The sequence below is a fragment of the Duganella vulcania genome (assembly GCF_009857655.1).
GTDB classification, from domain to species: domain Bacteria; phylum Pseudomonadota; class Gammaproteobacteria; order Burkholderiales; family Burkholderiaceae_D; genus Rugamonas; species Rugamonas vulcania.
Genome location: NZ_WWCX01000002.1, coordinates 169,806 through 283,245, shown reverse-complemented (window position 1 = coordinate 283,245; position 113,440 = coordinate 169,806). Strand labels below are relative to the sequence as shown.

The 113,440-nt window shown below is 64.0% G+C and carries 104 protein-coding genes and 1 tRNA gene (2 of these 105 only partly in view); 59 read left to right on the top strand and 46 right to left on the bottom strand.

Translation table 11 applies throughout. The annotated features are described in order from the left end of the window. On the top strand, positions 1-187 hold the final stretch of the coding sequence (locus GTP90_RS04325) for a methyl-accepting chemotaxis protein (protein WP_161082323.1). Its footprint begins 1,520 nt before the window's first position; the window shows 187 of its 1,707 coding nt (coding positions 1,521-1,707); its start codon lies off the left edge, out of view; the stop codon is at positions 185-187. Positions 188-223: 36 nt separating this feature from the next. Further along, positions 224-892, top strand: coding sequence for a tRNA-uridine aminocarboxypropyltransferase (locus GTP90_RS04320; RefSeq protein ID WP_161082322.1), 669 nt, complete (start codon positions 224-226; stop codon positions 890-892). On the opposite strand, the gene GTP90_RS04315 is transcribed toward GTP90_RS04320, so the two are convergent. Genes GTP90_RS04315 through GTP90_RS04305 form a run of 3 tightly spaced genes read right to left on the bottom strand, consistent with a single transcriptional unit; the run spans position 875 to position 6,173 of the window. Beyond that, positions 875-3,745, bottom strand: a complete 2,871-nt coding sequence (locus tag GTP90_RS04315; RefSeq protein WP_161082321.1) for an Hsp70 family protein — start codon at positions 3,743-3,745, stop codon at positions 875-877. The two genes, GTP90_RS04320 and GTP90_RS04315, sit on opposite strands and share 18 nt — an antisense overlap. Positions 3,746-3,747: 2 nt before the next feature. Further along, a complete protein-coding gene (locus GTP90_RS04310; RefSeq protein WP_161082320.1) occupies positions 3,748-5,601 on the bottom strand; it encodes an Hsp70 family protein in 1,854 nt (617 codons plus the stop codon). Continuing rightward, complete coding sequence (locus GTP90_RS04305) at positions 5,598-6,173, bottom strand: DUF2760 domain-containing protein (protein WP_161082319.1); 576 nt, start codon at positions 6,171-6,173, stop codon at positions 5,598-5,600. Before GTP90_RS04305 ends, GTP90_RS04310 begins: the two co-directional genes overlap by 4 nt. A 231-nt stretch (positions 6,174-6,404) precedes the next feature. On the opposite strand from GTP90_RS04305, the gene GTP90_RS04300 reads away from it, so the two are divergent. Continuing rightward, on the top strand, positions 6,405-7,562 hold the full coding sequence (locus tag GTP90_RS04300; protein WP_161082318.1) for a PA0069 family radical SAM protein: 1,158 nt from the start codon (positions 6,405-6,407) through the stop codon (positions 7,560-7,562). Between the two features lie 13 nt (positions 7,563-7,575). On the opposite strand, the gene GTP90_RS04295 is transcribed toward GTP90_RS04300, so the two are convergent. Further along, positions 7,576-8,241 (bottom strand): O-methyltransferase, encoded by a 666-nt coding sequence (locus GTP90_RS04295; RefSeq protein WP_161082317.1) that lies wholly within the window; start codon positions 8,239-8,241, stop codon positions 7,576-7,578. A 79-nt stretch (positions 8,242-8,320) separates the two neighbouring features. Here GTP90_RS04295 and GTP90_RS04290 point away from each other — a divergent pair, with 79 nt between their 5' ends. Then, positions 8,321-8,947: a TetR/AcrR family transcriptional regulator gene (locus GTP90_RS04290; protein WP_161082316.1), complete on the top strand. Its 627-nt coding sequence runs from the start codon at positions 8,321-8,323 to the stop codon at positions 8,945-8,947. 1 nt (position 8,948) lies between these two features. On the opposite strand, the gene GTP90_RS04285 is transcribed toward GTP90_RS04290, so the two are convergent. From GTP90_RS04285 to GTP90_RS04275, 3 genes are read right to left on the bottom strand one after another with little or no spacing between them, the layout of a single operon-like run. Beyond that, positions 8,949-11,171 (bottom strand): alpha-galactosidase, encoded by a 2,223-nt coding sequence (locus GTP90_RS04285; protein ID WP_161082315.1) that lies wholly within the window; start codon positions 11,169-11,171, stop codon positions 8,949-8,951. A gap of 26 nt (positions 11,172-11,197) precedes the next feature. Next, on the bottom strand, positions 11,198-11,773 hold the full coding sequence (locus GTP90_RS04280; RefSeq protein WP_161082314.1) for a gamma-glutamylcyclotransferase: 576 nt from the start codon (positions 11,771-11,773) through the stop codon (positions 11,198-11,200). A gap of 7 nt (positions 11,774-11,780) precedes the next feature. Continuing rightward, positions 11,781-12,695 carry a LysR family transcriptional regulator gene (locus tag GTP90_RS04275; protein WP_161082313.1) on the bottom strand — a complete coding sequence of 305 codons (915 nt, stop codon included), beginning with the start codon at positions 12,693-12,695 and terminating at the stop codon, positions 11,781-11,783. A gap of 89 nt (positions 12,696-12,784) precedes the next feature. Here GTP90_RS04275 and GTP90_RS04270 point away from each other — a divergent pair, with 89 nt between their 5' ends. The 4 genes from GTP90_RS04270 to maiA are packed head-to-tail and all read left to right on the top strand — an operon-like array spanning position 12,785 to position 16,347. Further along, complete coding sequence (locus GTP90_RS04270; protein ID WP_161082312.1) at positions 12,785-13,321, top strand: VOC family protein; 537 nt, start codon at positions 12,785-12,787, stop codon at positions 13,319-13,321. Further along, positions 13,318-14,340, top strand: a complete 1,023-nt coding sequence (locus tag GTP90_RS04265) for a fumarylacetoacetate hydrolase family protein (RefSeq protein WP_161082311.1) — start codon at positions 13,318-13,320, stop codon at positions 14,338-14,340. Before GTP90_RS04270 ends, GTP90_RS04265 begins: the two co-directional genes overlap by 4 nt. Positions 14,341-14,368: 28 nt before the next feature. Beyond that, positions 14,369-15,706 carry an MFS transporter gene (locus GTP90_RS04260; RefSeq protein WP_161082310.1) on the top strand — a complete coding sequence of 446 codons (1,338 nt, stop codon included), beginning with the start codon at positions 14,369-14,371 and terminating at the stop codon, positions 15,704-15,706. After that, entirely contained in the window at positions 15,703-16,347 is a 645-nt protein-coding gene (gene maiA / locus GTP90_RS04255; protein ID WP_161082309.1) for a maleylacetoacetate isomerase, read from the top strand. Before GTP90_RS04260 ends, maiA begins: the two co-directional genes overlap by 4 nt. 11 nt (positions 16,348-16,358) lie before the next feature. Here maiA and GTP90_RS04250 read toward each other — a convergent pair whose 3' ends face one another. The 9 genes from GTP90_RS04250 to GTP90_RS04210 form a co-directional block, all read right to left on the bottom strand. After that, positions 16,359-18,401 carry a TonB-dependent receptor gene (locus GTP90_RS04250; protein ID WP_161082308.1) on the bottom strand — a complete coding sequence of 681 codons (2,043 nt, stop codon included), beginning with the start codon at positions 18,399-18,401 and terminating at the stop codon, positions 16,359-16,361. An 18-nt stretch (positions 18,402-18,419) separates the two neighbouring features. Next, positions 18,420-20,243 (bottom strand): IucA/IucC family protein, encoded by a 1,824-nt coding sequence (locus tag GTP90_RS04245; protein WP_161082307.1) that lies wholly within the window; start codon positions 20,241-20,243, stop codon positions 18,420-18,422. Beyond that, positions 20,240-21,451, bottom strand: a complete 1,212-nt coding sequence (locus tag GTP90_RS04240; RefSeq protein WP_161082306.1) for an MFS transporter — start codon at positions 21,449-21,451, stop codon at positions 20,240-20,242. The genes GTP90_RS04245 and GTP90_RS04240 overlap by 4 nt, the downstream gene beginning before the upstream one ends. Continuing rightward, the gene (locus tag GTP90_RS04235) at positions 21,448-23,226 is read right to left on the bottom strand and encodes an IucA/IucC family protein (protein WP_161082305.1); all 1,779 of its coding nucleotides are present in this window, start codon (positions 23,224-23,226) and stop codon (positions 21,448-21,450) included. Before GTP90_RS04235 ends, GTP90_RS04240 begins: the two co-directional genes overlap by 4 nt. Before the next feature lie 135 nt (positions 23,227-23,361). After that, positions 23,362-25,083: a GGDEF domain-containing protein gene (locus GTP90_RS04230; RefSeq protein WP_161082304.1), complete on the bottom strand. Its 1,722-nt coding sequence runs from the start codon at positions 25,081-25,083 to the stop codon at positions 23,362-23,364. 89 nt (positions 25,084-25,172) lie between these two features. After that, a complete protein-coding gene (locus GTP90_RS04225; RefSeq protein ID WP_161082303.1) occupies positions 25,173-26,339 on the bottom strand; it encodes an ABC transporter permease in 1,167 nt (388 codons plus the stop codon). 10 nt (positions 26,340-26,349) lie between these two features. Further along, entirely contained in the window at positions 26,350-27,507 is a 1,158-nt protein-coding gene (locus GTP90_RS04220; RefSeq protein ID WP_161082302.1) for an ABC transporter permease, read from the bottom strand. A gap of 4 nt (positions 27,508-27,511) precedes the next feature. Then, the gene (locus GTP90_RS04215) at positions 27,512-28,210 is read right to left on the bottom strand and encodes an ABC transporter ATP-binding protein (protein WP_161082301.1); all 699 of its coding nucleotides are present in this window, start codon (positions 28,208-28,210) and stop codon (positions 27,512-27,514) included. Between the two features lies 1 nt (position 28,211). After that, complete coding sequence (locus GTP90_RS04210; RefSeq protein ID WP_161082300.1) at positions 28,212-29,432, bottom strand: efflux RND transporter periplasmic adaptor subunit; 1,221 nt, start codon at positions 29,430-29,432, stop codon at positions 28,212-28,214. A gap of 215 nt (positions 29,433-29,647) precedes the next feature. Between GTP90_RS04210 and GTP90_RS04205 the strand changes: the two genes are divergently transcribed. Both GTP90_RS04205 and GTP90_RS37550 read left to right on the top strand, forming a co-directional pair. Then, a complete protein-coding gene (locus tag GTP90_RS04205; RefSeq protein WP_371875017.1) occupies positions 29,648-30,970 on the top strand; it encodes a glucoamylase family protein in 1,323 nt (440 codons plus the stop codon). A 49-nt stretch (positions 30,971-31,019) separates the two neighbouring features. Beyond that, complete coding sequence (locus tag GTP90_RS37550; RefSeq protein ID WP_371875016.1) at positions 31,020-31,313, top strand: hypothetical protein; 294 nt, start codon at positions 31,020-31,022, stop codon at positions 31,311-31,313. A gap of 344 nt (positions 31,314-31,657) precedes the next feature. Here GTP90_RS37550 and GTP90_RS04195 read toward each other — a convergent pair whose 3' ends face one another. The 3 genes from GTP90_RS04195 to GTP90_RS04185 are packed head-to-tail and all read right to left on the bottom strand — an operon-like array spanning position 31,658 to position 34,775. Further along, the gene (locus GTP90_RS04195) at positions 31,658-33,688 is read right to left on the bottom strand and encodes a tetratricopeptide repeat protein (RefSeq protein ID WP_161082298.1); all 2,031 of its coding nucleotides are present in this window, start codon (positions 33,686-33,688) and stop codon (positions 31,658-31,660) included. Next, the gene (locus GTP90_RS04190) at positions 33,685-34,488 is read right to left on the bottom strand and encodes an ATP-binding protein (RefSeq protein WP_161082297.1); all 804 of its coding nucleotides are present in this window, start codon (positions 34,486-34,488) and stop codon (positions 33,685-33,687) included. The genes GTP90_RS04195 and GTP90_RS04190 overlap by 4 nt, the downstream gene beginning before the upstream one ends. A 5-nt stretch (positions 34,489-34,493) precedes the next feature. Continuing rightward, positions 34,494-34,775 (bottom strand): hypothetical protein, encoded by a 282-nt coding sequence (locus GTP90_RS04185; RefSeq protein ID WP_161082296.1) that lies wholly within the window; start codon positions 34,773-34,775, stop codon positions 34,494-34,496. 148 nt (positions 34,776-34,923) lie between these two features. Between GTP90_RS04185 and GTP90_RS04180 the strand changes: the two genes are divergently transcribed. From GTP90_RS04180 to GTP90_RS04125, 12 genes are all read left to right on the top strand, one after another. Then, positions 34,924-35,700: a uracil-DNA glycosylase family protein gene (locus tag GTP90_RS04180; RefSeq protein WP_161082295.1), complete on the top strand. Its 777-nt coding sequence runs from the start codon at positions 34,924-34,926 to the stop codon at positions 35,698-35,700. Between the two features lie 143 nt (positions 35,701-35,843). Then, the gene (iscR, locus tag GTP90_RS04175; protein ID WP_008450513.1) at positions 35,844-36,320 is read left to right on the top strand and encodes a Fe-S cluster assembly transcriptional regulator IscR; all 477 of its coding nucleotides are present in this window, start codon (positions 35,844-35,846) and stop codon (positions 36,318-36,320) included. Positions 36,321-36,346: 26 nt separating this feature from the next. Beyond that, positions 36,347-37,603 carry an IscS subfamily cysteine desulfurase gene (locus tag GTP90_RS04170; protein ID WP_161082294.1) on the top strand — a complete coding sequence of 419 codons (1,257 nt, stop codon included), beginning with the start codon at positions 36,347-36,349 and terminating at the stop codon, positions 37,601-37,603. 24 nt (positions 37,604-37,627) lie between these two features. Continuing rightward, entirely contained in the window at positions 37,628-38,017 is a 390-nt protein-coding gene (iscU, locus tag GTP90_RS04165) for a Fe-S cluster assembly scaffold IscU (protein WP_008450509.1), read from the top strand. A 96-nt stretch (positions 38,018-38,113) separates the two neighbouring features. Next, on the top strand, positions 38,114-38,437 hold the full coding sequence (iscA, locus tag GTP90_RS04160; RefSeq protein WP_117013419.1) for an iron-sulfur cluster assembly protein IscA: 324 nt from the start codon (positions 38,114-38,116) through the stop codon (positions 38,435-38,437). A 6-nt stretch (positions 38,438-38,443) separates the two neighbouring features. After that, entirely contained in the window at positions 38,444-38,959 is a 516-nt protein-coding gene (gene hscB, locus GTP90_RS04155; protein WP_161082293.1) for a Fe-S protein assembly co-chaperone HscB, read from the top strand. 53 nt (positions 38,960-39,012) lie between these two features. Continuing rightward, positions 39,013-40,893: a Fe-S protein assembly chaperone HscA gene (hscA, locus tag GTP90_RS04150; protein ID WP_161082292.1), complete on the top strand. Its 1,881-nt coding sequence runs from the start codon at positions 39,013-39,015 to the stop codon at positions 40,891-40,893. A 19-nt stretch (positions 40,894-40,912) separates the two neighbouring features. After that, entirely contained in the window at positions 40,913-41,254 is a 342-nt protein-coding gene (gene fdx, locus GTP90_RS04145; protein ID WP_117013424.1) for an ISC system 2Fe-2S type ferredoxin, read from the top strand. Position 41,255: 1 nt separating this feature from the next. Next, entirely contained in the window at positions 41,256-41,450 is a 195-nt protein-coding gene (gene iscX / locus GTP90_RS04140) for a Fe-S cluster assembly protein IscX (protein ID WP_117013425.1), read from the top strand. Beyond that, a complete protein-coding gene (locus GTP90_RS04135) occupies positions 41,437-42,327 on the top strand; it encodes a class I SAM-dependent methyltransferase (protein ID WP_161082291.1) in 891 nt (296 codons plus the stop codon). Before iscX ends, GTP90_RS04135 begins: the two co-directional genes overlap by 14 nt. A gap of 20 nt (positions 42,328-42,347) precedes the next feature. After that, positions 42,348-43,370, top strand: a complete 1,023-nt coding sequence (gene ltaE, locus GTP90_RS04130) for a low-specificity L-threonine aldolase (protein WP_161082290.1) — start codon at positions 42,348-42,350, stop codon at positions 43,368-43,370. After that, entirely contained in the window at positions 43,367-44,110 is a 744-nt protein-coding gene (locus GTP90_RS04125; RefSeq protein ID WP_161082289.1) for an rRNA pseudouridine synthase, read from the top strand. The genes ltaE and GTP90_RS04125 overlap by 4 nt, the downstream gene beginning before the upstream one ends. On the opposite strand, the gene GTP90_RS04120 is transcribed toward GTP90_RS04125, so the two are convergent. The 5 genes from GTP90_RS04120 to GTP90_RS04100 are packed head-to-tail and all read right to left on the bottom strand — an operon-like array spanning position 44,111 to position 48,560. Further along, the gene (locus tag GTP90_RS04120; protein ID WP_161082288.1) at positions 44,111-46,243 is read right to left on the bottom strand and encodes a prolyl oligopeptidase family serine peptidase; all 2,133 of its coding nucleotides are present in this window, start codon (positions 46,241-46,243) and stop codon (positions 44,111-44,113) included. A gap of 50 nt (positions 46,244-46,293) precedes the next feature. Next, positions 46,294-46,821 (bottom strand): RDD family protein, encoded by a 528-nt coding sequence (locus GTP90_RS04115; RefSeq protein WP_161082287.1) that lies wholly within the window; start codon positions 46,819-46,821, stop codon positions 46,294-46,296. Beyond that, positions 46,811-47,533, bottom strand: a complete 723-nt coding sequence (locus GTP90_RS04110) for a DUF3106 domain-containing protein (RefSeq protein ID WP_371875018.1) — start codon at positions 47,531-47,533, stop codon at positions 46,811-46,813. The genes GTP90_RS04115 and GTP90_RS04110 overlap by 11 nt, the downstream gene beginning before the upstream one ends. 59 nt (positions 47,534-47,592) lie before the next feature. Further along, positions 47,593-47,994 carry a DUF3619 family protein gene (locus GTP90_RS04105; RefSeq protein ID WP_161082285.1) on the bottom strand — a complete coding sequence of 134 codons (402 nt, stop codon included), beginning with the start codon at positions 47,992-47,994 and terminating at the stop codon, positions 47,593-47,595. Beyond that, a complete protein-coding gene (locus GTP90_RS04100; RefSeq protein ID WP_161082284.1) occupies positions 47,991-48,560 on the bottom strand; it encodes an RNA polymerase sigma factor in 570 nt (189 codons plus the stop codon). The genes GTP90_RS04105 and GTP90_RS04100 overlap by 4 nt, the downstream gene beginning before the upstream one ends. 510 nt (positions 48,561-49,070) lie before the next feature. On the opposite strand from GTP90_RS04100, the gene GTP90_RS04095 reads away from it, so the two are divergent. The 5 genes from GTP90_RS04095 to GTP90_RS04075 all read left to right on the top strand — a co-directional run bounded on the left by GTP90_RS04095 (position 49,071) and on the right by GTP90_RS04075 (position 53,295). Next, positions 49,071-50,813, top strand: a complete 1,743-nt coding sequence (locus tag GTP90_RS04095; RefSeq protein WP_161082283.1) for an acetolactate synthase 3 catalytic subunit — start codon at positions 49,071-49,073, stop codon at positions 50,811-50,813. A gap of 1 nt (position 50,814) precedes the next feature. Next, the gene (gene ilvN / locus GTP90_RS04090) at positions 50,815-51,306 is read left to right on the top strand and encodes an acetolactate synthase small subunit (protein ID WP_005666354.1); all 492 of its coding nucleotides are present in this window, start codon (positions 50,815-50,817) and stop codon (positions 51,304-51,306) included. A 31-nt stretch (positions 51,307-51,337) separates the two neighbouring features. Then, complete coding sequence (gene ilvC / locus GTP90_RS04085; protein WP_117013435.1) at positions 51,338-52,354, top strand: ketol-acid reductoisomerase; 1,017 nt, start codon at positions 51,338-51,340, stop codon at positions 52,352-52,354. Positions 52,355-52,490: 136 nt separating this feature from the next. After that, on the top strand, positions 52,491-52,883 hold the full coding sequence (locus GTP90_RS04080) for a hypothetical protein (RefSeq protein ID WP_161082282.1): 393 nt from the start codon (positions 52,491-52,493) through the stop codon (positions 52,881-52,883). Then, a complete protein-coding gene (locus tag GTP90_RS04075) occupies positions 52,876-53,295 on the top strand; it encodes a hypothetical protein (protein ID WP_161082281.1) in 420 nt (139 codons plus the stop codon). The genes GTP90_RS04080 and GTP90_RS04075 overlap by 8 nt, the downstream gene beginning before the upstream one ends. A 152-nt stretch (positions 53,296-53,447) precedes the next feature. On the opposite strand, the gene GTP90_RS04070 is transcribed toward GTP90_RS04075, so the two are convergent. Continuing rightward, entirely contained in the window at positions 53,448-54,329 is an 882-nt protein-coding gene (locus GTP90_RS04070) for a prolipoprotein diacylglyceryl transferase (protein WP_161082280.1), read from the bottom strand. A gap of 148 nt (positions 54,330-54,477) precedes the next feature. Here GTP90_RS04070 and GTP90_RS04065 point away from each other — a divergent pair, with 148 nt between their 5' ends. The 6 genes from GTP90_RS04065 (at position 54,478) to GTP90_RS04040 (ending at position 59,763) form a co-directional block, all read left to right on the top strand. Beyond that, a complete protein-coding gene (locus GTP90_RS04065) occupies positions 54,478-55,242 on the top strand; it encodes an SIMPL domain-containing protein (RefSeq protein WP_161082279.1) in 765 nt (254 codons plus the stop codon). 69 nt (positions 55,243-55,311) lie between these two features. Then, entirely contained in the window at positions 55,312-56,076 is a 765-nt protein-coding gene (locus GTP90_RS04060) for an SIMPL domain-containing protein (protein WP_161082278.1), read from the top strand. Between the two features lie 106 nt (positions 56,077-56,182). Continuing rightward, on the top strand, positions 56,183-57,055 hold the full coding sequence (gene pssA, locus GTP90_RS04055; RefSeq protein ID WP_117013442.1) for a CDP-diacylglycerol--serine O-phosphatidyltransferase: 873 nt from the start codon (positions 56,183-56,185) through the stop codon (positions 57,053-57,055). Positions 57,056-57,115: 60 nt separating this feature from the next. Further along, on the top strand, positions 57,116-58,663 hold the full coding sequence (locus GTP90_RS04050) for a 2-isopropylmalate synthase (RefSeq protein ID WP_161082277.1): 1,548 nt from the start codon (positions 57,116-57,118) through the stop codon (positions 58,661-58,663). Positions 58,664-58,669: 6 nt separating this feature from the next. After that, positions 58,670-59,149, top strand: coding sequence for a hypothetical protein (locus tag GTP90_RS04045; protein ID WP_161082276.1), 480 nt, complete (start codon positions 58,670-58,672; stop codon positions 59,147-59,149). Between the two features lie 71 nt (positions 59,150-59,220). Next, a complete protein-coding gene (locus GTP90_RS04040; protein ID WP_161082275.1) occupies positions 59,221-59,763 on the top strand; it encodes a DUF488 domain-containing protein in 543 nt (180 codons plus the stop codon). 9 nt (positions 59,764-59,772) lie between these two features. Here GTP90_RS04040 and GTP90_RS04035 read toward each other — a convergent pair whose 3' ends face one another. Beyond that, a complete protein-coding gene (locus GTP90_RS04035; protein ID WP_161082274.1) occupies positions 59,773-60,219 on the bottom strand; it encodes a MarR family winged helix-turn-helix transcriptional regulator in 447 nt (148 codons plus the stop codon). Positions 60,220-60,273: 54 nt separating this feature from the next. Here GTP90_RS04035 and GTP90_RS04030 point away from each other — a divergent pair, with 54 nt between their 5' ends. From GTP90_RS04030 to GTP90_RS04020, 3 genes are all read left to right on the top strand, one after another. After that, complete coding sequence (locus GTP90_RS04030) at positions 60,274-60,651, top strand: VOC family protein (protein WP_175047965.1); 378 nt, start codon at positions 60,274-60,276, stop codon at positions 60,649-60,651. 129 nt (positions 60,652-60,780) lie between these two features. Next, complete coding sequence (locus tag GTP90_RS04025; protein WP_161082273.1) at positions 60,781-61,128, top strand: antibiotic biosynthesis monooxygenase family protein; 348 nt, start codon at positions 60,781-60,783, stop codon at positions 61,126-61,128. Beyond that, positions 61,125-61,823, top strand: a complete 699-nt coding sequence (locus GTP90_RS04020; RefSeq protein WP_161082272.1) for an ArsR/SmtB family transcription factor — start codon at positions 61,125-61,127, stop codon at positions 61,821-61,823. The genes GTP90_RS04025 and GTP90_RS04020 overlap by 4 nt, the downstream gene beginning before the upstream one ends. On the opposite strand, the gene GTP90_RS04015 is transcribed toward GTP90_RS04020, so the two are convergent. The 3 genes from GTP90_RS04015 to GTP90_RS04005 all read right to left on the bottom strand — a co-directional run bounded on the left by GTP90_RS04015 (position 61,807) and on the right by GTP90_RS04005 (position 64,659). Continuing rightward, complete coding sequence (locus tag GTP90_RS04015) at positions 61,807-62,619, bottom strand: hypothetical protein (protein ID WP_161082271.1); 813 nt, start codon at positions 62,617-62,619, stop codon at positions 61,807-61,809. The genes GTP90_RS04020 and GTP90_RS04015 overlap by 17 nt on opposite strands. Before the next feature lie 98 nt (positions 62,620-62,717). Next, complete coding sequence (locus tag GTP90_RS04010; RefSeq protein WP_161082270.1) at positions 62,718-64,064, bottom strand: MFS transporter; 1,347 nt, start codon at positions 64,062-64,064, stop codon at positions 62,718-62,720. Positions 64,065-64,173: 109 nt separating this feature from the next. After that, positions 64,174-64,659: a putative periplasmic lipoprotein gene (locus GTP90_RS04005; RefSeq protein WP_161082269.1), complete on the bottom strand. Its 486-nt coding sequence runs from the start codon at positions 64,657-64,659 to the stop codon at positions 64,174-64,176. Between the two features lie 168 nt (positions 64,660-64,827). Here GTP90_RS04005 and rpsO point away from each other — a divergent pair, with 168 nt between their 5' ends. From rpsO to GTP90_RS03950, 11 genes are all read left to right on the top strand, one after another. After that, positions 64,828-65,097, top strand: coding sequence for a 30S ribosomal protein S15 (rpsO, locus tag GTP90_RS04000; RefSeq protein ID WP_008450438.1), 270 nt, complete (start codon positions 64,828-64,830; stop codon positions 65,095-65,097). Between the two features lie 218 nt (positions 65,098-65,315). Next, on the top strand, positions 65,316-67,439 hold the full coding sequence (gene pnp / locus GTP90_RS03995; protein ID WP_161082268.1) for a polyribonucleotide nucleotidyltransferase: 2,124 nt from the start codon (positions 65,316-65,318) through the stop codon (positions 67,437-67,439). 90 nt (positions 67,440-67,529) lie between these two features. Continuing rightward, the gene (locus GTP90_RS03990; protein WP_161082267.1) at positions 67,530-67,961 is read left to right on the top strand and encodes a DUF29 domain-containing protein; all 432 of its coding nucleotides are present in this window, start codon (positions 67,530-67,532) and stop codon (positions 67,959-67,961) included. A gap of 70 nt (positions 67,962-68,031) precedes the next feature. Continuing rightward, the gene (locus tag GTP90_RS03985) at positions 68,032-69,612 is read left to right on the top strand and encodes an AAA family ATPase (protein ID WP_161082266.1); all 1,581 of its coding nucleotides are present in this window, start codon (positions 68,032-68,034) and stop codon (positions 69,610-69,612) included. Between the two features lies 1 nt (position 69,613). Next, positions 69,614-70,597, top strand: coding sequence for a hypothetical protein (locus GTP90_RS03980; RefSeq protein ID WP_161082265.1), 984 nt, complete (start codon positions 69,614-69,616; stop codon positions 70,595-70,597). Beyond that, positions 70,594-72,375, top strand: coding sequence for a vWA domain-containing protein (locus GTP90_RS03975; RefSeq protein WP_161082264.1), 1,782 nt, complete (start codon positions 70,594-70,596; stop codon positions 72,373-72,375). Before GTP90_RS03980 ends, GTP90_RS03975 begins: the two co-directional genes overlap by 4 nt. Beyond that, complete coding sequence (locus GTP90_RS03970) at positions 72,372-72,959, top strand: hypothetical protein (RefSeq protein ID WP_161082263.1); 588 nt, start codon at positions 72,372-72,374, stop codon at positions 72,957-72,959. The genes GTP90_RS03975 and GTP90_RS03970 overlap by 4 nt, the downstream gene beginning before the upstream one ends. Continuing rightward, positions 72,956-74,311, top strand: a complete 1,356-nt coding sequence (locus GTP90_RS03965; protein ID WP_161082364.1) for an AMP-binding protein — start codon at positions 72,956-72,958, stop codon at positions 74,309-74,311. The genes GTP90_RS03970 and GTP90_RS03965 overlap by 4 nt, the downstream gene beginning before the upstream one ends. Next, positions 74,308-75,327 carry an AAA family ATPase gene (locus tag GTP90_RS03960; RefSeq protein WP_161082262.1) on the top strand — a complete coding sequence of 340 codons (1,020 nt, stop codon included), beginning with the start codon at positions 74,308-74,310 and terminating at the stop codon, positions 75,325-75,327. Before GTP90_RS03965 ends, GTP90_RS03960 begins: the two co-directional genes overlap by 4 nt. Positions 75,328-75,381: 54 nt before the next feature. Then, entirely contained in the window at positions 75,382-75,762 is a 381-nt protein-coding gene (locus GTP90_RS03955) for a nuclear transport factor 2 family protein (protein ID WP_161082261.1), read from the top strand. 84 nt (positions 75,763-75,846) lie between these two features. Then, positions 75,847-76,278, top strand: a complete 432-nt coding sequence (locus GTP90_RS03950) for a DUF29 domain-containing protein (RefSeq protein ID WP_161082260.1) — start codon at positions 75,847-75,849, stop codon at positions 76,276-76,278. Here GTP90_RS03950 and GTP90_RS03945 read toward each other — a convergent pair. After that, complete coding sequence (locus tag GTP90_RS03945; protein ID WP_161082259.1) at positions 76,263-77,678, bottom strand: PQQ-dependent sugar dehydrogenase; 1,416 nt, start codon at positions 77,676-77,678, stop codon at positions 76,263-76,265. The two genes, GTP90_RS03950 and GTP90_RS03945, sit on opposite strands and share 16 nt — an antisense overlap. 92 nt (positions 77,679-77,770) lie before the next feature. On the opposite strand from GTP90_RS03945, the gene bla reads away from it, so the two are divergent. From bla to GTP90_RS03930, 3 genes are all read left to right on the top strand, one after another. Then, positions 77,771-78,619 carry a subclass B3 metallo-beta-lactamase gene (bla, locus tag GTP90_RS03940; protein ID WP_161082258.1) on the top strand — a complete coding sequence of 283 codons (849 nt, stop codon included), beginning with the start codon at positions 77,771-77,773 and terminating at the stop codon, positions 78,617-78,619. Continuing rightward, the gene (locus GTP90_RS03935) at positions 78,616-79,311 is read left to right on the top strand and encodes an alpha/beta fold hydrolase (RefSeq protein ID WP_161082257.1); all 696 of its coding nucleotides are present in this window, start codon (positions 78,616-78,618) and stop codon (positions 79,309-79,311) included. Before bla ends, GTP90_RS03935 begins: the two co-directional genes overlap by 4 nt. 119 nt (positions 79,312-79,430) lie before the next feature. Beyond that, on the top strand, positions 79,431-79,694 hold the full coding sequence (locus tag GTP90_RS03930; RefSeq protein ID WP_161082256.1) for a HigA family addiction module antitoxin: 264 nt from the start codon (positions 79,431-79,433) through the stop codon (positions 79,692-79,694). Here the strand turns inward: GTP90_RS03930 and GTP90_RS03925 are convergent. The 7 genes from GTP90_RS03925 to fdnG all read right to left on the bottom strand — a co-directional run bounded on the left by GTP90_RS03925 (position 79,679) and on the right by fdnG (position 88,887). Further along, positions 79,679-79,774, bottom strand: a tRNA-Sec gene (locus tag GTP90_RS03925). The genes GTP90_RS03930 and GTP90_RS03925 overlap by 16 nt on opposite strands. Before the next feature lie 6 nt (positions 79,775-79,780). Continuing rightward, the gene (gene selB / locus GTP90_RS03920; RefSeq protein WP_161082255.1) at positions 79,781-81,682 is read right to left on the bottom strand and encodes a selenocysteine-specific translation elongation factor; all 1,902 of its coding nucleotides are present in this window, start codon (positions 81,680-81,682) and stop codon (positions 79,781-79,783) included. After that, entirely contained in the window at positions 81,679-83,169 is a 1,491-nt protein-coding gene (selA, locus tag GTP90_RS03915; RefSeq protein WP_254451718.1) for an L-seryl-tRNA(Sec) selenium transferase, read from the bottom strand. Before selA ends, selB begins: the two co-directional genes overlap by 4 nt. Continuing rightward, the gene (fdhE, locus tag GTP90_RS03910) at positions 83,166-84,161 is read right to left on the bottom strand and encodes a formate dehydrogenase accessory protein FdhE (protein ID WP_161082254.1); all 996 of its coding nucleotides are present in this window, start codon (positions 84,159-84,161) and stop codon (positions 83,166-83,168) included. Before fdhE ends, selA begins: the two co-directional genes overlap by 4 nt. Before the next feature lie 70 nt (positions 84,162-84,231). Continuing rightward, the gene (locus GTP90_RS03905) at positions 84,232-84,885 is read right to left on the bottom strand and encodes a formate dehydrogenase subunit gamma (protein WP_161082253.1); all 654 of its coding nucleotides are present in this window, start codon (positions 84,883-84,885) and stop codon (positions 84,232-84,234) included. Then, positions 84,882-85,796, bottom strand: a complete 915-nt coding sequence (gene fdxH, locus GTP90_RS03900; RefSeq protein WP_161082252.1) for a formate dehydrogenase subunit beta — start codon at positions 85,794-85,796, stop codon at positions 84,882-84,884. The genes GTP90_RS03905 and fdxH overlap by 4 nt, the downstream gene beginning before the upstream one ends. Before the next feature lie 19 nt (positions 85,797-85,815). Next, on the bottom strand, positions 85,816-88,887 hold the full coding sequence (gene fdnG / locus GTP90_RS03895) for a formate dehydrogenase-N subunit alpha (protein WP_161082251.1): 3,072 nt from the start codon (positions 88,885-88,887) through the stop codon (positions 85,816-85,818). Positions 88,888-89,097: 210 nt separating this feature from the next. On the opposite strand from fdnG, the gene GTP90_RS03890 reads away from it, so the two are divergent. Genes GTP90_RS03890 through GTP90_RS03880 form a run of 3 tightly spaced genes read left to right on the top strand, consistent with a single transcriptional unit; the run spans position 89,098 to position 91,450 of the window. Continuing rightward, positions 89,098-89,592 (top strand): nuclear transport factor 2 family protein, encoded by a 495-nt coding sequence (locus GTP90_RS03890; protein WP_161082250.1) that lies wholly within the window; start codon positions 89,098-89,100, stop codon positions 89,590-89,592. A 41-nt stretch (positions 89,593-89,633) separates the two neighbouring features. Continuing rightward, a complete protein-coding gene (locus GTP90_RS03885) occupies positions 89,634-90,671 on the top strand; it encodes a sensor histidine kinase (protein ID WP_254451717.1) in 1,038 nt (345 codons plus the stop codon). Further along, positions 90,668-91,450, top strand: coding sequence for a LytR/AlgR family response regulator transcription factor (locus GTP90_RS03880; protein WP_161082249.1), 783 nt, complete (start codon positions 90,668-90,670; stop codon positions 91,448-91,450). The genes GTP90_RS03885 and GTP90_RS03880 overlap by 4 nt, the downstream gene beginning before the upstream one ends. Positions 91,451-91,457: 7 nt before the next feature. On the opposite strand, the gene GTP90_RS03875 is transcribed toward GTP90_RS03880, so the two are convergent. From GTP90_RS03875 to GTP90_RS03850, 6 genes are all read right to left on the bottom strand, one after another. Next, positions 91,458-92,993, bottom strand: a complete 1,536-nt coding sequence (locus GTP90_RS03875; RefSeq protein WP_161082248.1) for a histidine-type phosphatase — start codon at positions 92,991-92,993, stop codon at positions 91,458-91,460. A 3-nt stretch (positions 92,994-92,996) separates the two neighbouring features. After that, positions 92,997-95,072 carry a TonB-dependent siderophore receptor gene (locus GTP90_RS03870; RefSeq protein WP_254451716.1) on the bottom strand — a complete coding sequence of 692 codons (2,076 nt, stop codon included), beginning with the start codon at positions 95,070-95,072 and terminating at the stop codon, positions 92,997-92,999. 126 nt (positions 95,073-95,198) lie between these two features. Further along, entirely contained in the window at positions 95,199-96,107 is a 909-nt protein-coding gene (locus GTP90_RS03865; RefSeq protein WP_161082246.1) for a carbohydrate kinase family protein, read from the bottom strand. A 1-nt stretch (position 96,108) separates the two neighbouring features. Then, the gene (locus GTP90_RS03860; protein ID WP_161082245.1) at positions 96,109-97,317 is read right to left on the bottom strand and encodes an AGE family epimerase/isomerase; all 1,209 of its coding nucleotides are present in this window, start codon (positions 97,315-97,317) and stop codon (positions 96,109-96,111) included. 136 nt (positions 97,318-97,453) lie between these two features. Then, the gene (locus tag GTP90_RS03855; protein WP_161082244.1) at positions 97,454-98,476 is read right to left on the bottom strand and encodes a LacI family DNA-binding transcriptional regulator; all 1,023 of its coding nucleotides are present in this window, start codon (positions 98,474-98,476) and stop codon (positions 97,454-97,456) included. 129 nt (positions 98,477-98,605) lie between these two features. After that, positions 98,606-98,758 carry a hypothetical protein gene (locus tag GTP90_RS03850; RefSeq protein ID WP_161082243.1) on the bottom strand — a complete coding sequence of 51 codons (153 nt, stop codon included), beginning with the start codon at positions 98,756-98,758 and terminating at the stop codon, positions 98,606-98,608. Positions 98,759-98,792: 34 nt separating this feature from the next. Between GTP90_RS03850 and GTP90_RS03845 the strand changes: the two genes are divergently transcribed. Genes GTP90_RS03845 through axe2C form a run of 5 tightly spaced genes read left to right on the top strand, consistent with a single transcriptional unit; the run spans position 98,793 to position 110,052 of the window. Continuing rightward, entirely contained in the window at positions 98,793-100,067 is a 1,275-nt protein-coding gene (locus tag GTP90_RS03845) for a sugar MFS transporter (protein ID WP_371875015.1), read from the top strand. Between the two features lie 12 nt (positions 100,068-100,079). Continuing rightward, a complete protein-coding gene (locus GTP90_RS03840) occupies positions 100,080-102,362 on the top strand; it encodes a beta-glucosidase family protein (RefSeq protein ID WP_161082242.1) in 2,283 nt (760 codons plus the stop codon). Between the two features lie 21 nt (positions 102,363-102,383). After that, complete coding sequence (locus GTP90_RS03835; protein ID WP_254451715.1) at positions 102,384-103,718, top strand: glycoside hydrolase 5 family protein; 1,335 nt, start codon at positions 102,384-102,386, stop codon at positions 103,716-103,718. A gap of 11 nt (positions 103,719-103,729) precedes the next feature. Continuing rightward, the gene (locus GTP90_RS03830) at positions 103,730-104,932 is read left to right on the top strand and encodes a glycoside hydrolase family 27 protein (protein ID WP_161082241.1); all 1,203 of its coding nucleotides are present in this window, start codon (positions 103,730-103,732) and stop codon (positions 104,930-104,932) included. Then, a complete protein-coding gene (axe2C, locus tag GTP90_RS03825) occupies positions 104,929-110,052 on the top strand; it encodes a bifunctional acetylxylan esterase/glucomannan deacetylase AxeC2 (RefSeq protein ID WP_217431936.1) in 5,124 nt (1,707 codons plus the stop codon). Before GTP90_RS03830 ends, axe2C begins: the two co-directional genes overlap by 4 nt. Here axe2C and GTP90_RS03815 read toward each other — a convergent pair. Both GTP90_RS03815 and GTP90_RS03810 read right to left on the bottom strand, forming a co-directional pair. Beyond that, entirely contained in the window at positions 110,039-110,722 is a 684-nt protein-coding gene (locus tag GTP90_RS03815; RefSeq protein WP_161082240.1) for an LrgB family protein, read from the bottom strand. The genes axe2C and GTP90_RS03815 overlap by 14 nt on opposite strands. Next, the gene (locus GTP90_RS03810) at positions 110,719-111,126 is read right to left on the bottom strand and encodes a CidA/LrgA family protein (protein ID WP_161082239.1); all 408 of its coding nucleotides are present in this window, start codon (positions 111,124-111,126) and stop codon (positions 110,719-110,721) included. Before GTP90_RS03810 ends, GTP90_RS03815 begins: the two co-directional genes overlap by 4 nt. Before the next feature lie 77 nt (positions 111,127-111,203). On the opposite strand from GTP90_RS03810, the gene GTP90_RS03805 reads away from it, so the two are divergent. Next, complete coding sequence (locus GTP90_RS03805; RefSeq protein WP_161082238.1) at positions 111,204-112,091, top strand: LysR substrate-binding domain-containing protein; 888 nt, start codon at positions 111,204-111,206, stop codon at positions 112,089-112,091. Here GTP90_RS03805 and GTP90_RS03800 read toward each other — a convergent pair. Then, positions 112,088-113,440, bottom strand: the 3' portion of a protein-coding gene (locus GTP90_RS03800; protein ID WP_254451714.1) for a TonB-dependent receptor. Its footprint extends 1,308 nt past the window's final position; only the last 1,353 of its 2,661 coding nucleotides appear in the window; its start codon lies beyond the right edge, outside the window — the gene reads right to left on this strand; its stop codon occupies positions 112,088-112,090. The two genes, GTP90_RS03805 and GTP90_RS03800, sit on opposite strands and share 4 nt — an antisense overlap.

Sequence of the window (113,440 nt, the reverse complement as noted above, 5' to 3'; positions counted from 1 at the left end):
CGTGTTCAAGCTCGATGCCTCGCAGATGGCGATGCAGGCGCGCGCCTTGCCACCTGCGCGGCCGCGCGTTGCGTCGCCTGCACGGCGTCCGGCGCCGGCGGTGGCCGCCCAGCCCACGAAGGCCCTGGCAGCGGCGCCCAAGCGCACGGCCGTGGCGTCCAGCGAATCCGACTGGGAAGAGTTCTAAGCAGCGCGGCGCGCGCCTTCGGTACAATGGCGGCCTATGACGACCAGTACCGGCGGCACCGCCGCTCCAGCCACCCCATCACCCGCGCGCGCGCAATGCGCCGCCTGCCTGCGACCGCAGCGGACCTGCATCTGCCGCTGGGTAGCGCGCTTGCCGAACGCGGTGGAGGTGCTGATCCTTCAACATCCGATGGAAGTACACAACGCCAAGGGCAGCGCGCGGCTGCTGCATCTGAGCCTGGCCAATAGCCAATTGGAAGTAGGGGAGGCCTTCGCACCGGAGCACCTGCAGGCGCTGTTGTCGCCCGAACGCCGCAGCGTGCTGCTGTACCCCGACACCGCCGAGGACAAGTCATTGGGCCTGACGCCCGCGCAGCCGTTCGATGCGGCTTGGCTGCGCGAGCCGCAGCGCCTGCGACTGGTGGTGCTGGACGGGACCTGGCGCAAAAGTCGCAAGATGCTGTATCTGAATCCGGCGCTGCAAGGCTTGCCGCGCCTGCCGCTGCGCGACACGCCGCCGTCGCACTACCTGATCCGCAAGGCGCACCTGCCGGACCAGCTGTCCACGCTGGAGGCCACGGTCTACGCGCTGGCCCAGCTGGAAAACGATATAAACAAATTCAATCCGCTGATCGACGCCTTCGATGGTTTCGTCGCCCAGCAGGCTGGCTACGTGGCGCGGCCGCCGTCAGGCGATCAGCTTTAAGCCTGGCGGCAGGGCCTCGCCCAGCATGCGTTTTTCGTCGGCCTGGTCGAGCTGCACCACCTCGCGCACCATGGCGCCCCAGCTGGCCGGCGCGCCAATGGCGGCAAGGCGCCGCAGGATTTCCGCCCGAAGCGCCTCGCCGATATCGCGCGAGCGGTCGCCCGTCATGCGCGCCAGATGGGCGGCGGCGTAACCGGCCGGCTCCACCTTCTTCCAATCCAGCGAAAGGATCACGGCCAGCCATTGCTCGACAACCGCCGACTCCACCACATCATGTGCGCTGCCGTGGAAAGGCTGGCGCGCGCCGACGCGGCTCAAACCCCAAAGGAAGCGTGCCTGCGCCGCTTCCGCCTTGCCGACATCGGCCGAGCCGCTGCGGGTCTTGTTGGCTGCGGCCTTGCTCGCGGCCTTGGTCGCCGCCTCCAGCCGGCCCAGCATCCAGGCGCCGATTTCGGCCTTGTAGCTGCCGGGGATGCGTTCCAGCGAAGCGCCCAGGCGCAGCATGTCTTCCTCGCTGCCGTTGACCAGCGTCTGTGGGCGGCGTCCACGTTCCTGTTCGTCGGCCTGCACGTTGAAGGCGAAATCGTCCAGCACGCGCAGCTGCGCTTCCACACTCAGGCCGCCGGCCACGCGGCGCCACAACGTCCACCATTCGGCGCAAACCTGGCTGTCCTTGTGATGCTGGACGCCGGTGTCGAACATGGCCCACAGCTGCTCGATGCGCCACTCGTCCAGCGTGTAGCCGAAGCCGGGCCGCAGGCAGTAGCCGCTCAGGTTCAGCCACGCGCGTTCATGCTCGGACGAGCGGCGGCGGCCTTTGGCGCGCTGCATCAGCGCGTCGAACAGGCGGCGCAGCAGCGGCGTGGCCCAGCTCTCGCGGCTGCCCAGCAGGTGTTCGAGCTGCGTGCGCAGCTGTTTGACTTCCTTGATGTCGACCTGCTGCGCGCGGCTGCCAAAGATGCGGTCTATCTTGTCGATGGCCGCGTCGAAACCGGCCGGCATGGGCGCTTCTTTCGGCGCTGCGGTATCGCTGTCCTCTTCGACGGCAACGCCGCGCAGCTGGAACTCCAGCAGCCAGCGCTGGCCGCCTTCGATGGCGACGCAATGCACGTCCAGCGTACCCACCTCGCTCAGCGTGGCGGCCAGCTGCACCGGGATCTCCTTGCGGGCGTCGGCGCTGCTGCTGTCGCGCAGCACGGTGGCGATAGGCGGTAGTTGGATGTATTCGTCGGCTTGCAGCTCGACCAGCTCACCGGCTTGCGGCGGCGCGGCTTCGGCAATCGAGGAGGCTAGGTGGAAGCGCACCGGCCGTCCCAAACGCAGCGCGAAGGTGCGGTCGGCCAGCAGGATTTCGCGGTTCTCCGCGCTGCCGCGTGGCAGGATGCAGATGGCGCGTCGCGGCTTGTCCTGGCGCGCCTCGTCGTCCAGCAGCAGGAAGTAGCTGCGCGGCGAGCCGCCGCCGATCACTGGCGCTTGCCCTGCCTGGCCCAACGCGTAGGCGACGCCGCCGCGTGCCACCGCCACATCGGGATTGTCGTTATGCAGAACGGTCAACGGCCGCCCGCGCCAGTTGGTCAACGTGGCTTCGAGCCGTGCGGCCAGCGCATGGGCGCGGAACACGCCGCCGTTGAGCAGCAGCGTATCCGGAACGGGGATGGTGGAGTCGTCCGCAGCGATGCCCAATGCCTCGCGCGCGGCAGACGCGTGCTGGCGCAGGAAGCTGGCGAGGTGGCGCGTGATGGCCGCATCGCTGGCATAGGGCAGGCCGAATTCGACGATGGCGCCACGGCCGCGCTGCGCCGGTTCCCGCGCTGCGTTGAGCGGGAAGAAGCCGTCCACCACCAGTGCCGCGACTTCATCGCGCGTCAGCTCGGCGGAGCGCGAGCTGCCGATCAGGCGCGAGCCGGAACCAAGTAGCGTGACGGTAGTGCGCTCCGGCGCATCGGCGGCCAGCAGCAATTCCTTCGCGGCCCGGCAGCGCTCCGCCAGTTGCGACAGCCGGCTGGCCGACAGGCGCGCCTGAGCGGCGTCGCCACTAGCCATGCGCGCTTCCACCAGATGCGCCAGCGCCAAGTCCATATTGTCGCCGCCGAGTATCAGGTGGTTGCCCACGCCGATGCGGCTGATCCGCGGCTGGCCGTCGATCATTTCGACCTTGATCAGACTGAAGTCGGTGGTGCCGCCGCCGACGTCGCAGACCAGCACCAGGCGCGTGTCCGCCAGGTCCGCGGCAAGCGTGGCGCGCTGGCGGAACAGCCAGTCGTAGAAGGCCGCCTGCGGTTCCTCCAGCAAGCGCAGGTCCGGCAGGCCGGCGATGCGCGCCGCCTCCAGGGTCAACGCCCGCGCGCCTTCGTCGAACGAAGCGGGGATCGTCAGCACCAGCTGTTGGCGTTCCAGCGGATGCGCAGGGAAGCGCGCATTCCACGCCGCCCGCACATGCGCCAGGTAGGAGGCGCTGGCCGCCACCGGCGACACCTTGGCCACATCGGCTTCCGCGCCCCACGGCAGTATCGGCGCCATGCGGTCGACCTGGGGATGCGACAGCCAGCTCTTGGCGCTGGAAACCAGCCGCCCCGGCACCTGCGCGCCCAAAGCGCGCGCCAGCCGGCCAACCACCACCTGCGGCAGGCCCGCGACATCGGCCGAAGGCCAGGGCAGTTGCAGGTCGCCATCCGCCAGCTCGCCCTGCGCGGGGTGATAGCGCATCGACGGCAGCAGCGCGCCGGCGCCGACTTCACCCGGCGCCACCAACTGCTCGATCTCGAACAGGCGTATCTGCGCGCTGCCCGGTTCCGAATAAGCCAGCACCGTGTTGGTGGTGCCGAGATCGATGCTGACGACGTATTGGCTCATGCTCAGGCTTGGGCACCCGCGCGCACGTCGAACTCCACCTTCCAGCGCTGGCCGTCGTTGGCCACCGCTTGCAGTTCCAGCGTGCCCGACTCGGTCGCCATCGCATGCAGGCGCACCTGCACCACATCGCTGACGGTGCGGCCTTCGGTCGACAGCGTCGCCTGGATCTCGTTCAACTCGATCAGCTCATCGGCGCCCCAGAAGTCCAGCAGGTCGCCAATCTGGTCCTGCCGGCGCACCGACGAACCGAAGAAGCGGAACTGCACCGGCTCGCCGACCACCAGGCCGAACTCCTGGTTCGGCAGCTCGATCTCGCTGCCTTCCTCCATGCCGAACGGCGCCACGCACAGCGCCTGGATGGGCGGCTCCATGCCGGGGATGGCAGGCATCGACGATTCGATCGCCACGTAGTACGCACGCGCCGTGCCGCCGCGAATGCGCACGCCGCTGCCGCGCCGCACGTAGCTGTAGTAGGCCGCGCCGCGCGCCACCGCCAGGTCCAGGTCCGCGCCGCCCAGCATGCGCGCAGGTTCGGAGCCTTCCATGTACAGCCAGTCGTTGATGGTACCCATGATGCGCTGCGCCAGCAGCTCCGACTTGAACACGCCGCCGTTGAACAGCACCGCCGTCGGATGCAGGAAGGTCGCGTCGGCGCTTTGCTTGCCGGCGTAGCCTTCCAGTTCGCTGGTCGCGCCGAGCTGGCGTGCCAGGAACGCCGCCAGGTGGCGCGTGATGCCCGCGTCCTGCGCGTACGGCAGGCCAAGCTGCGTCAGGCCCGCGCGCGTGCGCACCGCCGGACGCGCCGCCGCATCCACTTGCGGGAAGAAGCCGTCGAGGATGAAGGTGGTCACCTCGTCGCGCGTCAACTCGGTGCGGATCGAACCGCCGATCAGTTTCGAGCCACGGCTTGGCACCACGATAGGCCAGGTGTCGACGCTGGCATCGGCTAGCAGTTTTTCCTTGGCGGTGCGGCAGCCGTAGGTCAGCGCGCGCATCTGCCACGCGTCGAGCTGCGTGCCGTTGGCGGCCAGCTTGCGCGCCACCAGGTGCGCCAGCGCCAGGTCCATATTGTCGCCGCCCAGCAGGATATGGTCGCCCACCGCGATGCGGTGCGGTTCCAGCACGCCGTCGCGTTCCAGCACGGCGATCAGCGAAAAGTCGCTGGTGCCGCCGCCCACGTCCACCACCAGGATAATGTCGCCCGGCTTGACCTCCTTGCGCCAGCGGCCTTCGCTGCCCTGGATCCAGCTGTACAGGGCTGCTTGCGGCTCTTCCAGCAACGTCAGGTTGGTGTAGCCGGCGGCGCGTGCCGCGTCGGCCGTCAGTTCGCGCGCGCCTGGATCGAACGAGGCGGGGATCGTCACCGTCACCGCCTGCTCGCCGAACGGCGCGTCAGGGTAGGCCTGCTCCCACGCCTTGCGCAGGTGCGTCAGGTAGCGCGTGGACGCCTCCAGCGGCGAGACGCGCGACACTTCTTCCGGCGCGTCGTTCGGCAGCAGCGCGGAGCGGCGGTCGACGCCGGGATGGCTCAACCAGCTCTTGGCGCTGGAGACCAGGCGGATAGGCGTGGTGGCGCCACGGCTGCGCGCCATCTCGCCGGCGACGCTGGTCTGTTCTTCCGGCGACTGCGGCCATGGCAGGCTCAATTCGCCCGGCGCCAGTTCGTCCGCGTGCGGCAGGTAAAGGAAGGACGGCAGCAGCGGCAGCTCTTCCACCGTGCCCGGTGCGGTCAGCTGGGGAATGGCCAGCACGCCGTGCCGGGTTTTCTCGCCGTCGCTGGCGCCCAGGTCCACATAGGACAACGCGCTGTGCGTGGTGCCAAGGTCGATGCCGATGGCGTAGCGTGGGTCGCTCATAATTCCACCTCCGCAGGCGCCAGGATGGACGCGTCATGCGCTTCCGCCAGTTTCGGCAGGCGCACGTTGGAGGCGCGCCAGCCGCGATGGCTCAAGGCGCCGCGGAACGGCGCGCTGCCGACCACATTGCCGGTCAGGCGCACGGCGCTGGCGTCGAAGCCTTCTTCCAGCACGATGCGGCTGCCTTCGGCCTCGCTGCGCACCGCTTCGATGGTGAAGTGCTCGCGCAGCACCTTGCTGCAGCCTTCATGCACCACGCGCGCGGCGGCGCCGATGTCGGCGTCGGAATAGGCGCTCAGGTTCTCCTGGGTGAAGTCGATCAGGCGCGCCTCGCGCTGGAACAGGCTTAGAAGCTGCAGGGCCGCATCCGGCGTCGCCACGCGCAGCGGTGCGGGGGCCGGCGCTGGCTTCGGAGCAGGCGTTGCCACCGGCGCGGCGGCCGGTTGCGGCGCGTCGTCGATGCGCGTCAGGCGCGCTGCGTAGTCGGCGTCGGACAGGGCGCGGAAAAAGGCGCCGATCGCGATCGATATCCGGCTAAAAAAAGACGGCAATGGTTGACTCGAATTGTTCATGTTTGTGTGCTCGTATCGGGTGAGCCGGGGCGCCGCATCGGCGGCATCCTGGCGAGGTGTGGGTTGGGGGCGCGCAAGGCGCGGGGAATTCCATCCCCCGGAAGTCCTGCATGATACCAGCTTGACCACGTTGCCCCCAAGGCAGCAAGCCCGCGCGATTGATATTTAGCTTGATATCGCGTTTTCAAGCGCATAGAATACTGTCTATATATACAGTAGTTTGGTGCCGCAATGTCCCACGATGAAAATAATCAAGAGCATGTGATGCTGCCGCCGCCCTCGCTGAAGGGGCAGAAGGGCCGTGGCGCGGTGTCGAACCTGCAGGGCCGTTTCGAGGTCAACGTCCGCGAGGCCTACGATGACGGCTGGGAGCGCGAAGAGGCGGAAGCCGCGCCGTGGAAGACGGTGGTCACGGACGAGCTCTGCAAGTCCATCCTCAGCCGCAACGCCTCGCCGGATTTGCCGTTCAGCGTCTCGCTCAATCCGTATCGTGGATGTGAGCACGGCTGCATCTACTGCTTCGCGCGGCCCACGCACAGCTATCTGGGCCTGTCGCCGGGCATGGATTTCGAGAGCAAGATCTTCGCCAAGGTCAACGCGCCGGAAATGCTGCGGCGCGAACTGGCCAAGCCGAGCTACGAGCCGTCCTCGATCGCGCTCGGCGTCAACACGGACGCCTACCAGCCCTGTGAGCGCGAGCGCAAGCTCACCCGCCGCGTGCTGGAGGTGCTGCAGGAGTGCCAGCATCCGGTGGGCCTGATCACCAAGTCCTCGCTGATCGAGCGCGACATCGACATCCTGTCCGCGATGGCGGTCAGGGAGCAGGCCGGCGTGGCCATCACGCTGACCACGCTGGACCCGGCCATCGCGCGCACGCTGGAGCCGCGCGCGGCTGCACCGGCACGCCGCCTGCGCACGATACGCACGCTGACCGACGCCGGCATTCCGGTCGCGGTCAGCGTCGCGCCCATCATCCCCTTCGTCACCGAGCCCGACCTGGAGCGCATCCTGGAAGCGGTCAAGGAGGCCGGCGCCGTCAGCGCGCATTACACGGTGCTGCGCCTGCCATGGGAAGTGGCGCCGCTGTTCCACCAGTGGCTGCAGGCGCACTTCCCCGAGCGGGCGCAACGCGTGATGAACCGCGTGCGCGAAATGCGTGGCGGTAAAGACTACGACAGCACCTTCGGCGCCCGCATGAAAGGCGAGGGCGTGTGGGCCGAGCTGATACGGCAGCGCTTCAAGATCGCCACCGAACGCCTCGGCCTGACCGGGCGCGGCAGCCGCTTCCACAACATGGACGCGTCACAGTTCACGCGTCCGCTGGTGGTGCCGCCGCTGGGCGCGCGCGCCAAGGCGGCGGCCGATGCGGGGCAGATGGATTTGTTCTGACCTCAGTTCAATCTCAGTTCAGCTTGACGGAGAGCTCGACATCCTCCCCGAACGGCAGCGACATATAGCCTGACGCCGGTGAGCGCACCATCGCCACATATTCCGGATTCATGTCGGCGTTGTCTGCGATGATGAGCGCACCCGGCCGCAAGCGGCTCCGCACCAAGCCGAGGATCTCCGGGTAGAGCGCCTTGGCGCCGTCGAGCAGTAGCAGGTCGATCTGGTCCGGAAGATTGGTGGCGAGCGTCTCCAGCGCATCGCCAGCGCGGATGTCCACCAGGTCGAGCAGGCCGCCTTCCTCCAGATGGCCGCGCGCCCGCGCCACCTTGGACGGTTCGAACTCGCTGGTGATCAGACGGCCGCCGCCGTTGTCGCGCAGGGCCGCAGCCAGGTACAAGGTCGAGATGCCGAATGACGTGCCGAACTCGACCACGTTGCTGGCGTTGCAGCTGCGCGCCAGCATGTACAGCAGTTCGCCGGTCTGACGCGACACCGGCAGCGGCACGTCCTTCAGCCGATGGTAGAGGTTGATGTATTCCGTCTTGCTGTGCATCAGCCGGTCGCGCTCGTCCTTGGACAATTCGGCGACAGCCGGGATGGCGGAGATCTGCACCTTGGCCGCTTCGTCAAACAGGCGGTCAAGCAGTGGCGCGACGGGATTGGTGGTCAGGGTTGTCATGGGTGATTCCTTTCAAAAGAAGTACGGATATAATATGAAGAATCCTTCACATTTCATATTCGCGTTCCGGAACCACCTCATGACAGACCCTGCAAAAGCCAGCATCTCCTCGCGCAGGAAGCCCAAACAGGCGCGCTCGGCCGACCTGGTTTCGGCCATACTCGAAGCGGCTATTCAGGTTTTGGCGAAGGAGGGCGTGCGCCGCTTCACCACCACGCGGGTTGCGGAGCGGGCCGGCGTGAGCGTCGGATCTGTTTACCAGTACTTTCCGAACAAGGCATCCATCCTGTTCAGGCTGCAGGCGGACGAGTGGCGGCAGACGACCGAAATGCTGATCAACATCCTGCAAGACCTGCGCAAGCCGCCGCTGGAGCGGCTGCGCCTGCTGGTACACGCCTTCCTGCGCTCGGAGTGCGAGGAAGCCGAGATCCGCACCGCGCTCAACGACGCCGCCCCGTTCTATCGCGACACGCCCGAAGCGCATGAGACGCGCGCGGCGGCCGACCGTATCATCGAGCATTTCATGCGCGAAGCCCTGCCCAAGTCGCCGGACCACGTGCGCGCACTGGCCGGCGACCTCGTGATGACAACCTTCAGCTCAGTCGGCAAGCAGTTCTCGGAAACCCAGCGCACGGCTAAAGAAATCCACGCCTACTCGGAAGCGCTGGCCGACATGCTATGCGCCTACCTCGCCAGCCTGAACTAGTTCAAGCGCCTTCCAGCACAAAGGCCGCAGCCTGGAAATCTCCTTCCAGCACGACATCGATGCCACGTCCCATCCAGTAAGCGCCGCTGGCAACGTGCGGCGTCTGCGCCGTCGCGCTGCCGGAAATCGCACGCAGCGAATAATTCCGCTTCGGATCGAGCCCGCGCAGCTGGATGCCCGGCTGCGGATTGCGCCTGCCGCCAGAGTGCAGGAACGCGAACAGCACGGCCTGCTTGCCGTCCTGCGCCACGGACAGCGTGGCCGAGCGCGCCGCTCCGCGCTGCGGCGACACGAGACGGTACAGCTTCCCTCGCTGCACCGTCGACCGGATCGTCTTGTATTCCGCGACCAGGCGCTTTGCCGTGGCAAAATCCTCTTCCCGCCAGTGATTCAGGTTGGCACCGATACCCAGCGAACCCTGCATCGACGACAGGAATCGGTATTCCAGCGACGTGACGCGCTTGTTAAGGTAGTTCGGCGCATCGGTCACCCAGGCCATCATGATCCCCGGTGCGTAGGCGTGGCTGAAGCCGTCCTGGATCAGCAACCGGTCGAAAGGATCGGTATTATCGGAGGTCCACACCTGGTCGGTCAGCGCCATGATGCCGAGATCCACGCGGCCGCCGCCGCTGGCGCAGGATTCGATCTCCAGCTTCGGATGGCGCCGGCGCAGTTCGGCCAGCAGCTTGTACAGGTTTTCCACGTAGCTGACATACAGCCTCTGCTGATCGCCGGGCGCCGCCTCCGGCCAGCCCGGCTCCGACCACGCGCGGTTGTGGTCCCACTTGAGGAAGGCAATGTCATGCTCCGCGAGGAGCTTGTCGAGCACGGTCAGCAGGTGCTCGTACACATCCTTGCGTGCCAGGTTCAGCACCAGCTGGTTGCGCGCCTCGCTGCGCGGCCGGCCCTGGAAGTTGATGACCCAGTCCGGATGGGCACGATACAAATCGCTGTCCGGATTGACCATCTCCGGCTCCACCCACAGCCCGAACTCCATGCCGAGCGCATTGACCCGCTTGATCAGCGGCGCCAGTCCGTTCGGGAATTTTTGCCGGTTGACGACCCAGTCGCCAAGCCCGGCCTTGTCGCTGTTGCGTGCGCCGAACCAGCCATCGTCGACAACGAAACGCTCGACGCCGATGCTTGCCGCCTTCTCGGCCAGCGCCACCTGTCCTGCTTCGTCGACGGCGAACGTGGTCGCCTCCCATGAATTGTAGAGAATGGGGCGCAAGCGCGGCTGCGGCGCGCCAGGCAGGATGCGCTCGCGCTGGTAGCGGTGGAATATGCGGGACGCGCCGCCAAAGCCGTCCGCCGAATACCCTGCGTGAAACACGGGCGACGCCAGGCTCTCTCCCGGCTTCAGGCGATAGGCGAAGTCGAAAGGATTGTAGCCGGCGGTCGCGCGCACGCCGCCCAGCGCATCCATATCGACATGGATGCGCCAGGAACCGCTCCATCCCAGCGCACCGAACCACACGGGGCCGGATTCTTCCTCCGTGCCGGCCTGGCTGATCGCGATCCAGGGATTGGCCTGGTGGGAGGTGACGCCCTTGCGGCTTTCAATCACCGTGGAACCCGGCTCTATCGGGCGCGTCTGCAAGGTGAACTCGCCTCCCCAGCGTCCGGTGAGGTAGGAAAGGCGGTAATCGTCCCGGAACGGCAGGTTGATGCTCGCAGCCGCCAGCTGGTCGAGCTGGATCCAGCTGGCCGTGCGGTTTTCCACCACGGCCGAGCGCGCCAGGATGCCTGTGCTTGCATCCATGGCATACGTCAGGGTCACGTGCACGGCGCGGCTGGCGTCCTTCATCCGCACCACGATCCGGTCCTTGTCGAGTTGGTGGCTCACGTAGCGCAAGACGAGGTCGCGCACACCGTCCGGGAAGGTCACCTTCAGCGCCGGTTCAACTGTCAGGCCGCCGCCAAAGCCTGGGAACTCGAACGGCGTGATCGTGACCGGCATTTCATTGGAGGAGTTTTCCGGCACCGGCACGGGCGCCGGCAGCCTGTCCCCGCTGGACAAGGCGCTGCCCCAGTACATCGACTGCAACTGCCCGTCGCTGTTGACGCCGAACACGTAGGTGACACCCTCGCCGTCGAGCCGGAAGACCTTGGTGGCCTCGTCCACGGAGGGCCGGGCCATGACGGAACCGTCGATGACGATGCCGGCGAGGCCGCCGAGTAGTTGCATGCAGAGGGTGCGGCGGCGCTGGTCGACATGGGTCATATGGTGTTGCCTCGCTATCGTTATTGTTACGGTTGAGGGTTTTTCAGCGCGGCCAGATGCCGCTCGATTTCGAACACATGCTGGTCATGCCGGCCCAGCTCGCGCAGTGCGTTGGCCAGGTGGTTGAGATAGTCGCTGTTCGGCCCGCTGGGCCCGGCGGAGCGGGCGATATGGCGCGCGATCTCCTGCTCCGAAGCCTCGCCGAGGAAGGCGGTGTTGTCCGGCGTGGCGATATAGACCAGGCCCTCCACGCTGCCGCCATCCTCGAACGCGATCGGTATCGCCAGCCGCAGGTAGCCGTTCTTCTCGCGATGGTCCAGGTGCGCGAACACTTCCGGCGTAATCAGGTAGGCCATGCCGTGGCACACCGCGCCTGGCTCTTCGATGATGGTCACGACGCGCCCCGGCGCCTCCGGCGTGCCGCGATGGTCGTGCGAGCCCTGCCAGAAGCGCCGCGTCCAGTTGGCGATGCTGGCCGGGCGGCGTTCAAGATAAGGAAAGTCAGCTTTGTAAATCAGGGAACCGTAGCCGAACAGCCAAACGCTGTGGTGGCCGTCGAATTGGTCCATCTGTTGATTGATGGCGATGGTATCTGCTGTCATAGATCAATTATAACTGCGGCACATTCCAGTGATGCGAAGCGGCAAACTCCTGCAGGAAGGCGACAAAGCTCTCGGCGGCGGGGGACAGCGCCCGCGCACTACGCGTGTACACGAAGAAGCGCCGCGTCAGCGCCGGCGATTCCAGCGTCCGCATCTGCAGCCCATACAGCTGCACCATCTTTTCCGCGTAGGGCAGGCAGACCGTGATGCCCAGCCGCGCATGCACCATGGCCAGCGCCGTGGTCATGAAGGTCACCTCGTTGTACGGATTCAGCGACTGCTCGCGGAACGAGGCGTGCATGTCGCGCAACAGCCGTTCGGTGAACTGGCCCTGCAGCGAGATCACCGGGAACTCGTTGACATCGGCCCAGGTGATGCGCTTGCGCCGTTCCAGCGGATGGCCGGGCGGATACACCACCACGAACGGCATCTCGAACAGCGGCTGCGCCTCGATCTCGGCGGTGGTGTCGCGGTCCGGGCCGATGCCGAAGTCGGCCTCGCCACTGAACACGCGCGCCGACACCATCTCCACCGGACTGTCGGCCAGCCATACCTGCACGTCCGGATAGCGCTCCTTGTAGGCGGCGATCACCTCCGGGATGAGCGTGCAGGACAGCATCTGCGGCGCCGCCACCCGCACCGATCCTTGCTTGAGCGCCTTGCGGCTGGCGATGTCGGCCATGGCGCGGTCCAGGTCCTGCAGCATTTTCTCGAACAGCGGCGTGAGTTCGCGGCCGATCTCCGACAGTTGCGCCTTGCGGGTGGTACGCTCGACCACGCGCACCCCCAGCAACTGCTCCAGCTCCTTGATCTGCCCGCTGAGCGCGGATTGCGTCACATTGAGGTGTTCGGCGGCCAGCGTAAAGCTGCCGGTCTTGGCGAGCGCCACCAGGGCGCGCATCTGGCGCAAACTAGGATTCATCGGAAAACCTGATAAGTGAGCTGAAAAATACGATTTGTATGATATCTGAAATTCGCATTTAATGTGCCATGCCCAAGTTGGAGACAAACATGAAAATCAAGCAAATACACCACGTGGCCTACCGCTGCATCGACGCCAAGCAGACCGTCGAGTGGTACGTCAAACACCTGAACATGGACTTCGTGCTGGCCATCGCCGAAGACGAAGTGCCGTCCACCAAAGCGCCGGACCCGTACATGCACGTGTTCCTGGACGCCGGCCATGGCAACGTGCTGGCCTTCTTCGAGCTGCCGACCCAGGCGCCGATGGACCGCGACCACAACACCCCGGCCTGGGTGCAGCACCTGGCGATGGAAGTGGAGACCATGGACGAACTGCTGGCCGCCAAGGAGCGCCTGGAGGCCGCCGGCATCAGCGTGATCGGCCCGATCAACCACACCATCTTCAAGTCGATCTACTTCTTCGACCCGAACGGCCACCGTCTCGAACTGGCCGTCAACACCGGCACGCCGGAGATGATGCAGCGTCTCGACGCCGTCAAATGGGAGATGCTGGAAGAGTGGTCGCAGACCCGCAAGGCACCCAAGCACGCCGCCTGGATGCACGCCCCGGAGGTGAAGGCATGAAGCTCGCGACCCTGAAGGACGGCAGCCGCGATGGCCGCCTGGTGGTGGTCAGCCGCGACCTGTCGCGCTACCAGCACGTACCGAAGATCTCCGCCACGCTGCAGCACGCGCTGGACAACTGGGAGCTGGTGTCGCCGGCGCTGGAGCAGGTCTACGCATCGCTCAACACCGGCGACGCCGTCGACACCCACCCGTTCGACCAGCAGTACTGCCACTCGCCGCTGCCGCGCGCCTACCAATGGGCGGACGGCTCGGCCTACATCAACCACGTTGAGCTGGTGCGCAAGGCGCGCAACGCCGAAGTGCCGGCCTCCTTCTACACTGATCCGCTGATGTACCAGGGCGGCTCCGACAGCTTCATCGGCCCGCGCGATCCGATCTTCGCGCTGTCCGAAGAGTGGGGCATCGACCTGGAGGCCGAAGTGGCCGTCATCACCGGCGACGTGCGCATGGGCGCCAGCGCCGCCGACTGCGCCAAGGCGATCCGCCTGGTCATGCTGGTCAACGACGTCTCGCTGCGCAACCTGATCCCGAATGAACTGGCCAAGGGCTTCGGCTTCTTCCAGTCGAAAGCCGCCAGCGCCTTCTCGCCGGTGGCCGTCACGCCGGACGAACTGGGCGCGCACTGGGCCGACACCAAGCTGCACCTGCCGCTGCTGGTCGACCTGAACCAGCAGCCCTTCGGCAAGCCGAATGCCGGCGAGGACATGACCTTCAACTTCGCGCAGCTGGTGGCGCACGCCGCCGCCACGCGTGAACTGGCGGCGGGCACCATCATCGGTTCCGGCACTGTGTCGAACAAGCAGGGCAGCCTGCATGGATCGAGCATCGCCAACGGCGGCGTGGGCTACTGCTGCCTGGCCGAAGTGCGCGTGTACGAGACCATCGAAAGCGGCAAGCCGCAGACCGGCTTCCTCAAGTTCGGCGACAGCGTGCGGATCGAGATGAAGGACGAGCAGGGCGCCAGCATCTTCGGCGCCATCGAACAAACCGTCACGCACTACAAAGAGCGCAGCTAAAGCGCCGGCGAGACAGGAGGAGACAAAGATGGAACAACTAGTGGATATCCCCGCGCTCATCGACAAGAGCAAGATCGGTGCCTTCCAGATTGGCGTTTATGTGTTGTGCGGCCTGTGCATCCTGATGGACGGCTTCGACGTGCAGGCGATGGGCTATGTGGCCCCGGCCATCATCCAGGAATGGCATGTCAGCAAAGCCAGTCTCGGGCCGGTATTCGGCGCCGGCCTGTTTGGCATGCTGGCCGGCTCGCTGGTGTTCAGCGTGATGGCCGACAAAATCGGCCGCCGTCCGGTGCTGATCGGCGCCACCATGTTCTTCTCGGTCTGCATGCTGCTCACGCCATCGTGCACCACGCTCGAACAGCTGCAATGGCTGCGCTTCGTCACCGGCATCGGCCTGGGCGCCATCATGCCCAACGTGATGGCGCTGGCCGGCGAATACAGCCCGGTGCGCAGCCGCGTCACCTTGATGATGCTGGTCTCCTGCGGCTTCACCGTGGGCGCCGTGGTCGGGGGCCAGGCTTCCGCCGCGCTGATTCCGTCGTACGGCTGGCAGTCGGTGTTCTACGTCGGCGGCGCCATGCCGCTGGCGATCGGCGTGCTGATGATCTTCATGCTGCCCGAATCGATGCAGTACGTGGTCCTGAGCGGCAAGCGCGTCGAGCGCGTGGCCCAGTGGCTGCGCCGCATCGATCCATCGGCCCCCGTGAATGCGGACAGCCGCTACCTGGTGCACGAGAAGGCCGGCAAGCGCGGCTCGGTGGCGGAGCTGTTCCGCGAAGGCCGCGCGCGCACCACCGTGCTGCTTTGGCTGGTCAACTTCCTCAATCTGCTCAACCTGTACTTTTTATCGAACTGGCTGCCGACCATCCTCAAGGGCGCCGGCCTGTCGACCAGCATGGCGGTATTGGCCGGCACCATCCTGCCGGTCGGCGGCACCATCGGCACGCTGATGATGGGCCGGATGATCGACCGCTCCAGCTTCCGCAGCGTGCTGATACCGGGCTTCCTGGTGGCTGGCGTGGCGATTGTGCTGATCGGCCGTCCGGAAGCGTCGCTGGCCTTCCTGTGCCTGGCGATCCTGGTGGCTGGCTTCTGCATCGTCGGCGGCCAGCCTGCCGTCAACGCGCTGGCGGCCAACTACTATCCGACCACGCTGCGCTCCACCGGCATCGGCTGGAGCCTCGGCGTGGGCCGGGTCGGCTCCATCATCGGGCCGGTGCTGGGTGGTGAGCTGATACGCATGAACTGGCCGAACAGTACGATCTTCGTGATCGCCGCCGTGCCGGCGCTGCTGTCGGCCGTCATGCTCTGGTTGATGGCGCCACCGCAGCCTGCCGCAATTTTAGAACGAGATTTCGCATGAAGCTTTACACCTACTTCCGCAGCTCCGCCGCCTACCGCGTGCGGATTGCGTTGAACCTCAAAGGCCAGGCCTACGATGCCGTGCCGGTTCATTTGCTGCGCGACGGCGGCGAACAGCTCACCGACAGCTACCGCGCGCTCAATCCATCGGCGCTGTTGCCGACGCTGGACGACGACGGCAGCGTGATCGGCCAGTCGCTGGCCATCATCGAGTATCTGGAGGAGACGCGCCCGCAAGCGCCGCTGCTGCCGGCCGGCGCTGCCGACCGCGCCCGCGTGCGCGCGTTGGCGCTGACGGTGGCCGCCGATACTCACCCGCTGGGTAACCTGCGTGTGCTGAAGTACCTGAAGGGACAGTTGAAGGTAAGCGAGGAGGTCAAGCTGGAATGGCAGCAGCACTGGCTGCAACTAGGCCTGGCGACGCTGGAGCGCATGCTGGCCGACGACCCGCGCACTGGCCGCTACTGCCACGGCGACACGCCGACATTGGCCGATTGCTGCCTGGTGCCGCAAGTCTTCAGCGCCCAGCGCTTCGGCGTGGACATGACGCCCTATCCGACCGTCATGCGCATTCACGCCGCCTGCAACGAGTTGCCCGCCTTCCAGCAGGCGCACCCGTCGCAGCAGCCGGACGCCGAATAGCGCCGGCAGGATCAGAACCGGGTCGTCAGCGTCACGCTGGCGTTGCGCGGCGCGCCCGGCTGGATCTGCACGTTGTTGATGGCCGACTCATAGAAGCGCGCATTGCCGACGTTGTTCAACTTGAACCGCACCTCATACTGTTTGGCGCGATAGCTCAAAGCCGCGTCCACGCGGACGTAGCCGGGCAGGCGCACGGTATTGTCGGACAGCGCAAACTGGTCGCCGCTGAGAATTGCGCCCAGGCCCGCGCTCCACGCGCCGCCCAGTTCCTGGTCCACCCACAGCGACGCGCGCTGGCGCGGCGTCATCTCGGCCCGGTTGCCGCTCGGGATATCGTTGGACGCCACGATGCGCGCGTTGTTGTAGGTGTAGGACGCGTTCAGGCGGCCGCCTTGCCACAGCGCGCCTTGCAGCTCCAACTCCACGCCCTCGTTGCGCTGCTTGCCGACTTGTAGCTGGCGCAGGCCGGCCGGATCGGTCGGGTCCAGCGTCAACTGGTTGCGCTGCTCGATGCGGAACAGCGCTGCGGTGGTGGAGATGCGTCCACCCAGCCACTCCTGCTTGTAGCCCACCTCCTGCAAATCGGTCTGCAGCGGCTTGACCTGCGACAGCGGCGTGCTGCCGGTGTAAAGCAGGTCGCCGCCACCGGGCTGCGACGAGCGGCTCAGGTTCAGGTACCACGATTGTCCTTCGAGCGGCTGGTACACCACGCCCGCGCGCGGCGACACCACGTTGTCGGTGCGCTCGCTGAACACCTTGGTCAGGCGGTTGGTCTGCTCCTGCTGGAAGCGGTCGAAGCGCACGCCCGCCAGCGCCTTCCACTGCGGCGCGATGGTGATCTGGTCCTGCAGGTACAGCGCCTGCGTCTTGGCCGTGAAGCCGTTGTTCAGTGCCACCGGCAGGGCGCCCAGGTTCGGCGCCGGCAGCACATGCTGCGGCGCGTACAGGTTCACCGGCAAGCCGATGCCGGTCTGCGCGGTGACGACGTCACGCTTCTGGTCCGACAGCTCCACACCGGCCAGCAGCGCGTGCTTGTCCAGCGTGTACGCCAACTCGGTCTGGTTGATCAGGTTGCGCTGCGTCTGCGGGAAGTAGGTGATCTGGCGCGACACGGTGTTGTCAGCGTTGACGCGGCGGTTGCGGGTGTTCACGCCTTCAAGTTCGGTGCGGCTGTACAGGAAGGTGTTCTCCAGCTTCAGCCGGTCGTTGAAACGGTGTTCCAGTTTGACCTTCGCCATGTCGCTGTCGGTGCTGGTGTAGTCGTAGCTCTCGCCGTAGAAGGTCGACGGCGGCACCGCCACCGGCCGGCCTGCCAGCGATGGCACGCCGCGATCCGGCGTGCGGTCCTCGCGCTGCACCTCGGCCTGCAGCAGCAGCGAGGTGGCCGGCGACAGCGCAAATTTCACCGAGGGCGCCAGCAGCTTGCGTGTGTGTTCGACCACGTCGCGATAGCTGTCGCCGGTGTCGTACACGGCGATCAGGCGACCGTTGATGGTATCGCTCAGCGCACCGCCGGCATCGACGCTCACGCGCCGTTCGTTGTCCGACCCCAGCGTGGCGGAGACTTCGGTTTCCTGCCTGGCGCGCGGCTGCTTGCTGACGCGGTTGATCAGGCCACCGGCCGAGCCGCGCCCATACAGCGCCGCCGCCGCGCCCTTGATCACTTCGATCTTCTCGACCGTCGCCAGGTCGCGCGAATACAGCGTGTCATCGCGCACGCCATCGAGGCTGGTGTCGCGCAGCGAGTAGAAGCCGCGGATATAGAACTCGTCGCGGCGGCCTTCACCCTGGCCGGCCACCACGCTGCTGACGTAGTCCAGCGCGTCCTTGCTGGTCAGCGCGGCGCGGTTGCGCAGGTTTTCCTGGGTCACGACGCTGACCGATTGCGGCGCGTCGAGCAGGCTGCCCTGGGCCTTGGTGCCGCTGGCGCCGGCGGCCAGGCCGTCGCTGGAGCCGGTTACGGTCACCTGTTGCATGGTCTGGATGTCATCCGCCTGCGCGGAAAAAACGAAGCCTGCCAGCAGCAGGGGAAGTGGTTTCAGAACTGTTTTCATTGTTTTGGAGAGCGGTTGTTATAAAGATGCCGCCGCGCCGTTGACGACGCCGAGCGGGTGATACAAGGGAAGATAGCTGGCCTGGCGGTCGGCCTGGCGCAGGAAGCGCGTCAGCAGATTGCCTTTGGCCGGCAGAGGCTCGCCCGCCAGCAGCCCTTGGATGCGGCGGCTGGCGGACGGATTGGGATATTTCGACAGGTAGTCCTGCAGCGTATTGCGCAGCACTCCCCACAGGCTGAGGTACAGCGTGTGGTTGCCGTTGGCGATGCTGGCGATGACCTCGCACAGGTTATTGACGAACAGGCAGTAGCCGATGCGTATCCAGGCTCGTTCATCGGTGCAGCACAGGGCCGACAGCGTGCCGGGTTCCAGCTGCATGGCGCGGGCCAGCGCCTGCGCTTGCGGCGCCAGCCGCGTCAGTTCCAGGTCGCGCAGGATGAAGTGGCTGGGCGCACCTTCGCCGTCAAGTCCGACGACCGTGTTTTGCATGTGCGGCTCGAACGCCACGCCGTATTCGAACAGCAGGTACAGGATGGGATGCACCGCGGTTTCCGCATAGCGCGCGAACCAGCTGCGCGCTGCCTGCTCCAGCGTATAGCCACGGTGCAGCGCATAGCGTTCGATCAGGGCGAAGACCCGCTTGCGCCCATGTTCGCCATTGCCGAACAAGGCGGCGCATACCATCGGCTGCACGCCCTGCTGCAGCAGACCCGCCACGCCCTCGCGCAGCAGCACGCCGAAACCGTTGGACAGTTCCGGGTCGGCGCCGGGAAGGTCGACGGTGACGTAGGCCTGCTCTTCCAGCACGCGAAAGCCGGGGAAGCGGCTCTGCATGTCGGCCTGCATGGTGCGGTACAGCCGCGTGCCGATCAGCGCGCTTTGCAGTTCGTGGCGGGCGTTGTTGCGGATGCAGTTGGTGATGCGCATATTCAGCGACAGCTTGACGAACGACGCCGCATCCCCGGCCAGCAGCGTGCGCACCGACGCCGTCGGATGGAAGGGGCGGCCGTGAGGGCCAAGGTCGAGGATTTCACCGCTGCGCAAGGCGCTGGCGATGCGCGGCTGGCGGCGCATCCAGCCGGCCTGCCATGGGTGCAGCGGCAGGATCGCGCTGCCTTCGCCGGCCTGCAGGCCTTCGGCGTCGAGTCCTTGCAGCGCGCCGGCGTCGATGCTGTCGCTGAGCAGCCATTCCTGCGGAAGCTGGAAGTAGTGCAGGCGCATGCTGGCCTTGTGTTCCGGCGAGTAGTCGCGCTGCTCGGCGGGCGACCAGTCGGAGCGGCTTTTCGGCGCCGGATGGAAGGGGTGGCCGGTCAGCAGCCCCTGTTCGCTTTCGATATAGGCCAGCAGCGGCGTGGCGCCGGCTGCGGCGGCCGGCGCCACCGGCGCCGGGCGGCGGTCCATCACATCCTGCATGGTGGCGATGCTGTCGCCGATCTGCTGCAGCAGTTCGTCGTTGAACGGTGTGGCGGCGCGGCGCGACAGGTCCTCGATGATGAGGCTAGCCAGTTCCCGCCAGCCGGCGTCGCGCCAGGCGTCCTGTCCTTGGCGCAGGTAGGCGCCGGTGGTGTAGTCGAAATTGGCGGTGGCCGATACGTGCAGCACGCCCACGCACAGCTGGCTGTCCACGCGCGGCAGCGCGATTTCCAGCACCTGGCCGTGATACCCGTCGGGCATCGCCGGGTGCCGGTTGCGGCCGGACGGCAGCACGGCCAGCGTGTGCTCCTGCATCGCCACTTCACGCGCATAGCAGTTGATCAGCAGGCGGCCGTGCTGTCGTTCGGCGAAGCTCTCGGCAACGGAAGGCGCGGGTTGCAGATGTCGGGCTGACAGCGGTGAGTTCATAGAAGTTTCCATTTCAGTGAAATAAACAGCGCGGCGACGACGGCTGCGCCCAGCCAGAGCGGGGCGGCATAGCCGAGCGATGGCGCCAGCAGGCTGGCCAGCAGGCCGGCGCTGACGGCGCCCCATTTGTTGGCCCCTTCCAGGCTGCCGAAGTGGCGGCCTGCGCGGTCGATGGTGGAAGTGGCTGCGGCCAGCGTGTTGATGGCGAGGTAGGCGCCGGTCATGCCAATGCCCATCAGGATGCGGCCCGCCAGCAGTGCTGGCAGCGAATCGGCCAATGCCTGCAGCAGCAGGCCGGCGCTGGTCAGCGCGGCGTACCATCTGAGGGCGGCGCGGGCATTGGCGTGACCGAGCTTGCGCCCCAGGGGCCATGCCAGCAGCAGGAACAGGGCGTGCGGCAGGCCGAACATCATGCCGGCCGTGGCGGCGCCGATCTGCAGCCGATGCGCGAGATCGCTGACAAAGTAGGGATAGGACAGCACGGTGCCGATGGCGAGCAGCGCCTGCAGCCGATACAGGTTCTCCGCGCTGACGCCGCAATCGCAGGCGGCGATGGCCTGCGCGCCGGACGGAACGCCGGCGTTCGCGGCGGCCGATGGCTGGACGGGCCGGCGCGGCGCGGGAGCTTCCGGCAGCAGGTACAGCACCACGCAGGCGGCGCCGGGGAACAACGCCAGGTACAGGAACAGCTGCAGCAGGTTGGCGTGGCCGCTCATCAAGCCGATCAACGCCGGGCCTGCGAAGAGGGCGGTTCGTGCCGAGGCCTGCATCACGCCGAGCAGCGCCGCCAGCCGCGCAGGCGGCAGTTGTTCCGCCAGATAGGCGTTGGACGCGGAGAAGGTTCCGCCCAGCAGCCCTTGCAGCATCAGGCCGAGGGCGAATTCCAGCGGCGTGCGCGCCAGGCCGGTGAGAATGAAGCTGAGGCACAAGCCGGCGTGCGCCCGCATCAGCGAGGCGCGCCGGCCGATGCGGTCGGCCAGCCATCCCCAGGCCGGATTGGCGATAGCTGCGGCCAGTGTCGGCAGCGTGAAGTACCAGCCGGCCAGCGCCGCCGATGGCGCCGCCGCCGGGAAGCTCGACTCCAGGATCTGCGCATAAAACGGCGGCATGCACAACGCCGCGAACGCCGCGCCGAAGTGGCCGGCGACGGTGACCATCACCCCGCGCGTCGTCCCGGCCTGCCGCGATGCGGCTTGCGCGATGCTCATGGGTGGCCGCCGCCATGGGCCGGCGAGACCGTCTGCGCGGCGGCCAGCGGGTTGCTTACCGTGCGCAGACGTTGTGTGCTCCAGCCGAGCAGGCGGCGCGCGGCCAGGCATTCGATCCGCAGCCGCTCGCCGAGCAGATCGAATTCGCGATGGCGCTCGGCGTTTTCCGGGAAGCGCGACTGATAGGCCTGGACGGTGCGCGCGGCCTGGGCCCAGAACAGCGCCTCTGCATAGCCGTGATGGCGCTCCAGCCGCCATGCCAGCTCACCCAGGTTGATGAAGAACAGCACTTCCAGCAGGTAGTCGCGCGCTTCCTCCTGCGAGTCGAACATGAATCCCCCGCTGGCGTTGAGCGCGTTGCGATAAGCTGGCGCGGAGCGCAGGCCGGCCAGCTGCGCTTCATTGGTGGCGCCTCGCAGATAGTGCAGGCCGCCGGGCAGGTCGCGGATCGCAATACGGCGAGGCAGGCCGTCGCGCAAGATCAGCAAGGTGTTTTGCGCATGGCATTCGAGCAGCACGCCGTGCGCCATCATCAGATGCAGAAGCGGCGGGACGCTCGCCTCCAGCAGCGCGGCCACCCAGCGCTGCGTGCCGTGCCTGGCCAGCCACGGACCGATGGTCAGTGCGCCGTCGCCGGCCAGCGTTGTCAGGGCGGTCATCGGGAAGACCTGCTCGCCCTCCGCCAGCACCGACTCCGGCGCGCTGCGCCAGATCGCGCCCAGCATGCCGTAGGCGCCCAGGCGCTGGCGCGGCGCAGCGACCGTGATGCCGGCCGGCTCGGCCAGTATCGCCAGCCGCTGGACATCGGCGAGAAAGGCGTCGTCGCGGCAGATGCCATCCAGCCAGCGCGAGATGATGGGCGCGTTGTGCACGTGGTGGTCGGAGAGGATGCGGTCGGCCGAACTATTGGCGATGGCCAGCGGCAGTTTCAGGTTGCAGCGGCCGTCGGCCGCCAGGCTGCTGAGCGAACGTATCGATTGTTGCGCCAGCCATTCGGCGCGGCCTGCGCCCAGGTGCAGCAAGGTGCCGCCGGCCAGCCAGTCGGCGAAGTGCGGCGCCACGCTATGCTCCCATTGCCACGGATGCACCGGCAGCAGGCGGTAGCGCGCCGGCGTGCGGCCCTGGGCTTCGATCAGGCCAAGCAGGCGGTGGTACTCCTCCGTTCCCAGTTGCGATTGCACGAAGCTGTCGTAGTCGAGCCCCGGCAGCTGGTGGGTTTCGCTGGCTTGGCGGTCGATCGCCAGCCAGGTCAGCATGATGGCCTGCGCGAACTCCGGGCCGTAGCGCCGGTGCTCGCCGATGCTGAAACCGATGCGCGAGCGGAAGCACGGATGGTAAGGATGGCCGTCGCCCAATTCCGCTTCCTGCAAGGCGTAGGGCGATTGCAGCGTGGCCTGCGGTGCCGCCGTCATCGACCAGGCCTGTTTGAGCGCGGTCTGTTGCAGCTCGGTGACGAAGCGGCGCAAGGCCTCCGCCTGCGGTTGCAGGTGCCGTACCAGCGTCGGTACCACGGTGGCGATGTCCGGCTGCGGCTGACCGGGGGCGCGCACCTCGCCGCACAGCCGCAGGCGGTCGAAGGCGCTATGGCCGGCGATATCGATGTGGTAGGTCCGCGGGGCATCCTGTTCGTCCCGGCCCTCCAGCGACAGCCGGTTCCACTCCGTTTCGATGACGCCGGTCAGGCAGCCCTCGTTCCAGAAGGCTTCGATGAATTGACGCAGCGTGCGGGCCTGGGCGGCGGCGTAGTGGGGCAGGAATGCAAGAGTGTGGGGCATGGCGGCTTCTATGGATTGAAAGCTTGTCCTAAATGCTATATCGCCAGCTTATCCGCCATGGGATTGAATGTCAATACAAATGATAATGATTCGTATTTAAGATCAAATGCGTGCGTGCCGGCACGCGCCGCAAGATCAGGCGCTCACCACCCGGTCGCGCCCTTCGTGCTTGGCCTGGTAGAGCGCCTTGTCGGCCCGCGAGATCAGCGACGAGGCGCTGTCCGGCGGCCCCTCCGGCGTCGACGAGGCCACGCCGATGCTGACGGTGAGCGCGATCCGTTCGCCGTTGTCGCCTTCGATGCGCAGCAAGGCGACATCGGCCCGCAGCCGCTCGGCGGCGCCGCTGGCGACGTCGATCCCGGTTTCCGGCATCAGCAGCACGAACTCCTCGCCGCCGAAGCGCGACGCCATGTCGATATTGCGCATGCCGCCCTCCAGCGCCCGCGCCACCGCCACGATGGCACGGTCGCCCGCCTCGTGGCCGTAGACGTCGTTGACATCCTTGAAGTGGTCGATGTCGACCATCAGCAGCGACAGCGAATGCTTGAAGCGCCGGCTGCGTTCCAGCTCCTTGTTGATTTGCTCCGTCATGCGGCGGCGGTTGCCGATGCCGGTCAGCGGATCGGTGGTGGCCAGTTGTTCGAGCTTGGTGTTGGCCACCATCAGCTCCAGCGTGCGCCGCGTCACCCGCGCCTCCAGCTGGTTGCGCTCATCGTGCAGCGCGAGCAGCGTCTGGCGCCGGCCGCGCAGCGCGAAGATCAGCGCCGAGATCAACACGCCCTCCAGCACGATCAGCGTGAGGCCGGCCAGTATCTGCCAAAGGTATTGCTCGAACACGCTGCGCGGACGGTTGACCCATTGCGCCGTCGGCGGAATATTCTGCAAGTGGAAGCGCTGCGCCGCGCCGTGGTCGAACAGGTAGCCGGGAATGCCCGCGATGTCGGGCTTGCGCTGCAACAGGATGGCGCCGATGGCGCGGCCGATGCGTTCGGCGCTGACCACGTAGCCGCCCACCACGCCGGGCACCACGATGGCCTCCCAGTTGGTGAAGATCGGCACCTGGGTGGTGGCCACCAGCTGGCGCGCGATGTCCACCGGCCGGCGGCGCTCCCCGGCGCTGTCGTGATAGCTCGGCAGCAGGAAGATGGCGCTGCCGGGCCGCAGCAGCGCGGCCTGGCGGAAGATTTCCGCGTAGGTCAGCCGGTCCCAGTATTCGAAGCGCAATTGCCGCGCATAGAGGCCGGCCGCTTCGCGCACGCCGTTCACCGATTCCTGCATGCGGTCGGTGCTGTCGCCGATCACCACCACATGCCGCACCTCCGGCGCCACCTGCGGGATCACGCCGATGGCGCGTTTGAAGCTGGCCTGCACCTGATAGGCGACGCCGTCGTGCGGCGACCAGTTCAGGCGTCCGTGGTTCATGTAGTGGCGCGGCACGCCGCGGAACAGGTCGGGGCGGTCGCTGAGGAAGCGCGCCGCCACATAGTTCTCGGTAATGATGGCGTCGAACTGGATGTGCGCGTACTTGGTGCGCAGGTACTGCTCCATGCCGGCCTGCGCCTGCTCGTCGCCGACGCGCACGGCGTCGAAGCGTTCTTCGAAGATGCCCAGCGTGGAGGTCTGGCGCTTGTCGGCCAGTTCGTCCGACAGGCCCTTGTGGATCAGCGACTGCCAGGCCGACGCGGAATCGGAGCCCAGCGAATACAGCACCAGCACCTTGCGCTCGCCGGTGGCCCATGTTGGCCCGGCCAGCGCCGCCAGCGCCCACGCCAGCAGCGCGCAGCCCAGCAGCAGCCGGCGCCAGAGCTGGCGCGACCCGATTCCCTGCGCGGCAAATGGATGATCCCTGTGCGGCATGGTCGGCGTTGATTCCCGAAGCAAAACTGGCGCTTACGGCGAAGTTTGCATTATGGAAAGTCTAGCACGCTTCCCGCACGATTGGGCGGTCATGCCGCGCGCAAGGCGTCGACGATTTTCATGCGGGCCGCGCGCAGCGCCGGCAGGAAGCCGCCGACCATGCCCATCGCCAGCGAAAACATGAGCGTTTTGACCACGATGGCGGGCGTCAGGCGGAAGCCGAAGGCCAGCTCGGAGAAGGACTGGAAATTGGTGGTCGAGAAGGACAGGAACTGCATCAGCGAGGCGCAGGCCAGGCCCAGCGCGCCGCCCAGCACCGCCAGCAGCATCGACTCGGCCAGGAAGGCGGCCAGGATGCTGCGGCGCTGGAAGCCCAATGCGCGCAAGGTGCCGATCTCGCCGACGCGGTTGGCGACCGAGGCGTACATGGTGATGGTGGCGCCGATCATCGCGCCGATCGAGAAGATGATCGACAGGATCAGCCCCAGCACGCTGATGAAGGTCGACAGCGCCTTCGACTGGTCGGAGTAGAAGGTCTGTTCGCGCTTGGCGTCCAGCGTCAGGCGCTGGTCCGATTCGATGTCCTTCTTGAAGCCGTCGAACAGCGAGGTGTCGGCCAGCCGCAGCACCATGGCCGAATAGGCGTTGCGGCGGAAGGCCGGCATCAGCTGGTCGGCGTCGCCCCAGATCTCGGAATCGAAGCCGCTGTTGCCGGCGTCGAACAGGCCGACCACGGTCCACTCGCGCTGGCCGAAGCGCAGCGTCTCGCCGATGCCGGCGCCCTCGAAGCGGCGCGCGATGCTGGCGCCGGCGATGATCTCGGAAGCGCCGGGACGGAACATGCGGCCCGCCGTCAGCTTCACCTGCGGCCGCAGCATCAGGCCGCGCGGCGAGATGCCGCGGATGATCACGTTGGACGGCTTGGCCGAGCCGCGCTTGTTGAGCGAAATGAGCACCACCGTTTCCTTCGACAGCAAGGGCTGGCCGTCGGCGCCGCGCGCGATGGAAGGGTGGCTGGAGGCGATGCTGGCCTGGGTGCGGTCCACGCCGCTCTGCACCTCGGTATCGGCCGAGCGGCGTATCAGGATCACGTTGTCGTATTCGCCGGTGGTGACCATGGTGTTGCGCAGGCCCTCGTCGAGCATCAGCACCGTGGCGAACACGAACACCACCAGCGCCAGGCCGGCGCCGGTCAGCGTGGTGGTCAGGCGGCGCGCCCACAGGTTGCGGGCCACGTAGGAAAGAGGGATCTTCATGATGGATGCGTCAACCTATGCTCCTCAAACCGTCGACGATGTTGATGCGCACCGCGCGGATGGTGGGCGCGATGGCGGCCAATGCACCGATGACCAGCGCCGCCAGCACCTGCTGCAGCACCGTCAGCCGCGACACCTCGAACACCGGGAACATGGTGCCCATCACCTTGCCGAGGAAGGCGGCGAACGGGAACAGGACGGCGATGCCGATGGCCGCGCCGAACGCCGCCAGCAGCAGCGATTCCCCGAAAATCATCAGCGCCAGGAAGCCGGGCCCGAAGCCGAGCGCCTTCAGGGTGGCGTATTCGCCCAGCCGCTCGCGCGCGCTCATGGCCATGGTGTTGGCCATCACCGCGCCGATGATGACGATCACCACGAACGACACCACGCGAATCGCCACCACGATCGCCTCCGACATCGATACGAAGCCCAATTGGAAGGCCTTTTCGGTTTCGGTCAGCGTCTCGGCCAGCGAGTTGGCGAACTCCTTGTCGACGGCGGCGGAGATGGCGGCGGCGTTTTCCGGCTGGTCGATCTGCACCACGTACACGCCGATCTGGTTGGCGCGGCGCGGCATGACCTTCTTCATCGTCTCGTTGACGTAGTCCCAGTGGAAGAACAGGGTGGCGGTGTTGGTGGTGCTTTGCCTGCCGTCGTAGATGCCGCGCACCGTCAGCTCCCAGTTGCCGGGGTAGATGGTGCCCTTGAGTGGAATGACGTCGCCGACCTTGAATCCATACTGGTCGGCCAGCTTGCGCCCGACGATGCAGCCCTTGCGGTCCTTGAGGAAGTCCGCGCGCTGCTCGGGCGGCAGCAGGTAGTCGGGATAGATGTTCAGGTAGCTCTCGCCGGAGACGGCGAACTGCGCGAAGAAATTCTTCGGATCCTTGTATGTGCCCTGGAACCAGTTGGCGAAGCCGACCCCGGACACGCCCGGCACCGCGCGGATGCGCGCCTGGTAGGACAGCGGCAGCGGGAATACCAGCGAGGTCTTGTTGCGCGTGACCAGCGTGGTGTTGGACGCGCCCTCGGCGCCGGCGTACCACGCGTCGACCACGGTCTGCAGCAGACCGAAGGAAAAGATCGCCACCACCAGGCCGAGTATGGTCAGCGAGGTGCGCAGCTTGTGGCGCATGGCGTTCTTGAAGATCAGCCGCAGCGTGTACATGGTATCAGGCCGGGACAGTCGGTTCGCCGGCGAGCAGTTCGCCCTTGTCGAGGTGGATCATGTTGCGCGCCTGCGCCGCCGCGTTGGCGTCGTGCGTCACCATGATGATGGTCTTGCCCAGCTGCTGGTTGAGCTGCTGCAGCAGCACCAGGATCTCGGCCGCCGAGTTGCGATCCAGGTCGCCGGTCGGCTCGTCGGCCACGATCAGCGTCGGGTCGGTGACGATGGCGCGGGCGATGGCCACGCGCTGCTGCTGGCCGCCGGACAGCTCGTTCGGCGTGTGGTCCATGCGGTCGGCCAGGTTGACCATCTCCAGCGTCAGCTCCACGCGCTCGCGCCGTTCGCGCCGCGACAGGGGCGTGAGCAGCAGCGGCAGCTCGACGTTCTCGAACGCCGACAGCACCGGCATCAGGTTGTAGAACTGGAAGATGAAGCCGACGTTGGTCGAGCGCCAGTGCGCCAGGTCGCTCTCGCTCATGCCGGCGATGTCCAGGCCCGCGATGCGCAGCACGCCGCTATCGGGCTTGTCGATGCCGGCGATGAGGTTGAGCAGGGTGCTCTTGCCGGAGCCGGATGGCCCCATCAGCGCCGTGAAATCGCCGGCCGGTATCGCCAGGCTGATATCGCGCAGCACCTCCACCAGCTGGTCGCCGCGGCGGTAGGACTTGACCAGATGTTCGATCAGTACCAGTGGTTCGCTCATCTTATTTTTTCGCCAGGCTGACGGCGGCGCCGTCGTGCAGCTTGGCGTCCGGCGCCAGCACCACCTTGTCGCCGGGCTTGACGCCTTTGACCTCGGTCAGGTCGCCGATCTTGCGGCCCTGCGTGACCGGCACCTGCCTCACCTTCTCGCCATCGAGCACGAACACCACCGCCTTGCCGTCGCGCGTGGCGATGGCGGCCGGCTGCACGGCGGTCACGGCCTGCCTGTCCTCCGGCGGCACGGGCTTCGACAGGAAGGCCACCTTGGCGCTCATGTCCGGCAGCACGCGCGGGTCGTGGTCGACGAAGCGCACCTTGACCAGCAGGGTGGCCTTGCTGCGGTCCATGGTCGGCACCATGCGCGAGACGGTGCCGGCCAGGTGCAGCTCGGGGAAGGCGTCCAGCAGGATCTCGGTCGGCTGGTCGACGCGGATCTTGCTGAGGTTCGATTCGGAGACGTCGGCCTCCACCTCCAGCGTGTCCATGTCGGCGATGGTGACCACCGCGCCCTTGCTGTCGGCAGCGGAGGAGAAGGGCGTGATGTTGTCGCCGACGTTGGCGCTCTTGGTCAGGATCACGCCGTCGAACGGCGCGCGTATCACCGTCTGGTCCAGCGCCACCTGCGCCACCTGCGCGTTGGCCTTGGCGGCGGCGATGGCGGCGTTGAAGCCGGCGATATTGGCCTTGGCCTTGGTCAGCCGCGCCTGCGCGGTGTCGTAGGCGGAGGCGGTGATGAACTTCTGGTTCAGTAGTTCGGCGGTGCGCTTGAAGTTGGCCTGCGCGTCGAGCAGCTCGGCCTGGCCCTGTTCCAGGTTGGCCTGCGCCACCTTGACGTTGGCCTGCGCCTGGCCCAGCGTGGCGCTGACGTCGCGGTTCTCCAGCCGCGCGATCACCTCGTCCTTCTTGACCTTGCTGCCTTCGAGCACGCCCAGCCACTCCAGCCGGCCGGTGGCCTTGGACGACAGCGCCGCCTTGCGCTGCGCCACCACGTAGCCGGTGGCGTTGAGCAGGGTATAGCTCTGCGACGGCCAGGTCTGGGCCACGGTGACGGTTTCCACGCTGCTCTTGCCGCTGAACTGGCCCATGGCGACCTTGCCGCCAATGCCGGCCACGATCACCACCAGCGCGATCTTGATCCAGCGGCGGCGCTTGGACCGCTGCCCTTGAACCTGCGCGGGAGCACCGCGCTCTATTTTCAACCTTGAGATGTCGGGAGTGGCCACAAATGCCTCGTAAAGAAAGCAAAAAATTAGCAAGAAGTTCACACGAATAGTGCGGGAAAATCCCGGCCGTGGCAAGTCGGTCCGCAATAACATGCCGGCCGTGCCGGGGAGGACGCGCTACCGCTCCGTCCCCATTCGTGCGTTGAACCACATATGCTGGCGGAAGGCTGTGACAACATGGAGCTTTGGAATTTGCTGGGCCCGCTATGACCACCATGCCTGATATAAACCGTACTCCGCCGGCCATCGATGCCGACAAGCTGAAGCTGCTGACGGAGATGCAAAGGAATTCCTTTGAGTATTTCATCCACGAAACCAACCCGGCCAACGGCTTGATCCGCGACAAGACCGAGCCGGGCTGGCCGGCCAGCATCGCCGCGGTCGGTATGGCTCTGACCGTCTACACCATCGGCGTCGAGCGCGGCTGCATGCCGCGCGGCGAGGCCGTGCTGCGCACCCTGACCACCTTGCGCTTCTTTGCCAATTGCGAGCGGGGCACCGGGCCGGACGCCACCGGCTACAAGGGCTTCTACTATCACTTCCTGGACATGGAAAGCGGGGCGCGGGCATGGCGCTGCGAGCTGTCCAGCATCGACACCGCGCTGCTGATCGCCGGCATGCTGGCGGCGGCCGCATATTTCAACGAGGACTCCCCGGGCGAGCGCGAGATCCGCGAACTGGCGCATATGTTGTACCGGCGCGTGGACTGGCAATGGATGCGCGGCCGCAACGGCTTGCTCTGCCACGGCTGGAAGCCGGAACAGGGTTTCCTGCGCTGGCACTGGGAAGGCTACGACGAGGCGCTGATCCTGTACATCCTGGCGCTCGGGTCGCCGACCCATCCGATCGGCCGCGACAGCTATGACGCATGGGCCAGCACCTATGAATGGAAGACGGTGTACGGCATCGACTACCTGTATGCCGGCCCCTTGTTTATTCATCAGATGTCGCACCTCTGGCTGGACCTGCGCGGCATACGCGACGATTTCATGCGTGCGCACGATCTGGACTACTTTGAGAACAGCCGCCGTGCCGCCCATGTGCAGCAGCGCTACGCGATCGAGAATCCGATGGGCTTTCCGGAGTACGGCGAACTGTGCTGGGGTTTCACGGCCAGCGACGGCCCCGGCCCCGCCAGCCGGAAGATCGGCGGCGTGCAGCGCAGGTTTTATGACTACGTGGCACGGAGCGCGCCGTACGGCCCGGACGACGGCACGCTGGCGCCGTGGGCGGTGGCGGCCAGCTTGCCGTTCGCGCCGGAGATCGTCCTGCCCAGCATCGCCCACTTCCAGGGGCTCAAGCTGTGCGAGGCCAATCCCTACGGCTTCAAGGCTTCGTTCTCGACGGTCTTTCACCTGTGCGAGACCGGCTGCCGGCGCTGGGTATCGCCTTACCACTTCGGCATCAACGAAGGCCCGACGGTCGTCATGGTGGAAAATTACCTGAACGATTTTCCCTGGAGCCTGCTGCGGAAAAATATTTATTTGCGCAATGGCTTGCGCAGCGCTGGCTTCACCGGCGGTTGGCTGGACGCATAAGCCGCCGGGAGGCGATACAATCCTGCTTTTCCCCGGATGCTTTTTCCCCATGACGATCCCAATTTCGATCCTTGACGCCCTGGACCGCGCGGACGCTTCGTGGCGTCCGCTGCTGGTGCAGGGGCTGGAGGCCATGATGGCCGCCACGCCCGATTACCTGCCGCAACTGGCGCGGGACCAGTACCTGCCCACCGAACAACGCCTGTTCGCCGCCTTCTCGCTGCCGCTGCAGTACGTGCTTAGCTTTGGAATTTACAAGGATTTTGAAGTCGAATGTCGGCCGATTAGGCACTGCATCGCGGTCGGTGACCTTAGTATTTTTCCCGGCTGTGAAGCCTACTGAGCGCTAAGTACGGTCTCACCATCATCTCTTGAGGGCGGGCGAGGCGTGACAGTGCGAACTGCTCGGTATTGTCATCGGGTGTTACGGGCATCGGCGGATCAACGAAAGCCGACTATTATAGCGACGGAGCGCTGAGCCGGTGCGCTAAAATGTCGGTTCGCATACTATTTTGGCAAGCGGCCTAGTCGTAAACGTGCCCCTGCAATAACCCGCTCAGTCAAGGTTGTTTATAAAAATGTCTGCTGCACGATAGATACACAGCAGCATTGTTCTATCAAGAATCCACCGATTATCTCCACTTTCAGCCAACGAATTTCGTAATTCGCCGATTGGCATAGTATTCTCTATTCGGAAATTTTTATTGCGCGAAGTTCAGTGATCTTTCTCTCTAAAATTTCAATCTGTTTGCTAAATATATTTTCGGCAGGATAGGCTAATTCTATGAAGCGTAAAATTTCTTCTATCTCTAATTCGCTATAAATTTTGGCAAGGCCAGAATGCATGGATTCCTCCCATGGCAGGCTGGATAATGCCTCCGCCAATGATTGAAGAATTTGAATTTTTCCGTCGCCAGGGCACTGAGTAATAGCTTCTGAGAAATGGTAAATTGCATCTATATTTTTTCTGGAGATGAATTTGATTTTTCCTTTTAGCGTATTAATCCTGAAATATTTAGGGGAAATTTTTTCTGCGATAGCTATTTCTCTTTCTGCGCTGGATAGATCATTCTTTGTTAAGAATAGGTCTGCACGATCTATTCTCGTTATTTCATTATCATATATATTTATGGAGGTAAGGAAGTGCAGTTCTGCATCTGAATAATTATTTAATAGTAAGTGAATGTTTCCAATTTCTCGGTGGCTATCAGCTACATTGTAATTGTGATCAAGTGCTGCCCATTCCGATGCCGCTTGATTATAATGTATCAATGCAGCATTAAGGTTTCCGTAATGCTTCTCCAGGTATGCAATTTTCTCGATGTAATTTATTCCGCCAGACAACGATGATATGGCCTTAAACGCACTTTCTGCCTCAACTAAATAATGTCTTGCGTCCTTGAATTGTCCTAATTGAGTTAATGCGGCACCTAACAATAAAGTACAATTCGCTGCCCCTAATGGATCGCCTATCTTGCGAAATAAATCGATGCAATTCCTGTATATCTCTTTGCCAATGTTCGCCTCTCCACGCATCATATAGAGATCCGCTTGAACCATATGACAGTTGGTTTTGCCTAAAGCATCTTTGGTTTCTTCGTACAGTTTAAAGGAGAAGTCCAAATACTCTTGAGCTTTTAAAAAATCCCAGCGACATAAATAAATGCACGCGATATTCTGAAGAGTGTGCGCCTCATTTAAGCGTGTACGGTTATTGCGAAATATTTTTAGAGCTAATTCATGATTTTTTAGAGCAGAATCCAAATCATGGTAAATTACCTGTATTCTTCCTAAAGTACTATAGCAAAGCCCTTCGCCCAAACTTCTATTTTTATCCTTGTAAATTTTTTTCGCGGAAAGAATTATTCTGATAGCCGTTTTGTTATCATCTAAATGATGATGAACCTCCGCCAGCGACTGGAGGCAATTCGCTTCGCCGATTATATTTTTCAAAGAGCGAAATTCCTCAATCGCCTCGTGATAAAGCTGCTTCGCTCTTGGATAGTCCGATTTAATCGTCGCAATATCGCCGTCCAGCTTCTTACAAACCACTCTAAGCTTTTCATCGGGCTGGTTTGTATAATTTATATCATCTAAAGTTGCTTGGGATTTCTCGATCGTGCTCTGCAAATAGTCGAGTTTAGCCCTGTAATACAGTGCCCATGCGATCGAAGACTTGTTTATGTGATGCGAATTTTTTTTAGATAAGACTTTGGTTAGCGTTGACTCAAGTGTAGGGTACTGAAAAATATCAAGCAACTCACTACACAACTCTTGAAGATTTTTTTCCGAGTTTTTTTCTTTTGCTAAAAGCGAGTAAATTGTGGCCTCGGTACGCCAAGCGAGGTCAGCAGAATGAAATTTTCGTGACCATAAACTGCTTAGCCTGTTTATTTTTACAAAACGCAAGGGATCGTTTGCAGATAAACTATTCCATAGGAGATCTCGTGTTTTTTCATGCACGCTCCAGCCGTACCCTGGGAAAATATCTATATAAGGAAGCGCTAGAAACTCCTCAAACTCCTCGCCTGTGAGGGGGGAATCTAAAAGTGAGTTTAGCATTGGTCCATCGAACCACGTTGGGATGGCGGCAGTCCAGACCGCATTTTGTAGTTTTTGCGGTTGCGTAGCTAAATTGAATTTTGTCGATATCCAAGCCTTCTCTTCTTCCGTTTTTGCCGATAAGAGTTCGGTTAATAATGATTCCATTGAAGTCATGACTTTTCCTCAATAGCGTTGATAACTTTATTGGGGAGCGCCTTAATAATTTTCATTATTTCACCAGGTTGGCCATTCAATGCATGACAAATCCCTGCTAACCAGTCCTCAACGGACTTAACAGGGATGTGTTTCTGCAGTGCATCAACGACCGGCATCCATTCGTGAGCTTCGCGTACGCCATATAATTCGTGCACGGTGTGACAGTCACCCCATTCTATGCCAGCTGTAGGTACAGTTTGTCCTGCTATTACCACCCTCACGGAGTCGCACTTTGCGGCGCGAGACAGGAAAGGCCCACTCATCCAATTTTTAACTTCGGCAGGGGCCTGTTCGTACGTGTCAAATACTATAACTAATGGCTTAGTCAACGCAGACATATCGTCGAACCATGCTTCCGTTAGCATAGTTTGACGATATTCTCGTTCGGCTATATCGGAAACCTGAAGTGCAATTCTTATTGAGTTAACTTTTCCTTGTTGATGGATATCATCCAATTTGACCGTTGGTACTTGGCCAGCCATCTCTCTTGCGCAATGATTAAACTTTTCAAGTTTCCCCCAGCCAATATGCGTAGCGCTTCTTGAAAAAATTTCAGTTACTCCCACTGAATTTTCACGAAGTTCAATCGTTATTGGGTCATGAAGACCTTTCATTTCCTTTAGGCAGGAATGCAGCAGAGAAGTTTTTCCACTTCCGCTGTTTCCCTTGATCAGTATTATATTATTTTCACATTTATCTAAAAAGAGATTACCCAAAGCTCTGCGTTGGATATGATAGTTTGCGAAAGGGACGGCCATGAAAATTATCCAATATTAATGCTGTTATTTTTCTTTGATTTTTGCTTGATATTTTCTAGAGTCGCGGAACTACTTTTTGCGTCTATTTCGTTACTTCCATGACTGGTTTCTTGGACGAGATCTTTGAGGGTGGTTTTTTCCGGGAGATGAGTTTCTATTTTTCCTGAAATTTTTCCTGCTTTTATCGATGCGGATCGAATCTTTCCGCGCAAAATTATCACTACTATTGCAATAGCTAAAATTATTGCGGATGAAATAATCAAAGTCGAAGTTGTTGTTTCAGTCATGGCGCTTAGCTTCCATAGCAGTTAGGTGATGTTTTAAGTAACTTTGGGCAACTATACCGTAAATTTCTCCGCCGCACGAATTTTTTACCTGGGAGGATAAGAAGGTTGCGGGCTGTAATACAATCCCCTTTTTTGAGGTGAACTTTTAATGATTATTCCTTCACCACTAGTTGATGCGCTTAAAATAGCGCATAGCTCTTGGCATTCATTGCTGGTGCAGGGGCTGGAGGCCATGATGGCCGCCACGCCCGATTACCTGCCACAACTTGCTCAGGACCAGTACCTGCCCACCGAACAACGCCTGTTTGCCGCCTTTTCGCTGCCGCTGCAGCAGGTGCGCTACGTGCTGGTCGGCGAAGGCCCGTATCCGCGCGCCGAGAGCGCCACCGGCGTCTGCTTCATGGACGGCGCGGTCGGCGGCCTGTGGTCGGACGAGCGGGGTGGCGGGTTGTCCAAGCCGGTCAACAAGGCCACCTCGTTGCGCAATTTCATGAAGATGTTGTTGGTTGCCGACGGTCAGCTGGCGCCGGACAACACCGCCGGCGAGGCCATGGCCGCCGTCGCCGCCCGCGCCCGAAATACGTCGGTCAGCCATATCCAGACGCTGGCCGAGATGCAGCAGAAATTGATCCAGCAGGGGTTTTTGCTGCTGAACGCGTCGCTGGTGTTCCGCAGCCATGTGGCGCCGGCCAAGGATGCCAAGGCCTGGCTGCCGTTTTTCGAGACCGTGATGGCCGGCCTGGCCGCGCAGGCAACCACCAAGCCGACGATGGTGTTGTGGGGAAAGATCGCTGAACTATTGAGCAAGCTGCCGGTCATGCGGGAGTTCCCGCGCATCGTGGCGGAACATCCCTACAACCTGAGCTTCATCGGCAACCGGGACATGCACCAGCTGTTCCAGCCGATGCAGTTGTTGAAACGGTAAGTAACCCTTCTGGCAAAAGGCTCTCCGGGCAAACTTCGTTAAAGTTTGATATACTTGACTAAATCGATCAACTAATCAGCTCTTATGTAACACTGTAATGAGCGATGAGGTCGATATTTTAACCTAGTTGAACCGAGGTAGTGATGCGTCTGACCACCAAAGGCCGTTTTGCTGTGACTGCGATGATCGATCTGGCTTTGCGCCAAGGCAAAGGCCCGGTCACGCTCTCCGGCATCAGCCAGCGCCAGGCCATCTCGCTGTCCTACCTGGAGCAGTTGTTCGGCAAGCTGCGCCGCCACGAGATCGTCGAATCGATCCGTGGTCCGGGCGGCGGCTACAGTCTGGCGCGCCGCGCCGACAAGGTCACCGTGGCCGACATCATCATCGCCGTCGATGAGCCGCTCGATGCGACCCAATGCGGCGGCAAGGAAAATTGCCACGGCGCGGACGCCGCCAGCGGCGCACGCTGCATGACCCACGAACTGTGGGCCACGCTGAACGAAAAAATGGTCGATTACCTGGATTCCGTGTCCCTGCAGGATCTGGTCGATCAACAGAAGCAAAAGAATGCTGAACAAAACGTGGTCGTGATGCACCGTAACCACGCCGCGCTTGGTTAAGAGAACTAGTTAACGGAGTAACCTAGATGAACGCCCCTGAAAAAAACATCGCGCCAGTGAAGTTCCAGACCGCCCCGCATTTCCCGATCTACATGGACTACTCGGCCACCACGCCGATCGATCCACGCGTCGCCGACATGATGATTCCCTACCTGCGCGAACAGTTCGGCAATCCGGCCTCGCGCAGCCACATGTACGGCTGGACCGCGGAGAAAGCGGTGGAAGAGGCGCGCGCCCACGTCGCGGCGCTGGTCAATGCCGACCCGCGTGAGATCATCTGGACCTCCGGCGCCACCGAATCGAACAACCTGGCGATCAAGGGCGCGGCGCAGTTCTACAAGACCAAGGGCAAGCACATCATCACCGTCAAGACCGAGCACAAGGCTGTGCTGGACACGGTGCGCGAACTGGAACGCCAGGGCTTCGAGGCGACCTACCTGGAACCGCAGGACAACGGCCTGATCACCATCGAGCAGCTGACCGCCGCCATCCGCCCGGACACCATCCTGGTCTCCGTCATGCTGGTCAACAACGAGATCGGCGTGATCCAGCCGATCGACGAGATCGGCGCGCTGTGCCGCTCGAAAGGCATCATCTTCCACTGCGACGCCGCGCAAGCGACCGGCAAGGTGGCGATCGACCTGCAAAAGACCAAGTGCGACCTGATGACCTTCACCGCCCACAAGACCTACGGTCCCAAGGGCATCGGCGCGCTGTACGTCTGCCGCAAGCCGCGCGTGCGCATCGAAGCGCAAATGCACGGCGGCGGCCACGAGCGCGGCCTGCGCTCCGGCACCCTGCCGACCCACCAGATCGTCGGCATGGGCGAAGCCTTCCGCCTGGCGAAAGTGGAAATGGACAGCGAGATCGCCCGCATCAAGGGCCTGCGCGACCGCCTGGCCAAGGGCCTGCAGGAAATCGAAGAGACCTACATCAACGGCGACATGGAACACCGCGTGCCGCACAACCTGAACGTCAGCTTCAACTACGTCGAAGGCGAGTCGCTGATCATGGCCGTGAAGGACCTGGCCGTGTCGTCCGGTTCGGCCTGCACCTCGGCCTCGCTGGAGCCATCGTACGTGCTGCGCGCCCTGGGCCGCAGCGACGAGCTGGCGCACAGCTCGATCCGTTTCACCATCGGCCGCTTCACCACCGAAGAGGACATCGACTTCGCCATCAACCTGATGAAGTCCAAGGTACACAAACTGCGTGAGCTGTCGCCACTGTGGGACATGTTCAAAGACGGCATCGACATCAGCTCGATCCAATGGGCAGCCCACTAATTATTCAGATACAGGAGCATCAAAATGGCTTACTCGGAAAAAGTGTTGGACCACTATGAAAATCCACGCAACGTGGGCGCGTTCGAAAAGGGCGACGAGACCGTCGGCACCGGCATGGTCGGCGCGCCGGCTTGCGGCGACGTGATGAAGCTGCAGATCAAGGTCGGCGCCGATGGCCTGATCGAAGACGCGAAGTTCAAGACCTATGGCTGCGGTTCGGCCATCGCATCGAGCTCGCTGGTGACCGAATGGGTCAAGGGCAAGACGCTGGACCAGGCGCTGGCCATCAAGAACACCCAGATCGCCGAAGAGCTGGCGCTGCCGCCGGTGAAAATCCACTGCTCGATCCTGGCGGAAGACGCCATCAAGGCAGCGGTACTGGACTACCAGACCAAGCACCCAGTCGCAGCGTAACCCAGTCATTCCCGCGAAAGCGGGAATCCATGCCGAGCCGGATACGGCCAATCAGCATGGGTTCCCGCCTGCGCGGGAACGACGCAGGAGAATCAAATGGCAATCACCCTGACCGAAAAAGCAGCCAAGCATATCAACCGCTACATCGAGCGCCGTGGTAAAGGCGTCGGCTTGCGTTTTGGCGTGCGTACCACCGGCTGCTCGGGCCTGGCCTACAAGCTGGAATACGTGGACGAAGTCGCGCCGGAAGACAGCGTGTTCGAATCGCACGGCGTCAAAGTATTCGTCGATCCGAAAAGCCTGCCGTACATCGACGGCACCGAGCTCGATTTCGCACGCGAAGGCTTGAACGAAGGCTTCAAGTTCCATAACCCGAACGAGAAAGACGCTTGCGGTTGCGGCGAGAGCTTCCGCATCTGATAAGCCATGCAAAATCACTTTGAGTTGTTCAATCTGCCGCAGCAGTTTGCCGTGGACGCGGGGGCGCTGGACAGCGCCTACCGCGACGTGCAGGGCCGCGTTCATCCCGACAAATTCGTCAATGCCACCGACGCCGAAAAACGCGTCGCCATGCAGTGGGCCACGCGCGCCAACGAAGCCTACCAGACCCTGAAGAATCCGCAGAAGCGCGCACAGTACATGTGCGAGTTGAACGGCGTCGATTTGCAGACCGAGTCGAATACGGCGATGCCGATGGCCTTCCTGATGCAGCAGATGGAATGGCGCGAAGAGCTGGGCGACGCCCGCGCCGCCAAGGACAGCGACGCGCTGGAGGCGCTCGACAAGCAGTTGCGCAACGAACGCAAGGCGCGTTTGGCGGAGATCGAAACGCAGATCGACGCCGGCGATTTCCACGCGGCCGCGCAAGGCGTGCGCGCGCTGATGTTCCTTGAAAAATTCGGCGAAGAAGTCCGCTTCGCCTTCGAAGCAATCGAAGCCTGAGCGCCGCGCCGCGCGCGCGCCTCGGCAGACAAGATAAGAATACAGGTCCATCCATGGCACTTCTGCAAATTTCCGAACCAGGCATGTCCACCGCGCCGCACCAGCATCGGCTGGCGGTCGGTATCGACTTGGGTACCACCAATTCGCTGGTCGCCACGGTGCGCAACAGCATTCCAGAAGTGCTCAGTGACGAGGATGGCCGCCCGCTGCTGCCTTCCGTGGTGCGCTATCTGCCCAACGGCCATGCCAATATCGGCTACAAGGCGCAAGCCGCCCAGACCATCGATCCGAAGAACACCATCGTTTCCGTCAAGCGCTTCATGGGCCGCGGCCTGGCCGATATCGCCTACGCGGAAAACATGCCCTACGATTTCCAGGACACCCCTGGCATGGTGCAGCTGAAGACCATCGCCGGCGTCAAGAGCCCGGTCGAGGTATCGGCGCAGATCCTGGCCACGCTGCGCCAGCGCGCCGAAGATTCGCTGGGCGACGATCTGGTGGGCGCGGTCATCACCGTGCCGGCTTACTTCGACGACGCGCAGCGCCAGGCTACCAAGGATGCGGCGCAACTGGCCGGCATCAACGTGCTGCGCCTGCTGAGCGAGCCTACCGCCGCCGCTATCGCCTACGGCCTGGATAACGGTTCGGAAGGTTTGTACGCCGTCTACGATCTGGGCGGCGGCACCTTCGATATCTCCATCCTCAAGCTGAGCAAGGGCGTGTTCGAAGTGCTGTCCACCGGCGGCGACTCCGCGCTGGGCGGCGACGACTTCGATCATCGCCTGTTCTGCTACATCCACCAGCAGGAAAAACTGGCGCCGCTGTCGGACGAAGACACCGCTGTCTTGATGGTCAAGGCGCGCGAAGCGAAGGAACTGCTGTCGACCAAGTCCGAAGTGACCGTGGACGCGGTGCTCGGCTCGGGCGAGGAAGTGCATCTGAAGATCACCGCCGAGACCTTCCAGGAGATCACCAAGCATTTGATCGAAAAGACCATGAAGGCCATCAAGAAGGCGCTGCGCGACGCCAACGTCGATGCGGACGATATCGATGGCGTGGTCATGGTCGGCGGCGCGACCCGCATGCCGCACGTGCAGCGCGCGGTCAGCGAATACTTCCACACCATCCCGCACGCGAACATCGACCCGGACAAGGTCGTGGCGCTGGGCGCGGCGGTGCAGGCCAATCTGCTGGCCGGCAACCGCGCGCCGGGCGACGACTGGCTGCTGCTGGATGTGATTCCGCTGTCGCTGGGCATCGAGACGATGGGCGGCCTGGTAGAGAAGATCATCCCGCGCAATTCGACCATTCCTTGCGCCCGTGCGCAGGAGTTCACCACCTTCAAGGACGGCCAGACCGCGCTGGCGGTACACGTGCTGCAGGGCGAGCGTGAGCTGGTGTCCGATTGCCGTTCGCTGGCGCGCTTCGAGCTGCGTGGCATTCCGCCGATGGTGGCCGGCGCGGCGCGCATCCGCATCACCTATCAGGTGGATGCGGATGGCTTGCTGTCGGTGTCCGCACGCGAACTGCGCTCCGGCGTGGAAGCGTCGATCGTCGTCAAGCCGGCCTATGGCCTGGGCGACGACGACGTCGCACGCATGCTGCAGGATTCGTACAAGTCGGCCGATGTGGACATGGTCGCCCGCGCACTGCGCGAAGAGCAGGTCGAGGCCGAGCGCATCATGCTGGCCACGCAATCGGCGCTGGATGAAGATGCCGGCTTGCTGAGCGACGAAGAACGCGTGGCGGTCGATGCGTTGATGAACAAGGTGCGCGACGTGGTCGCGCAATCGCAGAGCGGCGCCGCCGATCACGCGGCGGTGAAGTCCGCCGTCGAAGCACTGGCCAACGGCACCGAGGAATTCGCATCGCGCCGCATGGATCGCAGCGTGCGCAGCGCACTGGCCGGCAAGACGCTGGACCAGGTAGTTTAAACAAACCTAGAGGTATCAAGTGCCACAAATCGTATTCCTGCCCCACGCAAAACTGTGCCCGGACGGCGCCGTCATCGAAGCCGAAGCCGGCAAGACGCTGTGCGACGTCATGCTCGAAAATGACATCCACATCGAGCACGCCTGCGAGAAGTCCTGCGCCTGCACCACCTGCCACGTGCTGGTGCGCGAAGGCTTCAACTCGCTGAACGAAGCCTCCGAGACCGAGGAAGACCTGCTGGACAAGGCCTGGGGCCTGGAAGCCGTGTCGCGCCTGTCGTGCCAGGCCGTGGTGGCGGACGAGGACCTGGTCGTCGAGATCCCGAAATACACCATCAATCACGCAAGCGAAGGCGGGCACTGAGATGAAGTGGACCGACATCACCGCGATTGCGGAAGCGCTCTACGATAAGCACCCGGACATCGATCCGGCGACTATCCGCTTCACCGATCTGCACAACTGGATCGTCGACCTCGAAGAGTTCGACGACGACCACACGCGCGGTGGTGAAAAAGTCCTCGAGGCGATACAGCAGGCGTGGATCGATGAAGCCAAGTAAGCAAGCGACCAGGATCGGCGCAACCGTCACCGGCGCGGACAACATGCCGGAAATCCGCGAAGGCCAGACCGTCGCGCTGCTGCAAGAGCTGCACATCCTCACCCGCGACGGCAAGATGAACCAGGACAGCCGCCGCAAGCTGAAGCAGGTCTACCACCTGTACCAGTTCATCGAGCCGCTGCTGAAGGAAGTGCTGGCCGAGAAGGAGAGCGTGTCGCTGGTGGACCACGGCGCCGGCAAGTCCTACCTCGGCTTCATCATCTACGACCTGTTCTTCAAGGCGCTGAACGACAGCTCGCACATCTACGGCATCGAAACCCGCGAAGAGCTGGTGGCGCGTTCGCAGGAACTGGCCAAGCAGTTCAACTTCCCCGGCATGTCCTTCCTGCCGCTGTCGGTGGCCGAGTCCACCGAATCGAAGCTGCTGCCGGACCAGATCGACGTCGTCACCGCACTCCACGCCTGCAACACGGCGACCGACGACGCCATTCACTTCGCGCTGAAGAAGAAGGCCAAGTACATGGTGCTGGTGCCGTGCTGCCAGGCGGAGGTCGCGTCGGTGCTGAAGAAGAACAAGGGCAAGTCGCTGGCCAAGTCGGCGCTGACCGAGATCTGGCGCCACCCGATCCACACGCGCGAATTCGGCAGCCAGATCACCAACGTGCTGCGCTGCCTGCAACTGGAAGCCCACGGCTACCAGGTCAATGTGACGGAGCTGGTGGGCTGGGAGCACTCGATGAAGAATGAGCTGATCATCGCCACCTACAAGAACCTGCCGCGCCAGCGGCCATCGGAGCGCTTGCAGGAAGTGCTGGAGACATTGGGGCTGGAGGAGATGGGCAACCGATTCTTCACACAGCAGGTAGCAAAACAGTAAAACAGAAGGGGCAGGGAACGATGAGTGAGCTGAACGAAAAATGGTTGGACCTCCGCAGCGACACCGTCACCCGCCCCAGCGCGGCGATGCGCGCCGCGATGAACGCGGCGGACGTCGGCGACGATGTCTACGGCGATGATCCCACCGTCAACCACCTGCAGGAATATACGGCCGATTTGTTCGGCTACGAGGCTGCGTTGTTCGCGCCGTCCGGCACGCAGAGCAACCTGCTGGCGTTGCTGGCCCACTGCGGCCGCGGCGACGAATACCTGGTCGGGCAGGAAGCCCATACCTACCGCTACGAAGGTGGCGGCGCGGCGGTGCTGGGCAGTATCCAGCCGCAGCCCATCATCAACCAGCCGGACGGCAGCATCGCGCTGGCCGACATCGAAGCCTACATCAAGCCTGACGATTTCCACTTTGCGCGCACCAAGCTGCTGGCGTTGGAGAACACCATCGGCGGCCGCGTGCTGGGCCTCGAGTACCTTAAGCAGGCGACCACGCTGGCGCATGAACGCGGCCTGGCCACGCACCTCGACGGCGCGCGCGTCTGCAATGCCGCCGTCAAGCTGGGCGTGAGCCCACGCGCGGCGGTGGCGGGCTTCGATTCGGTCTCGGTGTGCCTGTCCAAGGGCCTGGGCGCGCCGGTCGGCTCCGTCCTGTGCGGCAGCAAGCCGCTGATCGCCGAGGCCAAGCGCTGGCGCAAGATGCTGGGCGGCGGCATGCGCCAGGCCGGCATGATCGCGGCTGGCGGCTTGTACGCGCTGCAGCACAACTTCGAACGGCTGGCGGAAGACCACGACAACGCCGCCTACTTCGCAAGCGAACTGGCGAAGCTGAAGCACATCAAGGTCAGCGCGCCGCAAACTAATATTTTTTACGTCGATATCCCGGCCGATGCCTGCCGTGGCTTGAACGACGTGCTGCAACTGACCCGCATCCGCGTATCGATGTCGCCGCACCTGCGCATCGTCACGCACATGGATGCATCGCGCGAGGACATCGACCGCGCCATTACCGTTTTTGGAGATTTCTTCGGATGACCGATAGCACCACTGATAACACCGTCCGCCTGGCCAAGCGCCTGTCGGAGATGCGCCCTTGCTCGCGCCGCGAAGCCGAACTCTATATCGAGGGCGGTTTCGTCAGCGTGGACGGCGTTGTGGTGGAGGAGGCGGGCGCCCGCGTGACGCTGGAACAGCGGATCGAAGTCGCGCCGGACGCCACGCTGCTGGAGATCCAGCCGGTGACGATCCTGCTGCACAAACCGGTGGGCGCCAACGGCGGCATCGGCAAGGACGGTTCGCCGGCCGTGCATCTGCTGAACCCCGCCTCGCTGACGCGATCCGCGCCGGGCCAGCGCTTCCTCAAGCGCCACCTGGCCAACCTGACGCTGACCACGCCGCTGGAGACCAAGGCCAGCGGCCTGCTGGTGTTCACGCAGGACTTCCGAGTCAGCCGCAAGCTGGTCGACGAAGCGGCCAAGATCGAGCACGAGATCATCGCCGAGGTGACCGGCACCATCGCGGAAAACGGCCTGGCGCTGCTGAACCACGGCCTGCCGTTCAACGGCAAGCCGCTGCCGCCGATGAAGGTCAGCTGGCAGAACGAGAATCGCCTGCGCTTCGCGCCGAAGAATCCCAAGCCGGGCCAGATCGAACATATGTGCAAGCTGGTTGGCCTGACCGTGGTGTCGATGAAGCGCATCCGCATCGGCCGCATCGCGATGGCGAGCCTGCCGGTAGGCGAGTGGCGCTACCTGCAGGATCACGAGCGCTTCTGATTACTTCCCGGTGGTCTGCGACAAAATGAAGGCGTAGGTATCGGCCGACTCGGCATCCTGCTGCGCGCGGGTCGAGCCCATGCCGTGGCCGGCGTCGAAGTCCACCCGCAGCAGCACCGGCTTGCCGCTGGCCGTCGCCGACTGCAGGCGCGCCGCCATCTTCGCCGGATGGAACGGCGCCACGCGCGGATCGGTCACGCCGGTCGTCAGCATGATGGCTGGGTATTTGGTGCCATCCACCACTTGCTGATAGCTGTCGATGCTCTTCAGCGCCTTGAAGCCGGCCGGATCGGCGATCGCTCCCCATTCAGGCTCCTCGCCATAGCCGTTCTGCTCCGCCACGTAGCGCAGCGGATTGTGCCAACCCACTCCCGACACCACCGCCGCGAACAGGTCCGGCCGCTCCTCCAGCGCGCGGCCCATGGTGATGCCGCCGGCCGAACGGCCGCCGATCGCCATGCTGGCCGGCGAGGTGTAACCCTTGGCGTTCATGTCCTCGCACACGGCGATCAGGTCGCGCCAGGTGTTCGGTTTGTTTTCCAGCTGGCCGGCGCGGTGCCACTGGCGTCCGAACTCGCCGCCGCCGCGCACATTGGCGTAGCCGATGATGGCGCCCTGGTCGGCCAATGCCAGCGTGCGGCCCGCGAACGAGGGCGTGTACGCGGCCGAGCCATAGCTGCCGTAGGCGGAGATGAAGGCCGGATTCTTACCGTCCATCTTCAGGCCTTTTTTGTAGATCAGGCTATACGGGATCTGCGTGCCGTCCTTGGCGGTGGCGTAGCGCCGCTCGGTGGTGTAGGCGCTGGTGTCGATGGCCGGCTTCGGCGTGATGCCGGTGTCGCTCATCTTGCCGTCGGCGCCCACGCTCCAGATGCCGGCCGGTTCCAGCCAGCCGGTCAGCATGGCCAGCGCGCCCGCCGCATTCGGGTCGGCCTCGATCTCGCGCAGCGTGCCTTCGAAGGGCAGGGCGATGGTGGTCAGCTTGCCGTCGTTACCCAGGCGCTGCAGCGCGCTCGGGCCGCCGTCCATCGCCCGCAGGTACAGGCCGTCCTTGGCGCGCGCCATGCCTTGCAGGACCAATTTCGACTCGGCCACCACTTCGGTGGCCTTGGCCAGCGACGGCGCCCTGGCCGAGGTTTTCAGCAGGCGTCCGCGCGGATGGTCCTTGGTCGACAGCAGGTACAGGTCGTCGCCGTGCAGGTCCACGCCGGTCACCTCGTCGGCGAAGTCGGCCACCAGCTGCCATTTGGCTTTGCCCTTGACGACGTCGCGCAGCGGCGCGGCGTAGATGCGCTTCTCGTGCCGCACGTCGGCCAGGATCAGCAGCGCGGTGGCGGAGTGCTGCGCGGTGCCGATGTACGGCGCCTGGATTTTTTCATACACGATCGCCGGATCGAAGCCGCGCTTCATCAGCAGCGGATCCTTGGCCGGATCGGTGCCCAGCTTGTGGAAGCGCGCCGTCGAATCGAGGTAGCGTTCCGGCGTGTTGTTCTTGCCGGTCAGCTGGTTGTAGAAGAAACCGGAGCTGTCGTCCAGCCAGTTGGGATCGGCGGCCTGCGTGTCGGCGATGCGCTCCTTGAGGATGGCACCGGTGCGCACGTCCATGATCTGCAGGACCGAGTCTTCGCTGCCGTCCCTGGACAGCCCGTAGACCAGCTTGCTGCCGTCCGGCGAGGCTTCCCACCAGTCCAGCGAGACATGGCTGGTCTTGGTGTCGAGCGCGGTTGGATCGACCAGCACCCGGTCCTTGCCGCCCTCGCGCACGAACAGCTTGAAGTTGTTGGCGCCGGCCGGACGCTGCTGGTAGAACAGGCGCACGCCGGCTTTCTGCACGCGCGCCGGCGTGGCCACGTCGCCGGACAGTTGCTGGATGCGGGCCAGTAGCACGTCGCGTTTCGGCAATGCGTCGAGCACGGCGCGGGCGTGGGCGTTCTGCTGCTTGAGGTAGGGCAGCCAGTCGGGGTCCTTGTCGTTTTCCATCCAGCGATAGCGGTCCACCACGGCCTCGCCGAAGTAGGTGTCGCTGACGGGTTCAACCCGCGCCACGGGCGCGGCGGGAATGTCGGCCGCGAACGCGGCCGAGGCTGACAGGGCGATGGCCGCCCCGTACATCAAGCAAACAGCTTTGGTCATTTGTACCCCCTGTGGCGAAAGACTTATTCTGCCACAGAAGATTGCAAGAATTACACCGCCGGCACGGCCTTCTTTTTCTTTTCCGGCGGAGGCAGCTGGACCAGGCGGGTGCCGGTCAGTTTGTCGTGCAGGAACTGGCGGTCCTTGTCGAGGAAGGCCGTCAGCGACCACAACAGGATGCCGGCGCCGACCGCGCCCAGCGCCTGCCATTTGTGCAGGTCCAGCACCAGCGCCGCCAGCAGCGCCGGCAGCACCCACATCCAGCTCAGCAGGTAGCGCACGGCGGCGGTCTGCAGCGACAGGTGGCTATGGCCGGGACGCACCAGCTTGAGGCGCCAGGTCTTCATCGCCAGCGTCTGGCCGTCGCGGCTCCACTGGTGGATGAAGTAGGCGCCCAGCACCAGGAAGGCCAGCGCCTGGCGCATGTGTTCCATGGTCGGCGTGTGGCTGCCGTGGGTGGCGATTTCAAAGACCAGGAAGGGCAGGAACAGCACCGCGAAGCCCAGCAGGGTTTCATAGACCATCGAAATCAGACGGCGCTTGACGGTGGGGATGGTGGCCGGCTGCTTATTTGACATTGCTGTTGGCGGGCTGTGCTGGCGGAACGGATGCCGGCGCGGAGGGCGCGATCACGGGGGCGACGTTCGAGGCGTTGGGAATGGGCGCGCCGGTGGCCGGGTCGATGCCGGGCGCCGGTGCGGGCGCCGGGGTGGCGACTGGCCCGACCACCGGCGTCGTGGCGGGGCTGGCTCCGGTCGGCACCGGCGGCTTGATCGGCGCCACTGTTTTTATCTTGCTCTGGGTCGGCGTCGGCAGATTGGCGACCTGCTTCTTCATCGCCGCCTTGGCCGCCAGTTCCTTCTTCTGCTCTTCGGAGAGCTGCTGGTAGGACTCCCATTGCGTGGTTTTCTGCGACGGATCGATCTTCTGCGCGCGGGCGAAGTTCTGGCGCACCTGGCGGCGCTCCTCCGGCGTCATCTTGACCCATTCGCGCATGCGTTCCTGCACGCGGGCCTGCTCGTCCGGCTTCATCGAGGCGTAGCGCTTGACGATGCCCAGCCATTTTTGCTTGCGGATCGGCTCCAACTGGTCCCATTCGGGCGCCAGCGGCTCCAGCGCCTGCTGTTGCGCGGGCGTCAAATCCTTCCACATGGTTTTGTCGGCCGACTTGGCCGGTGCATGCTTGCCCGCCGCCGTGCCCTGCTGCGAGCCGGAAGCGGATGCGCCTTGCGCCGCAGGCTGCGCCGGCGTTTCCGAACGGCCGCAGCCAATCAGCGCCGCGCTTGCCACCGTCAATACCGCTACCGCTTTAGCGCCCCATGTTGCGTGACCGCTCAATGCCATGCCGCTTACTCGCTTTGAGCCAGATAGGCGTTAAAACCGTGGTCCAGATAGGCGGACAGCGGCAATTCGTCGGACAGCACGGCAGCGTCGAGCTCGGCCAGGTCGGCCACGCGCTGTTCCTGCTCGTACTGGTAGATGCCGGCCAGGCCGCCTACCAGCAACAGCAGCGGCAGGGCCACGCTCATGCGGGTCATCCAGCTGAACGAGAAGAAGCCGGTGCCGGCGCCAGCCAGCGCGTTCTTGCGCACGCTCACCTTCAGCGGCGCCTCCACGTGGGCTTTCTTGCGGGCGAGCGCCATCTTGCGCGCTTGCGCCAGGCGGTCGGTGGTCGATGCGGGCAGATCGTCCAGGTGCTCGTTGAGCGCGTGGCGCACCTTGTAAGCGAAATTCAGATCGTCGGTATTCATAGTTTGATTCCCTTGGCTTTGAGCGATTCGGCGAGCGTGTGTGTTGCGCGTGAGCAATGTGTCTTCACGCTCCCCTCGGAACATCCCATCGCTTCGGCTGTTTCAGCTACATCCATGTCCTGCCAATAACGCATAAGGAAGGCTTCTCGTTGACGCGCCGGAAGCTTTTGTACTTCGGCATCGATCAGGGCCAGCATCTGCTGGCGCTCGACCTGGTCCGCACTGGATTCGGCGGCGGCGGAACCCTCTTCGGCGGCGTAGGATTCAAGCAGGTCGAAGTCGTCGTGCTCGTCGCCCGAGGGACCCATGCCGGAGAACAGGCTGACCCAGGTGTTGCGGACCTTTTCTCTGCGGAAATAGTCGAGGATGGTGGTTTGCAGGATGCGCTGGAACAGCATCGGCAGCTCGGCGGCCGGCTTGTCGCCGTATTTCTCGGCGAGCTTGATCATCGCGTCCTGCACGATGTCCAATGCGGATTCGTCCTTGCGCACTGCGTAGACGGCTTGTTTAAAGGCACGCCGTTCGACGTTTTCGAGAAAGTCGGATAATTCTTTGTCTGTGGCCATGCGTCGGGTGTGGGTACTGCCGGGAAAGCCGGCGCTGGGCCGCTTGATGGCGGCTCGTGAACTGAGCGCATGCTAGCAAAAATTAGCCATTTCTGCATGGTTTTTGCGGCTTGGACGATGCAAAATGCTCCGGAATACCGAATTTTTCGATATTTCCCTTGCTCAAACCGGTGCGCCCGGTGTACCGTATGGGACGCTTTGAACACCCCGAAGCTCTATGGTCTGGTCGCAGCAGGCACACAACGCCGCAATCGACGAGACGCGCTTTCATATGTCAGCAGTTTGCTCTAACCCGTGCCACAAGCGCGAGAGGTACGCAGAACCGCTACAGATAGATCCAGCCAAACGAGAGTTTGCAGCTAGCACTGCTTTGCACGTCACTACGGTTGACGGAAGAGGCAGGTGTGACTGCAGAAAAAAAGGGAAGCAGGGCAATGCTGTAGAGGTGGGCCTACTTCGTTAGGAAAGAGCATCCGATCAATCTCCTATGGACCTTGAAAGGAATGTTTCATGAATACCGAAGCAACCGCATCATCCGGAGCGAACACGCTCACAGGCGCTGAAATACTGGTGCGCTGCCTGGCCGAGGAAGGCGTCGAGCACGTCTTTGGCTATCCGGGCGGAGCCGTACTGTATATCTACGACGCCATCTTCAAGCAAGACAAATTCCAACACGTCCTCGTGCGTCACGAACAGGCCGCAGTGCATGCCGCCGATGCGTACTCGCGCAGCTCGAACAAGGTTGGTGTCGCGCTGGTCACGTCCGGTCCGGGCGTCACCAATGCCGTGACAGGTCTTTCCACCGCTTACATGGATTCCATCCCCATGGTCGTGATCTCGGGCCAGGTGCCCAGCCACGCCATCGGCCAGGATGCCTTCCAGGAATGCGACACGGTCGGCATCACCCGCCCCGTGGTCAAGCACAATTTCCTCGTCAAAGACGTCAAGGATTTGGCGGAAACCGTCAAGAAAGCCTTCTTCATCGCCCGCACCGGCCGTCCAGGCCCCGTGCTGGTCGACATCCCGAAGGATATCTCGATGCACAAGACGACGTACTCGTACCCGAAAGAGGTCGAGATGCGTTCGTACAAGCCGGTCGACAAGGGCCACTCCGGCCAGATCCGCAAGGCGGTCCAGCTGCTGCTGCAAGCCGAACGCCCGATGATCTACACCGGCGGCGGCGTGATCCTGGCCAACGCCTCGCCCGAGCTGAACAAGCTGGTCGACAAGCTGGGCTTCCCGGTCACCAACACGCTGATGGGCCTGGGCGCCTACAAGGCGTCGAGCGAAAACTTCGTCGGCATGCCCGGCATGCACGGCACCTATGAAGCGAACATGGCGATGCAGCACTGCGACGTCCTGATCGCCATCGGCGCCCGCTTCGACGACCGCGTGATCGGCAACCCGAAACACTTCGCCTCCAACCCGCGCAAGATCATCCACGTGGACATCGATCCGTCGTCGATCTCCAAGCGCGTGAAGGTGGACATCCCCATCGTCGGCAACGTCAAGGACGTGCTGATCGAATTCCTGGCCCAGCTCGACGCTGCGGACGCCAAGCCGAACGCGCCCGCGCTCAAGGACTGGTGGAAGCAGATCGGCGAATGGCGCGGCCGCGATTGCCTCAAGTTCCCGACCTCGGACCTGGTGATCAAGCCGCAATCCGTGGTGCAGAAGCTGTGGGAAGTGACCAAGGGCGACGCCTTCATCACCTCCGACGTTGGCCAGCACCAGATGTGGGCCGCGCAGTACTACCCGTTCGACAAGCCCAAGCGCTGGGTCAACTCGGGCGGCCTGGGCACGATGGGCGTGGGCCTGCCGTACGCCATGGGCGTGCAGATGGCCAACCCGGACGCCACCGTCGCCTGCATCACCGGCGAAGGCTCGATCCAGATGTGCATCCAGGAACTCGCGACCTGCAAGCAATACCATCTGACGCCGAAGATCATCATGCTGAACAACCGCTTCCTGGGCATGGTCCGCCAGTGGCAGCAGATCGACTACGGTTCGCGCTACTCCGAGTCCTACATGGATTCGCTGCCGAATTTCGAGAAGCTGGCCGAAGCCTACGGCCACGTCGGCATGCGCATCGAGAAACCGGGCGACGTCGACGGCGCGCTGCGCGACGCCTTCGCCATGAAGGACAAGCTGGTCTTCATGAACTTCATTACCGATCAATCGGAAAACGTCTGGCCGATGGTGAAAGCGGGCAAAGGGCTCTCTGAAATGCTGTTGGGTTCGGAGGACTTATAACATGCGACACATTATCTCTGTTTTGCTGGAAAACGAAGCCGGCGCGCTGTCGCGCGTGGTGGGCCTGTTCTCGGCCCGCGGCTACAACATTGAAACGCTGACCGTGGCGCCGACCGAAGACGCGACCTTGTCGCGGATGACCATCGTCACCTCCGGTTCGGACGACATCATCGAACAGATCACCAAGCACCTGAACCGCCTGATCGAGGTGGTGAAGGTGGTGGACCTGACCGAAGGCCAGCACATCGAGCGCGAACTGATGTTGATCAAGGTGCGCGCGGTGGGCAAGGAGCGTGAGGAGATGAAGCGCACGGCGGACATCTTCCGCGGCCGCATCATCGACGTCACCGAGAAGACTTACACGATTGAACTGACCGGCGCCAAGAGCAAGCTCGACGCGTTCATCGATTCGATCGACCGCGCTTCCATCCTGGAAACGGTACGTACCGGCGGTTCCGGCATCGGACGCGGCGAACGCATCCTCAAAGTTTAATCAAATTCAAAAATACTACTAAGGAAATACCATGAAAGTTTTCTACGACAAAGACGCTGACCTCTCCCTGATCAAGGGCAAAAACGTCGCCATCATCGGCTACGGCTCGCAGGGCCACGCCCACGCGCAAAACCTGAGCGACTCCGGCGTCAACGTGACGGTCGGCCTGCGCAAGGGCGGCTCCTCGTGGAGCAAGGTCGAGAAGGCTGGCCTGAAAGTGGCGGAAGTGAACGACGCGGTCAAGGCCGCCGACGTCATCATGATCCTGCTGCCGGACGAGAACATCGCCCAGGTCTACAACGAAAACGTCGCGCCATACGCCAAGCAAGGCGCGGTGCTGGCCTTCGCCCACGGCTTCAACGTGCACTACGGCCAAGTCGTGCCACGCGCCGACCTGGACGTGATCATGGTCGCACCGAAGGCCCCGGGCCACACCGTGCGCGCCACCTACACCCAGGGTGGCGGCGTGCCGCACCTGATCGCCGTGTACCAGGACAAGTCCGGCATCGCCCGTGACATCGCCCTGTCGTACGCCTCGGCCAACGGCGGCGGCCGTGCCGGCATCATCGAAACCAACTTCCGCGAAGAGACCGAGACCGACCTGTTCGGTGAACAGGCTGTCCTGTGCGGCGGCGCGGTCGAGCTGATCAAGGCCGGCTTCGAAACCCTGACCGAAGCGGGCTATGCTCCGGAAATGGCTTACTTCGAATGCTTGCACGAACTGAAGCTGATCGTCGACCTGATCTACGAAGGCGGCATCGCCAACATGAACTACTCGATCTCGAACAACGCGGAATACGGCGAGTACGTGACCGGTCCCAAGGTTGTGACCTCGGCCACCAAGGACGCGATGCGTCAGTGCCTGAAAGACATCCAGACCGGCGAGTACGCCAAGTCCTTCATCCTGGAAAACAAGGCAGGCGCCCCGACCCTGATCTCGCGCCGTCGCCTGACCGCCGAGCACCAGATCGAAGAAGTCGGCGCCAAGCTGCGCGCCATGATGCCTTGGATCGCCAAGAACAAGATGGTCGACCAGTCGAAGAACTAAGCTTTATCTTCGCCACGAAAAAGCCGGCACTGGTTGCCGGCTTTTTTACGTCCGGGCGCGCCGCAGTGAGTTTGCGCGCATATTCCGGCATGTCTTTCAGGTACTATTAACGAACAATACACTTCCTCTTCAAACCATGAAACGTCCTACTTCCGTCACCGTCATCGCCTGGTTCCTGATCGTCACCTCGCTCATCTCCCTGGTTTCCAGCTACGTCAGCATGGACAATCCGCTGGTGCGTGAGCTCATGTCCAAGAGCTTGCTGCCGCTGTCCGTCCAATACGCCATGATGTTCGTGGGCCTGCTCGTGACTGTGGCGACCGGCGTTGCCATGTTGAAGGGACTGGGCTGGGGACGGCTGGTCTATTTCGCGTGGAGCGCGGTGGGCCTCGTGATCGGGCTGGCGACGTCGCCGATGAAGATGGCGATGATACCGGGCGCCGTCCTGCTGGCGATCTTCGCCTTCTTCCTGTACCGCCCGAAGGCCAATGCCTACTTCGGTGGACAGGTGGCGGCCAACGATGCGTAAAGTATTCGGTGTCGTCTGCCAGGTAGTTGCCGGTTTCTTTCTCTACATGGTCAGCATGCTGGCCTTCATGAGCGGGCTTCCGGTGTTGGCCAAGGCGGCCATGCTGGCCGGATTCTCGGTGCCGGCGTTCATCGCGCTTGCCATCGCGCTGGCGCTGACTGGTCTGCGCAACTGGAAGAAGCATACCGGCCTGATGCTGTTGTCCATGTCGGCGTTCAATGGATTCGTTATTTTTTCGATGGCGTGCATGTGGATGAGCGAGGAGTTCCGTCGGATGATGCCACCCGATTCCTTCGCGAACTTCAGCGCATATTTTGCCGGCGCCGTTGTCCTTGCCGCATTCGCGATCCTGGGCTGGATACTATTCAAGTCCGGCGGCGGCACGGCGGAGCAGGGGCGTGCCGGCGCGTAGCACAGTTGCAGGGACTCCGGCGAAGCGGCCTGTAGCAAAGAAAAATGGGAATTAAGGATGACGCGCGTCGATACGTGCTCGGTATTCGAAGTCAGCGCGAAGCAGGTTATTCGCGGTAAATCTGTTTATACGATATAAATTATTCTCCGGCCTCAGCCTTTCGACAGGGCGCGCGTCGATGGACGCAGGCTTAGTATCACGGTGCCGATCGTGCCCAGCACGATCAGCGCTACCGCGATCATCTCCGCCTGCGTGGCATGCAAACCAGCCACGTTGAACACCGGATTCACGCGGATCTGCTCGATCAGCAGGCGCTCCACGCCGGCCAGCATCAAATACACCGAGAACAGCCAGCCGATGCCGAACGCATGCTTGCGCAACGCCCACAGCAGCGCGAAGCACAGCGCGGCCATCGCGGTTTCGTACATCGGCGTCGGATACACGCCGGGCAGGGCGATCAGCTCGCCGTAGATGTTGTTGTCGTAGGTCTGCGCCCAGAACCAGGCCGGCAGCCAGTCCGGCTTGAGCGCCATGTTGGCGGCGATGCCCCAGTCGCCGTCGCCCGACACCTGGCAGCCGATGCGCCCGATGGCGTAGCCCAGCATCATGGCCGGCGCCGCCGCGTCCAGCAGTACCGGCAAACGCCAGCGCCGCACGCACACCATGCCGGCCAGCGTACCCAGGATCAGCCCGCCGAAAATGCTCAGGCCCGAACGCGTGAAGATCATGCCCATCGGATCGGCGGCGAACTGGTCGGTGTGCTCCAGGATATGGAACAGCCGCGCGCCGAACACGCCGGCCACCATCACCACCACCATGAAATCGCTGACCACGTCCTGCGGCGGCACGTCGGCGCCGCGCACGCGCGCCGGCCCGATCCGTCCCGCCTCATACAGGCGCTTGAGCTCGGCCCGGAACAGCGCGCCCGCCACCAGCGCGCCCAGCGCCACGAACATGCCGAAGGTTGCCAGCGGCAGCGGCAGGTCATGGCCGGTCCAGGCCTTGATCACATCACTCAGATACGGATACGACATGTAGTGCTTTCAAAAGAGGAGTCTGCTTGCATACTTCGCGCACTGTAGCATAAGGGCGATTGTTACAAACACTCACTATGTCTTACATTTACTACAGGTAATTTCAGGTAAAGTTCGGCTTGTTGTAATTTTAACTTTGGAGCCCGCAATGACCGTCATGAAATCTATCGCCGCAGCCGCTGCCGCCTCCTTCGCGCTCGCCGCGCACGCCGCCCCGCTTGAATCGCTGCCGACCTCCGGCACGCTGGTCGTGGTGCCGGCCTTCGGCGAAGTCAAGCACGCCAATGATCAAGCAATCGCCACGCTGGCGATCGAAGAGCAGGACAAGGACAAGGCCGCCGCCGCCTCGCGCGTCAACCTGAAGATGAAGCAGGGCCTGGACATCGTCAAGCGCGAAGACCCCGGCGCCAGCCTGAAAACCCAGGGTTACTACACCTATCCGGTCTATCCCGAAGAGCGCCAGACCATCAACGGCCAGCCGTCCAAGCCGCGCGTGCCGACCGCCTGGCGCGTCGGCCAGTACCTGCAGGTGACCACCACCAACCTGGAAAAGCTGCCGAAGACCGTGGCCGCCGCCCAGAAGATCCTGACCCTGAACGGCCTGCAATTCGGCCTGACGCCGGAAACCACCCGTCAACTGGACGACCAGCGCATCGCCGCCACCTACAAGAACCTGAACGAGCGCATCAACTCGATCGCCAGCGCAATGGGCCGCAAGGTCGGCGACGCCGTGCTCGACACGGTCGACTTCGAAGGCTCGGGCAACTACGCCCAGGACCGCATGGCCGGCGCCCCGGCACCAATGATGATGCGCGCGGCCAAGATGGAATCCGCCGACGTGGCCGAGCCCAGCTTCGAACCGGGCGAGACCACGCTGCAAATGACCTTGGTCGGCAAGGTCCGCTTCAAGTAAGGCCCGCTGCGCGGCGGCGCGCCTTGAGGTACAGTTACGATTGCCTTTGTATTAATTTTGGAGATCGTGATGACCGTACTGAAACACCTGGCCGCCGCCGTTGCCGCCACCTTGGCGCTGTCCGCGCACGCCGCGCCGCTGGAATCCCTGCCGACCAGCGGCGCGCTGGTCGTCGTGCCCGCGTTCGGCGAAGTCCGCCATGTCAATGACCAGGCCACGATTGTGCTGTCGGTCGAGGAAGTCGACAAGGACAAGTCCGCCGCCGCCTCCCGCGTCAACCAGAAAATGAAGCAGGGCCTGGACATCGTCAAGCAGGAAGATCCCCAGGCCAGCCTGAAAACCCAGGGCTACTACACCTATCCGGTCTATCCCGAGGAACCGGCGCCGGTCAACGGCCAGCCGCGCAAGCCGCGCGTGCCGACCGCCTGGCGCGTGGGCCAGTCCCTGCAGGTGATCACGACCAACCTGGCCGGGCTGCCGAAGACCGTCGCCGCCGCACAGCGCTTGCTGGCGCTGAATAATCTGCACTTCAGCCTGACACCGGAAACCACCCGCAAGCTCGACGACCAGCGCATCGCCGCCACCTACGCCAACCTGAACGAGCGCGTGAACTCGATCGCGCATGCGATGGGCCGCAAGGTGGGCGACGCGGTGATCGACACTATCGATTTCGAAGGCTCGGGCAATTACGCCGACCGCGTCAGCGTCACCGCCTCGCGCGCGATGGCTGCGCCGGCGCCGCCTGCGTATGGCGGCGAAGTGGCCGAACCGAGCTTCGAGCCGGGCGAAACCACGCTGCAGATGCGACTGGTGGGCAAGGTGCGTTTCAAATAAGCAAACCGGGGGCGGAACAGGGCGGACGGCGCGCCGTCCCCTTTTTTGTGGTCGGCTCCTCTATAATGACGGAGCAACATCATCAGTTAAACAGAAACGGAACCCCATGGCCAAATTCCCCCGCCGCCGAGTCAAGAATGGCGCAGCCCAAGCCAAAACGCCCCAGATGTCGCGCTTTAGCCGCTTCGCACGCCGCGCCAGGGGCGAGGACCTCGACCGGCCGCGCCATCGCGGAATCTACCTGCTGCCGAACGCCTTCACCACCGCCGCGCTGTTCTGCGGCTTCTACGCCATCGTCATGGCGATGAACCAGAAATTCGAACACTCCGCCTGGGCCATCTTCATCGCCATGGTGCTCGACGGCCTCGACGGCCGCGTGGCCCGCCTGACCAACACCCAGAGCGAATTCGGCGCCCAGTACGATTCGCTGTCGGACATGGTGTCCTTTGGCGCCGCGCCGGCGCTGGTGATCTACGAATGGTCGCTGCGCGGCCTGGGCAAGCTGGGCTGGATCGCCGCCTTCGTCTACTGCGCCGGCGCCGCGCTGCGCCTGGCCCGCTTCAACACCAACATCGAAGTGGTCGACAAGCGCTTCTTCCAGGGCCTGCCGTCGCCATCGGCCGCCGCGCTGGTGGCCGGCTTCGTGCTGCTGATGGTGGACCAGGAAGTGCCCGGCCTCCAGTTGAGCTGGGTCTCGTGGAGCATCGCCGTGTTCGCCGGCCTGACCATGGTGACCAATGTGCCGTTCTACAGTTTCAAGGACGTGAACTTCCGCAAATCGGTGCCGTTCATCGCGGTGTTCCTGATCGCGCTGGTGTTCGCGCTGGTGTCGATCGATCCGCCGAAGGTACTGTTCCCGATCTTCATCGCCTACGGCCTGTCGGGTTATGTGGTGTCCGCATGGCGGCTGGCCAAGGGCAAGAAGGTCAGCCTGATCCAGATCGACGAGGACAGCAACGACCCCAGCGAACGGCGCTAAACCGCAAGGGGCGGCAGGCCCTGAGAATTCAAGCAACGAAGCAACAGCCACGGAGCCATCATGAGTAACTCATCCAACCGCCTCATCATCTTTGACACCACCCTGCGCGACGGCGAGCAATCACCCGGCGCCTCGATGACCAAGGATGAAAAAATCCGCATCGCCAAGCAGCTGGAACGGCTGCGGGTGGACGTCATCGAAGCAGGCTTCGCGGCAGCCTCGCAAGGGGACTTCGAATCCATCAAGGCGATCGCCTCGGTGGTGCGCGAATCGACCATCTGCTCGCTGTCGCGCGCCAACGACCGCGACATCGCGCGCGCCGCCGAAGCGCTGGCGCCGGCCGAGCGCAAACGCATCCACACCTTCATCGCCACCTCCACGCTGCACATGGAGATGAAGCTGCGCATGCTGCCCGACCAGGTGCTGCTGCAGGCGCGCAACGCGGTGCGCTTCGCCCGCCAGTTCACCGACGACATCGAATTCAGCCCGGAAGACGGCAGCCGCTCGGACGAGGACTTCCTGTGCCGCGTGCTGGAAGGCGTGATCGAGGAGGGCGCGACCACCATCAACTTCCCGGACACGGTGGGCTACGCGGTGCCGGAGATTTTCGGCGAGACCATCCGCCGCCTGCGCGAGCGCATCCCCAATTCCGACAAGGCCATCTGGTCGGTGCACTGCCATAACGACCTGGGGCTGGCCGTGGCCAACTCGCTGGCCGGCGTGATGATCGGCGGCGCGCGCCAGATCGAATGCACCATCAACGGCCTTGGCGAACGCGCCGGCAACACCGCGCTGGAAGAAGTGGTGATGGCGCTGCGCACGCGCAAGGGCTACTACAACCTCGACGTCGGCATCGACACCACGCAGATCGTCGCCGCCTCCAAGATGGTGTCGCAGATCACCGGCTTCGCCGTGCAGCCCAACAAGGCGGTGGTGGGCGCCAACGCGTTCGCGCACGCCTCGGGCATCCACCAGGACGGCATGCTGAAGTCGCGCGAGACCTACGAGATCATGCGCGCCGAAGACGTCGGCTGGACCGCCACCAAGATCGTGCTGGGCAAGCTGTCGGGCCGCAACGCCTTCAAGCAGCGCTTGCAGGAGCTGGGCATCGACCTGGAATCGGAAGCGGAGGTCAACGCCGCCTTCGTCCGCTTCAAGGAGCTGGCCGACCGCAAGGCCGACATCTTCGACGAGGACATCCTGGCGCTGGTGTCGGACGAGGAGCAGGCGCAGGAGCGCGAGTACTACCGCTTCGTCTCGCTGTCCCAGCAATCGAGCTCGGGCCAGACGCCAAGCGCGAAAGTGGTGTTCATGATCGACGGCGAGGAACACGCCTCCGAAGGCAAGGGCGACGGCCCGGTCGACGCCACGGTCAACGCCATCGAATCGGAAGTGGGCAGCGGCGCCGAGCTGGTGCTGTTCTCGGTCAACGCGATCAGCACCGGCACCCAGTCGCAGGGCGAGGTGACGATGCGCTTGTCGAAGGAAGGCCGCATCGTCAACGGCGTGGGCGCCGATCCGGACATCATCGTCGCCTCGGCCAAGGCCTACCTGTCGGCGTTGAACAAGCTGCACTCGAAGATCGAGCGCGTCAATCCACAACCCTGAACGAATATGCGATTTAACATTATCAGCCTGGCCGCGCTTGCGCTTTTCACCTCGACCGTTTCCCATGCCGCCGCAACTGGCGTCAGCCCGGAACGGGTCGCTGGCCAATTCGTGGAAGCGCTGCAGCACCAGCGCTTCAAGGAGGCCGCGGCCATGTTCGTGCCGGAGGCAACGCAAAATGCCGAGCGCACCCTGACGCGCGCCGGCGACAGCCTTGGCGGTTTTGCGACGCTGCATCCTGTCGCGACGCTGCCGGACGGGAAGAGCGTCAAGCTGGAAGTGCCCGCGCATGAAGGTGCGGCGCAGAAGTTTGTTCAATTCCGGTACGCTTCCACCGCCAGCGATGGACAGCCGGTGTTTTACGAATTGAACCTCACCGCCGACGGCAAGCCGCCGAAGGTCTTGTCGTTCGGGCTGCATCTTCCCGCGACCGACGCGCCATCGACGAAACGTGCGAATCAACTGGTGAGCGCCATCAACCGTTGATGCGTCGGGCGGTGCGCCGTGCGCTGCGCGTCCGTGGCAGAATGTACGCACAGTGATCGTGAAAGACGCGTATGCCGCCGGAACTCGTCTGCACCATCGGCCATTCGAACCGGTCGATCGAGGACTTCATCACCCTGCTGCGGCAGAACGGTATCGGCTGCGTGCTCGATATCCGGACGGTGCCGAAATCGCGCCACAACCCGCAATTCGGCCAGGACCAGCTGGCGGCCTCGCTGGACGAGGCTGGCATCGAATACCGCTACCTGCCGGGCCTGGGCGGCCTGCGCCGCCCGCATAAAGACTCCCCCAACAGTGGTTGGCGCAACCTGTCGTTTCGCGGGTACGCCGACTACATGCAGACCGCTGAGTTTGCGGACAACGTCGATGCGGTCGTTGAGCTGGGCCGTAACAAAGCCTGCGCGCTGATGTGTGCGGAAGCCGTGCCGTGGCGCTGCCACCGCTCGCTGGTGGCCGACGCCTTGCTGGTGCGTGGCGTTCGTGTCGACGAGATCATCGATGCCCGCCAGCGGCGCCCCCACAAGCTGACGCCGTTTGCCTGCGTCGACGGATTGCGCATCACCTATCCACCGGAGCAGGGGCAGCCGCCGCAGTGATCGTTACGATTATTCATCCAAAGCGGCGGCGCAACGCTTGAGCAAGTCGCAGAGCAGCCGCGCCTCGTCGGCTGACAGCCTGGAGAGCATCTGCCGCTCCACCGCGTCGGCGGCTTTCGCGCCGTCGGCGACGGCCTTTTGACCGGCTTTTGTCAGCTCGGTCATGATAACCCTGCCATGTTCCGGGTGCGGACTCCGCACAATCAACCCTCCGCGTTCGAGATTGACAAGAATCCCCTGCATGGTCTGCGGCGTCACGAACGCCGAGCGGGCCAGGTCGGCATTCGAGATGCGCGGATTGCCCGCGATGGCAAGCAGCACCGCGTTCTGGGGCGCCGTGATGCCGAGCCGCGCGAGTTCGGCATCCAGGCGTTGCCGCAAGCGATGCTGCGTGATCTTCAGGTTGTAGCCAATCCAGTCGGTTCCGCTGCGGGGAGCCGAATTCATCGTTGACATATCAGGGGCCTTACATTAGTATCAGGGTACTGATATTACTTGAAAGGACCTCGCATGACAACCATCACCACACCAATCGGCCCCGACTTCATTGCCTTGCAAGTGCGCGATCTCGACGCATCCCGCAAGTTCTACCTGGAGGTCTTTGGTTTCGAGGCCTCGTCGCATTGTCCTCCCGGCGCGGTGATCTTCAAGACCGCGCCGATCCCGTTGGCGCTGCGGGTGCCCCTGCGTGCGCTACCCGAAGCGGGGCCGCTCGGCGTGGGGATGGCGCTCTGGATCGCGTGCGCCGACGCGGATGCGCTGCACGACTTGATTGTCCAGCGGGGCGGCACGATACTCAGCCCGCTTGCCGACGGCCCCTTCGGCCGCTTCTTCGCCGCCGCCGATCCCGATGGCTATGCGATCACCTTCCATACGGCGCGCAGCTGACGCTTCGTTCCACACCGAAGCAAGCGTCAGATCAACCGGCTATCTTGTCGATTCGATGACCGGCGGTGCCGACGCCGCCTTGATGCATCCTTTACAATGCCGTTAACGATTCTTGCTCAGGAGCGCCACATGATTGCCGTGATCTTCGAAGTCATCCCCAGCGCCGATGGCCGCGCCGAATATCTCGACCGCGCCGCCAACCTGGCGCCGCTGCTGGAAAAGATGGACGGCTTCATTTCCATCGAACGATTTGAAAGCCTGAAGTCTCCAGGCAAGCTGTTGTCGCTGTCGTTCTGGCGGGATGAGCAGGCGGTGCGCGCCTGGCGTGAGCAGGAGCAGCATCGCGAGGCGCAAAGCGCAGGCCGCGCCGGCGTGTTCGACAATTATCGCCTGCGCGTGGCCAGCGTGATCCGCGACTACGGTTTGATGGAGCGTGACGAGGCCCCGCCATTCCACCCACCGGTGGCCACGCGATGAGCACCCCGCAACCGCGCTTCGCCCGCGTGGCCGCGGCGATCGGCGATCCGACCCGCGCACTGATGCTGTCACGCCTGCTCGACGGCCGCTTCTACACCGCCACCGATCTGGCGCAGCATGCCGGCGTGTCCGCGCCCACCGCGTCGCAGCACCTGAAACTGCTGGTGGAGGAACGGCTGGCAAGTGTGCGCGCGCAAGGCCGCCACCGCTACTACATGCTGGCCGACGGCAATGTCGCCCATGCGCTGGAAGCGCTGCTGCGCGTGGCCGACGGCGCGCTGCCCGAGACCACGCGCTGGCAGGCGCCGGCCATGCGCGGCCTGCGGCATGCGCGCAGCTGCTATGGCCATCTGGCCGGCGTGCTGGGCGTGGACCTGTGCCGCTGCTTTGTCGACAACGGCTGGGTGAAGGCGGGGGAGGGCGACGGCCACGAATATCCGCTGACGCCGGCCGGCGAAGCGCAGATGCGCCAGTTGGGCGTCCAGCTGTCCGAGGGCGCGCCGGCGCAGCGCCAGTTGTATGGCTGCGTCGACTGGTCCGAACGCCGCGACCATTTCGCCGGCCCGCTGGCGGTCGCATTGCTCGACAACTTCATCGAACGCGGCTGGCTGCGCCGCGGCAGCGATACGCGCGCGCTGGAAGTGCCGGCCAGCGGCCAGGCCGCGCTGGCCGCGTGGCTCAGAAGCGGAACTTGACATAGGCCGCCGGGCCGTTCAGGCGCACATTGACGTCGGTCGCATCGCGGTCGCGATTGAGGCTGATCTTGGTCGCGCTGTATTCGGCCACCACGCCAACGGCGGGCGTCGGGTACCATTCCACACCGATGGCGCCGCCGTAGATATGGCCATGGATGCTGCCGCCGCTCTTCCTGATGCCGCTGGCGTCGACATACATGCGCACGTTCTCCGAGAACGCGTGGCGCCAGCCCAGCTCCAGCAAGGGGGCGAAGGCGCTTTCATTTTCCGAGTAGCTGGCGTTGCCGGCGATCCCGTTCAGCACGCCGCTCGCGGTGCCGTCGAGCCGCGCGCGGTAGTAGGCGGCGCCGACGCCGATGCCGAACACGTCGTTGCCGCTGCCCAGCCACCATTTGTAGGCCAGGTTGGCCAGGTCCAGCTTCAGCTTGGCGTCCAGCTTGCCGTTGCCGGTCAGCGGAATGCCGTTGCGGTTGGTGGTGCCGCTCAGGCTGGGGTTGTAGGTCTTGCTGTAGTTGTAGTAATCGAAGTCCAGGCCCTGCGTGTCGCCCAGCAGCAGTTGCGCCCTCACGCGCGGCAGCGTGACATGGTCGGCCTTGTAGCTGCCGCTGTCGATGTGGCCGTAGTTGGTGTCGCCTTCGAAATTGATGCGTGGATTGGCGTAGTAGGCGCCGAGCGATACGCTGGCGCGGTCCAGCGCCGGGGAGGGATCGGCCCAGGCAAGTGCGGTGGCGGTGCTCAGGGCGAGCAGGGTGGCGGTATGGATGGCATGGCGGGCCTGCGGCGTGCGTAAGATCATGTAAGACTCCGATCGTCTGGCGATTGAATTCCGGAATCTTAGCAACCGGCCGCCGTGTTCAGCGTCGGCGCACTCCCAAGTATGCCGTGGGACTGGTCCTACTCGTCCTCTTCAATACGCGTGGCCAGCGCCGCCGCGATGAACATGGAGACGCCGCCGAGCACCAGCATCATCACGGCGCTGCCGTTAAAGACGTGCGTGAGGAAGTAACCCAGGCAGACGCCGGACACCACCTGCGGAATCACGATCGACATGTTGAACATGCCCATGTACATGCCCATTTTCTTCGCTGGAATCTTCCCCGCGAGGATGGCATACGGCATCGACAAGGTGCTGGCCCACGCCAGCCCGACGCCAGCGAACGACAGCAGCAACACCATCGGCGATGTGATGAAGTAGATCGACAGGAAGCTGAGTCCTCCCACGACCAGCGCCAGCGCATGCGCGGTCTTGCGGCTGGTGCGCGTCGCGATCAGCGGCAGCACGAAGGCAAAGGCGATCGAGGCGGCGTTGTAGACGGCACCGCACACGCCCCACCAGTTGGCGCCTTCGTTGTACAGCGCGGAGGTGGTGTCGGTGGCGTGGTAGATGTGCTGCGTCAGCGTGGCGGTGCCGTAGGTCCACATCGAGAACCAGGTGAACCACGTGAAGAACTGCACCAGCGACAACTGCACCATGATCTTCGGCATGTTGAGGTAGTCGTTGACGAAGCCGCGCAGGCCGGCCGGCGCGTGCGCCTCCGCTTCCTGTTCGGGATGGAACTGGCTCAGCTGCTCGGGCGAGTATTCGCGGGTGCGCAGCACGGTCCACAGCACGGCCGCCAGATAGATCGCGCCGCCGATATAGAAGGCGTAGACCACCGAGTCCGGCGTCTTGCCGGCGGCGGCGGTGTTGGCCACGTCGAACCAGTGCGTCAGCACCCATGGCAGGGCCGAGGCGCCCACCGCGCCCACGCCGATGAAGAAGGTTTGCACCGCATAGCCGGTGGTCAGCTGTTCCTTCGGCAGCAGGTCGCCGACGAAGGCGCGGAACGGCTCCATCGAAATATTGATCGCGACATCGAGCACCAGCAGCATGGCGGCGGCGGTCCACAGCAGGGTCGCGTTCGGCATGCCCAGCATCGCCAGCGTGGCCAGCACGGCGCCCAGGAAGAAGTAGGGCCGGCGCCGGCCCCAGCGGCCCCAGGTGCGGTCGCTCAGGTAGCCGATGATGGGTTGCACCAGCAGGCCGGCCAGCGGCGCCGCGGTCATCAGGAAGCCGATCTTGTCGAGCTCGGCGCCCATGGTCTGGAAAATGCGGGGGACGTTGCTTTGCTGGAGAGCGAAGCCGGCCTGGATGCCGAGAAACCCAAAGCTCATGTTCCAGATGGCCCAGAACGACAGCTTCGGCTTTGGTGTGGGCGCGATGGCGCCGCCGGTTTCGGCCAGTTTCACGTTTGCATGCATGAGGATCTCCGTTTTTGTGGCCGTATTATCTACTTGAAAAAGTAGTTTGGCTACAAAATGCGGGGATCCTGCGTAAAACTGGGTAATTCCTTTGTATCTTCGCTACATTTTAGCGGCGGCGCGATTCTCTTTCCGGATCCGGCCCGTTGACCATGGCCTGGACGATGCCATTGCGGTCGAATTCCACGTGCATCACGGAATCCCACACATTCTGCTCCTTGTAGCGGTACACCCACACATCGCCGTCCACGCTGGCGTAGTGCACCTGCTGCGCCGGCCGGCCGAACGTGCTGAGGACGGTTTGCTTGCTATCCTTGCGCGGCTTGATGGTGGCGAACTTCTCGCTGCTGAGCACCTGCTCGAAGGAAATCAGCTTGCCGTCCGGGCCGATGCGGGCCATGTGGGTGTACTGGCCGAACGGGCCGCCGGCGTACTCCAGCATGATGTCCTGGCCGTTGGCATAGGTGGCGGTGGGCTGGCCCAGCTTGGCCTTGACCGCGTCAACGGGCTCGCCGGCGGCCACTGGAGGGGTGTTGAGGCTGGCGCACGCGCTCAGCGCAGCTGGCAAAATTGCCAGAAATATCAGTTTTTTCATCGCAAACCCCTCTATAGGACCGGAAAGATAGAACAATTGTAGCCAACACAGGATACATGTGGAAGATTTTCCGCTATACTTCCGGGTCTGGTCTTCGGATCAGTTTTTTTTGAAGTTCACGGTGGGCAGGGTTCAGACTCCGCGCACCGCATGTTAAAGGTAAATATCATGACCGTAGAAAACATCAACAAAGCCGCCATTATCGCGGACAACGCCCGTGGTCAAAAAGACACCGGCTCCCCAGAAGTTCAAGTTGCGCTGCTGACCGCACGCATCAACGAATTGAACGGCCACTTCAAGGCACACAGCAAGGATCACCACTCGCGTCGTGGTCTGATCATGATGGTTAACCGTCGTAAGAGCCTGCTGTCCTACCTGAAGGGCAAAGATGCTACCCGTTACCGCGATCTGATCGCTAAACTGGGTCTGCGTAAGTAATTTTTGCGTCATCCGGCTTAATCGAAATGCCTGCGCCAGTTTGCTGACGCGGGCATTTTGTCATTTTCGCCGGGAAAAACTTGCCAAGCAGAATAGCGTCTTGGCAGTGCGACATGGAATTCCTGGGTTTTAGCAGTTGCAGTAAAGACGGCATGCCGTCTGTGGTGAGGTGAACGACAGCCCCTGAAAATCTGTCGGCAAATAGAAAGGGATTACCCATGTTTAATAAAGTTACGAAAACCTTCCAGTACGGTCAACATACCGTGACGCTGGAAACTGGCGAGATCGCTCGCCAGGCATCCGGCGCGGTCATGGTATCGATTGAAGATACCGTGGTGCTGGCCACTGTCGTGGCGCGCAAAGACGCCAAGCCAGGCCAGGACTTCTTCCCGTTGACCGTCGACTACGTTGAGAAAACCTATGCTGCCGGTAAGATCCCGGGCGGTTTCTTCAAGCGTGAAGGTCGTCCTTCGGAAAAAGAAACACTGACATCCCGCCTGATCGACCGTCCGATCCGTCCTCTGTTCCCAGAAGGCTATCTGAACGAAGTGCAAGTGATCATTCACGTGCTGTCGGTCAACCCGGAAATCGATCCAGACATCGCCGCCATGATCGGCGCATCGGCCGCCCTGTGCGTGTCGGGCGTACCGTTCAACGGCCCGGTCGGCGCAGCGCGCGTCGGCTACGCCAACGGCCAGTACATCCTGAACCCTACCGTTGAACAACTGAAGACCTCGCAGATGGATCTGGTGGTCGCCGGTACCGAAACCGCCGTGCTGATGGTGGAATCGGAAGCGCAGCAGCTGTCCGAAGAAGTCATGCTGGGCGCCGTGGTGTTCGGCCACACCCAGATGAAAGCAGTCATCGACGCGATCCACGAGCTGGTGCGCGACGGCGGCAAGCCGGAAGTCGAATGGGTCCCGCCTGCGAAGAACGAAGCGCTGATCGGCCGCGTGGCGCATTTCGCCGCCGGCAAGATCAACGAAGCCTACCAGACCAAAGACAAGCAAGAGCGTACCGCCAAGCTCAAGGCCGCCACCAGCGAAGTGCTGGCCGACCTGGCCGCTGAAGCCGCCGCCGCTGGCGCCGCGCCAGTCGACGCAGCCGAAGTGAACAACATCCTGTTCGACATGGAAGCCAAGATCGTCCGCACCCAGATCCTGGACGGCGAGCCACGCATCGACGGCCGCGACACCCGCACCGTACGTCCGATCTCGATCCGCACCTCGGTGCTGCCACGCACCCACGGTTCGGCGCTGTTCACCCGCGGCGAAACGCAGGCGCTGGTGGTTGCTACCCTGGGCACCGCACGCGACAGCCAGAAGATCGACGCGCTGATGGGCGAGTTCACCGACTCCTTCATGCTGCACTACAACATGCCACCGTTCGCCACCGGCGAAACCGGCCGCGTGGGCACGCCTAAGCGCCGCGAAATCGGCCACGGCCGCCTGGCCAAGCGCGCACTGATCGCCGCGCTGCCAGCACCGGAAGAGTTCAGCTACTCCGTGCGCCTGGTGTCGGAAATCACCGAATCGAACGGTTCGTCGTCGATGGCTTCGGTCTGCGGCGGCTGCCTGGCGCTGATGGACGCTGGCGTTCCAATGAAAGAGCACGTCGCCGGTATCGCGATGGGCCTGATCAAGGAAGGCGGCAAGTTCGCCGTGCTGTCGGACATCCTGGGCGATGAAGATCACCTGGGCGACATGGACTTCAAGGTCGCTGGTACCCGCAACGGTATCACCGCGCTGCAGATGGACATCAAGATCATGGGCATCACCAAGGAAATCATGCAAGTGGCACTGGCGCAAGCCAAGGAAGGCCGCGAGCACATCCTGGGCGAAATGCAAAAAGCCATGCCGCACGTGAAGACCGAACTGTCGGACTTCGCACCGCGCCTGATCACCATCAAGATCAATCCTGAGAAGATCCGTGACGTGATCGGCAAGGGCGGCGCAGTCATCCGTGCGCTGACCGAAGAGACCGGCACCCAGATCGACATCAGCGACGAAGGCGTGGTCACCATCGCTTCCGTCGACGCAGCCGCCGGCCAGGAAGCCAAGCGCCGCATCGAAGAGCTGACCGCATCGGTCGAAGTGGGCAAGACCTACGACGGCGTTGTGCTGAAGCTGCTGGACTTCGGCGCGATCGTTCAGGTCATGCCAGGCAAGGATGGCCTGCTGCACATCTCGCAAATCGCCAACGAGCGCGTCAACGCCGTTGCCGACTACCTGAAAGAAGGCCAGGCAGTTCGCGTCAAGGTTCTGGAAACCGACGACCGCGGCCGCCTGAAACTGTCGATGAAAGCCGCTGCTGAAGAAGCCGCTGCCGCCGCCGCACAGTAAGTCGAGCTAGTTTGAAGAAAAGCCGCCGGAGCGCCCCGGCGGCTTTTTTTTGTCCCGAACTTTTAGAGGCGCCCCCGGTCTAACCGGATCATGGGCACTTTATACGACGACGACATCATTGCCTGGTCCGAACAGCAGGCGGCCTTGCTGCGCGCCGGCCGCTGGGAATTGCTGGATCACGACAACATCGCCGGGGAGATCGAGGATGTGGGCCATCGGGAAAAGAAGGAGTTGCGCAGCCGGCTGATTGTATTGCTCGCGCATCTGTTGAAGTGGCAATTCCAGGCATCGCATCGCGGTCCCAGTTGGGTGCAGACCATACGCACCCAGCGTGTGGCGATTGACGACGCTTTGGAGGACTGTCCCAGTTTGCAAACGCTGCTGGACGATACTCCATGGCTGGAAAAGACCTATCTCCGCTCCGTAAGGGATGCCCAAGCGCAGACGCAGCTGGATGTCTTTCCCGCCGAGCTGCCATGGCGGGTGGAACAAGTCCTGTCGCCCGATTTCTGGCCCGACTAAGCCGTCCGACAACGCCGACTCGCCTCGGCTATACTCTGCGCATTGCCAATTTCCCAACTGGAAAGCGCGGATGTCCCCCTTTAATCTGTTCCAGCGCGTCTCCAAGGCGCCCACCAATCCCAAGGCCGCGCCCAAGCCGCGCCAGTTCGATGTCGCCGACCTGTACCAGGGACCGGTCAAGCTCGGCGCTGGCGAGGATGCCCCGGCCCAGTCGCTGGACGAGAAGCTGCGCCAGGCGTATTTTTGGATCGTCAACAACGCCATCATCAGCCCGCACTACGACATCGAATACAACCACGGCCCGGCCCAGTCGTATACGGTCGGCGACAGCAAGCGTACGCTGAGCCTGCCCTCGGCGCAGAGCTACTCCAGCTTCGTGCTGCTGCCGCTGCTGACCTTTGCCACGCGCCGCAAATGCCTGTTCGTCGGCGGGCCCGGACGCGGCAAGACCGCCAGCGCCATTTTGATGGGCGTGCTGTCCGGCGCCACCGTCAAGGAGGTCAAGCGCGGCATGCAGCACGGCCATCCGCAGATGACCATCGCCGACCTGCTGGGCAATCCGCTGCCGGCCGACCTGGTCAACGCGCAAAGCATGGACGACATCCGCATCGCCTGGCGTTCGTGGCTGGGCATGCGCGTCAAGATCGTCGACGAATACAACCGCATCCCGACGCGCACCCAGAGCGCGCTGCTGACGCTGATGGGCGACAACTACGCCGAGGTGCTCAACCACGTTTACGAATGTCCCGAGTCCGCCTGGTACCTGACCGCCAACGACGACCAGGGCGGCGGCACCTACGAGGTGATCGAGGCGCTGCGCGACCGCATCGACGTGATCGTGCAGGCGCTGTCGTTCAACCCGCGCTTCCTCGGCGACCTGCTGGTGCGCATCGAGGAAAACCTCAAGCCCGAGGAGCTGGTGCCGCCGGAGATCATCTTCACGCCGGAGCAGGTCGACCGCATCGGCGTCGAGGTGCGCGAGATCCTGGTGCCGGAACCGGTGCGGCGCCGGCTGGAGTTTTTCACCAGCCAGTTCGAGCTGCTGGAGACGGCCGGCGGCCAGTTCGAATACATGACCAAGGACACCGCGCGCCTGTCCGGCTTCGACTGGAGCCAGGTGGTGGCCGCCGATAGTGGACGCGACCGCCTGAAGGACCTGGGCTGCCAGACCCTCAACGGCATCTCGGTGCGCAACCTGATGACGCTGCTGATCTACGCCAAAGCGCTGGCCTACTTCCGCGGCAACGTGGAAGTCGAGCTGGACGATGTACGCCAGGTGCTGCCCTTTGTCCTGCACGACAAACTGCAGCCGGACCTGGACGCGCCGTTCTTCGGTCTGCCGGAAAATGCCCCCTACCGCACCGACCGCCTAAGCTGGCTGCGCCGCCTGTTCGACCTCTCCAACGCCGACTACGACCGGCTGGACCTGGACCGCAGCGATCCGGTGGGCGACTTCGCCGCCGAATTCGCCAAGGGACTGGATGGGCTGACCGAACGCGAAGCGCTGGCGCGCCTGACCAAGATCGAGCGGCTGGTGGCCGAGCAGCTCAAGGGCCGCAAGCTGTACGGCCATCTGTACGACGACCTGCTCAAGCTCAAGTACCTGCATCAGCGCTACACCAACTACCTGAGCTGGGTGCGGTCGCAATAACATGATTTCTTCCGCCTTTGCTCAAGTGCTGGCCTCGGGCCGCCCGGAGTTCAACCGGCGCGCGGCCGAGGCGCGCCGCCGCTATCCCAACTTCGACGCTACCGCCTTCGCCGGACTGCTGGAAAATTGCGTCGACGGCCTGGTCCAGCTGGCGCTTGAGCGCGCGCCCGACCGCGCCGGTGGCGTGACGATGGCGGTCTACGATGTCGCGCTGGAGCTGGTCGGGCAAGGGCAGGGCGGCCCGCTGGCGGTGCAGGTCTGGCGAGAACTGGCGCCCTGTTATCCGGCGCTGTTGCTGGCGCAGCCGGCGCGGCTGCTCGGCATGCTGACCAACGCCGCGCTGCACCTGGAGCGCAGCGGCGCCGCGCGCCCCGCGCAATGGCTGGCATTGATGGCGGCGCTGGCGCCGCAGGTCGGCGACTGGCAGCAACTGGTCGTGGTCGGGCAGGTCTGCGCGTGGCGGGCCGGCATGGCGCACTTCCGCGCCGGCGCGATCGAGGCCGCCGATGCTTTGCCCGAAGCGCTGGCGCTGGCCGCTTTCGGCGCCAGCCAGGGCAGCTGGAATGCGCTGCGCACCGTGCTGCTGGCCGATCCCTGGTGGACGGCGGATGAAGCCGAACGGCAGCACGCGCAGCAAGGGCGCGAGTTCGGCAGCTTCAGCGGCTTCGGCGGCGCCTTCGCGATGCCGCCGCAAGTGCGTCCGGCCGCCGATGGCTTCTGGGTGCGCAGCGGCGATCGCTACAACCTGCTGGTGGCCGATGCCTGCGGCGCCGTGCTGCACGGCGCCACCCCCGACGAGTACGAGCAGTTGCAGGCGCCCGCCGCACGTGGCGCATGCAGCTTGTCCGGCCAGCGGCTGACGATAGGCCAGCGCCAGATCGAGCTGACCTTGCCGGCGCAAGGCCTCGCGGTAACGGCCAACCAGCACACGGCCGCCGTCACGTCGGCGTACAGTCACGCGATCCTGCTGGTGCCGCTGCGATGACGGCCGCACTCATCGAGCGATGGCAAGCTGCCTGGCCGCAGGCGCTGGAAGCGTGGAGCCGCTTCACGCGCCTGCGCGACGCCCGGCTGTGCGCTAGCACCGTGGAAGCGGCGAGGGAAGGCCTGAGCGGCAGCTTCGCGATGATACGGCTGATGGACCAGAGCGTGGTGGTGGACATGCAGGCCGTGCGGGAACTGGGCCTGGACGACTACGCGGTCGAGATCCTGGCGCACGAGATCGGCCATCATGTGCTGGCCCCGGCCAGCGCCACCGACCAGTTCCGGCTCCTGGCCCGCATCCGCCGCGCCCTGCCGACGCTGGAGAAGCACGCCGCCATGGTGGCCAACCTGTACACCGACCTGTATATCAACGACCGCCTGCAACGGCAAGCCGGCTTGCGCATGGCCGACATCTACCGCATCCTGGAGGCGGGCCGCCCGCCCTCCGAACCGGCATCGCGCAGCAAGGTGTGGCTGCTCTACATGCGTATCTACGAGAATCTGTGGCAGCTGCACAAGGGCGCGCTGGGCGGCGCAGGCGCCGACGAAGCGATGGACACCGACGCCTGGCTGGGCGCGCGCCTGATCCGCGTCTACGCCAAGGACTGGATGGACGGCGCGGGCAAGTTCTCCACGCTGCTGCTGCCTTACCTGGTCGACAGCCAGAAGCAGGAGGACGAATTCCGCCGCATGTTCGACACGCGCGACGCCGCCGAAGGCTGCGAGCCGTCAGGCGGCCAGCAGATCGAAGCGGGTGAAATGGAGGCGGCCGTGCATCCCGTGCATGACAGCCGCATCTCCGGCCTTGACGGCGTTGTCGAACAACCGCAGGACGCTGCGGCCACCAGCCAGGGCGGCCAGGCGCGCGAGCCCTACGAGTACGGCGAGATCCTCAAGGCCGCCGGCATCAAGTTGAGCGACGAGGAAATCGCGGTGCGCTACTATCGCGAGCGGGCCTTGCCGCACCTGATCTCCTTCCCGAAGACGCCGGCCCCACAGTCCGACCAGCTGCAGCTGGAAGGGCTGGAGCCGTGGCAGATCGGAGACCCGCTCGACCAGATCGACTGGCTGCAAAGCGTGATCCAGAGCCCGCGCCCGATCCCCGGCGTCACCACCGTGCAGCGCGCATACGGGCGCGAGCCCGCGCCGCTGCGCAAGCCCGAGCTCATCGACCTTGATCTCTATGTCGACAGTTCGGGATCGATGCCCAATCCGCGCGTGCAGACCTCCTACCTGACGCTGGCCGGCGCCATCATCGCCTTGTCCGCGCTGCGCGCAGGCTCCAGCGTCCAGGTCACGCTATGGAGCGGCAAGGACGATGTGATGACCACCAAGGGCTTTGTGCGCGACGACAGCAGCGTGCTAAAGGTGCTGACGGGATTCTTTGGCGGCGCGACCTGCTTTCCGATTCCGCATCTGCGGCACACCTACGAGCGCCCGAGGCCACGCCGCACCCACATCCTGCATATCTCCGACGACGGCATCACCACCATGTTCGAGAAGGACGAGCGGGGCAACAGCGGCTGGGACGTGGCCGCGCACGCGCTGGCGGTGGGCGACGCCGGTGGCACCATGGCGCTGAACCTGCCCACCGGCTGGGAGCACTCCGGCGATAACGACTGGCGCCGCGACGCCTACAAAGTACTGCGCCAGGCGAAGGAGCGCCAGCAATGGGAGATCCACGCGATCGCGCAGTTCGAGGACTTGGTAGAATTCGCGAGGGCCTTCAGCCGCAGGCACTACGCGCCCAAGTCCCCGCAGCAGAAAAAGAAAGCATGATGGAACAACCCGGTCCCGCCCTTGAAACGCTGACGCATCGTCTGTCCGACACGCCGGCCGAATTTCTCGACGAGCCGCGCATCGGCATCGCCGGCACGGTGCATGTGGCCGCGCTGGTCAACGACCTGCTGCACATGCAGGGCCAGCGTGCGCCTGCTGCTGCGCTGGAGCGCTTTGTTGGCGCGGACGCGAAGCGCGACCGCAACCGGTTGGCGCTGGTGATGATCGCTGTCTGGCTGCTGGCCGATGATTGGTTCCTGTCCGCGCGCCCGGCGCAGCAGCAGGTGCTGGCGCTGCTTGACGGCGTCCTCGGCGAGCTGGCGCAGGCGACTGCGGCGCATCGCTTCGTCCACGACCCGGAGCGGCGCGAAGAGCTGGTGCGCGTGGCTTTGGCGCGGTTGGGCTACCGGCCCGCCGGTGAAACGGAGGCGCAGGCGACGGATCGCTTGTCGGGCATCAGCGGCATGGAACGCAAGCGCCTGCTCGAAGCGAGCCGCGCGGCCGAGCGGCGCGCCGCCGAGATCCGCGAGGCCCTGGCGCGCAAGGCCGCCGAGGAGTCGGCCGACAAATGGTCGCGCGAATGAGCGAATCGACGCCATTGCCGGAACAGGAGGTACGCTTCCCCACGTTGACGCCGGAGGGCAGGCGCATGCTGGATTTCCTGTACGAGCATCCGGCGGCGCCGTTCTATCGCAACCAGAGCGGCAACAAGCTGCTGGCGCATGAGGTGGAACAGGTGCGCCAGTTCGAGGCGGGGATCGCGCAGGCCACGGTCGGCTGGTCTGCGGGCGGCAAGCCAGAATGGCTGGACGGCTTTATCCGCACCACGTTCGATACGGTGCCGTACTACCGCCAGCTTGGATCGCCGCCCCGGACCTTCGAAAACCTGCCGACGCAGAGCCGCGCCGACTTCGCCGCCGACATAACCCCCTTCGTGCCGGACACCGCCGACATCGGCCGCATGATCAACTTCCGCACCACCGGCACGACCGGACATCCCTTGCTGATCGCATCGCATCCGGTGGTCGCGGCGCGCTACCTGGCGTTTCACAAGCGTGCCTTGAAGCGGTTCGGTGTCGAACTGCGGCACGGCAGCGGGCAGGTGGGCGTGGTGCTGCTCGGCCACCAGCAGCGCTGCTTCACCTATGTGTCGGTGACGCCGACGATGGGCGAGTCGGGACTGGCCAAGATCAATTTGTACCCGGACGAATGGCGCCATCCCGACGACCGCGCGCGCTATCTGGATGCGCTGTCGCCGGAAGTCGTCGCGGGCGATCCGATTTCGTTTGCCGCGCTGCTCGAACTGCCGGTGGCGATGAAGCCGCGCGCGTTGTTGTCTGTGTCGATGCTCTTGCTGCCGGCCCTGCGCGCGCGCCTGGAGCAGCGCTTTGTCTGCCCGGTGCTGGATATCTACTCGCTCAACGAAGTCGGCCCGGTGGCGGTGTTCGACGCGGACGCGGGCGGCCATGTGCTGCTGCAGCCGCAGCTCTACGTCGAGATCCTGGACCCGGAGGGCAGGCCGGTCGCACCTGGCCAGCGCGGCGAGATCACGCTGACGGGTGGCTTCAATTTCTGCCTGCCGCTGGTGCGCTACCGGACCGGCGACCATGCGTCCCTGTCGTTTCATGCCGATGCGCCGGTGCTGGTCGGACTGTCTGGCCGTTCGCCGGTGCGCTATCTCGCATCCGGCAGGTGGATCAACAACATCGACGTGACGCACGCCTTGAAGCACCTGCCGATACCGCACTTCTGCGTGCACCAGCGCGCGGATGGCGTCGTGGTGCTGCGGCTGGCGCAGGCCATGGGTGCGTTGGGCACGGAAGCGCGCGCCGCGCTGGAGCTCCTGTTCGGCGCCGGCAACGTGCTGCTGGAGGTGCTGACCGCCGACGACAAAACCGTTCAATACACTTCCGCGCTGGATGGCGCCAACGCATGAAGCAATTCAGCACCGGCCTGGTGGTCGGCAAATTCAGTCCGCTGCACCTGGGCCATGAGCTGCTGATCCGGCGTGCCATGGAGGCGTGCGATACCACCTTCATCATCAGCTATTCGCTGCCGGAGCTGCCAGGCTGCGAAGCGCACAAACGCGAGCAGTGGCTGCGCGCGCGGTTCCCCGATGCGATGGTGTTGGTGATCGATGCCGGCCTGCCGCACAACGACGACGATGAATTGATACACCGCCGTTTCTGCGCCAACCTGTGCCTGGACAAGCTGGGGACGACGGTGGAAGCGGTCTTCACCAGCGAGGACTACGGTGATGGCTTTGCCGAGGAGCTGGGCCGCTGCTTCAGCGCGCGCACCGGGCGGCGGATGACGGTGCGGCATGTGATGGTGGACCAGGCGCGGGGCATCGTGCCGGTGTCCGGCACCTTGGTGCGCAGCGATCCGCATGCGCATCGCCATTTTCTGTCCGATGCGGTGTACGCCAGCTTCGTCGAGAAAGTGTGCCTGCTCGGCGGTGAATCCAGCGGCAAGACCACCTTGGCGGCCGCCCTGGCCGAACGGCTTGAAACAGCCTGGGTGCCGGAATACGGCCGCGAACTGTGGGAAGCCCAGGACGGCGTGCTTCGCTACGAGGACATGTCCCATATCGGCAGCGTTCAACTGCAGCGCGAGGCGAAAGCACGTCCGCAGGCCCGGCGCTTCCTGGTTTGCGATACATCGCCGCTCACCACGCTGTTTTATTCGCGCGAGATGTTCGGCCGCGCCGATCCCGCGCTGGAGGAGATGGCTGAAGCGCGGTACGACCACATCTTCCTGTGCGCGCCGGACTTCGACTTCATCCAGGACGGTACCCGCCGCGACGCGGACTTCCGCCAGCAGCAGCACCGCTGGTATCAGGACGAACTGTCCCGCCGCAATCTCTCCTGCCATTTGCTGAGCGGCCCGCTGGAGCGGCGCGTGGCCGACGCCGTCGCCCATCTGTCATCGGCCGATCATTTCCCGCCCTGAGCGACACGCCACACCCTGTCGAAGGCAATAATTAAAAAGGATGCGCCAACTTTCATGAAGCTGTTCCTCAAGCGGGATATACCGTGGATTGGGGTGGTTGCCGACAAGAGCCTCGCGCTCGCGGTCGCAAGCAGGAACGATCCCAAGGCGCCGCCTCTGGAAAAACTGCTCCCTGACTCCAATCCTCAAGAATATATTGATTGGGTAGCCCGGGACAAGGCGCCTATCGAAGAGACCTTCGAGAACGTGCGCATCGATACCGATGGCGATGTTGCCCAGGTCTGGTTCGACTACAACTTCTACAATTCGGGCTGTAAGGAAGCCTTGGGTAAAGAAGCCTGGCAGTTGGTCAATACCAGGGATGGCTGGAAAATCAGCTCGGTGATATTTTCCGTCGAATCCCCTCCGCGCGCGGCGCACTGCGCCAAACCCTGACTGAGGCTGGTCCGGTCCCCATCGCCAATCTGACATGAACTTTTCTGCCTGCCGATGGTCTCATCGTAAGAGGAGGGCGTATCGATGACAACGGCATATGAAGACGACGTGGCGGCATGGGCGCTGGAGCAAGTGGCGTTGCTGCGCGCCGGGCAATGGGGCTTGCTGGATATCGACCACATCGCCGAAGAAATCGAGGACATGAATATCAGCCACCGCCATCAACTGGCGCACCGGCTGGCGATATTGATGGCTCATCTGTTGAAGTGGAAGTACCAATCGGACCGGCGCGGCGCCAGCTGGAAGAACACCATCCGCAACCAGCGCGACAAGATCGGCAAGCTGCTGAAGCAGATGCCCAGCTTGCGCCGTTTGCTGGAAGATCCCGAATGGGATCAGGAAGTTTGGGACGATGCGGTCGATCTTGCCGGCCGCGAAGCCAACTTGACCGGTCTGCCCAAAGCCCGGGAATGGGACTTCGGGCAGATATTGTCGGCCGATTATTTCCCGTCGTAGGTGACGCGGTACACTCGGCCGCCGTAGTCGTCCGACACGATCATCGACCCGTCCGGCAGCGTGGCCACATCCACCGGGCGGCCGACCACTTCCTCGCCACGCAGGAAGCCGTCGATGAAGGCGGTGTCGGTGACGACCTTGCTGTTGTACAGCGTGATCAGGCGCACGCTGTAGCCACTCTTGGTCGTGCGGTTCCACGAGCCGTGCTCGGCGATGTAGACGTTGTTGCGATACGCCTCGGGGAACTGCTTACCGGTGTAGAAGGTCAAGCCCAGCGGCGCCACGTGCGGCCCCAGCTTGGCGACCGGCGGCTCGAACTCCTCGCAGCTGCGGCCCTTGGCGAAGGCCGGGTCCGGCACCACGCCGCCGTGGCAGTAGGGAAAGCCGAAATGCATGCCCGCCTTGGGCGCTACGTTCAGTTCGCACGACGGCGTGTTGTCGCCCATCTCGTCGCGGCCGTTATCGGTGAACCACAGCACCTTGGTGACTGGATGGAAAGCAAAGCCCACCGTGTTGCGCACGCCGCGCGCGTATTCCTCCAGCTGGCTGCCGTCGGCGTTCATGCGGTAGATTTTCGCGCTTCTGGTGTCCTCGACGTCGCACACATTGCACGGCGCGCCGACCGGGATGTACAGCTTGCCGTCCGGCCCGGCCTTGATCACCTTCTCGCCATGCCATTTGTCGTTGGGCAGGCTGACCTTGACCACTTCGTACGACGGCTTCTGCGCATAGCGCTTGTCGATATTGTCGAAGCGGATCACGCGGCTGATCTCGCCCACGTACAGCGCGCCGTTGAGCAGCGTCACGCCGATCGGGTTTTCCAATCCTTCGGCCACGGTGACGACATCGGCCGTCTGCTTGTCGGCGCGCGGCACCAGCGCGTACACCTTGCCGGCCTTGCGCGAGCCGACATAGACGATGCCGCTGTCCGATACCACCATGCTGCGCGCGGCGGCGACCTGGTTGGCGTAGACGCTGATGTGGAAGCCCTTGGGCAGCTTGAACCCGCTCAAGTCGGGCACATCGCGCTGCGCCTTGGCCTCGGGCGTCAGCGCCACGGCCGGCTTGGCCGCGCCGGCGCCATTGGCGGCGATCAGGTCGGCGAGCAGTGCGATCTGGCTGGCGCTCAGGGCAGTGGACCATCTGGGCATCTGCTTGTCAGGCACTCCCTCGCCGATAACCTTGATGAGGTTGGCCTTGGTCGGCGCGCCATGCCGCCAGGCGTGATCGCCCAGCGACGGGCCGAAGCCGCCTTCCATCTTGACGCCATGGCAGACGGCGCAATTGGCCTGGTAGATTTTTTCGGCGGCGGCCAGATCAGGTTCGGCTGCCTGGGCGGCCAGCGAGGCGATGGCCGCGACGGATGCCGCGATGGCGGCGCGCAGGGTAGATGGTTTCATGGACGGTTCCATTCGGTGGCGAACCGACATTGTGCCAGTCTCTACCGTGCACTACAATGCGGTAGCCATTTCACCCGTCTACGCTCTCATACATGATCAAAACCTGTCTGTCGCTTGTACTGTGCGGCCTGGCCGCCACTGCGCATGCCCAAAACTCCGACGACGACTGGAATAAGCCGGTCGAACCATTCCAGATCCATGGCAACACCTACTACGTGGGCGTGAGCAGCCTCAGTGTCGTGCTGGTGACGTCGCCGCAAGGGCACATCCTGCTCGACGGCGGCTATCCCGATTCGCCGCAGCGCATCGCAGCCAGCGTCCGCAAGCTGGGCTTCCGCATGCAAGACATCAAGCTGATACTAAGCTCGCACGATCACTTCGACCACGCGGGCGGCATCGCCGAACTGCAGCGCATGACCGGTGCGACGGTGGTGGCCAGTCCGCCGACGGCAGCAGGCCTGAAGCGCGGCAGCATGGCGAAGGATGATCCTCAGTTCGTCGGCAGCACGCCGTTCGCCAAGGTGAGCAAGGTGCGCACGGTGCGCGATGGAGAAACCATCAAGGTCGGGCCGCTGGCGGTGACCGCCATGTTCACGCCCGGCCACACCGAGGGCGGTACCAGCTGGACGTGGCGCTCGTGCGAACAAGACCGTTGCGCCAGCATCGTCTACGCGGACAGCATCAATGCGATTTCCAGCGATGGCTACAAGTTCACCGAGCACCCGGAGGTGGTGAAGCAGTTCGCACAAAGCTACGCGGCGCTGGAACGGGCCTCGTGCGACATCATCATCGCCGTGCACCCGGAATTCTCCGGCATGTGGGAGAAGCGCAAAAGCGGCAAGCCAGACGCCTTCCTGGACGGCGGCGAAGGCTGCAAGGCCTACGTCAAGGTGGCGCGCGACAAGCTCAATCTGCGTCTGGCGTCGGAGGCGGGCAAATGATCGTGGACTTCGATGTGGCTTACGACGGCCATGTGCTGAAGGGCGACCAATACGTCGGCGCCGACAGCAATCGCTTACTGTACCTGCACGGCGCTGGCGCCAGCACCCGCCGCGGCCACCATCTGTTGCGCGGCGCGCTGCAGCAGCGCGGCATCGGCAGCACCTGTTTCGACTGCATCGGCCACGGCGACACCGGCGGCGCGCTGGCGCAATCGTCGGTGGCCAGCCGCACGCGCCAGGCGCAGGCGGTGGTTGCGGCGCGCGGCGTGCCGGAGCCGCTGGCGATCGTCGGCGCCAGCATGGGCGCCTACAACGCGGTGCGCATGACGCAGAGCCATCGTGTCGATGCGCTGGTGCTGATCGTCCCTGGCGTATACACGCCGTCGGCTTATGAAGTGCCGTTCGGCCCCGAATTCTCGGCCGTGATAAGGCGTGAGCGCAGCTGGTCCGACAGCGACGCCTGGAATATCCTGTCGCGCTTCGAGGGCCGCCTGCTGGTGATCGCCGCCGAACACGATGCCACGATTCCGTTGGAGATCCCGGAACGCCTGGTCGTCGCAGCGACGCGCGCGCAATCGAGCCGGCTGCACGTCGTGCAGGGCGCCGAACACAATCGCCTCTGGTCGTTGCTGGAAGAAGACCCGGTCGCCTTCGCCGCCGCCGTCGATATGGTCGCGGAGACGCTTAAGTAAGATCAATCCGCTGGTTGCGATGCCGTTCTATTGTCGAGGGAACTCATTTGTAAAACGTTCCCGGATAGGATACCGTGACCATGATACGTTCCTTCGCCAGCACGAATCAGGAGAACGATATGAGCGCATATCTTCAGGAAATCCATCCGGGCGAGATACTGCGGGAAGAATTTATGAAGCCCGTAGGCTTGTCGGAGGCAGAGCTGGTTGCCGTGCTTGATGTGCCGAGTGCAGACATTATCGCGCTGATCGCCGAGACGGGACCGGTAACGCAGAATCTTGCCCGGGCGTTGGCTGCTCATTTCAAAGTCAGCGTTCAGTTCTGGCTGAATCTTCAGGCCGCGTACGATGCGGGCATGAAAGAAAATGGCGGAAGGCAGTAGGAGTCGAACCTACAGGGGAGCGTCTGACGCCCCCCACCGGGTTTGAAGCCCGGCCCCATCACCGGATGAGTATGCCTTCCGTGGAACTACTCGCCACTGTACGACCACGCCGCGTTCGGCCGTATCAGGTGGATGTTGCCCACGCGCCGAGTATAGCCGACGCGATCGAAGAACTCCAATATCTGTATGGCCCGCTTTCGACCCAATCCGGTCGCGTCGCGGAACGCCGACGCCTGCACTTCGGGCAACGCCGCCACCAGCGCCGCCAGCTCGGCCAGCCGCTTGGGATGGTAGAACAGGTCCGGCACCACCTGGCTGATCTCACCGGTCTTCGATAGCTTGAGCAGCAGGCGGCGCACCTCCGCCTCTAGCATGCCATGATCGCGCGACAGGTCGCGTACCCACGGCGGATCGAACGCACCCTCCAGCAGGGCGGCCAGCAGCGGCGAGGCCTGCGCCTGTTCCTTCTCGCTTAGTTCGACGCTGTGGCCGGGCAGGTGCAGGCTGCGGCCACGCTGCTTCACCTGGCCGGCGCCGGTCAGCGTTTCGACCAGGCGGCTCCACAACCGGTCCTCCATCTCCGGCGCGACGATGCGCTTGAGGCGCCACAGTTCAGGGCCGGCATCGTCCGGTGCGCGCGCGTGGAAGTCGGCCAGACCGCCGAGGATGCGCGCCTCCAGCGCCTGCACCTCGCCGGCCGCAAGCAGCAGCGCATCGCCACCTTGCAGCGGCACTTCAATGGTGTCCACCGGCAGCGCGATCCGGTCGGCCGGCAGCTGCGACAGCCGCATCAACGCCGACCTGCGCAAGCCGAGAGGGCTGCGCGCCAGTAGCGAGGCGACATCGCCGCTGGAGACGAAATCGGCCAACGCCTGCAGCCACGCCATGCGCACCGCGCTGCGCCGCTTGCGCACCGGGCCGAAAGGATCGAGCACCATGCCGCCGCCGATGGTGACCGTGGCCTGCGCATTGCGGATCACGAAGCGGTCGCCCGGTACGGCGTGCACCGGAGCGTCGAGCACCAGCTGCACGCGGCCGGTCTGGCCGGGCGCCAGCAAATCGCAGTCCAGCATCACGACGTTGGCCGTGTGGTGTGCTGCGCCCAGGTGCACGTGCAGCGGCGACCATGACTTGAGCGTCTGGCCGCAATCGGGCATCAGCGTCAGTTCGACGTCGATGCGGCTGGAGCATTCGCCGAGCGCGGGAGCGACCACCCAGGTGCCGCGTTCCACTTCCTCCTTCGCCACGCCGTGCAGGTTGAGCGCCAGCCGCTGGCCGGCGTGGCCGGAGTCCGCGCTGCGGTTCTGCGCGTGGATGCCGCGCACGCGCGCCTGCTGTCCGCCCGGCGCCAGTTGCAGCACCTCGCCGACGCGGACGCTGCCCGCGAGCGCGGTGCCGGTGACGATGGTGCCCTGGCCGGACAAGGTAAACACGCGGTCGACGCCAAGCCGGAACAGGCGCCGTTCATCGCTGGCCGGCAGCGATGCAGCCATCCTGGCCAGGTGCCGCAGCAAGGCCTGTACGCCGTCGTCGTCGGGCGCGCTGGCATTGGTGCGGAAGATCTGCGCTTCGGCGAAGTCGGTTGGCGCCAGCAGGGCGCGGATATCCTGCTCCACCTGCTCGATGCGTGGCGCATCGACACGGTCTATCTTGGTCAGCGCCACCGCGCCGCGCCGCACGCCCAGCAGGCGCAGGATGGCCAGGTGCTCCAGCGTCTGGGGCATGATGCCGTCGTCGGCGGCGATCACCAGCAGTGCGGCGTCGATGCCGGTCACGCCCGCCGCCATGGTGCGGATGAATTTTTCGTGGCCCGGCACGTCGATGACGCCGAGGATGTCGCCATTGTCCAGCGGGGCATAGGCGTAACCGAGTTCGATCGATATGCCGCGCGCCTTCTCTTCCTTCAGCCGGTCCGTATCGACCCCGGTGAGCGCGCGCGTGAGCGTAGTCTTGCCGTGGTCGATGTGACCTGCCGTGCCGACGATCATACGGCCAGCTGCGCCAGTTGGTCGGTGAAGCGCTGGCGCTGGTGGTCGTCCAGGCAGCGCAGGTCCAGCCACAGCGCATCCTGCGCCACGCGGCCGATCACCGGCAGCGGCAGGGCGCGCAGGCGCTGTTCCAGTATTCCCAGCGCGTTGCTGATACGTCCCGCGGCGGCGGCGCGTATCACCAGGCCGTGGCTGGGCAGCTGGTCGACGGGCAGGGCGCCGCTGCCGATCTGGCTCATCATCGGTTCCGAGCGCACTTCGTACGCGGCGCCCAGTGCCGCCTGCAATGGCGGCAACAGCGCCTGCGCCAGTTCGCGCATGTGTGCGGCGGGACGGGTCAGCAGCTTGAGTGTGGTCAGGCGTTCGGGCAGCAGGTCCGGCGCGCGGTACAGGGCGAGCACCGGTTCCAGCGCGGCCAGCGTCAGTTTGCCGACGCGCAGCGCGCGCTTGAGGGGATTCTTCTTGATCTGCGCGATCAGGTCGGCGCGGCCGACGATGATGCCGCACTGCGGCCCGCCCAGCAGCTTGTCGCCGCTGAAGGTGACCAGGTCCGCGCCGCCGGCGATGGTTTCGCGCACCGTGGTTTCGTGCGGCAGGCCGTATTGTTCCAGGTCGACCAGCGTGCCGCTGCCCAGGTCCACCGCCAGCGGAATGCCGTGCCGCTTCGACAGCGGCGCCAGCTCCGGCAGCTCGACGCTCTTGGTGAAGCCGGTGATGGCGTAATTGCTGCAATGGACCTTCATCATCAGCGCGGTCTGCGGGCCGGCTGCTTCGGCGTAGTCCTTCAGGTGCGTGCGGTTGGTACTGCCCACTTCGCGCAGCACGGCGCCGGCGCGGGTCATGATGTCCGGGATGCGGAAGGCGCCGCCGATTTCCACCAGCTCCCCGCGCGAGACAATGACCTCCTTGCCCTGCGCGATGGTGTTCAACATCAGCAGCACGGCGGCGGCGTTGTTGTTGACGATGGTGGCCGCTTCGGCGCCGGTCAGTTCCAGCAGCAGGTCTTCGATCAGGTTGTCGCGGTCGCCGCGCTTGCCGGTGTCGATGTCCCATTCAAGGTTCATCGGCCAGCGCAGCGCTTCGGCGACGGCTTGCACCGCGCTGTCGGGCAGCAGGGCGCGGCCAAGGTTGGTGTGCAGGACGGTGCCGGTCAGGTTGAACACGGGCCGCAGCGGCGAGCGGTTGGTGTCGCGCAGGCGCGTGGCCAGCATCGCCAGCACGGCGGGGATGCCGGTATTGCCGGTGGGCGGCATGCCGTCGCGGCGGCTGGCCAGCATCATGCCGCGCAGCTCGGCCAGCAGCATGCGGGCCGCCTCCAGCGTTTGCACGCGGCCGTATTCGGCGATCAGCGGTTCGCAGGCGGCGTCCGACAGGATCAGGTGGACGGCGGGCAGGTGGATGGCCCCCGCCGCTGCCGGCGCGCCGGCGGGCGATGCGGCGTCCTGGCACTGGCCGGCGCTGGCCTTGATGTCCGTCTTGCCGCTCATTCGGCGTTGAACCACAACAGGGGATTGCCGCTGGCGCGGGCATAGCCAGCCTCGCCGACCAGCAGGTCCAGCGCCAGGCTGGCCAGGTCGTCGGCCAGTGGTTCGACGTTGTAGTCATGCTCCTGGTTGAAGATCTTGCGGTAGGTGCGGCAGTCGTCGCAGGTTTCGGCGCGCGCCACCTTGCTCGGGTCATTTGCCTTGTTTGGGATTCCAGGCGCGGCATCGTCGGCCGGCTCGATGCTTTGGTAGGCGATGCGCGCGGTATGTTCACAGCACGAGCATTTGACCCGCACCATATGCCACTCGCTGGCGCAGCAGCTGCATTGCAGGTAGCGGTAGCCTTGCGATTGTCCGCCGATGCGTATCACGCTGGCCACCGGATGCGCGCCGCACACGGGGCACAGCGTATTGGTCACCAGCGGCGCCACGCGCTGCGCATCCAGCTGGCCGGCACGCATGGTCCACATGATTTGCAGCGCGGCGGCGATGAAGGGCGCGTGCAGCGGATTGACGCTGTCGGTCAGCTCCGAGAGCACCGCGTCGGCGCAGCCTTCCAGTTCCGCGCTATCGAGCCCGCGCAGTTCGGCCAGCACGGAGGCGATCTGCGGCTGGCCGTCCGCCAGCGGATCGAGCTGGTCGAGCAGGGCGCTGAACACGGAACGCCATGACGGCGGCCGCGCGCCGCTGACCGGCAGCGGCGGCATATTGTGTTCGAGCGAGATGTCAATGTCGGCGGCGTCGGGCAGGGCGAAGGCGTCCGAGGGGAAGTTCCGCACCACGGCGGCTTGCGCGTCGACCAGCGCGGCCATCAGCAGCAGGTAGCCGCGCAGCGTTTCGCCGACGGGGATGCCTTTGATTTCATTTTTGGCAAGCTGGCGCAGGCGGGCGGCGCGCGCGGCGAACAGGCTGCGCGGTTGCGGCAGCAGCAGGCGTGGAATGGCGTTGTGATCGAGTGCTTCGATCTCGCCGGGGGCAAGCAGGCGTTGTACCAAGATGTCTCCCAGAGTGCCGGCGGCGACGGAGCCGCCGACTCTCCGGCTATTCTAATCCTAAACTGCCGGGTCAATCACGTGATTTGCGCGCTACTTCCTCAAACCAGCGCTGGTGATGCTTCCGCGCCCACCCGTAGGTAACGGTGCCGCGCACCATGGCGCCTATCGAACCCTTCACCCACAGGCCGGCATAGACGTGTATCACGATCACGCAAATGATCACGAACGCGCAGAAAGCGTGCAGCAGCGCGGCGAAGCGGACGACGTCAATGGGGAAGTAGAACGCGAAGTAGGCACGCCAGATCACCACGCCCGACAGCAGAAGGCAGCACATGCAGACGATCAGCACGAAGAACAACAGCTTCTGACCCGCGTTGTAGCGGCCAACCTTGGGCACCTTGTCCTCGCGCTTGTGAATCACGTCGCCGATTTGATCCAACCACTGTTTATCGCCCGGCTCGAACTGGTTGTGATGCCAGAAGCGCACCACCAGCAGCGCGAACGAGACGAACATCACCAGTCCGATGAACGGATGCAGGATGCGCGTCCACTGGCCGCCGCCCAGGAACACGGCCAGCCACGCGGTCGCCGGATGGAACATCGCCAGCCCGGATACCGCCAGCAGCACGAAGCAGATGGCGGTGATCCAGTGGTTGCTGCGTTCATTCGGCGTATAGCGCTCGATCAGCGGATTGCCGTCCTTGTCGCGATCAGGTGTGCTCATTTTTCGCTCTCCCGGATACGGTTGGCTTCATGCAGCGCCTCGGCTTCCTCGTCCTTGCTCACCTCATTCGGCCCGACGCGCGAGTAGTGGAACCAGCCCGCCAGCGCCGTGACCGCGATGCCGGCCAGCGCCAGGGGCTTGGTCAGGCCCTTCCACAGTCCGACCATGGGGCTGATGCTCGGATTGGCCTTCAAGCCGTGATAAAGGCCCGGCTGGTCCGCGTGGTGCAGCACATACATCACGTGCGTGCCGCCCACGCCGGCCGGATCGTACAAGCCGGCGTTGGCGTAGCCGCGCGACTTCAGGTCCTCGATGCGCTCCGCCGCATGGTCCTTCATGTCCTCCTTGGTGCCGAAGACGATGGCGCCGGTGGGACAGGTCTTGACGCAGGCCGGTTCCTGGCCCACCGCCACGCGGTCCGAGCACAGCGTGCACTTGTAGGCGCGGTCGTCCTTCTTGGAGATGCGCGGCACATCGAACGGGCAACCGGCCACGCAGTAGCCGCAGCCGATGCAGTTCTCCTGGTGGAAGTCGACGATGCCGTTGGTGTACTGGACGATGGCGCCGGGCGAGGGGCAGGCCTTCAGGCAGCCCGGGTCCTCGCAGTGCATGCAGCCGTCTTTGCGTATCAGCCATTCGAGGTTGCCGTCGTTGGTCTCGTGTTCCGAGAAGCGCATCACGGTCCACGATTGCGGCGACAGGTCGATCGGATTGTCGTACACGCCCGTGGTCTCGCCGACGTCATCGCGCAGGTCGTTCCACTCCATGCAGGCGGTCTGGCAGGCCTTGCAGCCTATGCACTTCGACACGTCGATCAACTTGGCGACGGTGCCGGTGACGGGCGTGCGCGCCACCGGTTCCTGCACCGTGGTGGCCGACATGCGCTTGATATCAAGGGATTGTAGTGCCATGGTCATTCTCCTCGGGCCGTCATGCTTTTTCCACTTTCACCAGGAAGGACTTGAATTCCGGTGTCTGTGAATTGCCGTCACCAACCGTCGGCGTGAGGGTGTTGATCAGGTAGCCCGGTTTGGTGACTCCCTTGAACCCGAAGTGGATCGGCAGTCCGACCTGGTGGGTCTTCTTGCCGTCGATGATGAGCGCCTTGATACGCTTGGTCACCACGGCCTTGGCCACGATGTGTCCGCGCTTGGAGCTGACCTTGACGCGGTCCCCGTGCGCCACGCCGATCTCCTTGCCCAGGTCTTCGCCGATTTCGACAAATTGCTCCGGCTGGATAATGGCGTTCAGGCGCGCGTGCTTGGTCCAGTAGTGGAAATGCTCCGTCAGGCGGTAGCTGGTCGCCACGTGCGGGAACTCGGCGGCCTTGCCCAACTTGGCCCGGTCGTTCGGGAACATGCGGCCGACCGGATTGCTGGTGGCGCGCGCATTCGCCGGATGCAGCGGGTTGTGGCCGACCGGCGTTTCGAACGGCTCGTAGTGCTCGGGGAAGGGCCCCTCGGCCATGGCGTCACGCGAGAAGAAGCGCGCCACGCCTTCGGCCAGCATGATGAATGGTCCCATGCCGTTTTCCGGCGGCTCGTCCGCCTTGAAGTCGGGGATGTCGGCGCCGGCCCAGTTGGTGCCGTTCCATCCCACCAGCTTGCGCGTGGGGTCCCACGGCTTGCCCTTGGTGTCGCAGGAAGCGCGGTTGTAAAGGATGCGTCGGTTGGCCGGCCAGGCCCAGGCCCAGTTCAGCGTCTGGCCGATGCCGGTCGGGTCGGAGTTGTCGCGCCGCCCCATCTGGTTGCCGGCCGAGGTCCAGCAGCCGGCAAAGATCCAGCAGCCGCAAGCCGTGCTGCCGTCGTCGCGCAATTGCGCGAAGCCTGCCACCTGCTCGTTCTTCTTCAGGATGACCTTCGTCGGGTCCTTGGGATCGGTGAGCTCCTTCAACGCCTTGCCGTTGTACTCCATCGCCAGTTCTTCCGGCGTTGGGCTGAACGGCTTGGCGTAAGGCCAGGTGAGGTTGACGATAGGGTCGGGGAATTTTCCGCCGTCGGTCTGGTACATCTTTTTGATGCGCAGGAAGATGCCGGACATGATCTCCAGATCGCTCCTGGTCTGCCCCGGACCGTCGGCCCCTTGCCAGTGCCATTGCAGCACGCGCGAGGAGCTCACCAGCGAGCCGCGTTCCTCGGCGAAGCAGGTGGTCGGCAGGCGGAACACCTCGGTCTGAATCTTGGTCGGATCGACCTGGTGGAACTCGCCGAAGGGGCGCCAGAACTCCGCAGTCTCCACCGCGAGAGGGTCCATCACCACCAGGTACTTCAGCTTGGATAAGGCTTCCGTGATCTTCTGCTTGTCCGGCGCCGAGGCCAGGATGTTGAAGCCCTGGCAGATGTAGCCGTTCATTTTCCCCTGATGCATAAGCTCGAAGGCCTGCATCATGTCGTAGGGCTTGTCCAGCTTGGGCAGGTAGTCGAAGGCGTAGTTGTTCTCCTCCGTGGCGGCGTCGCCCCACCAGCACTTCATGAAGCTGACCAGGAACTTCTTCGCGTTGCTGTAGTAGCTGAGCTGATTCGGACGAAGAGGCTTCAGCGCGCGCTTGGCGGCGTAGGCCTCGAAATCCTGCTCCGCCTCGCCGGGCAGCGACAGGTAGCCGGGCAGCATATTGGTCAGCAGTCCCAGGTCCGTCAGGCCCTGGATGTTGGAGTGGCCGCGCAGTGCGTTCATGCCGCCGCCGGCGATGCCGATGTTCCCCAGCAGGAGCTGCACCATGGCGCCGGTGCGCAGCGTTTCCGCGCCGGTGGAGTGCTGCGTCCAGCCCAGCGCATACAGGATCGTGGCGGCGCGGCCCGGAACGGCGGTCGATGCCAGCATCTCGGCGACCTTGTGGAACTTCTCGGGCGGTACGCCGCAGGCTTTCTCCACCATCTCCGGCGTGTAGCGCGCGTAGTGCTTCTTCATCAGCTGATAGACGCAGCGCGGGTGCTCGAGCGTGGCGTCGATCTTGGCGAAGCCGTCGTCGCCCATCTCGTAGTTCCAGCTGCTCTTGTCCGTGTACTTGCCCGCCTTTTCGTCCCAGCCCGAATACAGGCCGTCGTTGAAGGCGAAGTCCTCGCGGACGATGAAGGGCATGTCCGTGTAATTGCGGACGTACTCGTGCTGGATCTTGTCGTTCGTGAGCAGGTAGTTGATGATCCCGCCCAGGAAAACGATGTCCGCGCCGGTGCGGGTAGGGACGTAGTAGTCCGCCACCGAAGCGGTACGGGTAAAGCGCGGGTCGACCACGATCAGCTTCGCGCCGCGATGCGCCTTCGCTTCCGTGACCCATTTGAATCCGCAGGGGTGTGCTTCCGCTGCGTTACCGCCCATGACCAGGATGACATCAGCGTTCTTGATGTCCACCCAGTGATTCGTCATCGCACCACGTCCAAATGTCGAGGCAAGACCTGCCACCGTCGGACCGTGTCATACGCGCGCTTGATTATCGAATGCCAGCATGCCCAGACTGCGCATGGTTTTATGGGTCAGATAACCTACTTCATTGGTCGCCGCCGACGCGCACAGCATGCCGGTGGTGGTCCAGCGGTTGACGGTCTTTCCGTCCGCCGTCTTGTCGATGAAATTGGCGTCGCGATCGGCCTTCATCAACTTGGCGATGCGGGTCAGCGCGTCATCCCAGGAGATTTTGCTCCACTCGGTCGCGCCGGGTGCGCGGTACTCGGGCACCAGCAGGCGGTTTTCGGAGTGGATGAAATCGACGAGGCTCGCGCCCTTCGGGCATAGCGTGCCGCGGTTGACCGGGTGGTCGGCGTCGCCCTCGATGTGGATGATGCTGGCCTTGGCGTTCTTGGCGCCGTCGCCCAAGCCGTACATGAGGATCCCGCATCCTACGGAGCAGTAGGGGCAGGTGTTGCGGGTTTCGGTACTGCGCGCCAGCTTGTACTGCCGGACTTCGGCCAAGGCCGATGCCGGCGCAAAGCCGAGAAGCGCGATGCTCGAACCCGCGATGGTCGCGCCAGTCACCCGAAGGAACTGACGCCTGGTCATCTGGTTCATGGGGTAAGCCTCTCATGATATGAAAAGACCTACCAAGTCTATCACTATAAAAATGGAAGCCCCGTAACAAAATGAATCAGATGTTGTGTTTTCGGCAGTGGATGGCGGGGCAGCACCGTTTTGCCGCATCCCGCGCACGGTCCGGCGCATTCGGCTCGACCGGCGCGCCGCCTGCGCTTATCGTGACTTTTTATTCACATTGGAGTCCCTATGCACAAGCTGCCGTCCTTTGTTTTTGCCCTCATCATCGCCGCCTGGTGCGCCGCGCCCGCGCGCGCGGCCGACACCGCACATGACGCCGACGTGGCGGCCATCCGTCAAGTCGTCCAGCAATTCCAGTCCGCCATCGTCGCCCATGACGGGAAAACCCTGGGTGGCCTGTTCCTGCCGGACCACGACAGCTGGCTATCGGTACTCGACACCCCAACCTGGAAATCGATCAAGGCGAACAACCCGGCGGCGCCCAAGGTGGTGCGCTCAAGCTGGAAAAAGTTCGCGGACTACATCCAGACTTCCACCGGGCCGGTCGAAGAGCGCTTCTACGATGTACGCATCGAAACGAATGGCGCCGTGGCCTCGGTCTACTTCAACTTTGATTTTCTCGACGACGGCAAGGTCACCAACCGTGGAAGCGAAAGCTGGCAGATGGTGCAGACCGGGGATGGCTGGAAGATTAGCTCGATGCTTTACTCGATCGGCGACTGACACGCTAGAATCGGTGGTTTTCTTTATTCCGGATACCCAGCTTGAAAGAACCCGCACCACGATTCGTCGCCGTCCTTGCCGCCCTGCCGGTTGCCGCCTCCATGGCGATCCTCGGGCTGCCGGAGCTTGGGCATGGTTACGCCGCCGCCTTCCGCGGGTTGTACTTCGTCGCTTGCATGGCGTGGATCGCGCCATTGGCGTGGCTGCAGCGCCTCTTGTGGCGCCGCGAGAGCGGGTTGCTAGCCACAGCGCTGATCTTGCTGGCGGCAAGCTACGCGATGTCGGTGGCGAACGCGCTGGCGGGGCAGCGCCTTGCGATCGCGCTCGGGCTGGTGGCCGGATACCGCTGGTCCGACCTGGTACAGGGGCTGGATGGTTGCTGGCTGGCGCTGATCGCGTTCTGCGCTGTGCATGCGGTGGCGGTCTACTACCTGTCGCTGCAGCGCACCCGGTTACGCCTCGCGCAGGCTCTCGCGCACGCGCGGGACGCCGAGCTGCGCGCATTGCGACTGCAGGTGAATCCGCACTTCCTCTTTAATACGCTGAATGCGATATCGGGCCTTGTCGCCGCCGGCGACAATCGCGAGGCCAATCGCATGATCAGCCGCGTGGCGGATTTTTTGCGCGCCACCCTCGTGCATGACGGCCGCCATGAACACGCGCTGGCCGAGGAGCTGGCACTGATGGAGGCCTACCTCGGCATCGAACAGGCAAGGCTCGGCGAGCGCCTGCGGGTGACGATGACTGCGGGCCCCGACGTCCTTGGCGCGGCGGTCCCGTACTTGCTGCTGCAGCCGCTGGTCGAGAATGCGATCCGTCACGGTATCGCCCCGCTGGCCGCGCCGGGCCGGCTCGATATCCGCGTCGAGCGTGCTGGCGCCAGCCTGGCGGTCGAACTGCTCAATGATGGACATCGGCCCACATCGGCCGCGACTAGCGGCGCAGGTATCGGCCTTGCCAATGTGGCCGAGCGGCTGCGCCACCTGTACGGCGGGGAGCACCGGTTGGACGCCAACTGGCGCAGTGAGCGCAGCTTCCACGTGCGTCTGACGCTGCCGCTGCGGACTATGGCGGCATGATGCCGGTCCCGATCACCGTCGCGATCATCGACGACGAGCCGCTGGCGCGGCTCGCGCTCAAGACACGGCTGGCGCACAGGTCCGGTTTCGAGCTGGTAGCGGAATATGGAGACGGCGATACCGCCGTCCAGGGGCTGGCCGCGCTGCGACCGGACCTCGTCTTCATGGATGTTGAAATGCCAGGCCGCAGCGGCCTTGAAGCGTTGCGCGCGCTGCCTGTGGACAGCCGGCCCATGGTGATCCTGGTCACGGCGTACGACAGCTTCGCCTTGCAGGCATTCGACCTGGCGGCATTGGACTATCTGCTCAAGCCAGTCGATGACGATCGTTTCGACGAGGCCTTGGATCGCGCAAAAAGGGCCTTCCCCTGGCACAGGAAGAAGGAAGAAGTCCATTTGCCGGCGCCTGCACCCTGGACGCACACGTTCACGATACGAACGGGGACGCGCACGGTACTCGTGCGGGCCATCGATGTCGAGCGCATCGAGGCGGACGGCGACTATGCGACGCTGCACGCGGGCGGCAAGACGCACCTGGTGCGGGAACCCCTGCATCTGCTGGCCATGCAGCTCGATCCGCTGCGGTTTCAACGCGTGCATCGTTCGGCGATAGTTCGCATCGACATGGTCGAAGAACTGCGGGCGTTGACCAATCGCGACGCCTTGCTGCGCCTGCGCGACGGCAGCCTGTTGCGCGCAAGCCGCACCTACATGCCGGCGCTGCTGGAGGCGCTTGATCGCCACAAAAGCCATGACATCAGCCAAAGCCGATGCGGTTGATCCTGTACTAATTCGGGAAGTAACAGGCGCGCAGGCGGGCGTAGTCGTAGAAATGGCTGGCCGGGGTCAGCTTCGCCTGATCGCATGTGCGCTTGAAGTCCGCTTCCTTCTCGTTGTACAGCATGCGGACCAGCGTGCGGCCCTCGTCGTTGACGTAGACATCCCATTGGATGTTGGCGGCCATCGGCGCGACCGTTTCGCCGCGCCAGTTGCTGTTGCTGTAGCTGTAGGTCGCCGCGCGCGGCAGCGGTTCGGACATGCCGGGCAGGCCGAGGATGGCCGCCATCGGGATGACGATTTCCGCGTGGCTGAAACGCAGCTTGGCGGCATGCGACAGGTCGCCTTTGGCGATGGCGTCCACTTCACTGAAAAAATCGTCAAACAGCGTTTGCGCCATGCGGTAATTGACGCCGTTATTTTCGCTGATGCCGGGGCCCTTGGCGTAGAAGGCGATGGCGTCCTCTGTGGCAGCGAACACCGCGGCCTGCGGTGCCGGCATGTAGCGGGTGAAGTCGGCTTTCAGTTCGTTCTTCATATCGGCCGCCGCCGAGTACAGGTCGTAAAGCGCCTGCGCCGCGTCGATGGCGGACTTGATCTCGGTGTCGCCGTCGCCGGTCAGCTTGTTGGTGAACTGCTTGTCGGCGCTGGTGTAGCTGTAGGTGCCGGTGTTGGCCGCGCTGTGGCGGCCCTGATCCAGCCCGGCGACGAAGGCCGGCGTGAACAGGCGCTCCAGCACCGCCTTGGCGGCCGCCGCAACCTGCGGCTGCGCCAGGATGGCGGCTTCACGCGCTCGCAGCTCGTCGCTCCGGATCCATGCCTGGTATTCCTGGCTGGCCTGCCAGGCGGCGTGCAGCGGATCGCCGCTGTCGACCACCGCATCCTGCTTGGCGCCGAGTTTGTGGAAGTAGAGCAGGTAGCGGTCGGTGCCCGCAGGGCGGCTTTCGTGATTCATTTCCGCGCGCGGCGCCAGCGACGGTGGACGCACGATCAGCGCCTGCAGCGTGGGTTGCTGCGCCACCAGCGAGCCGGCGAAGTACTCGCCGCTGTCGACCGCGCGGTCCTTGCCGGAGGTGACGAGCAGGATGCGGCGCTGCGCAGTTACGGCGTCATTGAACAGTTGCGGCAAGCGGCGAACCATGCGCTCCGCCAGCTGCTTGTGCTCCGTCACGCCCTGCATGGTCTCGTTGCCGTAGCCTGGCTTGGTGATGCCGGCCACGCCGTAGCCCAGCAGCGCATTGGCCTTCATCATTTGCAGCAGGTCGTCGCCCAGCTGCGCGCCCAGCGGCGTCAGCGCCTTCTCCTTTTCCGCCAGCTGCCAAAGTTTGTACAGCGCCAGGTCTGTCTTCATGCTGCTCAAGCCGCGTGACCCGTGCCGCGCCAGCAGCTGGGTGTAGACCGCGCGGTAGCCTTGCGGCGGCGCCTCGTAGCTGGCGCTGGCCTGCTGCGGTTGATACGGCGTCTTGGTCTGGTAATACTGCTCGCCGGACGCGTTCAACAGCAACAGGGACAGGGCGGCGCCGGCCGCGAGGCGTGGTGGTTTCATATTTTAGAAGTCTACGCGAACATTCACGCTGGCGGTGCGCGGCGAGCCGACGTTCAGGTAGTTCTCCTGGTAGTAGGTCCAGTATTTGCGGTTGGCGATGTTGGAGATGTTGGCGCGCACGCTGACCATCTTGCCGAAGTAGCGGTGACGGTAGTTGAAGCCTGCGTCGAACAGCGTATAGGCCGGCAGCGTGTTGACGTTGGCGGCATCCATCGGCAGCTCACCCAGGTACTGCGTGCCGGCGTGCAGCGCCAGGCCAGGCAGCACGTCGCGCCAGGTCGCCTGCACCGACACCTGGCGGCGCGGGGCGCCCACGGCGCGCTTGCCGCTGTAGCCCGGCGCGGCGTTTTCCAGCGTCGCGTCGAGCAGCATCAGGCCACCCTCGATCGACAGGTTCTTCGTCGCCTGCACCACGGTGTTGAATTCCACGCCCTGGTACTTGGTTTCGCCGTCTTCCACGAAGACGTTGGCGCCATTGGTGTACTGCGCGCCGCGCTTGATGTGGAACAGTGCCGCGCTGGCGTTCCAGAAACTGCGCTCCGTCTTGATGCCGACTTCGGCCTGCTTGCTTTTGAGCGGAGCGAAGGTCTGGTTGGCGTTGACGGTGGACGTCGGCGCGCTGGAGGCCTGCTCCATCGCCTCGACGTAGCTGCCGTAGACGGTGGTGTCGGCGGCCGGCTTGTACATCAGGGCCACGGTTGGCGTGGTGCGCTGCGCAGGATAGTTGGCCGTGACCACGCCCTTGGTGGAGTAGGCGTTGTCGTTGTAGCGCGTGTAGCGGGCGCCGGCCAGCACCGACCAGTTGTCGGTCAGCTTGACGGTGTCGCTGGCGAAGGCGGCTTCCTGGCGGGTGGCTTCATCGCGGTAGGTGCCGCCGCTCCAGTTGATGCTGCCGACGTTGATGATGTTGGGCGCGTACAGGTTGCCGGTACCCAGATAGGTCTTCGGCGTGACCGCCGAGGAGGTCGACGACAGGTTTTGCGAGCTCACACCGGCGACGATTTCATGCGCCAGGCCGAAGGCGTTGACCTTGCCTTCAAAGCTGGCCTGCGCCTGGTCGAAGTGGTAGCCGTGCAGTTCGGAGGTGACGCGGTCCTTGTAGTCCGCCTTGTTGCTGGTGATGTAGTACTGGTCCTTCTTGTAGACGCGGGTCGAACTGGAGGTGCGGTACGACAGGTTCGCCACCCATTCTGGGCTCATGCGGTATTCCATGCCGACGGTGGACAGCGAGTATTCGACATCGCTGCCCGCACCTATGCTATTAAGTTTGGTGTCGCCGGCGACCGGCTTCGGCACCACGTACAGCGGCGAGATCACCACGTCGGTGCCGCCCACGCTCTTGCGGCGCTGGTAGATCGCGTCGTAGGTCAGCGCCACGTCGTTGGAGACGCGCCATTCCAGGTTCAGGCCTGCCGCATTGCGCTTGATCGAGCCGCTTTCCTCCTGCACGCCGCCGTCTTCGTGCAGCAGGTTCAGACGGTAGCCGAAGCCGCCTTCTTCGCCCAGGCGGCCGCCGGTGTCGATATGTTCCTTGATCGCGCCGCCTTCCTGGTAGCCCATAGCCGCGCTGAAGCTCTTGTCGGTGGTCGGGCGCTTGCTGACGTAGTTGACGATGCCGCCCGGCGAACCGAAGCCGTACATAAAGCCGGTCAGGCCCTTGAGCACTTCCACGCTCTCGAACATCTCCAGCGGCATTTCGGTGCCGCGGTTGATGTTGGCCAGGCCATTGATCTTGTAGCCGTTCAGGTCATCGAGGCGCAGGCCGCGCATCTGGATGGTGGCAGGGTGAGTGCTGATCGGTGGGCTGATGGCGGTGACCGAGGCGTCGTACTTCAGCACTTCGGAGATGCTGGTGGCCAGGCGGTCTTCGATCTCGTCGCTGCTGACAGCCTTGGTGGAGAAGGGCGTATCCAGTTCCGACTTGCGTCCCAGGGCGCCGCCGCTGACGCTGTCGCCAAGCTTCTTCTTTTCCACCGTCGCTTTGATGACGACCTTGGACAGCGCGCCTTCGCCGTCTTCAGCGGCGAAGGCCGCTCCGTGCAAGGCGCACAGGCCGGCGGCCGCGAGGGCCAGGTGCAAACGGGATTTAGCGAAAGGAGTAGTCGGGCGCATAAGGACCTAAAGAAGAGGGACAATATAAAGCCCGCTATCTTATCGATCGTGTATGACACCCGTATGACGCCCGTATGACGGCGCGGCCGTCTTTTACGTGAGCAGCGCCTCGATCTGCGTCAGCGACGGCGGCGATGCGCCCGGCGCCAGGCAAGCGGCGGCGCCTGCGGCCACGGCGAAGCCCAGATGCTGCAAGGGCTGCTGCTCCGGGCGATGCATCATGCTCCACGCCAGCGCGGCGATGCTGGCATCGCCGGCGCCGACGGTGTCGACCACGGTGATCGGCGGCGCGGCCATGTGCCATGCCTCGTCGCCGATGTGCAGCGATGCGCCGGCCGAGCCCTTGGTGTACAGGTAGGTGGCGCTTGGGTTCCAGCTTCGCAGCGTGGCGAAGGCGCCGTCGATATCGGCGGTGCGGAACAGGCCCTCCAGGTCTTCCTCCGACACCTTGACCACGTCGGCCAGCTCGGTCATGCGGCGCAGCGTGGCGTCGTAGCGCTGGTCCATCAGCAGCCGGTAGTTGGGGTCGTAGCTGATGCGCACGCCGTCCTGCTTGAGCTGACCGGCCAGCGCCACCAGTTTGTCCGCCAGCGGCTGGCGCGCCAGGCTGATGCCGCCGAAGTGTACCCACTTGCAGTGCGCGCGCCAGTCCCGCGGCAGGGCCGCGGCGTCGAACTGCAGGTCGGCGCTGTCGTCGCCGACGAAGAAGTAGGCCGGCGGGTCGGTGCGGTGCACGATGGCCAGCAGCGGCGAATTGTCGTAGCGCTGGATAAAGCGCAGGTCCAGCCGCGCGGCCTCGCTGGCCTGCCACAGCGCGTCGCCGAACACGTCGCGGCTGATGGCGCCGGCGAAGGCGGTCGGCACGTCCAGGCGGGCCATGGTGCGCGCCACGTTCCAGGTCGAGCCGCCCACCTGGCTAAGCCAGTGCTGCCGCGCCGGGTCCTGCACGATCATGTCGGTCAGCGCTTCGCCCGCCGCCACGAATAATGGAAAGGCCGCCATCTCAATCCTTCAAAACGTTGAGCACTTCATAGCAGGCGCCCATGGTGTGATAGTCCACTTTGCCGGCCGGGCTTTTCTCATCGGTCAGTTTGCCGTTGTCGGCGCCCAGGATACGATACCACGCACCATGCTGGTGATCGACGAAATGCTCCCAGCTGTAGGCCCAGATCTTGTCGTACCAGGTCCAGTAGCGCGATTCGCCTGTGCGTGCCGCCAGCAGCGCGGCGGTGGCCAGGCTCTCCGCCTGTACCCAGAAGTATTTGAGATCGTCGCAGATGCTGCCGTCCGGCGCGAAGCCGTAGTAGATGCCGCCGTGCTCATGGTCCCAGGCCTTGGCCAGCGCCGCGTCGAACAGTTCGACGGCGCGCGGCAGCAGCCAGTTGCTTCCGCCTTCGAGCTGTTCGCCGTGGCGCTCCAGCAGCAGCAACAGCTTGGCCCATTCGGTCAGGTGGCCAGGCTGATAACCCCATGGACGGAAGATATTGCTCTTGTCATGGCGGTTGTATTCGGTGTCGACCGACCAGTCGGCGTGGTAGTGCTCCCAAATCAGGTTGTCGGCCAGCGCGGCCTGGCGTTGCGTGATGTTGCGCGCCAGTGTTTCGGCGCGCAGCAGGTAGGCGCGTTCCCCGGTTGCTTCGAAGGCGGCGATCAGCGCTTCGCAGGCGTGCATGTTGGCGTTCTGGCCGCGATAGGGATCGAGGTAGCTCCAGTCGGAGCTGGCTTCGTCGGCATACAGGCCGTAAGCGGATTGCCAGAAGCGGCGCTCCATCAGCGCGAAGGTCTCGCCTATCCATTCGCGGGCCTGGGTCTCGCCGGCCATCAGCGCATGGCTGTAGGCCAGCAGCACGAAGGCCAGGCCGTAGCAATGGTTGGTGCCATCGGTGACGGTGCCCGCGCCGTTGTTCCAATCCAGCTGCCAGGCGTAGCCGCCGGTTTCGGTGTTGCGGTGAGCCTTGCGCAGGAAGTCCAGGCCGTGGCGCAGGCGCTGCTGGTCCGCCGCCTCGCCGAACTGGCGCCACGCCATCGCGTAGGTGAACACGAAGCGCGTGCTGCTGACCAGGTGGCGGGTGCGGGCGTCGTAGACCGTGCCGTCGTCCTTGTAGAAGTGATAGAAGCCGCCGCTGGCATCCACGCAACGGTCATCGTAGAAGTGCTTGGTGTGGCGTATGTGGTTCAGCAGCGTCGAGCGGGATTGAAAATCTGGCACCATCGTCAGGTCCGTGTTTGGGTTGGAAAGCGGGCCGTCTTTATATGGCAGGCCCCGTGGGTGTTTTCAGGCGCGCAGCAGTCCCCCCGTTCGGCTCTTGCGAACCGAACGTCCTGCGGCGTAACCTGGATTGCAAAGTCTATTTCTGTATGCGCCAGCCGTCGAATACTGTGCTGGCGCGGACGACCAGCTCCACCGGAGCGATCTTCTCAACCGGTTCTTCCTGCTGCCCGCTGAGCAGCAGCTCCACACCCAGGGCGCCAAGCGCTTTTTTATCGATGCGCAGCGTCGTCAGCGGACGGTGTCCCAACACGGCGGTAGCGATGTCGTCGAAGCCGACGATCGCGATATCGTGCGGGACCTTCAAACCCTTGGCCAGGCAGCAGCGCATGGCCACCAGTGCGGCGCTGTCGTTGTAGCAGAATACGGCGTCGGGCGGATGGGGCAGGGACAGCAGCTGCTCCATCGCTTCCCAGGCCCCGGTTTCAAGATCGACGCCGTCCGGCAGGCCAGCTTCCAGCCGGGGATCGGCCAGGATCCCCTCCTCGAACAGCGCCTGCCGGTAGCCGCGCGCGCGTTCGCGGATGCTGTAGTGCGACAGCGGACCGGAAATGAAGCCCACGCGCGTGCGGCCGGTGTCGATCAGATGTTTCGTGGCCAGGTAGCCGCCCATCATATTGTCCGGGTTGACCGAGCTGTAGCCGCGCAGCTTCATATCGATCAGCACCAGCTGCTTGCCGGTCGAGCGTAGCGCGCTCAATGTCTCCGGCTCGAAGAAACCGGCGCAGACGATACCGTCCGGCGCATGCATGCGTATCTGGTCGATTAAGCCGTCCGCCGGACCGACCGCCATGAAGGACAGCACAATGCCTTGCTTGCGGCAAGCTTCTTCCGCGCCGTGCAGCACCGGCGAGTAGAACGGGCTGCTCGATGCCGTGTTGTGCTGGCGGTGCAGCAGGAACGTCAGGCGGCGCAGGCGTTTCGGCCGCAACTTGCAAAAGTCGTAGCCCAGTTCCCGTGCCGCTTCCAGCACCATCTGGCGGGTCGCTTCGGTTAAACCAGGTTCATTTTTCAGCGCTCGCGAGATGGTCCCCGTGGACACCCCGGCGACACGGGCGATATCCCGTATCGTCACTCCGGCGACATTCGTGGCATTGCCCATCTAACCTCCAAGTATCTCTATGATGCTGCTCGCGGCTGGGGGCCATCGGCAGGATTCTGTGTGAACGCAGTCTTGCATAAGCATCTACGCGCGGTCAAACGGCATGCAGACTTTGACCAAAAGTTTAGCTCAATTTACTAAACATGCCAGTTTTAGCCCTTCGGCGCTTGGCAGCGGTGGCGTGCCACCTATATCGCCATGTTTAGTGAGGATGGCTAAACTGGGGCCGAATTTCGCGGGATGTTTGACCACCGGACGGCGCGCATGCAGAATCTTTTTCATTAATATAAAAACCATCCATACAGGAGACAGACTTATGGAACACGTTGCATCGGCAGCCATGCGTACCCGCGGCCAAACGGATCAGGCGGGGCAGGGCAACACCGTCCCGCTGATCATCATCACGCTGCTGTTCTTCATGTGGGGGCTTCTAACGTCGCTGAACGACGTGCTGATACCCCACCTGAAATCGATTTATACCCTTAATTATGTCCAGGCGATGCTGGTGCAGTTCTGCTTCTTCGGCGCCTACTTCATCGTCTCGCTGCCGGCCGGCATGCTGATCAAGCGTATCGGCTACCAGCGCGGCGCGGTCAGCGGCCTGGTACTGGCGGCCGGCGGCTGCGCGCTGTTCTACCCCGCGTCGATGAACGGCTATGCGCTGTTCCTGCTGGCCTTCTTCGTGCTGGCCAGCGGCATCACCATCCTGCAGGTGGCGGCCAATCCGTATGTGACGGTGCTGGGTGCGCCGGCCACCGCGTCGAGCCGGCTGACGCTGACGCAGGCCTTCAATTCGCTGGGCACCACCATCGCGCCTACGCTGGGCGGCATCCTGATCCTGTCCGAAGGCGCGCCCGCCTTGGCCAACCTGGTCAAGACCAAGGCCGAGGAAGCCGCCGCCGTGCAGATGCCATACCTGGTGCTGGCCGCCGCGTTGCTGGCGTTGGCTATCCTGTTTGCGCTGGTGCGCCTGCCGAAAATGACTCACGCGGAAGAGGAGGGGGGCGTCATCTCCACCGTCGAGAAGTCGGTGCTGGCACACCGCCACCTGGTGCTGGGCGCGATCGGCATCTTCCTGTACGTGGGTGGTGAAGTCAGCATCGGCAGCTTCCTGATTAACTTCCTTGGCGAGGCCAATGTCGCCAGCCTGCCTGCGGGCGCCGCCGCGCACTACGTCAGCTACTACTGGGGTGGCGCCATGGTTGGCCGTTTCGTCGGCTTCGCCGTGATGCGCTACGTTAGTCCGGGCAAGGCGTTGGCGTTCAACTCGGCGGCCTCCATCGCACTGATCCTGATGGCCATCTTCGGCAGCGGCGCGGTCGCCATGTGGGCCATCATCGCGGTTGGCCTGTTCAACTCCATCATGTTCCCTACCATCTTCAGCATGGCGCTGCACAAACTGGGCAAGCAGACCGGCCAGGGCTCCGGCATCCTGTGCATGGCCATCGTCGGCGGCGCCGTGGTGCCCTTCGTACAGGGCCTGCTGGCCGATTCCATCGGACTGCAATGGTCGTTCTTCGTGCCGGCCGCCTGCTATACCTTCATTCTCTATTTCGGCGTGAAGTACGCCAGTATGTACTCCACCCGCTAAGAGAGGGAAATCATGCGTGCTGAATTGAATTTACGTCCGCTGGCGATTGCGCTGGCGGTTGCGATGGCGCTCGCCGCCGCAACGGTGATAGTCGTTGCCGTCGCCTTGCCGGCATATGCGGCCGAGGCCACGCCGCCGGTTCCGGTGGCCGAGCGCACGTGGATGGACACGTCGCTGGGCGCAGACCGGCGCGCCGAACTGGCGCTGAAGGCCATGACGCAGCAGGAGAAACTGAGCTGGGTGATGGGCTGGTTCGGCTCCGATTTCCGCGACAAGAAACGCAATCCCGCCGCGCTGCCTTTCTCGGCGGGCTATATTCCCGGTACGCCGCGCCTGGGCTTGCCGGCCCTGTTTGAAACCGACGCCGGTTTGGGCGTCGCCTCACAGGCCACCAAGACGCCGCGCGAGCGCACCTCGCTGCCATCCGGCCTGGCCACCGCCGCGACGTGGGACCGCAAGCTGGCCTACAACGGCGGCGCGATGATCGGCGCCGAGGCGCGCGCGTCCGGCTTCAACGTGATGCTGGCCGGCGGCGTGAACCTGCTGCGCGAGCCGCGCAACGGCCGCAATTTCGAATACGCCGGTGAAGATCCGCTGCTGGCCGCCACCATGGTGGCGCAGCAGATCAAGGGCATCCAGTCGAATCACGTGATCGCGACGATGAAGCACTTCGCCGTCAACGACCAGGAGACCGGCCGCTTCATCCTCGACAGCCGCATCGGCGACGCCGGAAACCGCATGTCCGACCTGCTGGCATTCCAGATGGTGCTGGAGCAGTCCGACCCCGGCTCCGTCATGTGCGCCTACAACCGGCTGAACGGCGCCTACGCCTGCGAGAGCGACTACCTGCTCAACCAGGTGCTGAAGAAGGACTGGGGCTACAAGGGCTACGTCATGTCCGACTGGGGCGCGGTGCACAGCACCGTGGCAGCCGCCAACAACGGCCTCGATCAGGAATCGGCGTGGGAGTTCGACAAGAGCGCTTACTTCGGCGTTGCGCTGGAGGAGGCGGTCGCCAACGGCCATGTGCCGCAGGCGCGTCTGGACAATATGGTGTTCCGCATCCTGCGCGCCATGTTCGACAAGGGCGTGGTCGATCATCCGGTGGCCGAAGGCGGGACGATCAACTTCGCCGCGCACGGCGTGGTCAGCCGCACCGGCGCCGAGGATGGCATGGTCCTGCTGAAGAATGCCGGCGGCGTGCTGCCGCTGAAGGCCGGTGCGAAGAAGATCGTCGTCATCGGCGCGCACGCGGACGTGGGCGTGCTGGCCGGCGGCGGATCTTCGCTGGTGTATCCGGTGGGCGGCAGCGCCGTCACCGGCATCGGGCCGGCCACCTGGCCCGGCCCGGTGGTCTACCATCCGTCGTCGCCGTTGAAGGCGATCCAGGCGCGCGCGCCGGGCGCCAGCGTGGTCTATCACGATGGCGTGGACGCCGCAGCCGCCGCCCGCGCGGCGGCCGATGCCGATGTGGTGCTGGTGTTCGCGCAGCAGTGGGTGGGCGAATCGGTGGATGCCGCCTCGCTGTCGCTGCCGGACAACCAGGATGCGCTGATCTCCGCCGTGGCCAAGGCCAATCCGAAGACGGTGGTGGTGCTGGAGACCGGCGGCCCTGTGCTGATGCCTTGGCTGGGCCAGAGCGCAGCCGTGGTGCAGGCGTGGTACGCAGGCACCAGCGGCGGCGAGGCCATCGCCCGCGTGCTGTTCGGCGAAGTGAATCCGTCGGGGAGGCTGCCTGCCACGTTCCCGGTATCGGCAAGCCAGTTGCCACGGCCGGTGCTCGATGGCGATCCGAAGGACGAGAGCAAGCGCTTCGACGTCAACTATCACGAAGGCGCGGCGGTAGGCTACAAGTGGTTCGACCTGAAAGGGTTGAAGCCGCTGTTCCCGTTCGGTCACGGCCTGTCGTACACGCAGTTCGCCTACTCCGGCCTGGCCGCCAGCCAGAAGGACGGCAAGCTGCAACTGCGCTTCAAGGTGACCAACACCGGCGCGGTGAAGGGCAAGGACGTGCCGCAGTTGTACGTCGCGCCGCAAGGAACCAAATGGGAAGCACCGAAACGGCTGGCCGGCTGGGACAAGGTCGAGCTGGCGCCGGGTGAAACCAGGGAAGTCAGCGTGAGCGTCGATCCGCGCCTGCTGGCGATGTTCGACAGCCGCTCCAAGACCTGGCGCGTCGCCAGGGGCGGCTACAAGGTTCTGCTGGCGCATGATGCGGCGGATACCGGAGCGGCCAGCATTACCGTGCAACTGCCGCAACGCATACTGGATATGGCCGGCAAGGCCGGCAAATAAACCAACCATACAAAGAGCGAAATGATGAGACAACTTTATAAATTCTGCGCGGCCGCCTTGATGTTAAGCGCTTGCGGTATTGTTAGCGCTATCGACGCCCACGGCGGCGGCAAGGCCGATTTCGTCAGCGTGAAAAAGACGCACTTCAGCCGCAAAGGCCAGGCCTACTACATCGTCGGCGCGAACTTCTGGTATGGCGGCTACCTCGGCGCGGCAAGCGGCGTTGGCGAACGTGCGCGCCTGCTGAAGGAGTTGGACAATATGCGCGCGCTGGGCATCAACAACTTGCGCGTGCTGGCGGTATCCGAGAAGACCGAGATGAAGAGCGCCGTTCGCCCAGCCACCACGGCGGCGCCGGGCCAGTACGACGAGGAACTGCTGGCTGGCCTGGACTTCCTGCTGGCCGAAGTGGCCAAGCGCGACATGACGGTGGTGCTTTACCTGAACAACTTCTGGCAATGGTCGGGCGGCATGACGCAGTACCTGAACTGGTTCGAGGGCACGCCGGCGCTGGACCCGAACGTCACCAACGACTATGACGATTTCATGAAAAAGACTGCCGGCTTCTATCGCAACGCCGCCGCGCAGGCCGAGTACCGGAATGTGATCGCGAAGATCGTCAAGCGCGTCAACACCATCACCGGCAAGCCGTATTCCGAGGATGCCAGCATCATGTCGTGGCAGCTGGCGAACGAGCCGCGTCCCGGCAGCGGCGCCGCGACGCCCGAGGAAAAGGCGGTCTACGTCAAATGGGTGGACGAGGTGGCAGGCTACATCCATAGCCTGGACAGGAACCATATGGTCAGCAGCGGCAGCGAGGGCCTGGCCGGCTCCGCGCAGGACGCACAGCTCTACCAGGATGCCCACCGCACCCACAACATCGATTACCTGACCTATCACCTGTGGCCGAAGAATTGGGGCTGGTTCGATTCGAAGGACCCAACCGGCAGCTGGGACGGCGCCATCGCCAAGAGCCGCGATTACCTGAACTCGCACATCGAGCTGGCGAAGAAGTTGAACAAGCCTATCGTGCTGGAGGAATTTGGCCTCGACCGCGACGGCCCTTCGTTCAGCGTCAAGGCCACCACCAAGATCCGCGACCGCTTCTACCGAGAGGTGTTCGACATCATCTACCGGCGCGCCAGCAAGGGCGATCCGATCGCAGGATTCAACTTCTGGGCCTGGGGCGGCGCCGGCCGCGCCGCCAATGCGGACTACTGGTGGAAGCCGGGGAATGACTTCGTCGGCGACCCGCCGCAGGAAGAGCAGGGCTTGTACTCGGTGTTCGACTCCGACGTCAGCTCACTATTACTGATCAAGGAATACGCCGACCGTCTGCACGCCATCAAACACTGAGGAGTCGCCGCATGAAACGCTTGTTGATCTTGTTGGCGATGGTGGTTTGCGCAAACGCCGGCGCACAGAAGTTCGAAGGGTTGGGCGCCACGCCGCAAATGGGCTGGAACAGCTGGAACACCTTTGCCTGCAATATCAACGAGCAGCTGATACGCGATACCGCCGACGCGATGGTCAAGCTGGGCCTGAAGGATGCGGGCTACGAGTACGTCAACATCGACGATTGCTGGCACGGCACGCGCGACAAGGACGGCGTGATCCATCCCAACCCGGAGCGCTTTCCGTCGGGGATCAAGGCGCTGGCGGATTATGTGCACAGCAAGGGGCTCAAGCTGGGCATCTATTCGGACGTGGGCGCCACCACCTGCGGCGGCCATCCCGGCAGCCGTGGGCACGAATACCAAGACGCGATCACCTACGCATCGTGGGGCATAGACTACGTCAAGTACGACTGGTGCGACAGCAAGGGCCTCAGCGCCGTCGGCGCCTACACCACCATGCGCGACGCGATCCGTAGTGCTGGCCGGCCGATGATGTTCAGCATGTGCGAATGGGGCGAAAGCAAACCGTGGGAATGGGCGGCGGACGTCGGCCACTCCTGGCGCACCACCGGCGATATCTATCCATGCTGGGACTGCGAGTTCAATCACGGCTCGTGGTCGCAGTTCGGCGTGCTGCGGATACTCGACAAGCAGGCGGGCCTGCGCAAGTTCGCGGGGCCGGGGCACTGGAACGATATGGACATGCTCGAAGTAGGCAACGGCATGAGCGAGGACGAGGACCGCGCACACTTCGCCATCTGGGCGATGATGGCGTCGCCGCTGATCATGGGGAACGATTTACGCAGCATGCCCGAGTCCACGCGCCGCATCCTGGCCAACAAGGACGTGATTGCGATCAGCCAGGACAAGCTGGGCGTGCAGGCGTTGAAGTATATGGACGGCGCCCAACTGGAATACTGGGCCAAGCCGCTGGCCGGCGGCGACTGGGCGGTGATGGTGCTCAATCGCGGCGAGCAGGCGGCGGCGATCAGCTACGACTGGAAGAAGCACGTCATAGGCGATGACCTGAGCAAGCGCGAGGCGGACTTCAGGAAGACCGTCTACAACTGGACCGAAATCTGGAGCGGAAAATCCGGCGACACCAGCAAGAAGCTTGAAAGCAAACTCGCGCCGCATAGCGTGCTGCTGTTACGCCTGAAGGTGCGCGGATGAATCGCAAGTTGATACTGTTGGCGGTGCTGGCGTGGACCGGCGCCCAGGCGGGCGACCATTGGGGCCCCTACAACGCGGAGTTCCCATCGGCCAGCGATGGCTTGCTGAAGAAGGTGACGCAGGGTGAAATCTTCACTTCGGCCCAATCGCAGCCGTTCAGCGTGAGTGGCTGGTTCAAGCCATCGGAAGCGGCGCCAGGCCGCACCTTGATGGCCGGCGTGACCGGCGCCCAGGCCGGCATTGGATGGTTTCTGTGCAGCGTGGACGGCAAGTTCGGCTTCTGCGGCTATGGCGTGGAAGTGGTTTCGCCGCTGACGCTTGCTACTGGCGAGTGGGTGTACCTGGCCGCCAGCTATGACGGCAGGACGATGACGCTGTACGCGAACGGCAGCGCCGTCGCGCAGCGCGACGCGGCACTGCCGGTATCCCGGCCGGGCGGCGGCAATGCGGTGGCGCAGATATCGCTGGCGCCGCGCAGCCGGGCCGGCGCCGGGTACGCGGGCCGCGTCGCGGGCTTCGTTATTGGCAGCGCGGTATTGGATCCGGAAGCGGTGCGTGTTGCGGCTGCGGCCCAGCCCAGCGAAGCGCTGATCAATTTCGAGACCGGCAGTCCGTCATGGCCCATCCAGGTCCGCCAGATGTACGGCCAGACCGCGCCGCAGGACCCATGGACGCTGCCGAAATCCGGATCGCCGTTGCAGGAACCGAAAGCCAAGCCGGCCTACAACGGCCCGGTGCTGGCGCAGGGCGGGCCCAATCTCTGGACCCTCAAGTCGTGGAAGCTGCAGGCGGCGCCGCAGGTGCGCGCCACGCCCGCGCAGATATCGTCGTCCGGTTTCGATGCCGCGGGCTGGTATCAAGCCACCACGCCCGGCACCGTGCTGACCACGCTGGTCGACCGTGGCGTCTATCCCGATCCCGATTATGGCCTGAACAACCTGGCGATACCCGAATCGCTGAACAAGCAGGATTACTGGTATCGCACGCCGTTCGAGCTGCCCGCCGCATTCAAGGCCGGGCAGCACCTGTTCGTCACCTTCAAGGGTGTGAACTACGAGGCGGAAGTGTGGATCAACGGCCGCAGGCTGGGTGCGATGAAGGGGGCCTTCGTGCGCGGCACCTTCGACATCAGCCCTTATCTGAAGATCAAGGGACAGAACGTCGTCGCCGTCAAGGTCTCGCCGCCACCGCACCCCGGCTTGCCGCAAGAGGAATCGATGACGGCCGGTGCGGGAGAGAACGGCGGCACGTTGGCGCAGGATGGCCCGACCTTCATCGCATCGGAAGGGTGGGACTGGATACCATCCGTCCGCGACCGCAATACCGGATTGTGGCAGGACGTGGAACTGCGCGCCACGCGCGAGTTGAAACTCGGCGATGCGCAAGTCATCACCGCGCTGCCCAAGGCCGACAACAGTGTGGCCGACGTCAGTATCGAGACAACCGTCACCAATCTGTCCAAGGCGCCGCTGCGGGCGACGGTGCGCGCCACCATCAGCCGGCGCGACGGCGGCATGAAGCCCATCCTGGTCAGCAAGAACGTGGCATTGGCGCCGGGCGAGCAAAGCGTGCGCTTCACGCGGGCTGATTTCGCCGCGCTCAGGCTTCAGCATCCGAAGCTGTGGTGGCCGAACGGCTACGGCGCGCCGGACCTGCATGACCTGAAGCTCGAAGTGCTGCAAGGCGCGCAGCTGTCGGACCAGGCCAGCAGCCGCTTCGGCGTGCGCGCAGTGACGTACGAACTGTCGCTGGTCGATCAAAGCGGGCACCTGCGCCGTGTGGAGGCGGACTTCACCAAGGGCCGCGAACTGGGCGTCCGCATCACCGACGCGCGCCACCAGGCGATCAAGAAGCTGTCCGACAATAATTGGGCCACCGGCTTGCGGCCCGAGGCAGAAGGCACGGCGGCGATCCGTCCGCTGGAAGAGACCACGCTCAGCCCCTTCCTGGTCATCAAGGTCAATGGCGTTCGCATCGCCGCGCGTGGCGGCAACTGGGGCACGGAGGACTGGCGCAAGCGCATTGAGCGTGAACGGCTGGAGCCTTACTTCCGCCTGCACCGCGATGCCCACGTCAACATCATCCGCAACTGGGTGGGGCAGAACACCGAGGACGCCTTCTTCGACCTGGCCGACGAATACGGCCTGATGGTGCTGAACGACTTCTGGGCCTCGACGCAGGACTACAACCTGGAGCCGCAGGATGTCAATCTGTTCGTCGACAACGCACGCGACGTGGTCAAACGCTATCGCAACCACCCGTCGGTGGTGCTGTGGTTTGGCCGTAACGAGGGCGTGCCGCAGCCGGTGCTGAACGAGGCGCTGGAGGCAATGATCTACCAGCTGGACGGCACGCGCTGGTACACCGGAAGCTCCAACCGCATCAACCTGCAGAACAGCGGCCCATACAACTACCAGGCGCCGGCCAGCTATTTCACCGAACACGCCAGAGGCTTCTCGGTGGAAGTGGGCACGCCGTCCTTCCCGACGGTGGAGGCGCTGCAGGCGGCTGTGCCGCCCACCGACCAGTGGCCGCTGGGCGACACCGTCAGCTATCACGACTGGCACCCGGACGGCAACGGCAGCATCAAGTCCTTCACGACGGCGATGGCGAACGAGTACGGCGCACCGGCCTCGCTGGCGGACTTCGAACGCAAGGCGCAGCTGCTCAACTACGAGAGCCACCGCGCCATCTTCGAGGGGATGAACGCCGGCTTGTGGCGCCAGAACAGCGGCCGCATGCTGTGGATGACGCAGCCGGCCTGGCCCAGCACCATGTGGCAGATCCTGAGCCATGACTACGACACGCACGGCGCCTATTATGGCGTGAAGAGCGCGGCCGAGCCGGTGCACGTGCAAATGAACCTGCCGGATTACCAGTTGATGGTGGTGAACAATCCCGCCACCGCGCTGGATGGCGCCACCTTGTCCTGGTTCGCGTGGACGGTGGATGGCAAGATGGTCGGCCATGGCGACCGGCCGGTGCGGGTGGCCGCCGTGTCCACGTCAGAGAGTATCGATGTCGGCATCGGCCCGCTGCTGGCCCAGCACAAGCTGATCGTACTGAAGCTGACACTGAAGGACGCCGGCGGCAACCAGCTGTCGCAGAACGTCTACTGGCCAAGCGCCGCGCCGGCCGATCAGCAGGAGCTGAACAAGCTGGCCTCCGTGCAGTTGGGCGTGTCCGCGCGCTGGGCCAAGTCGGCGCCGGACGGCGAGCGAAAATTGGATGTCACGCTCAGCAACCGCAACGCCGCGCCCGCGCTGGGCGGCAAGCTGACGTTATTCAACCCTGCTGGCGAGCGGATTTTGCCCGTCTATTACTCGGATAACTATCTGGGCCTGATGCCGGGCGAGGCGCGCACCGTCACCATCGCCTTCAAAGGGCAGGGCGACGTGCGGCTGGACCTGCGCGGCTGGAACGTGGCGCCCCAATCGCTGGCCATCGGCAGCGAAGCAGGCCTGACGGGCGACGGCAGCGCATGCGGCACCACGCCGGTTCCGCGCAAGGTGGAGTATTCGTGGATGACCGTGCAGCGCTGGCAGCAGATATTCCGCGACCAGACAGCGATTGCCGACGCGGGTGGCGTGGACCTGCTGTTCGTCGGCGACTCGATCACCGAGGGCTGGAACAAGGCGGTATGGAGCCAGTCTTTCGGCGCCTGGCATCCGGCCAACTTTGGCGTCGGCGGCGACCACACCGGCAACGTGCTGTGGCGCCTGGAGAACGGCCATGCGGACAAGCTGCACCCCAAGGTCGTGGTGCTGACGATAGGCGTGAACAATTTCTTCCATTGCAGCGCTACGCCGGGTGAGGTGTTCGACGGCGTACGGGCGGTGTTGGGAAAACTGCGCACGCTGTACCCCGATGCCCGCGTGCTGCTGAACGCCGTGCTGCCGCACGGCCAATCGGCCGGGAGCCCAAAGCGCGCGCGGGTCGCGGAGTTGAACCGCATGATCGCCAAACTGGATGATGGCCGCCATGTCTTTTTCCACGACTATGGCGTGCACTTCCTGCAATCGGATGGCGACATGTCGCCCGAGGTAATGGCGGACTTCCTGCATCCAACCGCCAAGGGTTACCAGATCTGGTCCGACGCGATGCTGCCGGACCTGCGCAAGTTGATGGGCGCCGAGCCGATAGCCGCGGCCGACCCGCATGTGGCGCTCATGGGCCGCGGCGAGATCCGCGAGGACGGTGCTGTGCGCTTCGGCTATCCCGGCGTGAGCTTCTTCCTGAACTTCCAGGGCACGCGCCTGGAAGCCGAGGCGGAAGCCAGCGGCGGCAACAGCTATCTGGACGTGATCGTCGACCATGGCGAAGCGCGCAAAGTCAGGTTGGCGCCGGGCCGGCAGACGTTGACGCTGGTGGAGGGCGCCAGCGCCGGCGCGCATGAGGTGGAAATCGTCAACCGTTCCGAAACCTGGCATGGCACCGCCGCGCTGCTGCGCTTCGAGACGGACGGCCAGTGGCAACCCGCGCCCGTGCTCCCGGATCGCAAGCTGCTGATGCTGGGCGATTCCGTCACCTGCGGTGAAGCCATCGACCGCGTTCCGGGAGCGAAGAAGGAGCCGTCGTGGTGGAACGCCCGCGCATCGTACGGCATGCTGATGGCGCGGCAGCTGCACGCGCAAGTGCAGCTGGTCTGCTATGGCGGACGTGGCCTGGTGCGCACATGGGACAACAAGACCGATGAACTGAACCTGGCCGACTACTATCAACTGACGATCGCTGACAAGGCGCATCCGGTACCGTGGGACCAGCGCGGCTATCGTCCGGACCTGATCATCAGCGCCATCGGCAACAACGACGTCAATCCCGGCATACCGGAGCGCGAGCCTTACGTACAAGCCTACGTGCGGCTGGTACAAATGCTGTTGCGGGATCACCCTCAAGCACAGATCGTGTTGACCGAAGGTGCCCTGCAGGCCGGCGAAAAGAAGGCCGCGCTAGTGGACTACCTGAACGAGACGGTACGCCGTACCGGCGACCGGCGCGTGCACTACATCGCATCGCAAGCTTATCCCGGCGATGCCACCGACGGCCATCCGACCAGGGAGCAGACGGCCAGCATGGCCAGCGACCTGCTGCCGCAGGTGCGCGCCATCATGCACTGGTAAGCACAGTCCCCAGCCACGGCGCCAGCAGCACCATCAGGATGCCGCTGAAGATCATGGTCAGGCTGGCGACGGCGCCTTCCTGTGGGCCTATCTGACGCGCGGTACTCAGCCCGAATCCGTGCGCCGCCGCGCCGAACGGCGCACCGCGCGCGATACGCATCCGCAGCGGCATCAGGCCAAGCAGCGCCTGTCCCAGCAGGATGCCGAACAATCCAGTGATGATGACGAATATCCCCGTCAGCTGCGCGGAGCCACCCAGATGGCGCGTCGCCTCCAGCGCAAATGGCGTGGACACCGACCGCGCCAGCAGGCTTTGCGCCATGCTGCCGTGCAGGCCAAGCAGGCGGTCCAGCAGCAGCGTGCTGCCCACCGAGGCGGCGATGCCCGCGCAGCTGCCCAGGCCCAGCGCCAGCCAATGCTGTTTCACCAGATCGCGGTATTGATAGATCGGCAGCGCAAAGGCCACCGTTGCGGGACCGAGCAGCCAAGGCAGCCAGCGCGTATCGCCGAAGTACTGCGGGAACGGCGTGGACGACAGCTCCACCACGGCGATCAGGATGGCGGACGTGGTGATGGCCGGTGTGAGCCAGAAGTAGCGGTAGCGCCGGTACAAGGCCTGGTTCGCATAGAACAGGCCGAGCGTCAGCAGCAGGAACAGCAGGGGTTTCATTCAGTTGCCCCCTTGCGCCGCAAGCGCAGGCGCCGCAGGCGGCGGCCGCGATCCAGCCGGCACACCCATTCGACAGTGAACGCGGTGGCCAGCAGCACGGCGATGAAGCCAAGGCCAATGGCGGCGAACAGCCGCAGGCCTTCGCTCTTCAGCAAGCCGGTGAACTGCACCACCGAAACCACCAGCGGAATGAAGAATAGCAGCATGTTCGACAGCAGCCAGTCCGCGCCATGTTCGACGGCGGCCGGGCGCACAACGCCGCTCAATAGCAGCGCGACCATCGCCAGCAGGCCGACGATGCCGCCGGAGAAGGGCAGCCCGAGCCAGGATGCCGCGCGGTCGGCGCCATACCAGGCGGCGATCAGCAACAGCACTTGCGCGACAGTGGAAAAGAGACGTTTCATGAGTCCATTCTAGGCCCGGCTGGTTAAAAGATAAAATGAATTAAAATTATAAAAATCATTCGAATATGGAATAGACGATGGACATCCGTTCGCTGCGTTATTTCGTCGCCGTGGTCGAGCAGCAGAGCTTCAGCCGCGCCGCCGAGCTGCTGCACGTGACCCAGCCCACCGTCAGCAAGATGGTGCAGCAGCTGGAGCAGTCGCTGAACCTGGTGCTGCTGGAGCGCGTCGGCAAGCGCTTCACGCTGACCGATGCCGGCGGCGTGGTGCTGCAGCGCGGCCGCGCGCTGCTGGCGATGCACGAGGAGATGGGCGTCGAGCTGGCGGACCTGCAGCAGCTGCGGCGCGGCGAGCTGCGCCTGGGCGTCACGCAGCATGCGCACGCGCTTCTGGCGCCACTGCTGGCTGCCTACCACCGGCGCCACCCGGACATCGAACTCAAACTGTTCGAAGGTGGCTCGCAGTCGATCGAACGGGATCTGCGCAACGGCACCCTGGAGATGGGCACCATGCTCGATTACCCGGCCAACGCCGGCATCTGGCAGGAGTTCGAAGGCTCGCAGCTGGTCCGCTCGCCCCTATGCCTGCTGGCGCCAGCCGATTCGGCCTGGCATGGACGGCGCCGCGTGGCGCTGCGTGAACTGGCCGACAGCGCGTTCATCTTCTACGGCGAATCGTTCGCGCTGAACGACATCGTGGAAGATGCCTGCCGGGGAGCCGGATTCAAGCCGCGCATCAGCGGCCGTAGCGGACAGTGGGAGTTCGTGGCGTCATTGGTGCGGCTGGGCGTGGGGATTACGCTGCTGCCCCAGGTGTTCTGCGACACGCTGCCGCGCGCGCAGTTCACGGTGGTGAGGCTGGAGGAGCCGGCGCTCGACTGGAAGCTGATGCTGGCCTGGCGGCGCGGCGGGCATCTTTCGTTCGCCGCGCGCGCCTGGCTGGACCTGGTCCGAAGTAAGACTTAGAAATTACCGCCGACGCGGACACCGAACATGCGCGGCTCGACGAAGGTGGCTCTCATGAAGCCGCCGTAGGTCGAATCGCCGCTGGTCTTCGCGTGGCTGTCCGAGATATTGCGGACATACAGCTCTGCGTGCCATTTGTCGTCCGGTGCTTCCAGCCGCACCGACGCATCACCCATCGCATACGCCTTCTGGTTGCGGCCAATGTGCGCGTAGTCCGAATTGAGCAGGTCGAAGTAAGCCTTGTCGCGCCAGTTCACCTTCACGTACGGGATCACCTTGTAGCCGTTCTCCAGGCCGAACTCCTGCGAGAAGCTGAGGTTGAACTGGTACTTCGGCGTATTCGGCAGGTGATTGCCCTCGATGTTGGCGAGACGGCGTCCCAGCAGCGCCTTGTCGGAACCGTTGTAGACGGCGGGGCAGGCCGGCAGGCCGAGCTCCGTCCTCACGTCGCACTGGTAGTCGTCGCTGTAGGAATTGAAGTTGTGGACACTGGTGTTGATGTAGGCGAAACCGCCGCCGACACGGCCGCCGCGCCATGGCTTGTAATCCCACTCCAGTTCCAGGCCCGGGATGTTCACCTTGCCCACGTTGATGGTGCGCCAGGTTTCATACACATCGCACTTCGGCTGGTCGGCGGGGCAGGGCAGGCCGTTGTCCGGGATGATCTGGTTGACGAAGTAGGTGCCGGTCAGCTGCATGCCCTTGTACTTCATGAAGAAGGCAGTGGCCGAAAGGCTCAGCGTATTGTCAAGGAACTTGCCCTTGAAGCCCAGCTCATAGTTGGTCACGGTCTCCGGATCGTAAGGCAGGAAGGTGACCACGCCCGGTTTGCCGTCCGCGCACTTGTGGTAGTTGCAGCTGTCGGTCTTGTCGGCGAAGCCGCCGGCCTTGTAGCCGGTCGATACCGACGCGTAGACCATCTTGTTGTTGTCCAGCTGCTTCTGCAGGCCGAGGCGCCACGTGACCTTTTTCCAGTCCTGCTTATGGTCGTTGGAGGTCGGCGCGCCGTACAGGTGATAGGCCGCGACGCTGCCGCCCATGCCCGGCGTGAGGTCGGTGCCGTCGTGGACGTGGAAGCCCGGCGTGCCTGGCGTGCCTTGCGAATACAGGCCGTTGTAGTAGGCCGTATCGCCGATCCAGTTGGCGCCATAGACTTCGCCGCCCTTATCCTGTTTGCTGTCAAGGCTGTAGCGGGCGCCGACGGTGGCGGTCCAGGTGGGGATGAACTTCCAGTCCGCCTGCGCAAACGCGGCCTTCGCATCGACCTGGCGGTTGGGCTGGTGATACAGCACGCTGCCCACATCGCCGTACGGCTTCTGGATGGTGTTGGTGATCTCGTAGTCGATGTT

Excerpts from the sequence above, each read along its gene's own strand:
- GTP90_RS04320 (WP_161082322.1), top strand. The coding sequence starts at position 224 with ATGACGACCAGTACCGGCGGCACCGCCGCTCCAGCCACCCCATCACCC.
- GTP90_RS04315 (WP_161082321.1), bottom strand. The coding sequence starts at position 3,745 with ATGAGCCAATACGTCGTCAGCATCGATCTCGGCACCACCAACACGGTG.
- GTP90_RS04310 (WP_161082320.1), bottom strand. The coding sequence starts at position 5,601 with ATGAGCGACCCACGCTACGCCATCGGCATCGACCTTGGCACCACGCAC.
- GTP90_RS04305 (WP_161082319.1), bottom strand. The coding sequence starts at position 6,173 with ATGAACAATTCGAGTCAACCATTGCCGTCTTTTTTTAGCCGGATATCG.
- GTP90_RS04300 (WP_161082318.1), top strand. The coding sequence starts at position 6,405 with ATGTCCCACGATGAAAATAATCAAGAGCATGTGATGCTGCCGCCGCCC.
- GTP90_RS04295 (WP_161082317.1), bottom strand. The coding sequence starts at position 8,241 with ATGACAACCCTGACCACCAATCCCGTCGCGCCACTGCTTGACCGCCTG.
- GTP90_RS04290 (WP_161082316.1), top strand. The coding sequence starts at position 8,321 with ATGACAGACCCTGCAAAAGCCAGCATCTCCTCGCGCAGGAAGCCCAAA.
- GTP90_RS04285 (WP_161082315.1), bottom strand. The coding sequence starts at position 11,171 with ATGACCCATGTCGACCAGCGCCGCCGCACCCTCTGCATGCAACTACTC.
- GTP90_RS04280 (WP_161082314.1), bottom strand. The coding sequence starts at position 11,773 with ATGACAGCAGATACCATCGCCATCAATCAACAGATGGACCAATTCGAC.
- GTP90_RS04275 (WP_161082313.1), bottom strand. The coding sequence starts at position 12,695 with ATGAATCCTAGTTTGCGCCAGATGCGCGCCCTGGTGGCGCTCGCCAAG.
- GTP90_RS04270 (WP_161082312.1), top strand. The coding sequence starts at position 12,785 with ATGAAAATCAAGCAAATACACCACGTGGCCTACCGCTGCATCGACGCC.
- GTP90_RS04265 (WP_161082311.1), top strand. The coding sequence starts at position 13,318 with ATGAAGCTCGCGACCCTGAAGGACGGCAGCCGCGATGGCCGCCTGGTG.
- GTP90_RS04260 (WP_161082310.1), top strand. The coding sequence starts at position 14,369 with ATGGAACAACTAGTGGATATCCCCGCGCTCATCGACAAGAGCAAGATC.
- maiA (WP_161082309.1), top strand. The coding sequence starts at position 15,703 with ATGAAGCTTTACACCTACTTCCGCAGCTCCGCCGCCTACCGCGTGCGG.
- GTP90_RS04250 (WP_161082308.1), bottom strand. The coding sequence starts at position 18,401 with ATGAAAACAGTTCTGAAACCACTTCCCCTGCTGCTGGCAGGCTTCGTT.
- GTP90_RS04245 (WP_161082307.1), bottom strand. The coding sequence starts at position 20,243 with ATGAACTCACCGCTGTCAGCCCGACATCTGCAACCCGCGCCTTCCGTT.
- GTP90_RS04240 (WP_161082306.1), bottom strand. The coding sequence starts at position 21,451 with ATGAGCATCGCGCAAGCCGCATCGCGGCAGGCCGGGACGACGCGCGGG.
- GTP90_RS04235 (WP_161082305.1), bottom strand. The coding sequence starts at position 23,226 with ATGCCCCACACTCTTGCATTCCTGCCCCACTACGCCGCCGCCCAGGCC.
- GTP90_RS04230 (WP_161082304.1), bottom strand. The coding sequence starts at position 25,083 with ATGCCGCACAGGGATCATCCATTTGCCGCGCAGGGAATCGGGTCGCGC.
- GTP90_RS04225 (WP_161082303.1), bottom strand. The coding sequence starts at position 26,339 with ATGAAGATCCCTCTTTCCTACGTGGCCCGCAACCTGTGGGCGCGCCGC.
- GTP90_RS04220 (WP_161082302.1), bottom strand. The coding sequence starts at position 27,507 with ATGTACACGCTGCGGCTGATCTTCAAGAACGCCATGCGCCACAAGCTG.
- GTP90_RS04215 (WP_161082301.1), bottom strand. The coding sequence starts at position 28,210 with ATGAGCGAACCACTGGTACTGATCGAACATCTGGTCAAGTCCTACCGC.
- GTP90_RS04205 (WP_371875017.1), top strand. The coding sequence starts at position 29,648 with ATGCCTGATATAAACCGTACTCCGCCGGCCATCGATGCCGACAAGCTG.
- GTP90_RS37550 (WP_371875016.1), top strand. The coding sequence starts at position 31,020 with ATGACGATCCCAATTTCGATCCTTGACGCCCTGGACCGCGCGGACGCT.
- GTP90_RS04195 (WP_161082298.1), bottom strand. The coding sequence starts at position 33,688 with ATGACTTCAATGGAATCATTATTAACCGAACTCTTATCGGCAAAAACG.
- GTP90_RS04190 (WP_161082297.1), bottom strand. The coding sequence starts at position 34,488 with ATGGCCGTCCCTTTCGCAAACTATCATATCCAACGCAGAGCTTTGGGT.
- GTP90_RS04185 (WP_161082296.1), bottom strand. The coding sequence starts at position 34,775 with ATGACTGAAACAACAACTTCGACTTTGATTATTTCATCCGCAATAATT.
- GTP90_RS04180 (WP_161082295.1), top strand. The coding sequence starts at position 34,924 with ATGATTATTCCTTCACCACTAGTTGATGCGCTTAAAATAGCGCATAGC.
- iscR (WP_008450513.1), top strand. The coding sequence starts at position 35,844 with ATGCGTCTGACCACCAAAGGCCGTTTTGCTGTGACTGCGATGATCGAT.
- GTP90_RS04170 (WP_161082294.1), top strand. The coding sequence starts at position 36,347 with ATGAACGCCCCTGAAAAAAACATCGCGCCAGTGAAGTTCCAGACCGCC.
- iscU (WP_008450509.1), top strand. The coding sequence starts at position 37,628 with ATGGCTTACTCGGAAAAAGTGTTGGACCACTATGAAAATCCACGCAAC.
- iscA (WP_117013419.1), top strand. The coding sequence starts at position 38,114 with ATGGCAATCACCCTGACCGAAAAAGCAGCCAAGCATATCAACCGCTAC.
- hscB (WP_161082293.1), top strand. The coding sequence starts at position 38,444 with ATGCAAAATCACTTTGAGTTGTTCAATCTGCCGCAGCAGTTTGCCGTG.
- hscA (WP_161082292.1), top strand. The coding sequence starts at position 39,013 with ATGGCACTTCTGCAAATTTCCGAACCAGGCATGTCCACCGCGCCGCAC.
- iscX (WP_117013425.1), top strand. The coding sequence starts at position 41,256 with ATGAAGTGGACCGACATCACCGCGATTGCGGAAGCGCTCTACGATAAG.
- GTP90_RS04135 (WP_161082291.1), top strand. The coding sequence starts at position 41,437 with ATGAAGCCAAGTAAGCAAGCGACCAGGATCGGCGCAACCGTCACCGGC.
- ltaE (WP_161082290.1), top strand. The coding sequence starts at position 42,348 with ATGAGTGAGCTGAACGAAAAATGGTTGGACCTCCGCAGCGACACCGTC.
- GTP90_RS04125 (WP_161082289.1), top strand. The coding sequence starts at position 43,367 with ATGACCGATAGCACCACTGATAACACCGTCCGCCTGGCCAAGCGCCTG.
- GTP90_RS04120 (WP_161082288.1), bottom strand. The coding sequence starts at position 46,243 with ATGACCAAAGCTGTTTGCTTGATGTACGGGGCGGCCATCGCCCTGTCA.
- GTP90_RS04115 (WP_161082287.1), bottom strand. The coding sequence starts at position 46,821 with ATGTCAAATAAGCAGCCGGCCACCATCCCCACCGTCAAGCGCCGTCTG.
- GTP90_RS04105 (WP_161082285.1), bottom strand. The coding sequence starts at position 47,994 with ATGAATACCGACGATCTGAATTTCGCTTACAAGGTGCGCCACGCGCTC.
- GTP90_RS04100 (WP_161082284.1), bottom strand. The coding sequence starts at position 48,560 with ATGGCCACAGACAAAGAATTATCCGACTTTCTCGAAAACGTCGAACGG.
- GTP90_RS04095 (WP_161082283.1), top strand. The coding sequence starts at position 49,071 with ATGAATACCGAAGCAACCGCATCATCCGGAGCGAACACGCTCACAGGC.
- ilvN (WP_005666354.1), top strand. The coding sequence starts at position 50,815 with ATGCGACACATTATCTCTGTTTTGCTGGAAAACGAAGCCGGCGCGCTG.
- ilvC (WP_117013435.1), top strand. The coding sequence starts at position 51,338 with ATGAAAGTTTTCTACGACAAAGACGCTGACCTCTCCCTGATCAAGGGC.
- GTP90_RS04080 (WP_161082282.1), top strand. The coding sequence starts at position 52,491 with ATGAAACGTCCTACTTCCGTCACCGTCATCGCCTGGTTCCTGATCGTC.
- GTP90_RS04075 (WP_161082281.1), top strand. The coding sequence starts at position 52,876 with ATGCGTAAAGTATTCGGTGTCGTCTGCCAGGTAGTTGCCGGTTTCTTT.
- GTP90_RS04070 (WP_161082280.1), bottom strand. The coding sequence starts at position 54,329 with ATGTCGTATCCGTATCTGAGTGATGTGATCAAGGCCTGGACCGGCCAT.
- GTP90_RS04065 (WP_161082279.1), top strand. The coding sequence starts at position 54,478 with ATGACCGTCATGAAATCTATCGCCGCAGCCGCTGCCGCCTCCTTCGCG.
- GTP90_RS04060 (WP_161082278.1), top strand. The coding sequence starts at position 55,312 with ATGACCGTACTGAAACACCTGGCCGCCGCCGTTGCCGCCACCTTGGCG.
- pssA (WP_117013442.1), top strand. The coding sequence starts at position 56,183 with ATGGCCAAATTCCCCCGCCGCCGAGTCAAGAATGGCGCAGCCCAAGCC.
- GTP90_RS04050 (WP_161082277.1), top strand. The coding sequence starts at position 57,116 with ATGAGTAACTCATCCAACCGCCTCATCATCTTTGACACCACCCTGCGC.
- GTP90_RS04045 (WP_161082276.1), top strand. The coding sequence starts at position 58,670 with ATGCGATTTAACATTATCAGCCTGGCCGCGCTTGCGCTTTTCACCTCG.
- GTP90_RS04040 (WP_161082275.1), top strand. The coding sequence starts at position 59,221 with ATGCCGCCGGAACTCGTCTGCACCATCGGCCATTCGAACCGGTCGATC.
- GTP90_RS04035 (WP_161082274.1), bottom strand. The coding sequence starts at position 60,219 with ATGTCAACGATGAATTCGGCTCCCCGCAGCGGAACCGACTGGATTGGC.
- GTP90_RS04030 (WP_175047965.1), top strand. The coding sequence starts at position 60,274 with ATGACAACCATCACCACACCAATCGGCCCCGACTTCATTGCCTTGCAA.
- GTP90_RS04025 (WP_161082273.1), top strand. The coding sequence starts at position 60,781 with ATGATTGCCGTGATCTTCGAAGTCATCCCCAGCGCCGATGGCCGCGCC.
- GTP90_RS04020 (WP_161082272.1), top strand. The coding sequence starts at position 61,125 with ATGAGCACCCCGCAACCGCGCTTCGCCCGCGTGGCCGCGGCGATCGGC.
- GTP90_RS04015 (WP_161082271.1), bottom strand. The coding sequence starts at position 62,619 with ATGATCTTACGCACGCCGCAGGCCCGCCATGCCATCCATACCGCCACC.
- GTP90_RS04010 (WP_161082270.1), bottom strand. The coding sequence starts at position 64,064 with ATGCATGCAAACGTGAAACTGGCCGAAACCGGCGGCGCCATCGCGCCC.
- GTP90_RS04005 (WP_161082269.1), bottom strand. The coding sequence starts at position 64,659 with ATGAAAAAACTGATATTTCTGGCAATTTTGCCAGCTGCGCTGAGCGCG.
- rpsO (WP_008450438.1), top strand. The coding sequence starts at position 64,828 with ATGACCGTAGAAAACATCAACAAAGCCGCCATTATCGCGGACAACGCC.
- pnp (WP_161082268.1), top strand. The coding sequence starts at position 65,316 with ATGTTTAATAAAGTTACGAAAACCTTCCAGTACGGTCAACATACCGTG.
- GTP90_RS03990 (WP_161082267.1), top strand. The coding sequence starts at position 67,530 with ATGGGCACTTTATACGACGACGACATCATTGCCTGGTCCGAACAGCAG.
- GTP90_RS03985 (WP_161082266.1), top strand. The coding sequence starts at position 68,032 with ATGTCCCCCTTTAATCTGTTCCAGCGCGTCTCCAAGGCGCCCACCAAT.
- GTP90_RS03980 (WP_161082265.1), top strand. The coding sequence starts at position 69,614 with ATGATTTCTTCCGCCTTTGCTCAAGTGCTGGCCTCGGGCCGCCCGGAG.
- GTP90_RS03975 (WP_161082264.1), top strand. The coding sequence starts at position 70,594 with ATGACGGCCGCACTCATCGAGCGATGGCAAGCTGCCTGGCCGCAGGCG.
- GTP90_RS03970 (WP_161082263.1), top strand. The coding sequence starts at position 72,372 with ATGATGGAACAACCCGGTCCCGCCCTTGAAACGCTGACGCATCGTCTG.
- GTP90_RS03965 (WP_161082364.1), top strand. The coding sequence starts at position 72,956 with ATGAGCGAATCGACGCCATTGCCGGAACAGGAGGTACGCTTCCCCACG.
- GTP90_RS03960 (WP_161082262.1), top strand. The coding sequence starts at position 74,308 with ATGAAGCAATTCAGCACCGGCCTGGTGGTCGGCAAATTCAGTCCGCTG.
- GTP90_RS03955 (WP_161082261.1), top strand. The coding sequence starts at position 75,382 with ATGAAGCTGTTCCTCAAGCGGGATATACCGTGGATTGGGGTGGTTGCC.
- GTP90_RS03950 (WP_161082260.1), top strand. The coding sequence starts at position 75,847 with ATGACAACGGCATATGAAGACGACGTGGCGGCATGGGCGCTGGAGCAA.
- GTP90_RS03945 (WP_161082259.1), bottom strand. The coding sequence starts at position 77,678 with ATGAAACCATCTACCCTGCGCGCCGCCATCGCGGCATCCGTCGCGGCC.
- bla (WP_161082258.1), top strand. The coding sequence starts at position 77,771 with ATGATCAAAACCTGTCTGTCGCTTGTACTGTGCGGCCTGGCCGCCACT.
- GTP90_RS03935 (WP_161082257.1), top strand. The coding sequence starts at position 78,616 with ATGATCGTGGACTTCGATGTGGCTTACGACGGCCATGTGCTGAAGGGC.
- GTP90_RS03930 (WP_161082256.1), top strand. The coding sequence starts at position 79,431 with ATGAGCGCATATCTTCAGGAAATCCATCCGGGCGAGATACTGCGGGAA.
- selB (WP_161082255.1), bottom strand. The coding sequence starts at position 81,682 with ATGATCGTCGGCACGGCAGGTCACATCGACCACGGCAAGACTACGCTC.
- selA (WP_254451718.1), bottom strand. The coding sequence starts at position 83,169 with ATGAGCGGCAAGACGGACATCAAGGCCAGCGCCGGCCAGTGCCAGGAC.
- GTP90_RS03905 (WP_161082253.1), bottom strand. The coding sequence starts at position 84,885 with ATGAGCACACCTGATCGCGACAAGGACGGCAATCCGCTGATCGAGCGC.
- fdxH (WP_161082252.1), bottom strand. The coding sequence starts at position 85,796 with ATGGCACTACAATCCCTTGATATCAAGCGCATGTCGGCCACCACGGTG.
- GTP90_RS03890 (WP_161082250.1), top strand. The coding sequence starts at position 89,098 with ATGCACAAGCTGCCGTCCTTTGTTTTTGCCCTCATCATCGCCGCCTGG.
- GTP90_RS03880 (WP_161082249.1), top strand. The coding sequence starts at position 90,668 with ATGATGCCGGTCCCGATCACCGTCGCGATCATCGACGACGAGCCGCTG.
- GTP90_RS03875 (WP_161082248.1), bottom strand. The coding sequence starts at position 92,993 with ATGAAACCACCACGCCTCGCGGCCGGCGCCGCCCTGTCCCTGTTGCTG.
- GTP90_RS03865 (WP_161082246.1), bottom strand. The coding sequence starts at position 96,107 with ATGGCGGCCTTTCCATTATTCGTGGCGGCGGGCGAAGCGCTGACCGAC.
- GTP90_RS03860 (WP_161082245.1), bottom strand. The coding sequence starts at position 97,317 with ATGGTGCCAGATTTTCAATCCCGCTCGACGCTGCTGAACCACATACGC.
- GTP90_RS03855 (WP_161082244.1), bottom strand. The coding sequence starts at position 98,476 with ATGGGCAATGCCACGAATGTCGCCGGAGTGACGATACGGGATATCGCC.
- GTP90_RS03850 (WP_161082243.1), bottom strand. The coding sequence starts at position 98,758 with ATGAAAAAGATTCTGCATGCGCGCCGTCCGGTGGTCAAACATCCCGCG.
- GTP90_RS03845 (WP_371875015.1), top strand. The coding sequence starts at position 98,793 with ATGGAACACGTTGCATCGGCAGCCATGCGTACCCGCGGCCAAACGGAT.
- GTP90_RS03840 (WP_161082242.1), top strand. The coding sequence starts at position 100,080 with ATGCGTGCTGAATTGAATTTACGTCCGCTGGCGATTGCGCTGGCGGTT.
- GTP90_RS03835 (WP_254451715.1), top strand. The coding sequence starts at position 102,384 with ATGATGAGACAACTTTATAAATTCTGCGCGGCCGCCTTGATGTTAAGC.
- GTP90_RS03830 (WP_161082241.1), top strand. The coding sequence starts at position 103,730 with ATGAAACGCTTGTTGATCTTGTTGGCGATGGTGGTTTGCGCAAACGCC.
- axe2C (WP_217431936.1), top strand. The coding sequence starts at position 104,929 with ATGAATCGCAAGTTGATACTGTTGGCGGTGCTGGCGTGGACCGGCGCC.
- GTP90_RS03815 (WP_161082240.1), bottom strand. The coding sequence starts at position 110,722 with ATGAAACCCCTGCTGTTCCTGCTGCTGACGCTCGGCCTGTTCTATGCG.
- GTP90_RS03810 (WP_161082239.1), bottom strand. The coding sequence starts at position 111,126 with ATGAAACGTCTCTTTTCCACTGTCGCGCAAGTGCTGTTGCTGATCGCC.
- GTP90_RS03805 (WP_161082238.1), top strand. The coding sequence starts at position 111,204 with ATGGACATCCGTTCGCTGCGTTATTTCGTCGCCGTGGTCGAGCAGCAG.